This window comes from Rhizobium sp. BK661 (genome assembly GCF_024808825.1).
Taxonomy (GTDB): Bacteria; Pseudomonadota; Alphaproteobacteria; order Rhizobiales; family Rhizobiaceae; genus Rhizobium.
Genome location: NZ_JANTYT010000004.1, coordinates 1 through 113,552 on the forward strand (window position 1 = coordinate 1; position 113,552 = coordinate 113,552).

General features: G+C 58.9%; 114 protein-coding genes, 4 tRNA genes and 1 pseudogene. 72 read left to right on the top strand and 47 right to left on the bottom strand.

The window, feature by feature from the left end:
* The 3 genes from FHX16_RS10665 to FHX16_RS31535 all read left to right on the top strand — a co-directional run.
* Positions 1–439, top strand: a 439-nt coding sequence (locus FHX16_RS10665; protein ID WP_259127768.1) for an IS5 family transposase, incomplete at its 5' end; no start/stop codon positions are given.
* 167 nt (positions 440–606) lie between these two features.
* The gene (locus FHX16_RS31530; protein ID WP_405049277.1) at positions 607–732 is read left to right on the top strand and encodes a hypothetical protein; all 126 of its coding nucleotides are present in this window, start codon (positions 607–609) and stop codon (positions 730–732) included.
* Positions 687–815 carry a glycoside hydrolase family protein gene (locus FHX16_RS31535; protein ID WP_405049273.1) on the top strand — a complete coding sequence of 43 codons (129 nt, stop codon included), beginning with the start codon at positions 687–689 and terminating at the stop codon, positions 813–815. The genes FHX16_RS31530 and FHX16_RS31535 overlap by 46 nt, the downstream gene beginning before the upstream one ends.
* A 794-nt stretch (positions 816–1,609) precedes the next feature.
* Here FHX16_RS31535 and FHX16_RS10675 read toward each other — a convergent pair.
* From FHX16_RS10675 to gloA, 6 genes and pseudogenes are all read right to left on the bottom strand, one after another.
* Positions 1,610–1,685: transfer RNA gene (locus tag FHX16_RS10675), tRNA-Val, on the bottom strand.
* A gap of 493 nt (positions 1,686–2,178) precedes the next feature.
* Positions 2,179–2,631 (bottom strand): GIY-YIG nuclease family protein, encoded by a 453-nt coding sequence (locus FHX16_RS31540; protein ID WP_405049274.1) that lies wholly within the window; start codon positions 2,629–2,631, stop codon positions 2,179–2,181.
* A 244-nt stretch (positions 2,632–2,875) separates the two neighbouring features.
* Positions 2,876–3,043, bottom strand: a pseudogene (locus FHX16_RS10685) (helix-turn-helix domain-containing protein); the annotation flags it as partial.
* A 208-nt stretch (positions 3,044–3,251) separates the two neighbouring features.
* Positions 3,252–3,326 (bottom strand) — tRNA-Glu (locus FHX16_RS10690).
* Positions 3,327–3,523: 197 nt separating this feature from the next.
* Positions 3,524–4,573: a D-Ala-D-Ala carboxypeptidase family metallohydrolase gene (locus FHX16_RS10695; protein ID WP_183862989.1), complete on the bottom strand. Its 1,050-nt coding sequence runs from the start codon at positions 4,571–4,573 to the stop codon at positions 3,524–3,526.
* A gap of 155 nt (positions 4,574–4,728) precedes the next feature.
* Complete coding sequence (gloA, locus tag FHX16_RS10700; protein WP_183862987.1) at positions 4,729–5,169, bottom strand: lactoylglutathione lyase; 441 nt, start codon at positions 5,167–5,169, stop codon at positions 4,729–4,731.
* 195 nt (positions 5,170–5,364) lie between these two features.
* Between gloA and FHX16_RS10705 the strand changes: the two genes are divergently transcribed.
* Together FHX16_RS10705 and FHX16_RS10710 are read left to right on the top strand one after the other, a co-directional pair.
* Complete coding sequence (locus tag FHX16_RS10705) at positions 5,365–5,943, top strand: cold-shock protein (protein WP_183756217.1); 579 nt, start codon at positions 5,365–5,367, stop codon at positions 5,941–5,943.
* Positions 5,943–6,425: a DUF192 domain-containing protein gene (locus FHX16_RS10710; RefSeq protein ID WP_259127813.1), complete on the top strand. Its 483-nt coding sequence runs from the start codon at positions 5,943–5,945 to the stop codon at positions 6,423–6,425. Before FHX16_RS10705 ends, FHX16_RS10710 begins: the two co-directional genes overlap by 1 nt.
* A 243-nt stretch (positions 6,426–6,668) precedes the next feature.
* Here FHX16_RS10710 and FHX16_RS10715 read toward each other — a convergent pair whose 3' ends face one another.
* Both FHX16_RS10715 and FHX16_RS10720 read right to left on the bottom strand, forming a co-directional pair.
* Complete coding sequence (locus FHX16_RS10715; RefSeq protein ID WP_259127815.1) at positions 6,669–7,265, bottom strand: hypothetical protein; 597 nt, start codon at positions 7,263–7,265, stop codon at positions 6,669–6,671.
* Entirely contained in the window at positions 7,258–8,193 is a 936-nt protein-coding gene (locus FHX16_RS10720) for a hypothetical protein (protein ID WP_259127817.1), read from the bottom strand. The genes FHX16_RS10715 and FHX16_RS10720 overlap by 8 nt, the downstream gene beginning before the upstream one ends.
* Positions 8,194–8,423: 230 nt before the next feature.
* Between FHX16_RS10720 and FHX16_RS10725 the strand changes: the two genes are divergently transcribed.
* A complete protein-coding gene (locus tag FHX16_RS10725; RefSeq protein WP_259127818.1) occupies positions 8,424–8,813 on the top strand; it encodes a hypothetical protein in 390 nt (129 codons plus the stop codon).
* 284 nt (positions 8,814–9,097) lie between these two features.
* Here FHX16_RS10725 and FHX16_RS10730 read toward each other — a convergent pair whose 3' ends face one another.
* Genes FHX16_RS10730 through FHX16_RS10740 form a run of 3 tightly spaced genes read right to left on the bottom strand, consistent with a single transcriptional unit; the run spans position 9,098 to position 9,870 of the window.
* Positions 9,098–9,226, bottom strand: coding sequence for a hypothetical protein (locus FHX16_RS10730; protein ID WP_259127820.1), 129 nt, complete (start codon positions 9,224–9,226; stop codon positions 9,098–9,100).
* On the bottom strand, positions 9,223–9,579 hold the full coding sequence (locus tag FHX16_RS10735) for a hypothetical protein (RefSeq protein ID WP_259127822.1): 357 nt from the start codon (positions 9,577–9,579) through the stop codon (positions 9,223–9,225). Before FHX16_RS10735 ends, FHX16_RS10730 begins: the two co-directional genes overlap by 4 nt.
* 18 nt (positions 9,580–9,597) lie before the next feature.
* Positions 9,598–9,870 carry a hypothetical protein gene (locus FHX16_RS10740; protein ID WP_259127824.1) on the bottom strand — a complete coding sequence of 91 codons (273 nt, stop codon included), beginning with the start codon at positions 9,868–9,870 and terminating at the stop codon, positions 9,598–9,600.
* Positions 9,871–10,297: 427 nt separating this feature from the next.
* Between FHX16_RS10740 and FHX16_RS10745 the strand changes: the two genes are divergently transcribed.
* Positions 10,298–10,654 carry a hypothetical protein gene (locus FHX16_RS10745; protein ID WP_259127826.1) on the top strand — a complete coding sequence of 119 codons (357 nt, stop codon included), beginning with the start codon at positions 10,298–10,300 and terminating at the stop codon, positions 10,652–10,654.
* On the opposite strand, the gene FHX16_RS10750 is transcribed toward FHX16_RS10745, so the two are convergent.
* The 17 genes from FHX16_RS10750 to FHX16_RS10835 all read right to left on the bottom strand — a co-directional run bounded on the left by FHX16_RS10750 (position 10,620) and on the right by FHX16_RS10835 (position 24,701).
* The gene (locus FHX16_RS10750; RefSeq protein WP_259127830.1) at positions 10,620–11,534 is read right to left on the bottom strand and encodes a hypothetical protein; all 915 of its coding nucleotides are present in this window, start codon (positions 11,532–11,534) and stop codon (positions 10,620–10,622) included. The two genes, FHX16_RS10745 and FHX16_RS10750, sit on opposite strands and share 35 nt — an antisense overlap.
* Before the next feature lie 120 nt (positions 11,535–11,654).
* Complete coding sequence (locus tag FHX16_RS10755; RefSeq protein WP_259127833.1) at positions 11,655–11,999, bottom strand: phage tail protein; 345 nt, start codon at positions 11,997–11,999, stop codon at positions 11,655–11,657.
* Positions 11,999–14,647: a phage tail tape measure protein gene (locus tag FHX16_RS10760; protein ID WP_259127846.1), complete on the bottom strand. Its 2,649-nt coding sequence runs from the start codon at positions 14,645–14,647 to the stop codon at positions 11,999–12,001. The genes FHX16_RS10755 and FHX16_RS10760 overlap by 1 nt, the downstream gene beginning before the upstream one ends.
* Positions 14,648–14,655: 8 nt before the next feature.
* Positions 14,656–16,278, bottom strand: coding sequence for a terminase large subunit (locus tag FHX16_RS10765; RefSeq protein WP_259127848.1), 1,623 nt, complete (start codon positions 16,276–16,278; stop codon positions 14,656–14,658).
* A complete protein-coding gene (locus FHX16_RS10770; protein ID WP_259127873.1) occupies positions 16,278–16,676 on the bottom strand; it encodes a phage terminase small subunit P27 family in 399 nt (132 codons plus the stop codon). The genes FHX16_RS10765 and FHX16_RS10770 overlap by 1 nt, the downstream gene beginning before the upstream one ends.
* A complete protein-coding gene (locus FHX16_RS10775) occupies positions 16,673–16,987 on the bottom strand; it encodes a phage head closure protein (RefSeq protein WP_259127876.1) in 315 nt (104 codons plus the stop codon). The genes FHX16_RS10770 and FHX16_RS10775 overlap by 4 nt, the downstream gene beginning before the upstream one ends.
* Positions 16,987–17,400, bottom strand: a complete 414-nt coding sequence (locus FHX16_RS10780; protein ID WP_259127878.1) for a DUF3168 domain-containing protein — start codon at positions 17,398–17,400, stop codon at positions 16,987–16,989. The genes FHX16_RS10775 and FHX16_RS10780 overlap by 1 nt, the downstream gene beginning before the upstream one ends.
* Entirely contained in the window at positions 17,397–17,804 is a 408-nt protein-coding gene (locus FHX16_RS10785) for an HK97-gp10 family putative phage morphogenesis protein (protein WP_259127881.1), read from the bottom strand. The genes FHX16_RS10780 and FHX16_RS10785 overlap by 4 nt, the downstream gene beginning before the upstream one ends.
* 10 nt (positions 17,805–17,814) lie before the next feature.
* The gene (locus FHX16_RS10790; RefSeq protein ID WP_259127883.1) at positions 17,815–18,117 is read right to left on the bottom strand and encodes a head-tail connector protein; all 303 of its coding nucleotides are present in this window, start codon (positions 18,115–18,117) and stop codon (positions 17,815–17,817) included.
* On the bottom strand, positions 18,114–18,575 hold the full coding sequence (locus FHX16_RS10795) for a hypothetical protein (protein WP_259127886.1): 462 nt from the start codon (positions 18,573–18,575) through the stop codon (positions 18,114–18,116). The genes FHX16_RS10790 and FHX16_RS10795 overlap by 4 nt, the downstream gene beginning before the upstream one ends.
* Before the next feature lie 2 nt (positions 18,576–18,577).
* Positions 18,578–18,826, bottom strand: coding sequence for a hypothetical protein (locus tag FHX16_RS10800; RefSeq protein WP_259127887.1), 249 nt, complete (start codon positions 18,824–18,826; stop codon positions 18,578–18,580).
* Positions 18,827–19,169: 343 nt separating this feature from the next.
* Positions 19,170–19,649, bottom strand: coding sequence for a hypothetical protein (locus FHX16_RS10810; RefSeq protein ID WP_259127892.1), 480 nt, complete (start codon positions 19,647–19,649; stop codon positions 19,170–19,172).
* A 110-nt stretch (positions 19,650–19,759) separates the two neighbouring features.
* Positions 19,760–21,301: a phage major capsid protein gene (locus FHX16_RS10815; protein WP_259127894.1), complete on the bottom strand. Its 1,542-nt coding sequence runs from the start codon at positions 21,299–21,301 to the stop codon at positions 19,760–19,762.
* Positions 21,298–21,660: a gene transfer agent family protein gene (locus FHX16_RS10820; RefSeq protein ID WP_259127896.1), complete on the bottom strand. Its 363-nt coding sequence runs from the start codon at positions 21,658–21,660 to the stop codon at positions 21,298–21,300. Before FHX16_RS10820 ends, FHX16_RS10815 begins: the two co-directional genes overlap by 4 nt.
* The gene (locus FHX16_RS10825; RefSeq protein WP_259127898.1) at positions 21,660–22,883 is read right to left on the bottom strand and encodes a phage portal protein; all 1,224 of its coding nucleotides are present in this window, start codon (positions 22,881–22,883) and stop codon (positions 21,660–21,662) included. Before FHX16_RS10825 ends, FHX16_RS10820 begins: the two co-directional genes overlap by 1 nt.
* Before the next feature lie 101 nt (positions 22,884–22,984).
* A complete protein-coding gene (locus tag FHX16_RS10830; RefSeq protein WP_259127911.1) occupies positions 22,985–24,532 on the bottom strand; it encodes an integrase in 1,548 nt (515 codons plus the stop codon).
* A gap of 92 nt (positions 24,533–24,624) precedes the next feature.
* Positions 24,625–24,701, bottom strand: a tRNA-Pro gene (locus FHX16_RS10835).
* 323 nt (positions 24,702–25,024) lie between these two features.
* Between FHX16_RS10835 and FHX16_RS10840 the strand changes: the two genes are divergently transcribed.
* The gene (locus tag FHX16_RS10840; protein ID WP_016554394.1) at positions 25,025–25,330 is read left to right on the top strand and encodes an ETC complex I subunit; all 306 of its coding nucleotides are present in this window, start codon (positions 25,025–25,027) and stop codon (positions 25,328–25,330) included.
* A 49-nt stretch (positions 25,331–25,379) separates the two neighbouring features.
* A tRNA-Arg gene (locus FHX16_RS10845) sits at positions 25,380–25,456 on the top strand.
* Between the two features lie 537 nt (positions 25,457–25,993).
* On the opposite strand, the gene FHX16_RS10850 is transcribed toward FHX16_RS10845, so the two are convergent.
* The gene (locus tag FHX16_RS10850) at positions 25,994–27,160 is read right to left on the bottom strand and encodes a dihydrodipicolinate synthase family protein (RefSeq protein ID WP_259127928.1); all 1,167 of its coding nucleotides are present in this window, start codon (positions 27,158–27,160) and stop codon (positions 25,994–25,996) included.
* Between the two features lie 256 nt (positions 27,161–27,416).
* On the opposite strand from FHX16_RS10850, the gene FHX16_RS10855 reads away from it, so the two are divergent.
* The 5 genes from FHX16_RS10855 to FHX16_RS10875 are packed head-to-tail and all read left to right on the top strand — an operon-like array spanning position 27,417 to position 33,364.
* On the top strand, positions 27,417–28,463 hold the full coding sequence (locus FHX16_RS10855; RefSeq protein WP_183862981.1) for a LacI family DNA-binding transcriptional regulator: 1,047 nt from the start codon (positions 27,417–27,419) through the stop codon (positions 28,461–28,463).
* Positions 28,460–29,464: a Gfo/Idh/MocA family protein gene (locus FHX16_RS10860; protein WP_183862979.1), complete on the top strand. Its 1,005-nt coding sequence runs from the start codon at positions 28,460–28,462 to the stop codon at positions 29,462–29,464. Before FHX16_RS10855 ends, FHX16_RS10860 begins: the two co-directional genes overlap by 4 nt.
* Positions 29,465–29,473: 9 nt before the next feature.
* A complete protein-coding gene (locus FHX16_RS10865; RefSeq protein WP_259127931.1) occupies positions 29,474–31,087 on the top strand; it encodes an acyl CoA:acetate/3-ketoacid CoA transferase in 1,614 nt (537 codons plus the stop codon).
* The gene (locus FHX16_RS10870) at positions 31,080–31,859 is read left to right on the top strand and encodes an enoyl-CoA hydratase/isomerase family protein (RefSeq protein WP_183862975.1); all 780 of its coding nucleotides are present in this window, start codon (positions 31,080–31,082) and stop codon (positions 31,857–31,859) included. Before FHX16_RS10865 ends, FHX16_RS10870 begins: the two co-directional genes overlap by 8 nt.
* Positions 31,859–33,364 (top strand): aldehyde dehydrogenase family protein, encoded by a 1,506-nt coding sequence (locus FHX16_RS10875; protein WP_183862973.1) that lies wholly within the window; start codon positions 31,859–31,861, stop codon positions 33,362–33,364. The genes FHX16_RS10870 and FHX16_RS10875 overlap by 1 nt, the downstream gene beginning before the upstream one ends.
* 142 nt (positions 33,365–33,506) lie before the next feature.
* On the opposite strand, the gene FHX16_RS10880 is transcribed toward FHX16_RS10875, so the two are convergent.
* Positions 33,507–34,571 (bottom strand): LacI family transcriptional regulator, encoded by a 1,065-nt coding sequence (locus FHX16_RS10880; RefSeq protein WP_246712627.1) that lies wholly within the window; start codon positions 34,569–34,571, stop codon positions 33,507–33,509.
* Positions 34,572–34,893: 322 nt separating this feature from the next.
* On the opposite strand from FHX16_RS10880, the gene FHX16_RS10885 reads away from it, so the two are divergent.
* The 9 genes from FHX16_RS10885 to FHX16_RS10925 all read left to right on the top strand — a co-directional run bounded on the left by FHX16_RS10885 (position 34,894) and on the right by FHX16_RS10925 (position 45,683).
* On the top strand, positions 34,894–36,153 hold the full coding sequence (locus FHX16_RS10885; RefSeq protein ID WP_016554386.1) for an ABC transporter substrate-binding protein: 1,260 nt from the start codon (positions 34,894–34,896) through the stop codon (positions 36,151–36,153).
* An 82-nt stretch (positions 36,154–36,235) separates the two neighbouring features.
* Positions 36,236–37,189: a carbohydrate ABC transporter permease gene (locus tag FHX16_RS10890; protein WP_016554385.1), complete on the top strand. Its 954-nt coding sequence runs from the start codon at positions 36,236–36,238 to the stop codon at positions 37,187–37,189.
* Positions 37,186–38,130, top strand: a complete 945-nt coding sequence (locus FHX16_RS10895; RefSeq protein ID WP_016554384.1) for a carbohydrate ABC transporter permease — start codon at positions 37,186–37,188, stop codon at positions 38,128–38,130. Before FHX16_RS10890 ends, FHX16_RS10895 begins: the two co-directional genes overlap by 4 nt.
* A gap of 4 nt (positions 38,131–38,134) precedes the next feature.
* Positions 38,135–39,250, top strand: coding sequence for an ABC transporter ATP-binding protein (locus FHX16_RS10900; protein ID WP_183756224.1), 1,116 nt, complete (start codon positions 38,135–38,137; stop codon positions 39,248–39,250).
* A gap of 19 nt (positions 39,251–39,269) precedes the next feature.
* Positions 39,270–40,775 carry a GMC oxidoreductase gene (locus FHX16_RS10905; protein WP_183862971.1) on the top strand — a complete coding sequence of 502 codons (1,506 nt, stop codon included), beginning with the start codon at positions 39,270–39,272 and terminating at the stop codon, positions 40,773–40,775.
* A complete protein-coding gene (locus tag FHX16_RS10910) occupies positions 40,772–41,551 on the top strand; it encodes a 3-ketoacyl-ACP reductase (protein ID WP_183862969.1) in 780 nt (259 codons plus the stop codon). The genes FHX16_RS10905 and FHX16_RS10910 overlap by 4 nt, the downstream gene beginning before the upstream one ends.
* A 12-nt stretch (positions 41,552–41,563) precedes the next feature.
* Positions 41,564–43,219 (top strand): GMC family oxidoreductase, encoded by a 1,656-nt coding sequence (locus FHX16_RS10915; protein ID WP_183862967.1) that lies wholly within the window; start codon positions 41,564–41,566, stop codon positions 43,217–43,219.
* A gap of 42 nt (positions 43,220–43,261) precedes the next feature.
* Positions 43,262–44,521 (top strand): glycerate kinase, encoded by a 1,260-nt coding sequence (locus tag FHX16_RS10920; RefSeq protein WP_259127958.1) that lies wholly within the window; start codon positions 43,262–43,264, stop codon positions 44,519–44,521.
* Between the two features lie 394 nt (positions 44,522–44,915).
* The gene (locus FHX16_RS10925; RefSeq protein ID WP_183862963.1) at positions 44,916–45,683 is read left to right on the top strand and encodes an SDR family NAD(P)-dependent oxidoreductase; all 768 of its coding nucleotides are present in this window, start codon (positions 44,916–44,918) and stop codon (positions 45,681–45,683) included.
* Between the two features lie 82 nt (positions 45,684–45,765).
* Here FHX16_RS10925 and FHX16_RS10930 read toward each other — a convergent pair whose 3' ends face one another.
* On the bottom strand, positions 45,766–46,977 hold the full coding sequence (locus FHX16_RS10930) for an MFS transporter (protein WP_183863036.1): 1,212 nt from the start codon (positions 46,975–46,977) through the stop codon (positions 45,766–45,768).
* Between the two features lie 109 nt (positions 46,978–47,086).
* On the opposite strand from FHX16_RS10930, the gene FHX16_RS10935 reads away from it, so the two are divergent.
* The 10 genes from FHX16_RS10935 (at position 47,087) to FHX16_RS10980 (ending at position 59,111) form a co-directional block, all read left to right on the top strand.
* A complete protein-coding gene (locus tag FHX16_RS10935) occupies positions 47,087–47,905 on the top strand; it encodes a helix-turn-helix domain-containing protein (protein WP_183862961.1) in 819 nt (272 codons plus the stop codon).
* Positions 47,906–48,100: 195 nt separating this feature from the next.
* A complete protein-coding gene (gene glpD / locus FHX16_RS10940) occupies positions 48,101–49,618 on the top strand; it encodes a glycerol-3-phosphate dehydrogenase (RefSeq protein WP_183862959.1) in 1,518 nt (505 codons plus the stop codon).
* Positions 49,619–49,659: 41 nt separating this feature from the next.
* The gene (locus tag FHX16_RS10945; protein ID WP_183862957.1) at positions 49,660–50,736 is read left to right on the top strand and encodes an ABC transporter ATP-binding protein; all 1,077 of its coding nucleotides are present in this window, start codon (positions 49,660–49,662) and stop codon (positions 50,734–50,736) included.
* Positions 50,737–50,747: 11 nt separating this feature from the next.
* Complete coding sequence (locus FHX16_RS10950; RefSeq protein WP_183756233.1) at positions 50,748–51,818, top strand: ABC transporter ATP-binding protein; 1,071 nt, start codon at positions 50,748–50,750, stop codon at positions 51,816–51,818.
* 3 nt (positions 51,819–51,821) lie between these two features.
* On the top strand, positions 51,822–52,688 hold the full coding sequence (locus FHX16_RS10955) for a carbohydrate ABC transporter permease (protein WP_016554372.1): 867 nt from the start codon (positions 51,822–51,824) through the stop codon (positions 52,686–52,688).
* Between the two features lie 14 nt (positions 52,689–52,702).
* Positions 52,703–53,530: a carbohydrate ABC transporter permease gene (locus FHX16_RS10960; protein WP_016554371.1), complete on the top strand. Its 828-nt coding sequence runs from the start codon at positions 52,703–52,705 to the stop codon at positions 53,528–53,530.
* 16 nt (positions 53,531–53,546) lie between these two features.
* On the top strand, positions 53,547–53,828 hold the full coding sequence (locus tag FHX16_RS10965; protein ID WP_183756234.1) for a DUF2160 domain-containing protein: 282 nt from the start codon (positions 53,547–53,549) through the stop codon (positions 53,826–53,828).
* Between the two features lie 78 nt (positions 53,829–53,906).
* On the top strand, positions 53,907–55,631 hold the full coding sequence (locus FHX16_RS10970) for an ABC transporter substrate-binding protein (RefSeq protein WP_183756235.1): 1,725 nt from the start codon (positions 53,907–53,909) through the stop codon (positions 55,629–55,631).
* A gap of 143 nt (positions 55,632–55,774) precedes the next feature.
* Entirely contained in the window at positions 55,775–57,289 is a 1,515-nt protein-coding gene (glpK, locus tag FHX16_RS10975) for a glycerol kinase GlpK (RefSeq protein ID WP_183862955.1), read from the top strand.
* A 163-nt stretch (positions 57,290–57,452) separates the two neighbouring features.
* On the top strand, positions 57,453–59,111 hold the full coding sequence (locus FHX16_RS10980) for a phosphoethanolamine transferase (RefSeq protein WP_183862952.1): 1,659 nt from the start codon (positions 57,453–57,455) through the stop codon (positions 59,109–59,111).
* An 80-nt stretch (positions 59,112–59,191) separates the two neighbouring features.
* Here the strand turns inward: FHX16_RS10980 and FHX16_RS10985 are convergent, their stop codons facing one another.
* Both FHX16_RS10985 and FHX16_RS10990 read right to left on the bottom strand, forming a co-directional pair.
* The gene (locus FHX16_RS10985) at positions 59,192–59,551 is read right to left on the bottom strand and encodes a response regulator (protein ID WP_016554366.1); all 360 of its coding nucleotides are present in this window, start codon (positions 59,549–59,551) and stop codon (positions 59,192–59,194) included.
* Between the two features lie 215 nt (positions 59,552–59,766).
* Positions 59,767–60,552 (bottom strand): IclR family transcriptional regulator, encoded by a 786-nt coding sequence (locus FHX16_RS10990; RefSeq protein ID WP_183756239.1) that lies wholly within the window; start codon positions 60,550–60,552, stop codon positions 59,767–59,769.
* 166 nt (positions 60,553–60,718) lie between these two features.
* Between FHX16_RS10990 and FHX16_RS10995 the strand changes: the two genes are divergently transcribed.
* On the top strand, positions 60,719–61,873 hold the full coding sequence (locus FHX16_RS10995; protein WP_183862950.1) for an amidohydrolase: 1,155 nt from the start codon (positions 60,719–60,721) through the stop codon (positions 61,871–61,873).
* Positions 61,874–62,141: 268 nt separating this feature from the next.
* Positions 62,142–62,798, top strand: coding sequence for a CBS domain-containing protein (locus FHX16_RS11000; protein WP_183756241.1), 657 nt, complete (start codon positions 62,142–62,144; stop codon positions 62,796–62,798).
* A 10-nt stretch (positions 62,799–62,808) separates the two neighbouring features.
* Here FHX16_RS11000 and FHX16_RS11005 read toward each other — a convergent pair whose 3' ends face one another.
* Complete coding sequence (locus tag FHX16_RS11005; RefSeq protein WP_183862948.1) at positions 62,809–63,921, bottom strand: acetate/propionate family kinase; 1,113 nt, start codon at positions 63,919–63,921, stop codon at positions 62,809–62,811.
* 295 nt (positions 63,922–64,216) lie between these two features.
* Between FHX16_RS11005 and FHX16_RS11010 the strand changes: the two genes are divergently transcribed.
* The 7 genes from FHX16_RS11010 to FHX16_RS11040 all read left to right on the top strand — a co-directional run bounded on the left by FHX16_RS11010 (position 64,217) and on the right by FHX16_RS11040 (position 72,002).
* The gene (locus tag FHX16_RS11010) at positions 64,217–65,656 is read left to right on the top strand and encodes an MFS transporter (RefSeq protein WP_183862946.1); all 1,440 of its coding nucleotides are present in this window, start codon (positions 64,217–64,219) and stop codon (positions 65,654–65,656) included.
* 40 nt (positions 65,657–65,696) lie between these two features.
* A complete protein-coding gene (locus tag FHX16_RS11015; RefSeq protein WP_183862944.1) occupies positions 65,697–66,254 on the top strand; it encodes a DUF924 family protein in 558 nt (185 codons plus the stop codon).
* Positions 66,255–66,334: 80 nt separating this feature from the next.
* A complete protein-coding gene (locus FHX16_RS11020; protein WP_183756245.1) occupies positions 66,335–68,881 on the top strand; it encodes a mechanosensitive ion channel family protein in 2,547 nt (848 codons plus the stop codon).
* Positions 68,882–69,002: 121 nt separating this feature from the next.
* Entirely contained in the window at positions 69,003–69,266 is a 264-nt protein-coding gene (locus tag FHX16_RS11025) for a hypothetical protein (RefSeq protein WP_183756246.1), read from the top strand.
* Between the two features lie 74 nt (positions 69,267–69,340).
* Positions 69,341–69,517, top strand: coding sequence for a glycine cleavage T C-terminal barrel domain-containing protein (locus tag FHX16_RS11030; protein ID WP_405049275.1), 177 nt, complete (start codon positions 69,341–69,343; stop codon positions 69,515–69,517).
* 138 nt (positions 69,518–69,655) lie between these two features.
* A complete protein-coding gene (locus tag FHX16_RS11035) occupies positions 69,656–70,486 on the top strand; it encodes a response regulator (protein WP_183756247.1) in 831 nt (276 codons plus the stop codon).
* Between the two features lie 184 nt (positions 70,487–70,670).
* Positions 70,671–72,002, top strand: a complete 1,332-nt coding sequence (locus FHX16_RS11040) for a diguanylate cyclase (protein ID WP_183862942.1) — start codon at positions 70,671–70,673, stop codon at positions 72,000–72,002.
* Positions 72,003–72,017: 15 nt separating this feature from the next.
* Here the strand turns inward: FHX16_RS11040 and FHX16_RS11045 are convergent, their stop codons facing one another.
* The 5 genes from FHX16_RS11045 to FHX16_RS11065 all read right to left on the bottom strand — a co-directional run bounded on the left by FHX16_RS11045 (position 72,018) and on the right by FHX16_RS11065 (position 78,527).
* Positions 72,018–73,037: a GlxA family transcriptional regulator gene (locus tag FHX16_RS11045; RefSeq protein WP_183862940.1), complete on the bottom strand. Its 1,020-nt coding sequence runs from the start codon at positions 73,035–73,037 to the stop codon at positions 72,018–72,020.
* Between the two features lie 297 nt (positions 73,038–73,334).
* Positions 73,335–73,532: a hypothetical protein gene (locus FHX16_RS11050; protein ID WP_183756250.1), complete on the bottom strand. Its 198-nt coding sequence runs from the start codon at positions 73,530–73,532 to the stop codon at positions 73,335–73,337.
* Positions 73,533–73,815: 283 nt separating this feature from the next.
* Positions 73,816–76,662 carry a winged helix-turn-helix domain-containing protein gene (locus FHX16_RS11055; RefSeq protein WP_183862938.1) on the bottom strand — a complete coding sequence of 949 codons (2,847 nt, stop codon included), beginning with the start codon at positions 76,660–76,662 and terminating at the stop codon, positions 73,816–73,818.
* Positions 76,663–76,758: 96 nt separating this feature from the next.
* Positions 76,759–77,166 (bottom strand): Ohr family peroxiredoxin, encoded by a 408-nt coding sequence (locus tag FHX16_RS11060; RefSeq protein WP_183862936.1) that lies wholly within the window; start codon positions 77,164–77,166, stop codon positions 76,759–76,761.
* Between the two features lie 53 nt (positions 77,167–77,219).
* Entirely contained in the window at positions 77,220–78,527 is a 1,308-nt protein-coding gene (locus tag FHX16_RS11065) for an epoxide hydrolase family protein (protein ID WP_183862934.1), read from the bottom strand.
* 228 nt (positions 78,528–78,755) lie between these two features.
* On the opposite strand from FHX16_RS11065, the gene FHX16_RS11070 reads away from it, so the two are divergent.
* The 3 genes from FHX16_RS11070 to FHX16_RS11080 all read left to right on the top strand — a co-directional run bounded on the left by FHX16_RS11070 (position 78,756) and on the right by FHX16_RS11080 (position 81,222).
* Entirely contained in the window at positions 78,756–79,151 is a 396-nt protein-coding gene (locus FHX16_RS11070) for an Ohr family peroxiredoxin (protein ID WP_183862932.1), read from the top strand.
* A 67-nt stretch (positions 79,152–79,218) separates the two neighbouring features.
* Complete coding sequence (locus FHX16_RS11075) at positions 79,219–80,250, top strand: DUF3095 family protein (RefSeq protein ID WP_183862930.1); 1,032 nt, start codon at positions 79,219–79,221, stop codon at positions 80,248–80,250.
* An 81-nt stretch (positions 80,251–80,331) separates the two neighbouring features.
* On the top strand, positions 80,332–81,222 hold the full coding sequence (locus FHX16_RS11080) for a DMT family transporter (protein WP_259128062.1): 891 nt from the start codon (positions 80,332–80,334) through the stop codon (positions 81,220–81,222).
* A gap of 50 nt (positions 81,223–81,272) precedes the next feature.
* Here FHX16_RS11080 and FHX16_RS11085 read toward each other — a convergent pair whose 3' ends face one another.
* Positions 81,273–81,434, bottom strand: a complete 162-nt coding sequence (locus tag FHX16_RS11085) for a hypothetical protein (protein WP_183862926.1) — start codon at positions 81,432–81,434, stop codon at positions 81,273–81,275.
* Between the two features lie 538 nt (positions 81,435–81,972).
* On the opposite strand from FHX16_RS11085, the gene FHX16_RS11090 reads away from it, so the two are divergent.
* From FHX16_RS11090 to FHX16_RS11105, 4 genes are all read left to right on the top strand, one after another.
* Positions 81,973–82,656, top strand: coding sequence for a VOC family protein (locus FHX16_RS11090; RefSeq protein ID WP_183862924.1), 684 nt, complete (start codon positions 81,973–81,975; stop codon positions 82,654–82,656).
* A 100-nt stretch (positions 82,657–82,756) separates the two neighbouring features.
* The gene (locus tag FHX16_RS11095; RefSeq protein ID WP_246712625.1) at positions 82,757–83,128 is read left to right on the top strand and encodes an NUDIX hydrolase; all 372 of its coding nucleotides are present in this window, start codon (positions 82,757–82,759) and stop codon (positions 83,126–83,128) included.
* Positions 83,129–83,519: 391 nt separating this feature from the next.
* Positions 83,520–83,939, top strand: a complete 420-nt coding sequence (locus tag FHX16_RS11100) for a cupin domain-containing protein (RefSeq protein WP_183756260.1) — start codon at positions 83,520–83,522, stop codon at positions 83,937–83,939.
* Between the two features lie 65 nt (positions 83,940–84,004).
* The gene (locus tag FHX16_RS11105; RefSeq protein ID WP_183862922.1) at positions 84,005–84,967 is read left to right on the top strand and encodes an NADP-dependent oxidoreductase; all 963 of its coding nucleotides are present in this window, start codon (positions 84,005–84,007) and stop codon (positions 84,965–84,967) included.
* Between the two features lie 397 nt (positions 84,968–85,364).
* Here FHX16_RS11105 and FHX16_RS11110 read toward each other — a convergent pair whose 3' ends face one another.
* On the bottom strand, positions 85,365–85,892 hold the full coding sequence (locus FHX16_RS11110) for a YkgB family protein (protein WP_259128091.1): 528 nt from the start codon (positions 85,890–85,892) through the stop codon (positions 85,365–85,367).
* A gap of 216 nt (positions 85,893–86,108) precedes the next feature.
* On the opposite strand from FHX16_RS11110, the gene FHX16_RS11115 reads away from it, so the two are divergent.
* Positions 86,109–86,678, top strand: a complete 570-nt coding sequence (locus tag FHX16_RS11115) for a TetR/AcrR family transcriptional regulator (RefSeq protein ID WP_183862918.1) — start codon at positions 86,109–86,111, stop codon at positions 86,676–86,678.
* A gap of 74 nt (positions 86,679–86,752) precedes the next feature.
* On the opposite strand, the gene FHX16_RS11120 is transcribed toward FHX16_RS11115, so the two are convergent.
* Complete coding sequence (locus FHX16_RS11120) at positions 86,753–87,970, bottom strand: NADH:flavin oxidoreductase/NADH oxidase family protein (RefSeq protein ID WP_183862916.1); 1,218 nt, start codon at positions 87,968–87,970, stop codon at positions 86,753–86,755.
* Between the two features lie 112 nt (positions 87,971–88,082).
* Complete coding sequence (locus FHX16_RS11125) at positions 88,083–88,523, bottom strand: VOC family protein (protein ID WP_259128095.1); 441 nt, start codon at positions 88,521–88,523, stop codon at positions 88,083–88,085.
* A gap of 197 nt (positions 88,524–88,720) precedes the next feature.
* On the opposite strand from FHX16_RS11125, the gene FHX16_RS11130 reads away from it, so the two are divergent.
* Positions 88,721–89,182 carry a MarR family winged helix-turn-helix transcriptional regulator gene (locus FHX16_RS11130; protein ID WP_183862914.1) on the top strand — a complete coding sequence of 154 codons (462 nt, stop codon included), beginning with the start codon at positions 88,721–88,723 and terminating at the stop codon, positions 89,180–89,182.
* A gap of 19 nt (positions 89,183–89,201) precedes the next feature.
* Here FHX16_RS11130 and FHX16_RS11135 read toward each other — a convergent pair whose 3' ends face one another.
* Positions 89,202–89,366: a hypothetical protein gene (locus FHX16_RS11135; RefSeq protein WP_183862912.1), complete on the bottom strand. Its 165-nt coding sequence runs from the start codon at positions 89,364–89,366 to the stop codon at positions 89,202–89,204.
* 259 nt (positions 89,367–89,625) lie between these two features.
* Between FHX16_RS11135 and FHX16_RS11140 the strand changes: the two genes are divergently transcribed.
* The 5 genes from FHX16_RS11140 to FHX16_RS11160 all read left to right on the top strand — a co-directional run bounded on the left by FHX16_RS11140 (position 89,626) and on the right by FHX16_RS11160 (position 93,284).
* The gene (locus FHX16_RS11140) at positions 89,626–90,021 is read left to right on the top strand and encodes a cupin domain-containing protein (protein WP_183862910.1); all 396 of its coding nucleotides are present in this window, start codon (positions 89,626–89,628) and stop codon (positions 90,019–90,021) included.
* A 23-nt stretch (positions 90,022–90,044) separates the two neighbouring features.
* A complete protein-coding gene (locus tag FHX16_RS11145) occupies positions 90,045–91,364 on the top strand; it encodes an epoxide hydrolase family protein (RefSeq protein WP_183862908.1) in 1,320 nt (439 codons plus the stop codon).
* Positions 91,365–91,664: 300 nt separating this feature from the next.
* A complete protein-coding gene (locus tag FHX16_RS11150) occupies positions 91,665–92,069 on the top strand; it encodes a response regulator (protein WP_183756270.1) in 405 nt (134 codons plus the stop codon).
* A 383-nt stretch (positions 92,070–92,452) separates the two neighbouring features.
* Positions 92,453–92,812 carry a helix-turn-helix transcriptional regulator gene (locus tag FHX16_RS11155; RefSeq protein WP_183862906.1) on the top strand — a complete coding sequence of 120 codons (360 nt, stop codon included), beginning with the start codon at positions 92,453–92,455 and terminating at the stop codon, positions 92,810–92,812.
* Positions 92,793–93,284 (top strand): SRPBCC family protein, encoded by a 492-nt coding sequence (locus FHX16_RS11160; protein ID WP_183862904.1) that lies wholly within the window; start codon positions 92,793–92,795, stop codon positions 93,282–93,284. Before FHX16_RS11155 ends, FHX16_RS11160 begins: the two co-directional genes overlap by 20 nt.
* A gap of 374 nt (positions 93,285–93,658) precedes the next feature.
* On the opposite strand, the gene FHX16_RS11165 is transcribed toward FHX16_RS11160, so the two are convergent.
* Positions 93,659–94,360 (bottom strand): GntR family transcriptional regulator, encoded by a 702-nt coding sequence (locus FHX16_RS11165; RefSeq protein WP_183862902.1) that lies wholly within the window; start codon positions 94,358–94,360, stop codon positions 93,659–93,661.
* A 120-nt stretch (positions 94,361–94,480) separates the two neighbouring features.
* Here FHX16_RS11165 and FHX16_RS11170 point away from each other — a divergent pair, with 120 nt between their 5' ends.
* The 9 genes from FHX16_RS11170 to FHX16_RS11210 all read left to right on the top strand — a co-directional run bounded on the left by FHX16_RS11170 (position 94,481) and on the right by FHX16_RS11210 (position 102,406).
* Complete coding sequence (locus FHX16_RS11170) at positions 94,481–95,995, top strand: aldehyde dehydrogenase family protein (RefSeq protein ID WP_183862900.1); 1,515 nt, start codon at positions 94,481–94,483, stop codon at positions 95,993–95,995.
* 152 nt (positions 95,996–96,147) lie between these two features.
* A complete protein-coding gene (locus tag FHX16_RS11175) occupies positions 96,148–97,098 on the top strand; it encodes a substrate-binding domain-containing protein (protein ID WP_183862898.1) in 951 nt (316 codons plus the stop codon).
* A 69-nt stretch (positions 97,099–97,167) separates the two neighbouring features.
* A complete protein-coding gene (locus FHX16_RS11180) occupies positions 97,168–98,187 on the top strand; it encodes an ABC transporter permease (protein ID WP_183756275.1) in 1,020 nt (339 codons plus the stop codon).
* Positions 98,187–98,924, top strand: a complete 738-nt coding sequence (locus FHX16_RS11185; protein ID WP_183756276.1) for an ATP-binding cassette domain-containing protein — start codon at positions 98,187–98,189, stop codon at positions 98,922–98,924. Before FHX16_RS11180 ends, FHX16_RS11185 begins: the two co-directional genes overlap by 1 nt.
* A 31-nt stretch (positions 98,925–98,955) precedes the next feature.
* Positions 98,956–99,798, top strand: coding sequence for a 5-dehydro-4-deoxy-D-glucuronate isomerase (kduI, locus tag FHX16_RS11190; protein WP_183756277.1), 843 nt, complete (start codon positions 98,956–98,958; stop codon positions 99,796–99,798).
* Positions 99,795–100,550, top strand: a complete 756-nt coding sequence (kduD, locus tag FHX16_RS11195) for a 2-dehydro-3-deoxy-D-gluconate 5-dehydrogenase KduD (RefSeq protein ID WP_183862896.1) — start codon at positions 99,795–99,797, stop codon at positions 100,548–100,550. Before kduI ends, kduD begins: the two co-directional genes overlap by 4 nt.
* 9 nt (positions 100,551–100,559) lie before the next feature.
* Positions 100,560–100,889, top strand: a complete 330-nt coding sequence (locus tag FHX16_RS11200) for a cupin domain-containing protein (protein ID WP_183756279.1) — start codon at positions 100,560–100,562, stop codon at positions 100,887–100,889.
* A gap of 201 nt (positions 100,890–101,090) precedes the next feature.
* Positions 101,091–101,882, top strand: coding sequence for an SDR family NAD(P)-dependent oxidoreductase (locus FHX16_RS11205; RefSeq protein WP_016554328.1), 792 nt, complete (start codon positions 101,091–101,093; stop codon positions 101,880–101,882).
* 203 nt (positions 101,883–102,085) lie between these two features.
* Positions 102,086–102,406: a low affinity iron permease family protein gene (locus FHX16_RS11210; RefSeq protein WP_183862894.1), complete on the top strand. Its 321-nt coding sequence runs from the start codon at positions 102,086–102,088 to the stop codon at positions 102,404–102,406.
* Positions 102,407–102,675: 269 nt separating this feature from the next.
* On the opposite strand, the gene FHX16_RS11215 is transcribed toward FHX16_RS11210, so the two are convergent.
* Positions 102,676–103,449: an endonuclease/exonuclease/phosphatase family protein gene (locus tag FHX16_RS11215; RefSeq protein WP_183862892.1), complete on the bottom strand. Its 774-nt coding sequence runs from the start codon at positions 103,447–103,449 to the stop codon at positions 102,676–102,678.
* A 77-nt stretch (positions 103,450–103,526) separates the two neighbouring features.
* Between FHX16_RS11215 and FHX16_RS11220 the strand changes: the two genes are divergently transcribed.
* Positions 103,527–103,772, top strand: a complete 246-nt coding sequence (locus FHX16_RS11220; protein ID WP_183862890.1) for a hypothetical protein — start codon at positions 103,527–103,529, stop codon at positions 103,770–103,772.
* Here FHX16_RS11220 and FHX16_RS11225 read toward each other — a convergent pair.
* Positions 103,722–105,296 (bottom strand): phospholipase D-like domain-containing protein, encoded by a 1,575-nt coding sequence (locus tag FHX16_RS11225; protein ID WP_246712623.1) that lies wholly within the window; start codon positions 105,294–105,296, stop codon positions 103,722–103,724. The genes FHX16_RS11220 and FHX16_RS11225 overlap by 51 nt on opposite strands.
* Positions 105,297–105,502: 206 nt before the next feature.
* Between FHX16_RS11225 and FHX16_RS11230 the strand changes: the two genes are divergently transcribed.
* The 6 genes from FHX16_RS11230 (at position 105,503) to FHX16_RS11255 (ending at position 113,103) form a co-directional block, all read left to right on the top strand.
* Positions 105,503–106,030, top strand: coding sequence for a hypothetical protein (locus tag FHX16_RS11230; protein ID WP_183862888.1), 528 nt, complete (start codon positions 105,503–105,505; stop codon positions 106,028–106,030).
* A 79-nt stretch (positions 106,031–106,109) separates the two neighbouring features.
* Positions 106,110–106,271 (top strand): DUF1328 domain-containing protein, encoded by a 162-nt coding sequence (locus FHX16_RS11235; RefSeq protein ID WP_016554323.1) that lies wholly within the window; start codon positions 106,110–106,112, stop codon positions 106,269–106,271.
* A 232-nt stretch (positions 106,272–106,503) separates the two neighbouring features.
* Positions 106,504–108,504, top strand: coding sequence for an ABC transporter ATP-binding protein/permease (locus tag FHX16_RS11240; RefSeq protein WP_183862886.1), 2,001 nt, complete (start codon positions 106,504–106,506; stop codon positions 108,502–108,504).
* A 277-nt stretch (positions 108,505–108,781) separates the two neighbouring features.
* Positions 108,782–110,176 carry a selenium-binding family protein gene (locus FHX16_RS11245; RefSeq protein WP_183862884.1) on the top strand — a complete coding sequence of 465 codons (1,395 nt, stop codon included), beginning with the start codon at positions 108,782–108,784 and terminating at the stop codon, positions 110,174–110,176.
* An 18-nt stretch (positions 110,177–110,194) separates the two neighbouring features.
* Positions 110,195–110,821, top strand: coding sequence for a hypothetical protein (locus FHX16_RS11250; protein WP_183756285.1), 627 nt, complete (start codon positions 110,195–110,197; stop codon positions 110,819–110,821).
* Positions 110,822–111,009: 188 nt separating this feature from the next.
* Positions 111,010–113,103, top strand: a complete 2,094-nt coding sequence (locus FHX16_RS11255) for a carboxy terminal-processing peptidase (RefSeq protein WP_183862882.1) — start codon at positions 111,010–111,012, stop codon at positions 113,101–113,103.
* The last annotated feature ends 449 nt before the right edge of the window (positions 113,104–113,552 follow it).

The following is a 113,552-nucleotide window of genomic DNA, read 5'->3' on the forward strand; positions in this document are numbered from 1 at the left end:
AGGGGATCGAGACGATGGTTGCATGGGACGTTCCCGCGGGGGGCTCACGAGCAAAATCCACGCGCTCGTCGATGCCGAAGGTCGGCCAGTCACGCGCCGTCTGACCGGCGGCCAAATTGCTGACTGCACTGAAGCCGATGCGCTGACAGACGACCTCGGCGAAGGTGATATCCTGCTTGCCGACAAGGGTTATGACACCAACGCAATCCGAGCCAAGGCGGCCGAGCGCAAGGCCTGGGCCAACATCCCGCCGAAGGCAACTCGCAAGGGCTCCTTCTCGTTCTCGCGCTGGGTTTACAGGCAACGGAACCTTGTCGAGCGTTTCTTCAACAAGATCAAACAGTTTCGAGGTATCGCTACTCGCTACGACAAGCGCCCGGAAAACTATCTCGCAGCTGTCAAACTCGTCGCGGCAAGGATCTGGTGTCAGAGTTTATGAGTCGACGGCCTAGTAGGGTGTGCCGGCATTAGGCGGCGCGAAGTGAGAAGCTCTGGACGACGGGGCAGGGCACAGGACAGCCGCAGGATGTCCTGCCGTGACGGACGGCATAAAGAAATCTCAGCGCCCAGCAGTCCCACGAAATCCTGGTGCGTGATCTGGCCGACGTGGAGAGCGACCTGAGCGCCGTGGTGAAGGTGCCGGTCAATCAGAACCAGTCCGATACTCTGGCTTCTATACTTGAACATTGGGCGGTGTTCATTCCCGCAACTCCACGCTGCTCACGAAGCTGAACGCGAAGGACCATGCGGGGGCGGCCGATCAGTTCCTCATTTGGAACAAGGGGAAAGATCAACTGGAAGAAGGTCGTCATTGACGGGCGGGCAATCCGCCGGAAGGGCGAAGGGGCGCAATTCCTCTCCAACCAGTCGCCGTCATCGAGCCGCGGCCCGCGCCTTTCGGCAACTGGCTTGCCGGCCTGCTCTTGGACGGCCGCCGAGGTCAGTGCCACCTCGCATCCGACGCGTTGTTATCTTGTCTTCGGGCGCTAGCGCGTCTTCCTCTACCCCCGATGCTCGCATCGATTTAGGAAAGCATTAATGCTCTTTGGCCATCGGTCGGCAGCGCAGCGCCGTGAATGCTCAAGCCAAAGCGGCTGCGTTTGATCCTCGCAATGATTTACGGCATCGCCTTTGGTTTCGCTATGTGGCCGGCTGGCACTTGATGCGCCCGGACTTTACGGACCTCGAGGTCGACACCCTCTTCATTGCGGCTGCCAGAAAAACATATTGGGCCGCCCGTTGGTCACAGTGCTTGTTCCGGCACCCCTACTTACCTCCGTCGCCTCGCTTCCGGAACGTCATTCGTCACGCAAGCTTTATGACGGCTGCAATAGGCGCAAGGCTTCCAGCAGATAGTGTAAATTGGTGTTTGTGGCTGCGGTGAACATGCGAATCCGTCTCTTGACGAGGTCTCGTGCCGGATGAGATTAGCTTCTGCCCTGAAGCTACGGAAGAAGTGCCCCAATCCAAATCGCCGCCTAAAGGTGAGGGAGCGCCGTTGGTTTCCCAATAGCAACAGGGCCGAGTTCAGGCTGAAGGTGTGGGGATTCGCGAAAGGCCACTACAGGACGGACATCTGTCAGGGCCTGTTTGATTTTTCGGAGAAAACTGGTGGGCGATGAGAGACTCGAACTCCCGACATCCTCGGTGTAAACGAGGCGCTCTACCAACTGAGCTAATCGCCCTCGCGTGATCGGTCCGGTTCGGTCCGCCGCGTCGGTGGCCGTGATCTATGCGGATCGCGGATAAACCGCAAGAGTGTTTGTGAATATTTTCAATTTTTTTTTCGGAGGACAATGCGAGGCTCAAACCATAACCCTGGGGCGACCTCATGCTGGTAGGGAAAATAGCTGTCGCACTCGTCGTTTCGCGTGTCGCCTCCAAGCACCGCGCAGTTCAACCTATCCTGACGTTACCTCTCGTCGTGTTGTTTTCCGAGTTACAGCACGGCTCATTTCAGGAGATCGAAAAAGGGAATGCGTTTTGACGGCAGGTCGAGGTCGTCTAGGCGAGGGCTATGTTGGGCGATAACGCCACGCTCAAGACAGGACTCCAGCTGGACGCAATTCCGATGCAGATCAGACCGCTTCCAACGGCTTCATCGCCGGAGTGGTTCATCAAAGGCTATGAAAAGGTGTTCAAGAAATACTGGTTCTGTTGCATAACTGGTTGCTGACCTCACGTTTCACTCCCTTGCTCCATCGCTAGTCCGACCGATCCTTGGAGTGATCCATAACTCGGAGCGGATCGGTCGGACGGGCTGTAAGGCTCCCCTTCTTCAGCGTAGGCCAGGCGGGGGCGTGCTGGCATTTCATCGCTGGTGGAGCAGGTGAACAGGCACCGCTGACCGATGAATCCGGACACGAAGTCCACGACCTCCGGCACAGACAGACGATGCCACTCTCCATGCTCCCATCTATCCGCGAAGGTCCGATGAAGTGCAGTTTCAACCTCAATCGCGGTCCTTCTGGCTTTGAAGCACCAGACCGCTCCATACTTCAGCGGTATCGCGCTGCTGATGCGGTGGGCGGCTAGCCTCTTGATCGGATTGTTCGAGTGGCCGATTTTCAGCCACCCGCAGTAAGGCTCGATCTCAATGGCGGCAGAAAGCGCATAGACGTAGTGAACCAATGCCTTATCCCATCAGAAACTCTGTGAGCTTGCGGCGTGAGCAAACCCATCGTCCGCCAACCTTTTTGCCTGGAATTTCCCCTTTCGAGAGAAGATGGAAAGTCTGACGTTCCGTCCTTCCGATTGTCTTTGCGATCTCGGAAACCTCCCAGATCAAGTCATCAGCAATAGTCGTTTCCATGTGTAACTCCTCGGCTTATTTCGTGTACGCGATTGAAGCTATAACCTGTACATGGTATAGGCGGCCCATCTTGCCTGGCGACACACTGCCGGTTGCCCGATAACGCTGCGACCACTTCACCACGGACGAGACAGCTATGTCGAACCGCTCCGCCACCACCCGGCAGCTCTGCCCATCCACAACCGCAGCAATGACTCGCTCACGAAGATCATTCGAATAGGGTCGCGTCATCGATACTGGCCTCCATTCCAGCATCCACGATGAATCACAAATCTACTGATTTGGGAATCCCGCAACGATTCCGACAAGAAATGATCTGCTCTAGTACCAAAAAAATTTGGAGCAATTCAGTTGCCCCCGGCGTGCCCCCGAAATTCGAATTATTTATCGAATTTTCGTGCCTTGCTGGCTAGACAATTGATTATAGGGAAAAAATAAATGGCACGCCCTAGGGGAGTCGAACCCCTCTTCCCAGAATGAAAATCTGGTGTCCTAACCGATAGACGAAGGGCGCTTCCTTCGTGGTGGCGCCCTTATAGTCAGGCACTTTGAATCCCGCAAGCGGCAATTTCGATTTTTTGCAAAATAATGACAGGATTTTTTTGCGGCAGCGAACTCGCGTTTATTGCAACCGAATCAAAACGCTATCGGTCGATGTTCGCAACCCATCGGGCATGCTCACGCTGCGTTATGAACGATGCAGGGCAAGCGCTAAAGGGCGCGCGCGATCGCCGCCGGCGCCGTTCTGCCGCCACAACCCCAGTTCCAGTCACGGCTCTTTCCGGTGTCAAGATGGATGGAATCGGTGTGGCAATAGGTGCCAACGCCGCCGCGATCAGGCAGCGAGCGAATATAGCTCGCGATGTCCCATTTCGACACTCCGTCCATCTGGATGTCGGCGGCGTCACAGGTCTTGTGCATGGATTCCTCGGCGCCGCCGACCATGCGGTTATGGTCCGGGTCGCGATACCCTGACGTGACGACCACCGGCCTGCCGAAATGCGTTTCGACAGCCTTGATGACATTCAACAGGTTCGGCTTGAAGCAGCCGACGTCAACCTTGTCGTTTTGAAGATGCAGACCGTTGGGCGCAATCCGTGTCATGCCGGGTAGCGAGGCCTTTTGCAGCAACCCGGAAAGACTGCCGAGCAGGTTTTGCCGCGGTGCGCTGTAAAGCGCATTCATCGTCTGGCCCGTTGCCAATGAGGCAGTCTGGACCGGCGTGATCTGCGTGCTTGTATTCTGTGAGGATTGCTGTGGCGGCAAGGGCGGCTGACCCTGCTGGGATTGCGGGGATTGATCGGGTGGGAGCTGGCTGCTGTAGACGCTGGAGCGGGTCGGGCTGACGCCGCCGGGTGCATAGGCATTGCCGGCGGCCGGCTGCAACTGCGTCGAGGTCGGATTGTTTTGTGGTGCCGGGTGTACCGAGAAAATGCTCATCGCCTGTGCATTAATGCCAGTCGACTGCATTGCCAGGCCGCCAATATTGGCAGGCGCCGAAGCGGTCGATCCGACCGCCACCGGCTGCGCATTCGCGGCTTGAGCCGGCTGGGGGCCCGACATGCCGGCCACCATGGGGTCGCGGTAGCCGGGCTTGGCAGGCGCCGCCGCCTGCTGCGCTACATCAGCCGGCTCGACGGGGGCGACCACCGCTGCGGCATCGGTACCCTTCTTGTCCGACATGCAGCCGGTCAGCATCAGTGCCGATGTGGCGATCAGAAGGGCAGGTCCAAAAGGGATCCGCTTTTCAATAGCGAGCACGCGAGCAGTCTCCAGGAGATGGCGAAGCTGCGCAAAAGTCGCGTCGTTTCGCCTCGAGTCGGCTGGAGAGTGCCTGCGCCACCAGGCTGCGGCAAGCGCGGCGCGGACACGTCGGTCCGAAATCGCAAAAGCCGCAAGCCTCGCAAAAGCCTCGGCTACCAGGCGCCGGTATTGCCCATCGAAGCCCAGGGTTCGGCGGATGGAAGGCTGCCGCCCTTCTGCAGAATCTCGATCGAGATTCCGTCGGGCGAACGCACGAAAGCCATGTGGCCGTCACGCGGCGGACGATTGATGGTGATACCGTTGTCCATAAGCTTCTGGCAGACGGCATAGATATCGTCGACCTCATAGGCGAGATGGCCGAAGTTGCGCCCGCCGGTATAGTCTTCGGTGTCCCAGTTGTAGGTCAATTCCAGGCATGGCGCGCCCTTGGCGCTGGCGTCGCTTTTGTCGCCGGGGGCCGCAAGGAAAACGAGCGTGAAACGGCCTTTCTCGTTCTCCGTGCGTCGGAGTTCCTCGAGGCCGAAGAGGGTCGTGTAAAAATGCAGGGAGGCATCCAGATCTTTCACGCGGACCATGGTGTGGAGATAACGCATTCTATTTCCTCTCTATTGCGGGGTGACGGAATCTTATGTGGCGGAACACCAGTTTCGGGCAAGACAGCGGGGTATGATTGGCAACTGGGAATAATCGAAAAGTAGGACTTGCGCTAATCCGTTACCAACATGTTAATCTTGATCTCAAGAATCAGTTAACCGTAACAGTGTGACGCGTATTGAGGGGCTGGCGACATGGCTGACAGGATTTCATCAAAGGAATTCACCGACCTCGAACAACTCGCGGGGGAAGCGGTCGACCTCATTGAAATCACCGGCGTCGTCAAGTGGTTCGACGTAGCCAAGGGCTTCGGTTTTATTGTCCCCGACAATGGCATGCAGGATGTCCTCCTTCATGTGACCTGCCTGCGTCGCGACGGCTTCCAGACAATTCTCGAAGGCACGCGGATCGTTGCGCTGATTCAGCGCCGCGAACGCGGCTACCAGGCATTCAAGATCCTTTCCATGGACCAGTCGACGGCCGTCCATCCCTCGATGCTGCCGCCGGTTCGCACGCATGTGCAGGTGACACCGACGAGCGGGCTGGAGCGCGCGCTGGTAAAGTGGTTCAACCGCACCAAGGGTTTCGGTTTTCTGACGCGGGGCGAGGGGACCGAGGATATTTTCGTGCACATGGAAACATTGCGCCGGTTCGGTCTCACCGAGTTGCGTCCGGGTCAGGTCGTACTCGTGCGTTACGGCGACGGCGACAAGGGGCTGATGGCTGCCGAGATTCATCCGGATGTGCCAAGCCCGGTGAGCCGCGCACACTGATGCCTGTGTCCCGCTCGCACTGGATAAGAAGCGCCCTTGCGGCGCTTTTTTTCATCGTCGCCCTGCCGGCCCTTTCGCAACAGCCGATGACGTTCGACAAGGAGCCGCTCATCATCCACACGGCATCTGGCAAGCGGCTGAATTTCATCGTCGAAATCGCCGACACGAACGAAGAGCGCCAGCGCGGGCTCATGTATCGCAAGGAAATGGCCGAAGACGCTGGAATGATTTTCGATTTCGGTGTGTCTCGACGGGTCCAGATGTGGATGGAAAACACCATCCTGCCCCTCGATATGCTGTTCGTTGATTCGACGGGTACGATTCGCAACATCAAGCAGAACGCCGTGCCGTACTCGCAGGAGATCATCGATTCGATGACGGAGGTGAAGTACGTGATCGAGCTTAATGCCGGCGTGACGGCAAAGCTCGGCATCAAGCCGGGTGACAAAGTGATGAGCGCGACGACCACCAAGAAGAAATAGCGCGCCACTCCAAAGCACCGCGAGATCGACCTATACGCAATCGATTCGGGGGCGTTGCGCAGCCGCGCCGATTGGCGGGGGGCAATGTGAATGGGTTGGCAATGCCGGTTAAGGCAGCCAGTCGTATCATGAATTGTCGAGAAAAGTGGTCGGAGTGGAGAGATTCGAAATCGCAAAATATAAACGAAATCAATGCACTAATGGAAATTTTGTAACATTGTGACGGTCGTGGTTTTGTGACGGCTACAAGGTTTTTTTGTCGCCATCATTCAGTTTTTCTTCGAACAGAAAGTTCACCCGGCCGACAATCCGAGCGAAGGTATAGCCACCTTCGAGTATCAAGAAAAAGAAAACGCTCCGGATGCCTAGCTGCACCCACCAGATGTAGTCCGATGCGCGGGCAGTAACTTTCAATAAGTAGGGTAGCACCTGTTTAGCGAACCAATCGCTCTGCGCTTCCGGCGCTATGACGATCATTGCAAATGCAAGTGCAGCCGACGCCGTCATTACGAAATAGGAAACGTTATGAAATAGCTCCTTTGACAGGTCATTGACACGAATTGCCCGATTCCTCTTCTCCAGTGACGCGCCTGACGAAACTCCTTCGTCTTTAGTGCTCGCTATGTAGAAAAGCACACTGAAGCCAAAGCCTAGGAGGATCGATGCGACTGTGTTGATGGAGTTGATGAAGTCAGTCAGGTTGTTTGTCAGCAAAAACGCGAGGGGCGGAGAGACCGCTAAGAAGATAGCGATCCTGGGCCATATTCGAACGCGGGCGCCCGTTCGATAATTATAGAACGTCGCGTTATTGTCGGAGATAATCGAGCGAATGCTAGCCATTCTCTGCGACTTTTATAACGTGGTCATTGAGCGTGTTAAGTATCTCGTTACAGGTTTCGGCATTTGAAGGATGCCCTTCGTCATCAACTTCGACATCGATTGTGACGCGGGTGGCGCGAAAGCCGTTTTCGAACATGTGGATGGTAGTGGTCTTCCCATTCATGTCGGCGAGCACGGTGCAATCAAGGATATCGTCGTCATTAACTGCAATGACGTCACTTTGGTTCATCAAGCCTGCAACAGCTTGCCTTACCGCGCTTTGCCCGTGCCCGAAAAACGGGATGATACCTGTCTTTACGCGCTCCACTAATGGATCGTTTTTGTCCGCGCGGGTGAAAGCAATCATCATCTTGCCGCCTAGCGTGCTGCGTCGTGAAATGGAACTGGGCTTGTTCGCGATATTAACGCGTATCTCACGAGGCTCGGCGTTCTTGTAGTAAGACGCGCCTAACCTGATAGAGAGCGATGCTATTTCCTTGCTTTGGGGCAGCATGTTGGAAATCGTCTTTCTCAGAAAATCGTAACCGCCGAACTGACCCAAATACTGAGCGCCGATGTAGATTTTCCCGGATTCCGACAGATAAAGGACAAAGTGAAAAGGTCGAAGGTTTACGCTCTGAGAGGAGATATGCCCCTTATGGGTGTTAAGGTAAGCGTGTCCCCAATAAGATACCTTAAACGTTCCTGTTATAGTCCGGGCGTCCATCTGTGTGAGATCTTCAAGGGGCGCTTCATCGCGAAAGCGCAACCTGTCAATATCCTCGTCATTGGTTAGGTCAAAAGGCTTTTGCGCCTTCATCCTTGCAAATAACGCAGCGAATTCAGGAAGAGTGAATGGCACTGCGATTGGCTCTTTTTTTTCATTCTTTCTCTGGCGAAGAAGGTAGTGAAAGCTCGCGCTGACTTCTTCATTCTTTTTAGCAACCATTCCTTGCGTCCCTAGGCAACGTGTAAGTGAGTTTTTTGATTCGCTCTGGTTGCAAGTGAACCACCAAATGAGCAGAGTGTTGAGGGGCAATAGGCGGAATGTCTCGATGCTAGTTGCGACAATGGGGATAACCGTTAATGTTCTTAATATGTTCCGTTTCTTTTCGGTCGTCAATGATGCCACTTTGAGCGCGATTATGCGGCTCAACCAAATGTGAGGAGTGCTTTTCATTGGACATCATGGGCGCGCTTGCTGTCGCCAGTCAGAGCATCAAGCTCGCCAAGGACCTCCGAGAGCTCGAACGAGAATTGGATTCTGCGGGCTATAAGGCGAAGATGGCTGAGCTTTACGGAAACTTGGCTGATATCAAAATCGCGCTGAGTGACGCGAAAGAAGCGCTGCACGAGAAAGACGGCGAGATCAAGAAGCTCACGGCCGAGATCATTGCGCTGAAATCGGGGGAGACATGCCCGCTATGTCAGTCTGGCAACTTGAAGGTAACTAGCATCAAGCCACATCCGATCTTCGGCGTCATGGGCCAGAAGGAACATACTCTAACCTGCCAGAACGGCGAGTGCGGTCATCGAGAAACGCGCTTAGTAATTCCTGCGGAACGGTGACTGCGATGGCAAGCTTGACGGGAACCTCCAAGGAGATGGAGGAACAAGCGCGTAAGCTCACTGACGCAGAACTAGGCGAACTGGCTTGGATGAACGACGGCCCACCAGCGTTGAAAGCTCGTGGAGAGATCGCACGGCGACAGGCCGATGCCGGTAAGGTCACTCTTCGCTGGGCAAGGATCGCAGGCTGGGCCGGAATCATTGCGGTTGTTCTCGCAGTCGTTGCTATAGTGGTAACTCTGCGGACGTCCAAATAGAAGAGCCCGCCGTTAGGCGGGCTTCTCTCATTTTGCCAGTTCCTTCAGAACCTTGGGAAAGCGCTTGGTAGCAAGATCGCCAATGGACTTATAGTCCACGGGTTCCTTTTGCGGCTTCGGCTTGTAGTCGGTCGGCTTCTTTTTGTCTGTCGTCAAAAATCATCCTCCTCATCGCCGGGGTTATGAACATGATGCTGTTCCGCTTCCCAATGCACAAGCCTCGCGCCATCGGCGATCAACAGCGCCTGTAGCGCTGCCTTGTCCTGGCTGAACTGATCAGGCTCTGACGGATCAAGGCGTTCGCTGATCGCGAGCGCTTCAACGATTAAGGCGTGAATGGCTTGAGCGCGCTCGTCGGTGGGCTGGGCGGCCAAGAGGCGTTCGCCCTGAAGCCGCACTAGCTCCTTGACGTCGCTGATGGTCTTGCCGACTTCCACGATCTGCGGGAGAACAAGGGCGGTTGCGGTGGTGCCGAGCGCGCGCCCGACGGTCTTTGGTTCTTCAAACATTCAGATTGATCCTTCTGGTTAGGCGATGGCGTAGGCCATCAGGTGATGAACACCCGCGACCTTCCGGCGAGTGTGCTGGATTGCGATATAGCAATCCGCCTGCGGGACTCGTGCCGGGAAGGGAAGCACCTTCGGCTCGATTGCTTCCGGCCAAATGTCGGCGATTTCGCCGAGTGCTATTTTGATTTCATCGGAGTCCGGCTCACCGTTGAATAGACTTTCGCGAGAAGCGGTCATGAGCTTGGAAACAAGCGCCTCGTAAACGTCGTCCGGGAGGTATGTGGTCTGCATGATCGAATGCCCTTGGTGGTTGGTTATGCACCACAGATGAGTCATTCGTGAATCGGCGTCAAGCCTAAAATTAGATCTAAGTATCTGGTTTTATTCAATAAAAAGTAAGTCATCAGTGACTTATCGACCTGTGCTTTTCCACGACAACCATTGCCGGAGTAAACTTGTCGGTATGTTGAAACAGATGGCGTGAGCATGACGGCGGTAGGCACAGCAATTCTAATCACGGCGATCGCAACGGTCCTGAGGGCGCTGCCGCCAATCCTCCGAGAACTGAGGCTATGGCGAGAATCCGCACACAAGCTTTCTAAGAAGCGACCAGAGAGGTGAGCCGGAAATAGACCAAATAGGTGTGACGTGCATTATTGTGAGTATTGTATTCCACGTTGCACCGGTTATCATCGCCCCATCAACTTGGGGGTGAATAATGCTGAAATCTCTTACAATTGCTTTTGCTGCGTTCTGTGCGCTTTCTACTGCTGCCAACGCTTCCTGTTTTGGAAGTGGCACTTTCCGCACATGCAGCGATTCAAATGGCAATACCTACAATATTCAGCGATATGGTAACTCTACAAACATGCAGGGATATAACGCGCAAACGGGGTCTAGCTGGTCGCAGAACTCCCAGACTTACGGCAACTCGACTTACACGCAGGGCAGGGCTGCTGATGGTGGAAGCTGGAACATGAATCAGCAGCGGATCGGCAACACTACCTTCTATTCGGGCACCGATTCCGACGGCAATTCCTTCAGCGGATCGTGCGGCGCTTATGGCTGCAACTAGCACGGCGCTCCACCCAATCCTCATTCGTCAACCGATTGAGATCGGCGTTGATAAACATCCGCCGATCTAAGAGAGCAGCGGTTAACCGGGCGTCTTTTTTCAAATAGACGTTCCAACCACCAGCATCGTAAAGGCTGGTGAGCTTGACTTGCCGCGCCGCTGCTCTGCCCTTCATCATGCCACCGGCTGCGGCTAGAGCCGCCTTCAGGTCTTCGGCTCTAGCCGGGTCAGCAATGACAACGCCGTGGATATGAAGCTTCTGGTGGCCGTCCTCTTTGAGCTTCGAAAGCTCGAAGACAAAAGCGTAGGGTGTCTGGGAAAGACCGGCGCTCTTTAGCTCCCGGTTAATGTAGTGGCTAAACCGCCGGACAGGGTCTTTCGCGATCACAGCGGCCTTATGGGCTTTCAAAGATAGGTTCAGGGTGAACGCGAAGCCGTCGCGCTTTTCAGCTACATGCGCGGCGTGAGTGAACTTCTGCCCTATAGACGCATGCTTCCATGCCGGTGCGGTGCTCTGATCGATAGCAGCGGCGAGACGTTCAGATAGGGGCTTGGGGGTATGTGAAGGGGAGGTAATAGGGGGTGTGTTGGTTACTACTGCACAACGGTTCTCTGAAGAAACGGGAAGGCCCTGCGCCGCAAGGGGAACCAGGCTTTCTGCCGGATCGGCATTTGTCGCAATTTTTCCTTTTGCGGGGTCCTCGTTGTCGTCATCAAGACCAAGGGCTTCAAGCTCTGCAAGGATGCTCAATTCAGCGCCGGTTAGCTCGCGCGGGTTGGCCGCTTCGCGGTGATAACGCGATGGCCGGCTGTTGAGGAAATCTTCAAGTTGCTGAGATTTTTCATGCTCTTGCGCATGAATATTGCTATAATGAAGCACAGATAATCACCTTTAGCAGCGGTAGATTGTTGATACCAAAGCCCACCGTCTTGCGAACGGTGGGCTTTTCATTTCTCTAAACAATATAGCAATTTGGACGCGGCGCTTTGGCGAGAGTGGCTAGCTGTGCCGGAAGCTCTGGATGAATTCGGCGCTAATCCGGCGCACCCCATCAACAACGTTGTCGTCGTAGGTTTCACACGTCCACTTAACCGGCATGTCTTCACGTGGCGGGGTGTAGTGAAATGTCTCGTCGCCGCCACGTTCGTTCAGGAAACCGGTGATCTCGTCCGCCTGCTCGTCGGTCAGCACATCCCAATTGAGCGTCAGCTTGCGCCTGCGATGATTGATGCCTTGGCGGGCAATGCCCGTATAGCCATCGCCAAATTCGGCTTTCAGGAGTTTAAATTCGACTTTCCGGCCTGTAGAGGGTGACGGATCGATAGGAGGATAGAAGGTCAGCATTAGCGCCCCCTGCCTCTGCTCAGCATATTTCCAGGCTTCATTTGTCGATTCAACTCATCGATCACCACCGCGCGCAGCGATGCATTGACTTCCTTCGATACCTGCTTGGCAAGGTCGGCATTCTGGGCAGGTGTTCCGCCACTGGCGTTCACTGTGACCGGTGCCGTGATGTTGACCGCTTGCGTGAATGTCGGCGCGTTTTGGTTTGCTGCCGTGATCGGAGTCACTTTCGGCCCGACATAGCCGCCGCTGGCAAAACCTTTCAGCGCACCGGTATGCAACGCCTCTAGGTTCCCAACGCCAATCTTGCGGGTCGCGGCTGCACTCATGACATACTCGCCACGATGCACGACACCAGCCGGTTCATACTTGCCGCCCCTGCCGGTATAACCGCCATCGGCAAAACCAAAGATCGATCCGAAGATACCACTGCCGCCGCCGAACAAACCGGCAAGCGGTCCCTTACCAAGCAAGGCAGCCTGTAGGGTCGCATCCACGAGCGAGTTAAGCAGGTTTTGAAGCGCGCCGTTCAGGGATTGGGTGCCGGTCAGAAGGCCGGAAAGCGAGGACGTGAAGGACTCCGCGAAATACTGCTGAGCGTTCTTCAGGCCCTGCGACGAGGCCGAAACCTTCTTGTTCTCGGTATCGAGCTGGGCGGTCAGGCTGATCTTTTCCCGGATCTTAGAAAGTTCCTGATCGCTAAGCGTGATGCCGTTGCGCTTCGCCTCCTGTTGCGCCTGATAGACGGCAAGCTCAATACGCTGCTGGCTTGCCGACATGCTGGAAATCGACTGTTCGAACCGGGCAAGGTCCAAGCCTTCCTGAACGGTGCGGTTAAGGCCCTTGCGGGCTTCGTCTTGCTGCTTGGCGAGATCGATGGCCTTCTGCTGGCCGGGCGTAGGATCGAGCTTGGTTTTAGCGGTGGGCGTGTTCGCGAAGGTGTCGCGAATGGTGGAATCATCCACACGCCGCAAGCCGGTCCATTCTTGGCGAAGGCTATCGGGATCATTGCCGCGACGACGGAGAAGGGCGCGCGCCAACTCGTCTTGCGTCGTCTGATCGAAGAGGCGGTCGCCGGTCAGGCCAAGTTCTTTGATAAGGCTATCGAGGGTCGCGCCGGTAATCTGGTAACGGCCAAGCGCCGAAGAGCCCTTGCCGTCACCATACAGGGCGCGATTGTCAGAATTGGCGATCATCTGCCGCTGAAGGGCGCGAACCTGATCAAGCGTCATCGCCGTGAGGTTCTGAGCGCCACCGGTCCAGCGGCCATTATCGAGGGTGGCGTTGTAGTCGCCTCCGCTTTCAACGCTGGCAACGAGATCCAAGATATTATCATGGTTGCCGAACCGCGAGGCGGTCTTGGCGCGGTTAGCGATGTCTGTGGCGTTCATTATTTCGCCCATCGTCCGAGCGTTCTGAACGGCGCGCTGATAGGCAGCATCAATGCCGCTCGTCGTGGCGAGTGTATCAAGCTCAGCCTTCAGGCCCGGAATGAAGCTCTTCAGTTCAGCCAGGGCGGTCTTGAAGTTCGCGGCGGCGTTGGTATTCGCGGTCAGGTTCCTCGTGAATGACTGCGTGGCGTTGGAAAGCTCGCTGAGCGCCGCCTTCAATTCATCGCTGCCGCCGCCAATGTCGGCAATCTGCTCGTCAACAGCCTTCAGCGCGGCTTCCAACTGGCGAAGCTCGCCTGCCTTCAGCACGTCGAAGGGATTGGCTTGGAGGTCGGAAATCTGGGCTGCGATCTTGGCGCGCTGATCCAGAAGGCGTTTCATCTGCGCTTCCGGGTCCGTCGCCGCTTCCCGGTCGCGTGCAATGAGCTTGTCGCCCTTCAGGGTCGATAGGGTATCGATGATCTGCCCGGCATAGCCCACGCTATTGATTGCGGCCTTCTTGGCATAGACACTGACGTTACGCCAAAGGGTTTCAAATTCCGCATCGATCTTCTTGGCCGCTTCTATCTGCTCTTCGCTGAAGGTCGCCGCCTCGCTGCGAAGCTTCTGAATTTGGGCGACTGAAAGACCGAGAACCTTGGCCAGCTGTTCCGCGCCGGTGCCGCCGAAGACTTCGTCAAGGATGCGGGTTTGTGCCGCTGCGTCCAACTTCTGAAGCTTGCCGATAATCTCATCTAGGAACCGATTGGGGTCTTTGAGACGTTCCGCAACGTCGGCAGCGGTGTAGCCAAGGCGCTGAAAGGCTTCTTCGGCGCTGCCCTTGCCAGTGCGGGCGAACTCGTCGCCTCTAATATTTAGCTCCTTTAAGGCATCGGTTACGCCGTCAATTTCCATTCCAGTAGCTTTGGCAACGTAGGTCCATTGCTGCCAAACCTTCGAAGACACGCCAGCCTTTCGCGCTTCGCGATCCACTTCGGCAACGGAGTCGGCAATTTCCTTAACGGCGGTCGCCGCGCCTGCAACGCCAGCGGCGACAATACCACCGGCAAGGAAGGGCTTGAAAAGACCTTCCAGTTTTTCGGAGATCGAGGCGGATGCGCCCGCGAAAGACTTCTCGAGATTGGTGGCCGACTGCTTTGCCCGGTTCTCAATCTTCTTGAAATTGTCGTTTGTGGCGCGGGTGGCGCGTTCAAAGTCCCGTTCGTATTTGGTGACGCGAGCCTCAAGCGAGACTAGCAGGCGTTGGGTATCGTCCATAACGGCTCCTATGCGGTTCTCATAAGGGCGTCGAATTCGTCGGCGTCCCATTCGAGGAATGATTTGCGGTTTTCGTTAGCGGCAGCGCGCGCGACGGCCATTGCGGCTGCAACGGCGCCGTCTATGCGGTCGGTCTTCTTGCCCTTGTGCATTCGGACAAGCCCGGTGTCGTTTCGGCTGGCGACGACGCTATCAAAGTGATGGCGAAGAACCGGGTGGCCGCTGTGACGGATCATGCGACCGTTCACGACGCGCTCAAGGGTGCCGATAGCCGGTCCCATGGTAAGCGGGCCTTGGCGCATTTCGACCGTAGGGATACCGTCATCAAAGAGGCGTTGCATTGTCAGGCGAGCAAGATGCGGATCGAAGGCGACTTCCTGCACGTTGTCATTGTCGGCGCAAATCTCGCGAATGCGCGTTTCCACGACTTCCGGTTCGATCACCGGGCCATCGATGACAGTAATAAGCCCTTCGTCGCGCCATTGCTGGTATGGAACGCCATCACGCTCTGAACGGCCCTTGAGATCGTCGCCGGGGACGAAAAACCAAGGGTGCACAAATATGCGCCCGTCGTCATGTCTCCATGCGGAGACAACGGCGGTGAGGTCGCCATTGACGGACATATCTACACCAATGAAGCAAGGAAGTCCGGCGAGGTCGGCGAGATCGATAGGTGTTCGACCTTCATCGTAGACGGCCATGTCGAAGAGCGGGTCGCGCGACTGAGCTTGCCAGATATTGAGGTTGAATTGCCGGAAGGCTTCGCGGTCGGAAGGTCGGTGTTCCGCCTCCGTCGCGGCAGTGCGCATCTTGTCGAGGTTGGGGAAGCCGTGCGCCAAGCCGGGATTGACGCGGTGCCATTCGGCCTCGTCGCGCCAATCCGCCGAAGGATCGGCTTCGAAGATGATAGGCAGATAGGCCGGATTGTGAATCTCGCCGGTCGCAACGCGGCGCGCATACTCATACTCGGAATATCCTAGGTTCTCGGAACCACGTCCCGCCGTGGTGGCGATCACCATGAGGTTGCCGCTGGTCTTCACCATGCCCGACTTGAGAGCTTCCCAGAGATCGCGGCCTTTCCAAACATGGATTTCATCGACAAGCACGAATGAAGGCGTCTTGCCGTGCTGAGCAGCGCCATCGCTGGAAATGGCCTGAAGTTCGACGTTCTGGGCTTTGAAAACGATCTTCTTGGGGCTGTTATGTGCGTTATAGATATGGGTTGCAGCTACAAGACGCTTGTCCATAAGGACGATGTTCGCCGCCTCCTTGAAGCCGAGACCGGCTTGCTCACGGTCGGATGCCGCAAAGATCACCTGTCCAGCCGGAACCTTCTCCGGTCCGATTGTGTGAAGCAGTGCGAGCGCAGCGGCGAGGCTGGTTTTGCGGTTGCCGCGCGGGATCATCCAGAAAACAGTTTCGACAATGCGCCTGCCGTCCGGGTGCCGGGGTCCGTAGATGCGCCGGACAATCCGTTCTTGCCAATCATAAAGCTGAAAGAAGTGGCCTAGTGCCGTGCTGTTCGGATGCTTGAGCAAGCGGAGAAACTTCACAGCACGCTCGCCGTAGCCGAACGGATCGTCAATTGGACTACCGTCGAAGATCCAAGCCGGATAGGTGCTTTTTGCCATCAGTGCACCTTCAACGGATTGTCGCTGTCATCGTCGGCCGCTTCCATCATGGCAGCGCGGCCTCGCGCGGCGGGCGTAAGGCCAAGCTCGCCAGCGGCGCGAAGCTGTTGCTGCTGCGCTTGCGTGAGAATGGTGCTGATCGGATTTCGTTTGCCGCCGATAAGTAGGCCGGTAGCCTGAAGCTCACGGTGAGCTTGGCGCATCGTGGCAACGGAGATGACATAGTTTTCAAGCGCCGCTTTATCAGCTTCAGTCAGAACTTTGCGCTCATTGACTAGGATCGAGGCAACGTGCCGCCATTCCGCCTTTGCCTCTTTCGAGAGATAGGCCGGTGCTTTCGGAACGCTGGAAACGGGATTGCTTGCCGGTGTGATGGCAGGCTTTACGCCGCGTGTCATGACGTTGCGACCGCCCTAAGCTCTAGGCCGCGCCGCCTGCCGATCTCGGTGATTTCCTTGAGGTCATAAGACGCGCCGTTGTAGGCCACACGGTCGGCGGTGCTGATGCCGGGAAGGTAGCGAACACGGAAGATGATTGTGCCGTCTTGAGCTTCGCCGAAGCCAGTCAGGAATTCACTAGCCGATTGATGAACGATTTCGGCCCGAACGGTGGCAATATTCGTCCAGGCGGACGATACCGCGCCGGAAGCACTTACGGTTTCGGCGAGGCGTTCAACGGAGATCGTGCGATCAAGCTTCCCGGCGCGCATTACACAATCCACCGGATTAGGGCTTCGACAGACAGCACGCCATGGCCGTATTTCGGGTCAGGGTCACGTGGGTAAGCCGTGCGTGTGACGCGGAAATGATCGCAGTAACCGCCATCGATCGACATGGATTTGTCGAGCGCATTCGATACCGCGAAGGCGATTTCCTTGGCTGCATCCTCGCCAGCGTCGAGCGTCCAGACATGGAGATCCATGTAAACCCACGCGGCGCGCTGGGCCGTATAGTCTTGGCCGTGCAACTCGGTCGTGCCATCGGTCATGATGATGCACGGCGCCTTGTCGGGGCGGGTGCCACCGGCGCGAATATGGGTGTCGGGCACAAGCGCGATCACGTCCGGCGACGCTGTAAGGGCGGCGCGGATGGCGGTTCGGAGTGCTATCGTTGGCTCAATCATTGATCTTTCCATGCATCTCGAAGCGCCCTCATGACGGTGCGCCGGTTGCGATTGTCGAAACGTTTGCGGAGAAGGCGAAGGGCAGCCCAGAAGAACGGCTGGGCTTCGCCCTTGGAGGTGCCGTATTCGACAAGATGCGCATAGCGAACGTCGCTGTTGCCAGCGGTGACGATCACCTCAGTCTCACCCGCGACACGCGCGCCGCCCGGTTGTGAGTAAGGCGGCGTTGACTGACCGGGGAGCGTAACGGTGATGCTTTCAATAAGCGCGCCGGTGTCTTTGGAGGTTTCGGCTAGCGCCTTTTGCGCTGCCGCAAGCTCTTCACCGGATTTCTTCAGGACCGGCAACAATGCTTCGCGCGGCGCGCGGCGTGCGCGCTCCATCGCGGCTAGCGTTTTCGCCAATCCGTTGTCTTCACTCGCCATCGCCGAACCACTTTTCACGGTAGGAATCGGCTACGCTGATCACGCCATAGGGCGCGATCTGCATTGAAATGCCGAGCGCAATGGCTTCCCGCTGCTCATAATAGAAGCCTACGAGCTTCAAAACGGCCAATTTCAAATCTGCCGGGACGGTTTCGAAGGCGGAAAACGGCTTGCCGATGTAGTTGCCAAGCCAGCCTTCAGCGGCGTCGATATAGAGCTGAATAAGCTCGTCATCGCCGGAATTGTCGATATTAAGGTGCTGTTTCGCCAGCGATAGCGCGACGGTGCTCATGCGTTTTCGGCCTTGTCTGAAAAATTTAAATTCGGGATCTCTTGTGCGGTGCTCCCCGCGCCGGTCCCCTTTGAAGGGGCAAAGTCGGAAGACACCCCCGGGGTGTTGCTATTGGCGGCGCGCGTCCAGCGGTCCGCCTTTGCTCCCATCGCAACAGCGCGCTCGATGCCATAGGATGCTACGCGGCTGAACATCGATCCGTATGAGATACCGACGATGTTTGCCCATTGGTTGAGAGTGCGCTCGACGCCACCAACTTCAAAAAGCTTGCCTCTTGGCGGTCGGCGGCGGGTCGGTTTGTTCTTTAGTGGGGTGTCCAGCACTGCGACACCGATCATACGGCTATGCTCGTCCGCACGCTTCCGAGCAGAGTATGCAAGTGCGCGCTTCAGCAGCGCTGCGCTTTCGGCAGCAAACTCTTCCTTGTCGATCTGGCGGGCGCGTTCGGAGGGCGTCATACTTAGAACACCACCACGTCAATCGGCATGTCTTCGTCGGGCATGAGGTAGACAAAGCTGCTCAAGATGCCTTCAGGCAGGGGAAACGGCTTCCGGTCAAACTCAGCAGTGAGGAAATAAGCGTCGGTATCGACTGCGGGTGCTTCCGGCCCGTAGTAGACGCGAAGGCCAGATTGATTAGACTTCGACTGAATGAACTGCGTTGCGAAAACCTGCGTCCAAACGCCCGGTTGAAGGGTGATCTTCTCCATCAGGTATTCCTTTCCAAGCGCTGCTTGATAGAGTTGTGGCAGGGCGCGCAAAGCGGTTGCCAGTTGGCGCGGTGCCAAAAGAGGATTGGGTCGCATTTGTGCCGGATGACGTGATCAACGACGGTGGCGGGCTTGCCGCATCCGGGCATGGCGCAATATGGATGAGCTAACAGGTATTCGGCGCGTGCTTTCCGCCACTCGTGGTTATAGCCGCGCGCACGGGCTGAAGGGCGGCGCCGATCGTGGCGGGCCTTACGTTCACGGTCTTGCTGGCGTTGGCACTGGCAACGTTCGCTAGCCGGGACAATCTGACCGCAAGAGCAGAGGCGGGGAGGTCTAGCCATTATCGCCGCCTTGCTAGCTGGCGAAGGCGCGCAATGCCTTCCTTGACGGCTTCAGGTGCGACTTCGGTTCTAGGGTCGGTCTTTTCGCTATCGCCGTCGTCGCTGCCATGAATGGCTTTGAGCTTGGCGACGTGAGCACTGTAGGCGCGTGAGATTTCGGTTGGTGTAGCATTCCAGGCGGTGTCTGGCGTCCAGCCAAGCCAGCCGGTCGCATACTCGTAGAGATCGGCATAAAGCTCGCTAAACGGCTGCGGAGCGCTATTGGCGGCAATACTGGTGGATTTGCGAGGCTGCGGGATGAAGCCAGCGCAAACGCTGATTAAAGCGGGAATGACTTCCGTAGCGACGGCCTTCAAGGGCGCGCAATCGACGTGTGCAAGAAATTCTCTTGCTATCCGGTCATCGATGGCAGTCGCGAGGATGATTTCGCGAACGGTGCCGGTATGAAACTCGAAAATACGGCGCTCAAGATTTGGCAAGCCGTCATGCGATCTTTCCAATTGGGTTGCGGCTCGCAACGAGGGGCGCAATCGCACGTCCATGCCAGCGTGCGATAAAGTCACTTCCTCATTTGCGAGCCGCAATGACATTAGGCGGCCATCTTCAGCTTACGGAAAACGTCAGGGCGAACCACGCCAGCGCCAACGCGGCGACGAGCGTGGTAGCGAACAAGTCCTTCCGTTGCGAGCAGATACGGGTTCGGGCGAACCTGAAGCTCGATACGGTCATAGATGCGATAACCGGCCTTGAAGTCGCCGAAGATGATCGGGAAGGCGTCCTCTTCGATGTCAGGCATATCGAGAAGTTCAACAACCGGGCGACCAAGGATCGTTTCGGGCTGTCCTGCCTGATACGACGGCTGCCACAGATAGTTGCCGTTCCCGTCCTTCAGCTTGCGAACGGTCGCCAAGGTCGTGCCGTTCATGGCCCACGTTCCCCGGTTCCGGTAGATGCCCGGAAGGGAATACATGAGCGTGATAAGGGAATCTGCGTTCAGATTCGTCGCGTGGCCGTTCAAGCTGTTGGCAATGCCAGCTTCGGCCATGAAGCCCTTCGGCTCGACTGCCGCGCTGCCGTTGACGAATGCGAAACCTTCCTTCGCGCCGAAATCTTCGGCAAGGGCAAGGCGGATTTCTGCTTCAACGTCATGGCTTGCGTCTTCGATAAGCCAGTTGCCGACATCAACGTGGGTGGTCATTTCCTTGACGGAAAATTCCATCTGGTCGAACGTCGGTTCGGATGGGTCGGAAGCGACGGCTTCGCCCTTCCACTTGGCATTCGTGACCGTAAGGCGCTTCGGCAGGATGACAGTATGTGAGCCGGTTGAACGAACGTCAGCGATGCCACGAACCGGCGAGAATTCGACAAGATTCCGAATGAATTCGGCACTGGTTTCTTCCGGAGCGAGAATGTAACCGGGCGCATCGCTAGCGACAGTTAGCGCCTTGCGGTCGAACTCGCCGCTCCGGAGAAAGTCACCGAACGCCTTGCGTTCGATGCCATTATCATTGTCGCCGTTCGGGTGGTTGTCATTGACGCCGCGAAGGCGGTTTGCCTTGGCTTCGATGCCGTCAAGACGGCTCACAAGGGCCTTCATGTCCTTCGAAAGTGCTTCGAACGACTTCTGTTCGTTCGACTGCTCGATTTCTTCATTTTCCATATGCTGAGTTTCCTTTTGGGGTGCCGTGCCATCAGCGGCTTTGATCGACGTGATTTGCGCGCCCGGATGGCAGGGGACCGCGACAACTGAAATTTCGTGAAGGTTTAGGGCTGTGATCGTCCGACCACGTTGGCGCGGCTTGGCGCTCTTGGTGACGAACCCAATCGAAAGACCGGTGACGGCCTTGCTCTTGATCATGGCGCGAACTTCGCGAGCCCGTTCAACGTCATCCACAAGCAAACGGCCTTTGACGGTCAGACCATCGTTGGTTTCGGTGATGCTGTCCCAAACGCCAATGACTTGGCCCTGATCGTGGGCGAAGAGCATCGGGACTGTGGCAGGCGCGGTGATCGCGCCTTTCTCAATCAAGTCGCCGACGCGATCAGGTGAGCCGAACGGCCACGCGATACCGGAGATTTCGCCCGTATCGTCAACCGTGAGTGCGGCTTTGATCTCAAGGCGTTCGGTCATAGCCCCGCCTCCGCGAGCGCTTCTTGGATGGCGGGATCGATTTCGCCCTGGCTGATCGGTTCTGGCTTGCCGCTCCAACGAGCGTCCAGAATGTCGAGGGCGAGTGGGAAGGTTTCGTTGATCGGGCGCGGCTTGGCGTAGGTGTCTATGAGCGTCTGAGCTTCAGCCGGGGAGGTGCCGCCGCCGATAAGACCAAGGCGAACGACTTCCATCAGGTCGGCAAAGTAGAACTGACCGGCAATGAGGCGCTGATAAAATGCGCCAATACCGACGCCGCTCTTGCGCTCAAGCTCATGAATCATCTCGGTGGTGAGAGCGAAGGTCTTTTCGCCATCACCAAAATAGGCGCTGTGCTGCATTACGCGGCTTCCTTGGGAGGTTCGTTGTCGGCGGGTGCGCCGGTCGTGGTGTAGGGGTTCGCCAGTTCGTCACCACCGGGGAGGGGCGGGAGGTTCATGGCGGCGCGAACTTCGTTCGGAGTCATGGCGCGCATAGCAACGAGCTTACCGAAGATTTCGGCGCGGCCCGCCGCGTCGGCGCGTTGAAGGTCGTCAATGACGAATTCGAAATAGTGGTCGTCTTGCTCGTCTTCGGTCAGGAGAACCGTGGCGTATGCGTCTTGCCACTTGTCGAGCCAAGGCCGAAGGCAAAGCTGAAGGAAGCTTGCCGCCATCTGTTCGGCGTTGCTCCATGTCGCGCGCTCAAGCTGAAAGAGCATGTGCGGCGGAACGCCGAAGACACGGGCGATCTCGTTGATTTGCTCAAGGCGGTTTTCGATGAATTGAGCGTCGGTGCTCGTCATCGTCGGCGCGTCGAACTTCCAACCGGCGTCCAGAATGAGCGGATCACCGGAAGTATTGCCAATCCACGCGCGCCAAGACTTCAGAATGTTGGCGACGGTTTGTGCGCCAGCCTCGCCACCTTGGGGCTTTTCATTCGAGATAATGCCGCTAGGGCGCATCCCGGCGTTGAAGAACCGGGAAGCCTGTTTTTCAAGGATGGCAGAAAGACCGATGGCTTCGCGGCCTAGCTTGACCGGAGACACGCCAGCGAAGGCGGGAATATAAAGGACTTCGGTATAGGAGAGCCGGACCTGTTTGCGATCAATGGTAAGCAGATAATAGGGCTCGCCGTCATCTTCGAAGAGGCGTTGAACCTTGGAAGGATCAAGCCGCTGAAGCTCATAGGGACGCTCATTGCCAACGCGAATCACACGCGCATATCCAGCACCATGAAGGAGCGCGTCAACCGTGAGGTCAACGCGAAGCTGACCTGCACTTGCCCAACTGTTCGCGCGGTTGTGCGCGATCTTATAGCCGCCGTGATCCTTGGCCGCGTCCTTGCCGTCGTCGCTCTCTTGATAGAGCTTGCACGGCAGCGAGCCAATAGTTTCGGAGATAAGCCGGACGGCCTGAAGAACAGCCGGGACGCGCATCGCGGAATTGCCAGTAACGGCAATGCCGGATGCGGTGGGCGTTCCGCCAAACAAGTCAAGTATTGCTGGATCAAGTAGGGAAAGGGCCTTCTGCTCTTTAAGAGAACCGAAGGCTCTTTGCACCAATCCTTTCAGGGAAAGATTCACTATCACGTCCTGTTACGCTGAACTTGGACAATAGTGTCTCATGCGAGGAATCGGTTGTGAATCCCGTAAATGAAAAAATTCCTATTATTTTAGGAAAAAAATCAAAGGAAGCGGCGAACCTTGTCCATCTGTGCCGCAAGCTCAAGAAGCTTGATATCGCTGCCGCCATAGTCATCCGCTGAACTGCCGGTTGACCTTCCCGTGATATAGAGTGCGGCACGATGTCCAACGTCCCCATTAAGCGCATCTTCAAACAGATGGCGAAAGCCATGATTCGGGGCAGGTGGGTTCGGATCGCCTTTCAATGGGCCCTCGTGGATCCACTCACGTATGCGATTATCGTGTGCGCTCCCGCCCGGGAAAAGCTTCCCTGTCGGTGCCGCGTGCAAAAACGTCAGAAAGCCCTCATCGATAAGCGCATTGTGGAGTGGCACCTTACGCGACTTGCGCGTTTTCGTTGTTCGCCCTTCTCCAACTCTGATGTGATAGAACCATCTTCCTTCGACGGCAAAGAAGTCCTCCTTGCACAATTGAAGCGCTTCATTGATGCGCATCCCCGAATAGGCGACGAGCCACGACGACCAGCGATAAGAAGGGCGCGTTTCGGCCCTAGCGGCGATCAGAACCTTGCGCGCCTGTTCAAGGCTGTAAGTCCTGTCGGAGCTATCGCGCACTTCCTGAACGGGAAGATCTAGGTGTTCGAACGGCATACCGTTCGGGAAAAGCGTGCCTTTGCTCTGCTTTTGTCCCCAAGCCATGATGGCTCGGATCGCGGCAAGTTTGTCCAGAATCGTCTTTCTAGTAAGTTCGCCGCTAGTGAGCATTTTGTCTCGCCACGCTTCGCCTTCAGCCAGGGTGATCGTTGCGACCTTCTTCCCACGGCGGGACTGCTCAAAATCCCAAGCTGCCGCTCGATACTTTTTCAAAGTCGCCGGGGATAAGCGATTTTTGCCAAGTCCCATATCGGTGACACGTATTTGCTCTTGGATAATATCCTCGAACTTTATTTCGTTGAACTCGGCTTTGTTGATGTTCTCTGGCTCCTTAGCGAGAGCCTTGGTCAGCATAGGGTTTTCGGGGCTACCGGTGAAATCCCCTTCGTCCCGCTCCACCTTTCGAGCGGTAAACTCAAGCTCCGCAACACATAGAGCGCGTGCTATCACTCGCCATTCTGTCGAGCCGACCATTGCATTTGTGTTTCCGCGGTATCGAAAGCGTTCGGCGGCGCTCCCGACAACTTCTTGAAGCTCGGTGTCGGTTAGTTTGCCAGCAATACCGTCCCGAAGCACCGCGACGCGCACGTCGTCGATGTCTGCGTTTGCATAGGCCGGATGAGTGTCGCGAAGCTCGGAATCAAATGCGACGAGTGATTGATAGTGCCTAGCCGCGATCTCTTCAGCAGAAAGCGGGTAGGGGACACTCGTCGGCTTGCCCGTCGCATTCTCATGGTGGCGCCGCGCCTCTGCAATGCGCGCTTGGATTTGTGCCATCGCGCCAAAATGTTTTGCTTTGGCGGCTCGCAGGTCCGGCCCAAGAGGCTCCCGAAGCTCAGTTTTGTTTTCGAGATAGGGGCGTAATTCTTTCGGAATCACCAGCCGAGAGAAGTAGCGGCCATCGCGATTCAGGAAGCCATGAAGCTTTCCAGCCATTCAAATCATTCCGTTTGTAACAGCGTTTGTAACGGAAGATTGTGAAATTGGCTTTGAAAATCAATAGTTATTTTGATTTCAAGGGGAAGGAGTGGTCGGAGTGGAGAGATTCGAACTCCCGACCCTCTGGTCCCAAACCAGATGCGCTACCAGACTGCGCTACACTCCGTGCCGACGAGGGAGGGCAATACACGGTTCGCCTCGAGCCCGCAATATCTAAAATCACCTAATCCCCCGCTTGGTGAGCGCTCTTTCGTTCAACGCGGTGTGCGTCTGTTGACGTCAGTGCGAATTAGGGAAGGGTAGTGGATGGGCGTCGGAAACGGCTCATGAATGCAGCTTCCGGCGCCACGGCTTTTCTCTTGAAAAGAAAGGGATTCGCCGCTAAGCAAAATTCATCTCTTCGTGCGATGTTTGAATGAAGAGAGGCCCCGGACATGGGGAAGACGAAGTTTTGAGTGCGAAAGCCCGTTAACCGGAGGCGCTGCAGCAATGTCTGCCAAGATCTACCGTCCCGCCAAGACAGCGATGCAGTCCGGCAAGGCAAAGACACATATTTGGGTTCTTGAGTTCGATCAGGAGACGCCGCGCACCATCGATCCGATCATGGGCTATACGTCCTCCTCGGATATGCGCCAGCAGTTGAAGCTGACCTTCGAAACGCAGGAACTCGCCGAGGCTTATGCCAAGCGTAACGGTATCGAGTACCGGGTGATTGCGCCAAAGGATCCGCAGCGTCAGATCGTGGCCTATCCCGACAATTTCCGCTATACGCGGACGCAACCCTGGACGCATTGATCCGCGTCCAGCGATAACAGATATGACCGGACCGAGTGCCCGGTCGCGTGGCCCCTTAGCTCAGCTGGATAGAGCACCTGCCTTCTAAGCAGGTTGTCGCAGGTTCGATTCCTGCAGGGGTCGCCACTCTTGTGTGTTTCGACATCGCATGAAGCGCATCTAGCGCCACAACGATCGCGAGACCAAGGTCCAATGTGCAATCGACTTCGGTCGTCTATATTCGAGACTGACGAGCCTCGTCTTGCCGCAACCTGGTGACGGAGACGAGTGCTGGTTCGATCTGAACGAGCGTGCCTGGAACTCCCGCGCAATGCGAGGTTACTTCGAACCTATTGGCCGACGGTCGTCGTGTGTTGCTGCGAGGAGGAGTAGATGTACCGATTTCGCGTTTTTGTAGTGATCGGAGCGCTGATCAGCCTTGCGATAATCACGTCGGCCTGTACTTCGACGTCCAATCAACAGAATCGAAATCTTCCGCTGAACTCGGCTTGTGCACTTGGATTCGATAACGACCGACCTTGTAGCTACTAGATAGAGCGGTCGAACGGAACCCGCCGTGTGGCGGGAACTAGGACAAGAGACTTCGACAGGTCGCGCAGGCAATCCCGACGCGACCCGTATGTTGAGCGCTAGAGCGCGCCCTGGCGTGGTTCTCGCGATGGCTCACCCAATGCCGAACACGCCCATGAAATGCTTCATGCGGGCGGTGGCAAGCTCCGGCTTGTCCAGGACGTTCGCCTTGTCTGCGAGGCGGAAGATCTCGGCATAATGATTGACGCCGCGCGCCGACTGCAACCCCGCCGGCAGGCTGAAATGGCTTTGGTGGCCATTCAGCCAAGCCAGAAAGACGACGCCAGCCTTATAGTATTGCGTCGGCGCTTCAAAGATCTTGCGCGAGAGAGGGACGGTCGGTTCGATAACAGAGCGGAACGTAGCGGCATCGCCGGCTGCGAGCGATGCCAATGCCTTTGATGCCGACGGTGCAACGGCATCGAAGATGCCAAGGAGCGCATGGCTGTAACGCTCGCCATCTCCTTCAATCAGTTCGGCATAGTTGAAGTCATCGCCAGTAAAGCAGAGTACGCCTTCAGGAAGCTGATTGCGGAGCTGTACCTCTTTGGCGTTGTCGAGCAGCGAGATCTTGATTCCCTCGACCTTGTCCTTGTTCTCGTTGATGATCCTGAGAACAGAGGCCAGGGCCGGCTCAAATTTGGAGCTCCCCCAGTAGCCGGCTAAGTTCGGATCGAACATCTCGCCCAACCAATGGAGGACGACCTTGTCCTTGGCCTGGGAGAGAATCCGGCCGTAAACCTTGGCGTAGTCGTCGGCAGAGGACGCGACCCGGGCGAGGGCGCGGCTTGCCATCATGATGGCGCGGCCGCCGTTCTTTTCGACGAATTCTATCTGGGTCTCATACGCCCGGATGACGTCGTCAATCGATCTTGCGTCGGATGCTGCGAGATGATCGGTGCCAGCGCCGCAGGCGAGATCCGCGCCTGCAATATTGCGAGATTCGTCCAGTGATCGCCGGATCAGTTCCTGTGCGCCAGCCCAATTGAGGCCCATGCCACGCTGGGAGGTATCCATCGCTTCGGCGATCTTGAAGCCAAGGCTCCACAGATGCCGACGGAAAGCGATGGTTGCGTCCCAATCGATCGCCGGGAGGCCCCAAGGATCCATGTCGTTTTTCGGGTCCGACACGACGTGGGCGGCGGCATAAGCGATCCGGTTGAATTGGGGTGGCGTGGAAGGGCGCCCGATCGGCGTCCCGGCAAGGCGGTACTCTTCCGTGGAACCGTCGGGGTTCGGCAGATTCAAACACAAGCTCATTGCGATCCTCCTCAATGGTGACTGAGGCAATAATTTGGATCGTTCCAAATTGCAACAGCTTTTTTGAATCAACATTTCTTACGGGGCGGCGCGCCTGGTTTTCCCGTTTCAGAGGCACTAATCATCTGCAAAGTAATACTATTTATGTCGACATAACCTAATTCCTGACGATGCATTTTCTTGGAAAGCAGACTTGACAAATTTGGAACGTTCCAATTATTTAAGCCCCAAGCTGGCGAAAGCCGAGGAGGAATTCATGGCGAAGGGGCGGGTCACCGTCATTGACATTGCGAAGGCCGCCGGCGTTTCGAAGTCGACGGTTTCCCTGGTCTTGCAGGGATCTCCGCTCGTGAATGAAGGGACGCGTTCCAAGGTGAATGCGGCCATGCGCGAGCTGGGTTATGTCTATAATCGTGGGGCGGCGAACCTTCGTCAGGCCGGCGCGAAATCGAAGATCATTGGGGTCGTCGTCAACGACCTGACCAACGGCTTCTTTGCCGAGCTCGCCGTCGGTGTCGACATGGTCGTGCAGTCCGCCGGCTTTGTGCAATTCCTTTCCAATACAAGCGAGAGCATAGATCGTCAGCGGGAAGTCATTGCCTCGATGCGAGAGCACGGAATCTCCGGGCTCATCGTCTCTCCGGCGCGCGCCACCGAATCCGTCGATTTCAAGCCGCTTGTCGCCGCCGGCATTCCGGTGGTTGTCGTGGTTCGCAACCTGCCGGGCGCGAAGGTCTCGTCGGTCGTGTCCGATAATCAGGGAGGAACGTCAGCGGCCGTCGAGCATCTGGCGTCCTTGGGGCATACTCGAATTGCGTTTCTCGGCGGTTTTCCGGATACGGCGGTCTTCGAGGAGCGTCTGGAAGGCTATGTCGACGGTCTGAAAGCGGCGGGGCTCGGCTTTCATGAAGAGCTGGTTGTGTCGTCAGCGCCCTCGAGGGCGGGCGGTGTCGATGCAATCGGGCGCGCGATGACGATGAGCGATCGGCCGACGGCAGCGGTCTGTTTCAATGACGCCGTTGCGTTCGGTGTGTGTGACGGTCTGCGCGCGCGGCGCATGGAGCCCGGTCGAGACTTCGCTGTCGTCGGCTTCGACGACGTCATCGAGGCGCAGACGGCCGTTCCTGCTTTGACGACAGTTTCCGTCGATCCGCAAGGCATGGGCCGGCGTACGGCACAGCTTCTGCTCAAGCAGATCAACGCAGGCAAGGCGGAACCCGAAAGTGTGACGACCGCCGTCCGGCTCGTCGTTCGCGAAAGCTGCGGCGCCGCCCAGAAAAAAGCAGGGAGGAAGACGGCATGACGATTCGCTGGGGCCTGATTGGCGCGAGCACCATTGCACGCGAGTGGGTGATTGGTGCGATCCGCGCGACGGGTGGCGATATCGCTTCCGTCATGAGTTCGAATGCTGAGCGCGGTCAGTCCTATGCGAAGGAGAACGGCATCCCGAAGCATGTTTCCGACGTCGCGGCCTTGGTCAACGATCCCGCGGTCGATGCCGTCTATATCTCCACGACGAATGAGCTTCATTGCGACCAGGCGATCGCGGCGGCACGCGCCGGCAAGCATGTCCTTTGCGAAAAGCCGTTGGCGATGTCGCTGCGAGATGCGCATGCGATGGCAAAGGCGGCGAATGACGCTGGCGTCGTGCTTGCCACCAACCATCATCTCCGCAACGCCTCCACTCACATCGCCATGCGCGACGCGATTGCGGCCGGCAAAATCGGCAAGCCGCTTGCCGCGCGCGTCTTTCATGCCGTGTATCTGCCAGCTCACCTGCAAGGCTGGCGACTGGACAAGCCGGAGGCTGGTGCCGGCGTCATTCTTGACATCACTGTTCACGACACCGACACGCTGCGGTTCGTTCTCGGGCGTGATCCGGTGGAGGTCGTTGCATTCTCGCAGGCGGCGGGGATGGGTAAGCCTGGCGTCGAAGATGGCGTCATGGGCGTGATGCGTTTCGAGGACGGTATCCTCGCGCAGTTTCATGATGCCTTCACCACCAAATATGCCGAAACCGGCTTTGAGGTGCATGGTACCGAAGGCTCGCTGATCGGCCGCAATGTCATGACCCAGCGGCCGGTTGGAACGGTGACGTTGAAAAACGCCGATGGCGAGCAGCAGCTGCCGACCAATGCGATCAGTCTCTACGAAACTGCGCTCAAGGCCTTCCATGCCGCGGTAGCCGGCAAGGGCCGTCCTTCGGCGACAGTGGAGGATGGAATCTGGTCGCTCGCAACGGGCCTCGCGGTTGTCGAGGCTGCGAGAAGCGGCGCCGTCGTAAAAATCAAAACAGGACTTTGAGTAATCCCGATGAGCAAGCACATCACGCCGGCCGAAGCTGCCGCACTGATCCCCGACGGAGCCGTCGTATCCGTGTCGTCATCGAGCGGCCTCGGTTGCCCCGACCTGATGCTGAAGGCGATTGGCGAGCGTTTCGACAGCACCGGCCACCCCCGCGATCTCACGACGCTACACCCGATCGCAGCAGGTGACATGAGCGGCATCAAGGGTGTCGACTATATCGCCAAGAAGGGACTGCTGAAAAAGATCCTCGGTGGTTCCTATCCATCGGGCCCATCCAGCGCGGAGCCGCCGCTGATCTGGCAGATGATCACCAACAACGAGATTCCGGCCTACAACATCCCGTCGGGCATCATGTTCGATATTCATCGAGAAGCCGCTGCCAAGCGCCCTGGGGTCCTGACGAAGGTCGGTATCGACACCTTCGTCGATCCGAGAAGACAGGGCTGCGCGATGAACGACCTGGCTGCGGAGGAGCCGGTGGTCAAGCGCGTCGTGTTCGAAGGAGAGGATTGGCTGTTCTTCCCGTCGATCGTGCCGCAGATCGCTATCATTCGTGCAACGACGGCCGACGAGCGTGGCAATCTTACCTATGAGCACGAGGGTGCCTATCTCGGCGGCCTGGATCAGGCGCTTGCTGCCCGCAACAATGGCGGCATCGTGATCGCCCAGGTCAAGCGCATCACCAAGGAAGGTTCGCTGAAGCCGCATGACGTGCGTGTGCCTGGCATGTTGGTTGATTATGTCATCGTCGATCCGGACCAGAAGCAAACCACGCAGACGCTTTACGATCCGGCCATTTCAGGCGAAATTTTCCGGCCGCTCGATACCTTCCGCGTTCCGGAATTCAATATCCAGAAGGTCATTGCCCGCCGCGTGGCTCAGGAGCTTGAGGCCGGTAGCTGCGTCAACCTCGGATTCGGTATTTCCGCCAACGTGCCGCGCATCCTGCTTGAGGAAGGGCTGCACGGCTCGGTCACCTGGGTGATCGAACAGGGCGCCGTCGGTGGTGTTCCGTTGTTGGATTTTGCGTTCGGCTGCGCCTCCAACGCTGATGCCTATATGCCGTCGCCATACCAATTCACCTACTTCCAGGGTGCCGGCTTCGATGCTTCGCTCCTGTCTTTCCTCGAAATCGGCAGGGACGGCTCTGTCAACGTTTCGAAACTTTCGTTCCGACCGCACGTCACGGCCGGGGCAGGCGGCTTCGTCGATATCACGGCGCGGGCGAAGAAGATCGTGTTCTCCGGCATGTTCAACGCGGGTGCGAAGCTTGCGATCGCTGACGGCAAGCTGGTCATCGAGAAGGAAGGCAAGCTGAAGAAGCTCGTCAACGAGGTCGAGCATGTCACCTTCTCCGGCAAGCGGGCGATCGAGCAGGGGCAGGACATCACTTATGTCACCGAGCGGTGCGTGATGAAGCTGACTCCGGAAGGTGTTGTCCTGACGGAAATCGCACCTGGCGTCGACCTGCAGACCCACATCCTCGATCAGTCCGAGTTCCCGCTCATCGTGGCAAAGGACCTCAAGGTCATGGATGCGAAGCTCTTCGCCGAAGCGAACATCGGTCTGTCTCTGCCGGAGAAGGGCGCCCGCGTGCTCGAGGGTGTCTTCCATGGCTAGCGGCACGGTCAGAGTTCAGGTCGAGGATCACATCGCGATCATGACGGTATCGCGGCCGGAGAAGCTGAACGCGCTTGATCTGGACATGCTGAAGGCGTTGGCGGATGCGGCCGATGAAGTCGAGGCAAACGCCGACGTGCGCGCTGCGATCCTGACGGGTGAGGGCAAGGGCTTCTCGGCTGGCGGTGATATCAAGGCGTGGGGTGGAATGCGGCCGGAGGAGTTCGGCCATGCCTGGGTCCGCCATGGCCATCGCGTTTTCGAAAGGCTTGCAACACTGAGGGTGCCGCTGATTGCCGCCCTGAACGGCCACGCTCTCGGTGGCGGGCTGGAGCTTGCCGGTGTGGCGGACATTCGCATCGCCGAAGAGCACATCAAGATCGGACTACCGGAGACCGGTCTGGGCATGGTGCCAGGTTGGTCCGGCACGCAGCGTCTTGTGAAGCGTTTTGGTGCGCAGGTGGTGCGGCGCATGGCACTGGGTGGCGAGATCTTCACCGCCGACGAGGCTCGGGTGCTCGGCATCGTCGATGCCGTCACGTCGAGTGGAAACGCGGTGGAGGCCGCGAAGGAATATGCGCAACGGATCGCGTCGAGAGGCCCGGCGGCGCTGGAGATCGTGAAGCTGATGATCGCATCGGCCAATGGCGAGGACAACGGCACCGCCGTCGAAGCGCTCGGGTCGATCCTCGTCGCTAAAACTGCTGATCTCAGAGAGGGCGTCGCATCTTTCAGCGAGAAACGCCCGGCTAAATTCAAGGGAGAATGGTAATGACGGTTCTGGTTAATCCAAGAGCGCTTAGCGACCACAAGACCCGCGACTTCAGGATGCTGGTCGACGGCAAGTGGGAGGCCGGATCCGCCCAACCGATCGAGCGCGTTGCTCCGAGCCATGGCGTCGTTGTGAGCCGCTTTCCGACCGGCAGCAAGGCAGATGCCGAACGTGCGATCCTTGCTGCCCGTAAAGCCTTTGATCACGGTCCGTGGCCGCGGATGACCGCATCCGAACGGTCGGCGATTTTGCTCAAGGCCGCTGACCTGATCGCGGCTCGTGCGGAAGAACTGGCTTTCCTGGACGCGATCGAGGCAGGCAAGCCGATTTCGCAAGTGCGTGGCGAAATAGCCGGCTCCGTCGATATCTGGCGATATGCAGCGGCCCTTGCCCGCGATCTGCACGGTGAAAGCTACAACACGCTTGGAGACGGTACGCTGGGGGTCGTCCTGCGCGAGGCGATCGGCGTGGTGTCGATTATTACGCCCTGGAATTTCCCGTTCCTGATCGTCGGCCAGAAGCTGCCCTTTGCCCTTGCCGCTGGATGCACCACGGTCGTAAAGCCGTCGGAGCTCACTTCGGGATCGACCCTCGTCCTTGGCGAAATCTTGCAGGAAGCGGGCGTTCCGGACGGTGCCGTGAACATTGTCACCGGTACGGGACCGGAGGTCGGGGCCGTCCTGACCTCCCATCCAGAGGTCGACATGGTGTCGTTTACGGGCTCCACCGGTGTCGGCAAGCTGACGATGACGAACGCGGCGCAAACGCTGAAGAAGGTCTCGCTGGAACTCGGCGGCAAAAACCCGCAGATCGTGTTTCCCGATGCGGACCTCGACGCATTTATCGACGCCGCAGTCTTCGGTGCCTACTTCAATGCCGGCGAATGCTGCAATGCAGGGTCCCGCCTGATCCTGCACAAGAGTATCGCTTCCGACGTGGTCAAGCGTGTCGCGGAGCTCTCTAAGGACGTCAAGGTCGGCGATCCGCTCGATCCAACCACGCAAGTTGGTGCTATCATCACGCCGCAGCATCTGGAGAAGATCGCAGGCTACGTTGCCGGTGCGACCAGCGGCGGCGCGCAAGTTGCACATGGCGGCGAAAAGCTCGACCTGGGCATGGGGCAATACATGGCGCCGACCATCCTCGAAGCTGTGACGCCTGATATGGCGGTTGCGCGTGAAGAGGTCTTCGGCCCTGTGCTCTCCGTGCTCACGTTCGAAACCAGAGCGGAGGCGATCGAGATCGCAAACGCGATCGACTACGGGCTTTCGGCCGGCGTCTGGAGCCGCGATTTCGATACCTGCCTGACCGTCGGGCGCAAGGTGAGAGCGGGGACAATCTGGATGAATACCTTCATGGACGGGGCGTCCGAGTTGCCGTTCGGTGGTTACAAACAATCCGGCCTCGGGCGTGAACTCGGTCGTCACGCAGTGGAGGATTATACCGAGACCAAGACGCTCAACATGCATATCGGCGGACGCACCGGCTGGTGGATGCCGCGCTAAGGTTACAGAGCGAAACGCAACCGAGAGAAAGGAGGGCAATATGGCTGGATCGACATTCGTAGATCGCACGACGTTCGCGCTTTGGCACTCGCATGCCTCTTGCTTCCTCATGCCCGCACCTGCTGGTCGATCGTGCGGACGATTACGGTCCGCCGTTTCCAGAGAGCGGCGGCTGCGGCGTCAGCAGGACCTGCAACTGATCCATGTCCGTCTCGCCGCCGATCCGTTCCTTGAGGATGCGGCCGATCTGCTCGCCGGTGGCCGTCAGGTCCTCATAGATGGTCTCGACCTTCGGTTGGATGGCGGAAAGGAGCTGCGAGGTCTGCTTGGCGACAATGTCGTATTCGACGCCAAGGGTGCGTCCGCAGTCGCTCATGCCGGTGATGGTGGCAAGTGCGCACACTTCGCCACCGCAGGTGAAGGCGTCGGGCGGATCGGGTTCGCGATGACGTCGCGCGATGCGATCGCGAATCGCGCCAGCCGGATGGTCGAGGTCTATATCGGAGATGACCTCATAGGCGCAGCCGGCTTCACGCACCGCCGTCATGAAGCCGTGCAGGATGTGACTGCCGAAGCTGAATTGCATCGGTCCGCTGATCAGCGCCGGTTTGCGGCGCCCCTTGGCGATCAGGCGTTTGGTTGCCTCGTAGGAGAAGGTGAAGTTGTCATAGTCGACGTAGGCGTGCGGGGTCGACAGTTCCGTGCGGCCATGGGTGACGAACGGAAAATCGTGCTCCATCAGCAATCGCACGCGCGGGTCGAAAGGCTCGGTGCGCGACAGCACCAGGCCATCGGCCATGTGGTTGCGCATGATGTAGTTGACCGCATCGATGTTGGTGGTGTGCGGCAGGTTCGGCATGACGATCAGGTGATAGGCGGTTCCTTGCAGGGCATTGGCGATGCCGGACATGATGGAAGTGCCGTAGCCGAGGATTTCCTCGTGCGGTTCCAGCAGGATGGCGATGACATTCGTCCGGCCGGTCTTCAGGCGCTGGGCGGCGCGATCAGGGGAGTACCCGACCTCAATCGCGATCTCGCGGACGCGCTTGCGGGTTTCGTGATTGATCACCGGGTCGTCGGACAACGCCCGCGATACCGTGGTTACGGCAAGGCCAGCCATATCGGCGATGGTGCGCAGCGTCGGCTTGCCGCTCCTGCGGGTCGATGTGGTCGTGGGCGGCATTGCGACGCGAGGCACGCTCGGCATTCCTCCAAAGGGCTCGAATGGCGGGACACTAACGCGACGGCGAAGCCGATGCAATGCTGGACTGGAAACGTTTTAAATTTCGGCGTCTATTCGGTTCGTCTTCTAGCTACTTCTAAAAATGAAGTAAAAACAGGTGTTAACGTGCCGTTGTGCTGACGTGGAAAGGTAACGCGGGTGACTTGACTTGGTCAAGTTTATAACGTTTTAAATAACTTACGCGGCGTTCGCGCCGTGGTAACCAAAGCCTTCGTGCGGGGAGTGTGCGCGGGCTTTTGAACGCGGATATTCCGCTTTTGTAAACTTGCAATCCGGGAGGAAAACGATGCGCAAGTTTTTGATGACGACTGCATTGGTGACGATGACCGTTGCCGGCCTTGGTGCTGCCAAGGCTGCTGACGTGAAGGAAGTACAGATGCTGCATTGGTGGACGTCGGGCGGCGAAGCTGCGGCCCTCAACGTCCTCAAGGAAGATCTGTCCAAGGAAGGATTTGCCTGGAAAGACGTGCCGGTCGCCGGCGGTGGTGGTGATGCGGCAATGACCGCGCTCAAGGCCATGGTTGCTGCGGGCACCTATCCGACGGCTTCGCAGATGCTCGGCTACACCGTTCTCGACTATGCGCAGGCTGGCGTCATGGGCGACCTAACGGAGACGGCAAAGAAGGAAGGCTGGGACAAGTCCGTTCCGGCAGCGCTGCAGAAGTTCTCCGTCTACGACGGCAAGTGGGTTGCTGCCCCTGTTAACGTTCACTCGGTCAATTGGCTGTGGATCAACAAGGCCGTCATGGAAAAGATCGGCGGCACCGAGCCGAAGACCTTCGACGACCTGATCGCTTTGCTCGACAAGGCCAAGGCAGCTGGTGTCACTCCGCTGGCGCTGGGTGGGCAGAACTGGCAGGAAGCCACAATGTTCGACTCGATTGTGCTGTCGACTGGCGGCCCCGAGTTTTACAAGAAGGCTATGAACGACCTCGACGAGGAGTCGCTGAAGTCGGACACGATGAAGAAGTCGTTCGACAATCTGCAGAAGATCGTCCAGTACGTCGACCCGAACTTCTCCGGACGTGACTGGAACCTCGCAACCGCCATGGTCATCAAGGGCGATGCACTCGTTCAGGTCATGGGCGACTGGGCAAAGGGCGAATTCGTAGCAGCCAAGAAGACCCCGAACACGGACTTCCTCTGCTACCGCTTCCCGGGCACTGACGGCAGCGTGATCTACAACTCCGACATGTTCGGCATGTTCAACGTGCCGGATGATCGCAAGGCGGCTCAGGTTGCGCTTGCAACGGCGACGCTCTCCAAGAGCTTCCAGTCTGCATTCAACGTCGTCAAGGGCTCGGTTCCGGCCCGTACAGACGTTCCTGATACCGACTTTGACGCTTGCGGCAAGAAGGGTATCGCCGACCTGAAGGCTGCCAACGAAGGCGGCACGCTGTTCGGCTCGCTGGCACAGGGCTACGGCGCTCCTCCGGCAGTTGCCAACGCCTATAAGGACGTCGTCTCCAAGTTCGTGCATGGCCAGATCAAGACCTCCGATCAGGCGGTCGAAGAACTCGTCAAGGCAATTGAAGACGCCAAGTAACTAAGGCCTCCCGCGGTCTTCCCCGCCTTCGTGGCGGGGAAGATTCCGCAACGGACGACATCGTCGGAGGAGATGACACCCCATGAGCACCATCGCTACAGATAAAACCGTTCTCACCTCGCATCGTGGAACGCCCATTTCAATCCGCGCGCGCCTGCAGGACGCGCTGCCGAAGATCGTGCTCGCGCCGAGTTTCGCAATCACGCTTGTTTTCGTCTACGGCTTCATCATCTGGACGGTCTATCTGTCCTTCACCAATTCCAAGACCTTCCCATCCTACGCACTAACCGGGCCGCGCGCCTATCAACGGCTCTGGCGCTGGACGTTTGAAAGCGATCCGCCCTCCAGCTGGTACACCTCGATCACCAACATGGGCATTTTCGGTTTCCTCTACATCGGCATCTGCCTGGCGCTCGGCCTGTTTCTGGCGATCCTGCTGGATCAGAAAATTCGAGGCGAGGGCATATTGCGGCCCATCTTCCTCTATCCGATGGCGCTGTCGTTCATCGTGACAGGCGTTGCCTGGAAATGGTTCCTCGATCCGGGTCTCGGCCTGGAGCAGACACTTCATCAGTTCGGCTGGACGAGCTTCCACTTCGACTGGATCAAGAACAAGGATTTCGTGATCTATACCGTGGTGATCGCCGGCGTTTGGCAGGCCTCCGGTTTCGTCATGGCGATGTTCCTCGCTGGCCTCCGCGGCATCGATAGCGAGATCATGAAGGCGGCACAGATCGACGGCGCAACGACGGTACAGCTCTATCGGCGCATCATTATTCCATTGCTGCGGCCGATCTTCCTCTCGGCCTTCATCGTGCTCGCCCACATGGCGATCAAGTCCTATGACCTTGTCGTGGCGCTGACCTCAGGCGGCCCCGGTGGCTCGGCCTGGCTGCCATCCAACTTCATGTACGAATACACCTTCAAGCGGAACGAGATGGCGGTTGGTTCAGCCAGCGCCGTGATCATGTTGATGACGATCTCGGCAATCATCGTTCCCTATCTCTATTCGGAACTGCGGGAGAAATCGCGATGAGCGCTGTCACCTCGACTCTTCCAAGCGCGGCCAGCGCGTCACGCTCCAAAATGTTCAGCCGGATCTTCATCTACGGTCTGTTGGTCATCTTCGCGATCATCTACCTGATGCCGCTGTTCGTCATGCTGGTGACCTCGTTCAAGACGATGGACGAGATCCAAAGTGGCAATATGCTGGCGCTGCCGAAGGCGCCGACCATCGAACCCTGGTTCAAGGCCTGGGGAGAGGCCTGCGTCGGTCTCACCTGCGCCGGCATCAAGGGCTACTTCTGGAACTCGATCAAGATGGTGGTTCCGGCGGTGGCGATCTCCACGATCATGGGGGCGCTGAATGGCTATGTGCTGACGAAATGGCGCTTTCCTGGCCACACTCTGGTCTTCGGGTTGATGCTGTTTGCCTGCTTCATTCCGTTCCAGTCGGTGCTTCTGCCGATGGCGACGATTCTCGGCAGCCTCGGTCGGTTTGGGGCGACGTTGCGCGACCAAATCGGCATGTCGCTGGGCTTTGGCAATCCGACCGTCAATCTCGTCACCGTTCACGTGATTTACGGCCTCGGCTTCACGACGCTGTTCTTCCGCAACTACTATGAGGCCTTTCCGACCGAGTTAGTGAAGGCGGCGCAGGTGGACGGTGCAAGCTTCTTCCAGATCTTCCGCCGCATCATGCTGCCCAATTCACTGCCGATCATCGTCGTCACTGTGATCTACCAGTTCACCAACATCTGGAACGACTTCCTGTTTGCTTCGGCCTATGCGGGAACGGGCGATTCCATGCCGATGACGGTGGCGTTGAACAACGTCGTCAACACCTCCACCGGCGTCGTCGAATACAACGTCAACATGGCGGCGGCGATGATCGCAGCCCTTCCGACACTCCTCGTCTACATTCTCGCCGGCCGCTACTTCGTGCGTGGCCTGATGGCGGGCGCGGTTAAAGGATAATCCAATGGCTTTCCTCGAAATTTCCGGTCTCAAGAAGCGTTTCGGCTCATTGGAGATCCTCAAGGGCATCAACGTTGAGCTGGAGAAAGGTGGCTTCCTCGTGCTGGTCGGTCCGTCCGGGTGCGGCAAGTCGACCTTGCTAAACACGATCGCCGGTTTGGAATCGATCACCGAGGGTGACATCCGCGTCGATGGCCGGAGCATCGCCGACCTGCATCCGTCGAAGCGCGATATCGCCATGGTGTTCCAGAGCTACGCGCTCTATCCGAACATGACGGTCGCCGGAAACATCTCCTTCGGCATGGAGATGCGCGGCGTACCGGTGGAAGAGCGCAACAAGGCCATCGACAAGGTCGCCAAGGTGCTGCAGATCGGCCACCTGCTCAATCGCAAGCCGAGCCAGCTGTCGGGCGGCCAGCGGCAGCGCGTCGCCATGGGGCGCGCGCTCGTGCGGGATCCCAAGCTGTTCCTGTTCGATGAACCGCTTTCGAACCTGGACGCCAAGCTGCGTGTCGACATGCGCATCGAGATCAAGCGTCTGCACCAGGCGACCGGCACGACGATCGTCTATGTCACCCATGACCAGATCGAGGCGATGACGCTTGCCACCAAGATCGCGGTCATGCGGGATGGCGAAGTACAGCAGTTTGGAACGCCCGCAGAAATCTACAACAACCCGGCAAACATGTTCGTCGCCGACTTCATGGGTTCGCCGGCCATGAACCTTCTGTCGGGCACGATCGAGAAGGCCGCCTCGGGATTGACCGTGTCACTGGCTCGGCCTCATGGAGAACCGATCAAGCTTCCAGTTTCGTCGGGCAATGGTGCGCTTGAGGCACATGCGGGCCGGGAGATTGTCTTCGGCATCCGCCCGGAGGCGCTGACCGACCCGGATGGTGCAGACCGCAACGCCAAGGCTCTTGCCGAGAGCGACTGCCTGATCGAAGTGGTTGAACCGGCGGGATCGGACACGTTCGCCGTCACCAAGCTCGGTGGTAAAGAGGTTGTCGCGCGCCTGCGTGCGGACGCTCGCATTCAGGCCGGCCAGAATGCCCGCCTTGCGTTCAATCTCGATAAGGCCGTGTTCTTCGATCCGCAAAGCCAGACGCGCATCGCGTAGTCCGGTCTGGATTTTTGAGATGAACAGCACTCCTGATATCGTCATCATAGGCTCGGGCGTGGGTGGGTCGACTGTTGCCGCCGGACTGGCGGCGACCGGGGCCGAGATCCTGATCCTCGAGGCCGGCGACTTCATCGCCGATCGCCCGGAGAACCGCGACCAGCGGGCCATCTTCCAGCGCGGGCACTTTCGCCCGAAGGAGATGTGGTACGAGGCGGACGGCACGGCGTTCAATCCAGGCAACTACTACAATGTCGGCGGCAACTCGAAGTTCTACGGTGCGGTCCTTTCACGCTATCGCCGCGAGGATTTCACGGAGATCCGCCATAGGGAAGGTGTCTCGCCTGCGTGGCCATTTCCCTATGAGGTGCTTGAGCCGTGGTACAGCCGCGCGGAACGGATGTACGAGGTTCGGGGCAACCTCGGAGATGACCCCACAGAGCCCGCCCACTCAAGCGGTTATGAGTATCCGCCGGTGCCCGACGAGCCGCCGGTTGCCGATGTCAGAGCAAGACTGAAGGCGAAGGGGCTGCACCCATTTTCGCTGCCGTTGGGCGTGAACATCGACGCCTGGATAGCCAAGGCCAGGACGCCCTGGGACGCGCACCCGAACTCTCGCGATGGGAAAATGGATGCGGAGACCGCCGCGCTGCTCAAGGCGTTGAAATTTCCGAACGTTCGTCTCGAGACGAACGCCAAGGTGACGAGGCTCGAGGCAGGAGAAAACGGGAATATCGAGCGGGTCCGCTACCGCAAGAACGACGAGGATCTTGCTGTCGCTCCGAAGCTGGTCATTCTATCGGCCGGTGCCGTTCAGTCCGCCGTCCTGCTGCTGCGTTCGGCTGACGCGCGCCACCCGAAGGGGCTTGCAAATTCGTCCGATCAGGTCGGGCGGAATTTCATGAACCACAATTCGTCAGCGGTAATCGCCGTGTCGCCAACCTATCGGAACACGTCGGTCTACCAGAAAACGTTCGGGTTCAACGATTTCTACCTATCGGACGGCAACGGCGGGCCGCCGCTCGGGAACGTTCAGTTGCTGGGCAGGATCTCGGCTCAGGTGTTGAAGGGCTCGCTGTCCTGGGCCCCGGAATGGCTGCTCCAAAACATCACCGGCCATGCCATCGATTTCTATGCGATGAGCGAGGATATACCTCACCCGGAAAGTCGCGTGCGCGTGGACGGAGACCGTATCGTCCTGCAGTGGCAGCGGACAAATTGGGATGCGCATCTCGAACTGGTTTCGAAGCTGAAGGCCGTTCTCAAGTCGATCGGCTTCCCGATCGTCCTCTCGAAGCCGTTCGACAAGCGCACGCCTTCCCACCAGTGCGGTACCGTCAGGATCGGCAATGACCCCGCCAGCGCGCCGCTAGATCCTTATTGCCGTTCCTACGATCACCAGAACCTCTTTGTGGTGGATGCCAGCTTCCTGCCGACCTCGGCTGCGGTAAACCCCGCCCTCACGGTCGCCAGTCAGGCATTGCGGGTCGCCGACCACATTGCTTCGAAGGACCTGCGAGCATGACGGAAGGTGTCGAAAGGCCAGTCGCAATTGTAACCGGCGGACGACGCGGCATCGGTCTTGGGATCGCGAGCGCGCTGGCCAAAAGCGGCCACAACATCGTGATTACAGGTGTCGGAGCGGCGGAGGAGAGCAGGGACGTCATCGACGGGCTTCGCGGCTTCGGGATCGATGCGGTCTATCTGCAGGCGGATGTCTCGGACGTTTCCAGACATGATGAAACGGTCCGCGCGGTCCTTTCGAACTTTGGCCGTATCGATTGCCTCGTCAACAACGCCGGCATGGCAGCGGTCGTCCGTGGCGACTTCCTAAGTCTGCTTCCGGAAAATTTCGACACGATCATGGCGACGAACCTCAAGGGCACGGTGTTTTTCACGCAGGCCGTCGTGAAGGCAATGCTCGTGACGGGTGCCGTTCCCCATCCGAGATCGATCATCAACATCACGTCTGTCTCAGCCGAAGCCAGCTCGCCGGAGCGACTGGACTATTGCATCAGCAAGGCCGGTCTTGCCGCCTTCTCGCAGGGACTAGCACTGCGGCTCGCCGACTCGGGAATTGCCGTCTTCGAAGTGCGCCCCGGGATCATCCGGACCGACATGACGGCCGGCGTGACGTCGAAATACGACGCCCTCATCGACAGCGGCCTCGTCCCGATGAAACGATGGGGCGAGGCGGATGACCTCGGAAAAATCTGTGCGGCGCTGGCATCCGGTGACTTCGGTTTTGCCACCGGCACCGTGATCGACGCCGATGGCGGCCTGTCCATTCCTCGCTTGTAACGGGATAGAAATATGCGTTTCGACTACATCATTACCGGCGCCGGCCCTGCGGGATGCGTGCTTGCCAATCGCCTCAGCGAAGATCCCAACGTCAACGTCTTGCTGCTTGAGGCGGGTGGAGGCGACTGGAATCCGTTGTTCCATATGCCTGCGGGCTTTGCGAAAATGACGAAGGGTGTTGCGAGCTGGGGCTGGGAGACCGTGCCGCAGAAACACATGAAGGGCAGGGTGCTTCGCTATACACAGGCGAAGGTGATCGGCGGCGGCTCATCGATCAATGCCCAGCTTTATACGCGGGGTAACGCTGCAGACTACGACCTCTGGGCAAGCGAGGACGGATGTGAGGGCTGGGACTACCGCTCGATCTTGCCCTACTTCAAGCGCGCCGAAGACAATCAGCGCTTCGCCGATGACTATCATTCCTACGGCGGCCCGCTCGGTGTCTCGATGCCTGCCTCTCCGCTGCCGATCTGCGACGCCTATATCCGGGCCGGGCAGGAACTCGGCATTCCCTACAATCATGACTTCAATGGCCGGCAGCAGGCGGGTGTCGGTTTCTATCAGTTGACGCAGCGGGACCGCCGCCGATCATCGGCATCGTTGGCGTATCTTTCTCCGATTAAGGCCCGAAAGAACCTGGTAGTCCGGACAGGCGCAAGAGTTGCGCGCATCGTCCTCGAGGGCCATCGTGCCGTCGGTGTCGAGATCGCGACGGAGCGCGGCTCCGAGATCGTCCGTGCCGAACGCGAGGTGCTTGTGTCGTCCGGTGCGATTGGGTCGCCCAAGTTGCTGCTTCAATCGGGGATCGGTCCGGCCGACCACCTTAAGTCGGTCGGGGTCAAGGTCCGCCACGATCTGCCGGGCGTCGGTGGCAACCTTCAGGATCACCTTGATCTATTCGTCATTGCCGAGTGCACGGGCGACCACACCTATGACGGGGTTGCGAAACTTCACCGAACGATCTGGGCGGGCGTTCAGTATGTGCTGTTCCGAACCGGCCCGGTCGCCTCCTCTCTCTTTGAGACCGGCGGCTTCTGGTATGCCGACCCGGATGCGCGGTCGCCGGATATCCAGTTCCATCTTGGCTTGGGATCCGGGATCGAGGCTGGGGTTGAGCGCCTGAAGAACGCTGGTGTCACTCTGAATTCGGCTTATCTTCATCCTCGCTCTCGGGGAACCGTGCGACTTTCCTCGGCTGATCCGGGCGCTGCGCCGCTGATCGATCCGAACTACTGGTCCGACCCACATGACAAGGTTATGTCCCTCGAAGGGTTGAAGATTGCTCGCGAGATCATGCAGCAGGCGGCGCTCAAGCCGTATGTTCTGGCCGAGCGGCTGCCTGGACCGAAGGTCATGACCGATGAGCAGCTCTTCGACTATGGCTGTGCGAACGCGAAGACCGATCATCATCCGGTCGGCACCTGCAAGATGGGAACGGGACCGGAAGCTGTTGTCGGTCTCGATCTCAAGGTCCATGGTCTCGAGGGGCTTCGGGTATGCGATTCGTCGGTCATGCCGCGGGTCCCATCGTGTAACACCAACGCACCGACCATCATGGTTGGCGAACGAGGCTCCGACCTTATCCGTGGACTGCCGCCGTTGCCTGCAGCGATTTTTGCTCATGAGCGCAACGAGACGCGGCCGAGGGCAAGAGCGACCGTCCGCTAGACCGGGCATTCGGACGGCGAACTTTGAAAATGGGAGTAGGGTTTGATTTCCGATCCACGAGCGTTTTTGCAAACCCTGTTTCATGAGGCGGTCAAGGCCGCGGACCCCTACGAGGCACTGGTTCGTCATCTGCCGGATCCGCCGAAAGGCAGGACGATCGTCGTCGGGGCGGGCAAGGCAGCGAGCCAAATGGCGGCCGCATTTGAGCGGGCCTGGTCTCATCCATTTGAGGGCCTCGTCGTGGCCAGGCATGGGCCGATCGCCGAATGCCAATCGACCAAAATTCTTCAGGCGGCCCATCCCGTTCCAGATAGGGCCGGGCTTGTCGCGGCAGAAGCTCTTATAAACCACGTGCATGGGCTGACCTCCGACGATCTGGTCATTGCGCTGATATCCGGCGGCGGCTCGGCGCTTCTCCCAGCACCGCCGACCGGCTTCACCCTCGCCGACGAAAGCGCCCTCAACGAAGCGCTGCTGGCCTCCGGGGCTCCCATCTCAGGCATGAACGTGGTGCGGAAGCATTTCTCCCGCATCAAGGGAGGACGGCTTGCTACTCTTGCCCACCCCGCCAGGGTCGTCAGCCTTGTTGTATCCGATGTTCCCGGAGACAATCCGGCCTTTGTTGCGTCAGGGCCGACCGTTCCGGACAACAGCGATGCGGAGGAGGCGCTGCGAGTGATCCGGGACTATCGGATAGATCTTTCGGCGCGCGTCATCGATTGTATTCGAAATGCCAGAGCGCCACGCGCCGGCGACGGTGTCTTCGCCAACAACGAGGTTCATGTGATTGCCTCGGCGCGGGTGTCTCTGGAGGCGGCGGCCGACCGGGCGAGGTCTTTGGGCGTGCAACCTCTTATTCTCTCGGATTCGATCGAAGGGGAGGCGAAGGATATCGGCCGGATGCATGCGGCACTCGCCCGCGAGTTTTTGGCAAGGCCTCCCGCTTCCAAGCCGCTCGTGCTGCTTTCCGGCGGCGAGACAACCGTGAGTATCGGAGCCGGAACGTACGGCAAGGGCGGGCGAAACTCCGAACTGCTTCTCTCTGCGGCGATCGATCTACAGGGGTTCGAGGGGGTCGTGGCGATGGCTGCGGATACCGACGGCATCGACGGTTCGGAAGACAATGCCGGCGCGTTTTGCGACGGCGGAACAGTGGCGCGGATCAGAAGTGCGGGCGGCGATGCGCGCGCGTTCCTGGCGGGTCATGACGCATGGTCGGCCTTCAACCTTGCCGGCGATCTTTTTGTGCCGGGGCCGACCGGTACCAACGTGAATGACTTCCGCGCGTTTCTTTTAGCTTAGGGTTATAGGAAGACATCAGCCTTAGCGTGTGCCGGCTCTGAACCCGTTGCGTGACGCGTCCGGACAATCAAATCAGCGCGCCGCAAGCAAGCACGCGAGATGCATTCGACGCTAAGTCTTTGTTGTGTTTAAGAAGCCCGCCCCAGGCCCCTCGGGGGCGGGCTCTACCGATCCGGACCCCTTCCGGACCGCGGCTGATGGTGAGCCGCTGGAAATACAAATGCCCGGTGTTGCGCGATGAGACAACCGAAAGCTGTTCTGTTGGTTATTTGGTAAGGTTACCGACAGAGTCCTGTGTGTGGACATCCGGCGGGACTCTCTTCAACACTGCGTACGGGCGCGCTCCTCGACGGCGAGCGAGCGACGACGGAACAAAGGGAACAAGGGATAGGTCATGGTCGATCGGCTAAAGGGGAAAGTCGCAATCATCTCAGGTGGCGCAACGGGCATGGGCGGGGCGGCATCGCGGCTCTTCGCTGCCGAGGGCGCCAAAGTAGCGATCATCGACCGAAATGAAGCCGCGGCACGGCAAACGGCGGAGGAAATCCGCGCAGTTGGCCATGTGGCGGACTATTGGGTCGCCGATGTGTCCGAAGAGGCTGCCGTGATCCAGGCGGTGAAGGGCGTAGAGGAAAAGTTCGGCGCGGTCACCGTGCTCTTCAATCACGCCGGCACGATTGTCATCAAGCCGTTTCTGGAAACGACGCTCGACGAGTGGGAGTGGCTCCATGCGGTCAATGTGCGTTCGATGTTTCTGATGACGCGGGCCGTTCTGCCGGGGATGATCGCCGCGGGCGGCGGCTCCATCGTCTGCACGTCATCGATCTCGGCCGTGGCTGCGACGCCGATGGAAGTGCTTTACGACACCACGAAGGGAGCGGTGCATATGTTCGCGCGCGCGATCGGAGTGGAGTTCAGGGACCGGAACATTCGCTGCAATGCCGTCTGCCCCGGGTTCATCCGCACGCCGCACGGATTGCGCGAGGTGAGCGAATTGCAGAAGCTTGGCGTCGATGTGTCGGACGCTGCTATCGCCGCTCAGCAGGGTCGGATCGGCGAGCCAGAGGACGTGGCGCGCGCCGCGCTCTACCTCGCCAGTGACGAGTCGATGTTCGTCAATGGCGCGCACCTCTTTGTCGATAATGGGTTCACCGCTATCTAGGTGTGGGTGACTTGCCAGCGCAAAGATTAAGGGCCGAGATCGTCATCTCGGCCCTTGTCATTCGTGTGCTGCGTGAACTCGCTTACTCGGCCGTTTTCGCGGCGTGGCGGCGGCCCTTGCCGATATCGGGTAGGAAGATGGTCAGCAGGCCAAGCAGCGGCAAATACGAGCAGATCTTGTAGACGAACTCGATGCCCATATGGTCAGCCACCATGCCGAGGCCCGCGGCACCAATGCCCCCGATTCCGAAGGCAAAGCCGAAGAACAGACCGGCGATCATGCCAACGCGACCGGGCACCAACTCCTGCGCAAAGACAACAATGGCAGAGAAGGCGGAGGCCAGGATGACGCCGATCAGGAAGGTCAGGAAGACCGTCCAGTTGTAGTCGGCATAGGGCAGGGCAAGTGTAAAGGGCAGCGCGCCGAGGATTGAGAACCAGATCACAAACTTGGTGCCGAACCAGTCAACGATGGGACCCCCAGCAACGGTGCCGATAGCGACTGCGCCGAGAAACACGAACAGCAGAATCTGCGCGTGCTGCACGGAGACGCCGAAGCGCTCGATCATGTAGAAGGTGTAGTAGCTCGACAGGCTTGTCATGTAGACGTATTTCGAGAACACCAGCAGCGCGAGGATGCCGATCGCCGTGATGACCTTCGCGCGCGGGAGGTGTAAAGCAGGTACCGCTGCCTTGCGGCCGGCATTGCTTCTGCGGTGGTCGGCATACCAGGCACCGACGCGCCACAGGATGATAATGCCCGTCAAGGCGATGAGCGAGAACCATGCGACGCTATGCTGGCCGCGCGGCAACACGATGAATGCCGCGAGAAGCGGCCCGATCGCGGTACCGAAGTTGCCGCCAACCTGGAACAGCGATTGGGCAAGACCATGGCGTCCGCCCGATGCCAGCCGAGCGACACGCGAAGATTCCGGATGGAATACCGCCGAGCCGAGCCCGACCACACCCGCACCGATGAGAAGCACCCAATAGGCGTGCGCGTAGGCGAGCAGCACCAGGCCGATCAGCGTGAAGCCCATGCCGACGGCCAAGGAATAAGGCAACGGGCGCTTGTCGGTGTAGATACCGATCAGCGGCTGTAGGAGCGATGCCGTGACCTGGAACACGAGGCCAAGGAAGCCGATCTGCGTGAAGTCGAGGCCGTAGCCATCCTTGATCATCGGATAGAGGGCAGGGATCAGCGACTGCATGGTATCGTTGAGGAGATGGCAGAAGCTCACGGCCATGATGATGCCGAAAACTGTCTGTTCCGCAGAGTGCCGCTCTGCCGTCATTGCGCTGTCTGTCACGATTCTGCTCCGTCCTTTGACGATCTGGAGATAGACGACTTGCCGATGTCCCGCTTTCGTGTTTTGGTCTTGTTGTTTCGCGAGTGGGCCAAAAATGACAAAATCTGGACAGAGGTTGGCGATGAGCGAGCTGGCCAAGCTCCACGTAGAGCGCCTTGCGGCTATTGAGGCCGCCTCGGAGCCGGTCTACGCGATCCCCTCGGAATATCCGGCCGGTTATCATGTGAAGGCTCACAGGCATAGCCGCGCGCAGTTTGTCTATGCCAGCGCGGGCGTCCTGATGGTGTCCTCTGTGCAGGGGCGCTGGATGGTGCCGCCAGAGCATGCGTTATGGATTCCGGCAGGGCTCGTCCATACCGTCGATATGCTGGGTGACGTCGCGATGCTCTCGGCCTATGTCGCGCCGAGTGAGCTGGCGGATCCTCCAACGGCCATCCGCGTCGTCGCTCTGACAGATCTTGCCCGAGCTTTGATCATCGAAGCCGTTGCGCCGGCGGATGGCAGGAGCAGTCGGCACGATCTTGTCATGGCGCTACTGCTCGAGGAGGTCCTGCGGCTACCTGATCGCCCGCTGGGACTGCCGTTTCCGTCCGATGCGCGTCTGGCGGCGCTTTGCCGCGGCTTCATGGAAAATCCGAGTGCTCGGCTGGTGATCGACGACTGGGCCGAGCGTCTTGCGATGAGCCGGCGGGCGTTTACGCGATTCTTTCGGAAGGAAACGGGAATCAGTCTGTCGACGTGGCGGCAGCAGGCGGCCGTATTTACCGCTTTACCACGCCTCGCAGCCGGGGAGGCGGTCACCGCCGTCGCACTCGATCTTGGCTACGAGAGTGTCGCCGCCTTCATCACGATGTTCAGGCGCATGCTGGGGACCGCCCCGCGAGGCTATTTCAAAACGCCTGAAAACCCCTGATTTGCGGGCCGGAATGTGCACCTATCACCCGCAGTCCTTTCCGGGTATTACGTTTACGTCCACGGCAGATCTGTGGGTTTCCGAAATTCGGATAACATTCGTTTGACATTCGAATAATCTTCGTTTTAACTGCATTTACTTTCGCAACTGCGCAGGCATGTTGCGTTGCGGCATATTGTGGCTTGGAGGGGGAACGTGAGCCGTCAGATTCACGATCTTTTCATTATCGGTGGTGGCATCAACGGCTGCGGAATCGCGCGAGACGCGATCGGGCGCGGCTATTCGGTCGCGCTTGCCGAAATGAACGATTTCGCCTCCGGCACGTCCTCCGGGGCGACCAAGCTCATTCATGGCGGCTTGCGGTATCTCGAGCATTACGAGTTTCGTCTGGTACGCGAATCGCTGATGGAGCGCGAAGTGCTCTGGGCGATGGCGCCGCACATCATCTGGCCGATGCGCTTCGTGCTGCCCTATCATAAGGGCGGTATCCGCCCGGCATGGCTCATTCGGCTTGGACTGTTTCTCTATGACCATCTCGGCGGTCGCAAGCTGCTCCCGCCCACGGCGGTCCTCGACATGCGACGGGATCCGGCCGGAAAGCCGCTGAAGGCGCTTTTCACCAAGGCCTTCGAGTATTCGGATGGCTGGGTTGATGATGCGCGCATGGTCGTTCTCAATGCGCGAGACGCTGCCGACCGCGGTGCGCTGATCATGCCTCGGACGAAGGTCGTCTCGGCGCGGCGCGAGAACGGCTTGTGGTCCATCGAAACGACAGACACCGTGAGCGGGCAGGCGAGCAGCTTCCAGGCGCGGATGCTGGTGAATGCCGCCGGGCCCTGGGTCGATCACGTTATTCGTGCGGCCTTCGGGCAGAACGAGGCGCATCATGTGCGGCTCGTGCAGGGCAGCCATATCATCGTGAAGAAGAAGTTCGACGATCCGCGGGCCTATTTCTTCCAGAATCCTGATAACCGCATCATCTTCGCGATCCCCTACGAGCAGGACTTCACGCTGATCGGCACCACCGACCGCGACTACTCGGCCGATCCGAAGGATGTGAAAATATCCGAGGAAGAGACGACCTATCTCTGCAACGCGGCAAGCGAATATTTCAAAGAACCGGTGCGGCCGGACGACATCGTCTGGACCTATTCGGCGGTGCGCCCGCTATTCGACGACGGCGCCTCGAAGGCGCAAGAGGCAACCCGCGACTACGTTCTGAAAGTCGAAGGCGAGGGTGAAAGCGCCCCGCTGCTCAACGTCTTTGGCGGCAAGCTCACCACTTACCGGCGCCTTTCCGAGCATGCTTTGGAAAAGATCGCGTCGGCGATCGGTTCGAAAGGCGCGCCATGGACAGCGAAGAGCCATCTACCCGGCGGCGATTTTCCCGCAACCGGCTATGAGGCGGAGGTGACGAAGCTGAAGGGGCGTTATGGCTTCCTGGCCGACCGCCACGCGCGCCGACTGGTGCGCCGCTACGGTACGAAGGCGTCGGTCCTGCTTGGGCAAGCGGCCAGCACCGAGGATCTCGGGCACTGTTTTGGTGGCGATCTCTACGAGGCAGAGGTTCGCTATCTCATTGAACACGAATGGGCCAGAAGCGCAGACGATGTGCTCTGGCGGAGAACGAAAGACGGCCTGCGTCTAACCAAGGAACAGGCTGTGCTGTTGGAGGAGTACATGGCCGCACGACCGGCACAGATGGCTGGTTGAAACGGCAATGTCCCCGCTGTTGAGGAGGCACGGGAACCGGAATGCTTGAGTTGCGGAACGCCGCGAAGATGGTGGGTGGGGAATATCATATCCACGCGACCGATCTTACGTTTGAAAAAGGCACGTTGAATGTGCTGCTGGGACCGACGCTGTCCGGCAAGACGTCGCTGATGCGACTGATGGCCGGGCTCGACCGACCGACCAGCGGTTCGGTCCATTTCGATGGCGTTGATGTGACCGGCATGCCGGTGCAGAAGCGCAATGTCGCGATGGTCTACCAGCAGTTCATCAACTACCCGGCTCTGACAGTCTACGAGAACATCGCCTCGCCGATGCGCATTGCCGGCAAGGATACGACGACGATCGATCGCGAGGTGCGCAAAGCCGCCGACCTGATGCGTCTCACGCCGTATCTCGACCGGACGCCGCTTAATCTGTCCGGTGGCCAGCAGCAGCGTACGGCGCTTGCCCGTGCTCTCGTCAAGAACGCCAGCCTGGTTCTGATGGACGAACCGCTCGCTAACCTTGACTACAAGCTTCGCGAGGAGTTGCGGGCCGAACTGCCGCGTATCTTTGCGCAATCCGGTGCCATCTTTGTCTACGCGACGACGGAACCTTCCGAGGCGCTTCTGCTCGGCGGCAATACGGCGACGCTTTCCGAAGGACGTGTGACACAGTTCGGGCCGACGATCTCCGTCTATCGAAACCCGCGCGATCTCGTGACCGCGAAAACATTCGCCGATCCGCCGCTCAATTTCATCGATGTCGTCAAGGCTGGCAGTGTGTTTCGGCGGAAGGAGGTCGATATCCTGCCCGTGCCTGCGCATCTGGCCGGAATGGCTGACGGGTCCGTCACCATTGCTTTCCACCCGCACCACCTCGGTCTTTCACCGCAGACGTCAGCCGCGGCAAGGTTGCAGGCTCGCACGCAGGTTTCGGAGATCACCGGTTCCGAAAGCTTCGTGCATCTGGATTTCGATGGCATCCGCTGGGTGATGCTCGCCCACGGCATCCACAACATCGATCCGGATACCGAGGTCGACATCTATCTCGACACACGTCACGTCATGGCCTTCGGCACCGATGGCCATGCCATTGCAAGCGGCGTTCAGGCGTAAGGGAGAAGGACATGGCACGCATCACGCTCGACCACATCCGTCACGCCTATGGACCGAACCCGACGTCGGACAAAGATTACGCACTTCGCGAAGTCGATCACGAATGGCGGGACGGTGGCGCCTACGCGCTCCTCGGACCGTCCGGTTGCGGAAAGACGACGCTGCTCAACATCATTTCCGGCCTGCTGCAGCCATCGCATGGCCGCATCCTGTTCGATGGAAACGATGTGACGAACCTCTCAACACAGGCGCGCAATATCGCGCAGGTGTTCCAGTTCCCTGTCATCTACGACACGATGACCGTTTACGACAATCTGGCCTTTCCGCTGCGCAACCGTGGTGTTGCCGAGCCGGAAGTCGATCGCCGCGTACGTGAGATTCTCGAGATGATCGACCTCGGGGGGATGGCCAAGCGCAAGGCGCAGGGCTTGACCGCCGACCAGAAGCAGAAGATCTCGCTCGGCCGTGGACTGGTACGCAACGACGTCAATGCGATCCTGTTCGACGAGCCTTTGACGGTTATTGACCCGCATATGAAGTGGGTGCTGCGTTCGCAGTTGAAGCGACTGCACAAGCAGTTCGGCTTCACGATGGTCTATGTGACGCACGACCAGACGGAGGCGCTGACCTTCGCCGACAAGGTCGTCGTCATGTACGAGGGCGAAATCGTCCAGATCGGCACGCCGGCGGAGCTTTTCGAGCGTCCCAGCCACACCTTCGTTGGCTATTTCATCGGCTCGCCGGGCATGAATGTGCTGCCCGTGCAATTGCAGGGCAATGCGGTTCGCATCGGTAACGAAACGCTGTCGCTAGACTATGCGCCGCAAACAGCTGCCGGTGCGAAGACGGAGCTCGGCATCCGTCCGGAGTTCATCAATATTGGCCGCGAAGGAATGTCGGTGACCGTCAACAGGGTTGAAGATATCGGCCGACAGAAGATCGTGCGCGCGACCTTTGCGGGGCAACCCATCGCTATCGTCGTGACGGAAGACTCGGAAATCCCGGCGGATGCGCGGGTGACCTTCGATGCGGCTGCAATCAATATTTACGCCAATTCCTGGCGCGTCGGCAGGGAGGGCTGAACCATGGAAAAGACCTGGAACAACAAGGCTTGGTTTCTGGTTCTGCCGGTCCTGGTGCTGGTCGCCTTCTCGGCCGTCATCCCGCTGATGACGGTTGTGAACTACTCGGTACAGGATACGTTCGGCAACAACGAGTTCTTCTGGGCCGGTACCGACTGGTTCGTGCAGACGCTCCATTCCGACCGCTTCTGGGCGGCACTGCAGCGAAACCTGATCTTCTCTCTGATCATCCTGGCGCTCGAAATCCCGCTTGGCATCTTCATCGCGCTCAACATGCCGAAGAAGGGCCTCGGAGTTCCCGTCTGCCTCGTGCTGATGGCGCTGCCGCTGCTCATTCCGTGGAACGTGGTCGGTACGATCTGGCAGGTTTTCGGTCGCGTCGACATCGGCCTGCTCGGCCATACGCTCGAGGCGATGGGTTTCGACTATAACTATGTTCGCGATCCGCTCGATGCCTGGATCACGGTTATCCTTATGGACGTCTGGCACTGGACGAGCCTCGTTGTGCTCTTGTGCTATGCTGGCCTGGTCTCGATCCCTGACGCCTACTATCAGGCGGCGAAGATCGACGGTGCGTCGCGCTGGTCCGTGTTCCGCTACATCCAGCTGCCGAAGATGAACCGCGTGCTTCTCATCGCCGTGCTGTTGCGCTTCATGGACAGTTTCATGATCTATACCGAACCCTTCGTCGTCACCGGCGGCGGCCCCGGCAACTCGACGACCTTCTTGTCGATCGACCTCGTGAAGATGGCCGTCGGCCAGTTCGACCTCGGTCCCGCTGCGGCAATGTCGATCATCTACTTCCTGATCATCCTGCTGCTGTCGTGGATCTTCTACACCGTCATGACCAGCAGCGACGCGAACGCCTGAGAAAGGAGAGGACCATGGCTCAGACAATGAAATACAAGCCTGCGGGCAACTTCTCCTGGGTCGTTTCGACGATCTACATCATCTTCCTGCTGCTGCCGATCTACTGGCTCGTCAACATGAGCTTCAAGGAGAATGCCGAGATCACCGGTGCCTTCTCGCTCTGGCCGAAGAACCCGACGCTCGGGAATTATATGGTGATCTTCACCGATCCGTCCTGGTACAACGGCTACATCAATTCGATCATCTACGTGGTGATGAACACGGTGATCTCAGTGCTGGCAGCGCTGCCGGCGGCCTACGCCTTCTCGCGCTACCGGTTCCTCGGCGACAAGCACCTGTTCTTCTGGCTGCTGACGAACCGGATGGCACCGCCCGCGGTCTTCGCGCTGCCGTTCTTCCAGCTCTACTCGGCCTTCGGCCTGATCGACACGCATATAGCGGTCGCGCTTGCCCACTGCCTGTTCAACGTCCCGCTGGCGGTCTGGATCCTCGAAGGCTTCATGTCCGGCGTGCCGAAGGAAATCGACGAGACCGCCTATATCGACGGCTATTCCTTCCCGCGCTTCTTCGTGAAGATCTTCATGCCGCTGATCGCATCGGGCATCGGTGTCGCCGCCTTCTTCTGCTTCATGTTCTCGTGGGTTGAATTGCTTCTGGCACGTACGCTGACGACGACCGCGGCCAAGCCGATCTCGGCAATCATGACGCGTACCGTGTCGGCTGCCGGCATGGACTGGGGCGTGCTGGCGGCGGCCGGCGTGCTGACCATCGTTCCGGGCGCGCTCGTCATCTACTTCGTCCGCAATTACATCGCCAAGGGCTTCGCGCTCGGTCGCGTCTGACAAGGGAGAACCACTCATGAACTTTTCCTGGATGGCGTGGACGCTGCCGACCGCATTGTTTTTCCTGACGATCCTCGCGCTGCTGGTGGGCATGAGCATCTGGGAATATTTCGCGCCGGGGGGTTCACCACGCGTCGGCGTCCTCCGGTTCGAAACCACGCGTGGCGACCGGCTCTTCGTATCGCTGCTTGGCGCAGCATTCATTCATCTCGCATGGCTGGGCCTCGTCGGGCCCAACCTGTGGTGGGCTCTTGCCCTCTCCGTAGTCTACGCCATCGGCGTCTTCCGCTACGTGTGACGGCAGGAAAAGACAGATGGCCGGGGGTACTGGCCGCCTGAAACGTGAAGACTGCAATCGCAACCCTGGGAGGATATCATGCGAAGGCACTTACTAACGACAACAGCAGGCATCTTGCTGGCCATGGCGGGCGCCGCCTATGCCGGCATGGATGAAGCAAAGACTTTTCTGGACAAGGAAGTCGGCGATCTCTCGACGCTTTCCCGCGCCGACCAGGAAAAGGAAATGCAGTGGTTCATCGATGCCGGGAAGCCTTTCGCCGGCATGGACATCAAGGTCGTTTCCGAAACCCTGACGACGCACGAGTATGAATCGAAGGTTCTTGCGCCAGCCTTCACGGCAATCACCGGCATCAAGGTCACGCACGACCTGATCGGCGAAGGTGACGTCGTCGAAAAGCTGCAGACGCAGATGCAGTCGGGCGAAAACATCTACGATGCCTATGTCAACGACTCTGACCTGATCGGTACGCATTGGCGCTACCAGCAGGCCCGCTCGCTGACCGACTGGATGGCGAACGAAGGCAAGGATGTCACCAACCCGGGACTCGACATCAACGACTTCATCGGCACCAAGTTCACGACCGCGCCGGACAAGAAGCTCTATCAGCTTCCTGACCAGCAGTTCGCGAACCTCTACTGGTTCCGGTACGACTGGTTCAACGACGAGAAGAACAAGGCCGACTTCAAGGCGAAGTACGGGTACGATCTCGGCGTTCCGGTCAACTGGTCTGCCTATGAAGATATCGCCGAGTTCTTCACCGGCCGTGAAGTGAACGGCAAGAAGGTCTTCGGCCACATGGACTACGGCAAGAAGGACCCGTCGCTCGGATGGCGCTTCACCGACGCCTGGCTCTCGATGGCCGGCAACGGCGACAAGGGTCTTCCGAACGGCCTTCCGGTCGATGAGTGGGGCATCAAGGTTGATGAGAACTCGCGTCCGGTCGGTTCGTGCGTCGCGCGCGGCGGCGACACGAACGGCCCGGCTGCCGTCTATTCGATCCAGAAGTACCTGGATTGGTTGAAGGCCTATGCACCGCCGGCAGCGCAGGGCATGAACTTCTCCGAATCCGGCCCCGTGCCGGCGCAGGGCGAAGTGGCTCAGCAGATCTTCTGGTACACCGCCTTTACGGCTGATGCCGTCAAGCCGGGCCTGCCCGTCGTCAACGAGGACGGCACGCCAAAGTGGCGCATGGCTCCGAGCCCGCACGGGGTCTACTGGAAGGACGGCATGAAGCTCGGCTATCAGGACGTAGGTTCCTGGACGCTGATGAAGTCGACGCCTGACGACCGTGCCAAGGCCGCATGGCTCTATGCGCAGTTCGTCACCTCGAAGACGGTCGACGTGAAGAAGAGCCATGTCGGTCTCACCTTCATCCGCGAATCCACCATTCGCGACAAGAGCTTCACGGAGCGCGCTCCGAAGCTCGGCGGTCTGATCGAGTTCTATCGCTCGCCGGCCCGCGTCCAGTGGTCGCCGACCGGCACCAACGTTCCTGACTATCCGAAGCTGGCACAGCTTTGGTGGCAGGCCGTCGGCGATGCATCCTCCGGTGCCAAGACCGCGCAGGAAGCCATGGATTCGCTTTGCGCCGAGCAGGAAAAGGTCCTGCAGCGCCTGGAGCGTGCCAAGGTGCAGGGCGATATCGGTCCGAAGCTCGCTGAAGAGCACGATCTCGAATACTGGAACAAGGATGCGGTCGCCAAGGGCAACCTCGCTCCCCAGCTGAAGATCGAGAACGAGAAGGAAAAGCCGGTTACCGTCAACTACGACGAACTGGTCAAGAGCTGGCAGTCGAACTGATCAGCGCTCGGTCGGGTACGAGGCCCGGCCAATAGCAATGCCGACGGCGCTGAGCCGCCGTCGGCACCCACCACGATAAGAAAACGACCTATTAGGCTGGCGCGTTTGCGGCGGCAAGGCGAACTATTGCGCCGGAGAAGAGCATGAGCGGCCATATTCTCGCGATCGACCAAGGCACGACGTCCTCGCGCGCGATCGTCTTCGACGCCGGGATGAAGATGATCTCGTCAGCACAGGAGGAGATCAAGCAATCCTATCCTCAACCGGGCTGGGTCGAACACGACCCGGACGAAATTTGGACCACGGTAGTCAATACGGCCCGGCAAGCTTTGGGAAGTGCCAATGTTCCGGTCACCGATATCGCTGCGATCGGGATTACCAACCAACGCGAGACGACTGTCGTCTGGGAACGCAGGTCGGGTAGGGCGCTCTACAAGGCCATTGTATGGCAGGACCGGCGCACGGCTGAAGTCTGCGACAGTCTCAAGGCTGACGGCTACGAGAAGCTTTTCAACGCGAAGACCGGCCTGCTGCTTGACCCCTATTTTTCCGGGACGAAGCTGCGCTGGCTGCTCGACAACGTCGAAGGACTGCGGGACCGCGCCGAAGCCGGCGAAGTGTGCTTTGGCACCGTCGATAGCTGGCTGATCTTCAATCTAACCAGCGGGCGGGTTCATGCGACCGATGCCACCAACGCGTCCCGAACGCTGCTTTTCAATATCACCGAGGGTCGGTGGGACGAGGAGCTTCTCGGCCTTCTCCGGATCCCGGCATCGATGCTTCCGGAGGTCAAGGATTGTGCCGACGATTTCGGCGTCACCGATCGCGAGATCTTCGGAGCGTCCATTCGGATCCTTGGGGTCGCCGGTGACCAGCAGGCGGCGACCATCGGCAATGCCTGCTTCAAGCCCGGCATGATGAAATCAACTTATGGCACCGGTTGCTTTGCTCTCCTCAATACCGGCCAAGACTGCGTGGCCTCCAGCAACAGGATGATTACGACGGTCGCTTACCGGCTTGCCGGCAAGACGACCTATGCGCTGGAAGGCTCGATTTTTATCGCTGGCGCAGCGGTGCAATGGCTGCGCGACGGCCTTGGTCTTATTTCGCACGCCTCGGAGAGTGGTGCACTGGCGACGCGCTCGGACCCAAGCCAGCAGGTCTATGTCGTGCCGGCCTTTACGGGGCTCGGCGCACCGTATTGGGATCCGGAGGCGCGTGGCGCGATTTTTGGTTTGACCCGAAACAGCGGCCCGGCGGAACTGACGCATGCGGTGCTCGAATCCGTCGCCTACCAGACGCTCGATCTCCTGATCGCGATGCGGAAAGATTGGGGCGGCCATCACATCGAGACGGTCTTGCGGGTCGATGGCGGCATGGCAAGTTCCGACTGGACGATGCAGCGTGTTGCCGATGTTGTCGGCAATCTGGTGGACCGGTCCGCCGTTGTCGAGACAACGGCGCTGGGCGCCGCCTGGCTCGCCGGTTCCAGAGCCGCGGTCTGGCCGGATCAGGAGCAATTTGGAAAGGCCTGGGCTTGCAACCGCCGATTCCAGCCGTCGATGCAAGAGACAGAGAGGCAGACGAAAATCGCGGGCTGGCGCAACGCTGTGTCTCGTACGCTGTCGGGCGCGCAATATGGCAGTCCGCTGGCCTGAATTGTAGTTATGCGCCTTCATTGTGGGCACCGCCTCGCCATGAAGTCTTCAGGTGGCTGTCAGAAAATCCGGCCATGGCTGGCGAATATTGTCGACAGCCATGAATTATTTCTGATCCAATCCTGGTTTCGTCGACGCCAAATTTTGACGCGGAGACGACCAATTGAACGAGAATGCCACCAAGGTCCGCCTGATCGACCGGCGACCTGAAATCGGCAGCGTGACGCTTTGCTTTGCCACCACTCTCTACCTGCTCTTTGTGACAAACCGCTCGTTTTGGAGTACGGCCTACGGCGATTTCGCGACTGATCACCTGTCGTTTGTACTTTTTGTCATCGGGATTTCTGCAGTCTGCATGGCAATCGTGACTGCCTTCTCCGCCAAGTACCTCACCAAACCTTTCTTGATCTTTTTTGTGCTCGCAGCCGCCGCCGGTTCTTGGTTTACCGATCAGTTCGGTGTGATCGTCGACAAGGAGATGATCCGCAACGCTGCGGTGTCAACGGGCGCGGAGGCGGGGCATCTGATAACGGTGCGGTTTGCGTTGCATATGCTGCTGGCCGGAGTGTTGCCGTCGCTGGTGATTAGCTGGGTGCGTATTCGGCATCGACCGGTGCTGTCCAAGCTTGCTCATAATACGGGCGTGATCCTGGCCTGCCTGGCGGTTTTCGCCGTCGTCGGCTTCGGCGATTACAGGGCCTTTGCCGGGGTCGGGCGTGCGCACCGGGACATCCTCGATCGACTGAACCCATTTTTGCCGATTACCAGCACCATTCGCTATGCCGTTTCGTCGGAAGAGGATGCGCGGGTCGTCGCGGCGCCGCTTGGTACGGATGCACACAGGATCAACACAGCCGGTCTCAACAAGCCACGTGTGACAATCATAGTCGCGGGCGAGACGGCCCGCGCCGACGATTTCTCGCTGGGCGGCTACCAGCGCAAGACGAATCCTGAACTTGAAAAGCAGAATGTCGTCTATTTTCCGAATACGACCAGCTGCGGGACGGCGACGGCGGTCTCCATCCCGTGCATGTTCTCCGTCTATCCGCGCACTGCCTATACGCATCGGAAGAGCCTTGCGACCGAGAACCTGCTCGACGTGCTGAGCCACGCAAAGGTTGACGTCTCCTGGATGGACAATGATACCGGCAGCTACCACGTTACTGACCGGGTTGCCTACACCTCACTGCCGAAGTCCGCCGACCCACGCTTTTGCAAGGACGGTGAGTGCCTCGATGGTATCCTGCTCGACCAGGTCGACGATTGGCTCGATCATGTGAAGGGCGACAGTGTATTGGTCCTGCACCAACTCGGTAGCCACGGGCCGGCCTACTTTGCTCGTTATCCCGACGAGTATAGGCGTTTCGTTCCCGACTGCAGGGCCAACGACTTTGGCAGCTGCACGGCCCAAGAGATTACCAATGCCTACGACAATACGATCCTCTACACGGATCACGTGGTTTCAAGTGTCATCGATAGGCTGAAGCAACATTCCGACAAAGTTGCTGGTGCGGCGATCTACCTTTCGGACCATGGGGAATCGCTTGGCGAGAACGGGATCTACCTCCATGGCGCGCCCTATATCGTGGCGCCGTCGCAGCAGACCCATGTGCCGTTCCTCGTATGGGTCGGCGACGATCTCGCGAAATCCGCCGGCTTCGATATGAGTTGCATGGCCAAGCAAGCAGACGAAGGCCGTTCGCACGACAACTTCTTCCACAGCGTGCTCGGGCTCATGGACGTGACGACCAAGATCTATGATCCACACCTGGACGTGTTCGCCGCGTGCCGGCGGACGGACAAGGTCGCGAGCATCCGATAATGACCACGTGGCGTAGGCAGGAGTGCCTGCTGAGCTAATCACGCTCGGATGGCCGCTCCTTCAGGCGGCCAGTTCACGTCTCAGTGCTTGCAGTTTGCCGCCTTCATGCGCTCGGAAAGCTCCGAGAGCCCGAAGGGCTTCACCAGGAAATCGTCCGCGCCGCTCCGGAGGCCCTCGATCTGGTCAGAGGCCTGGTCGTGCGCGGTGAGAATGATGACAGGAACGGAGTTTGCCTTTCTCCGGAGGGCCTTCAACAGCGTTAGGCCGTTGCCGTCGGGCAGGCGCAGATCGAGCAGGATCACGCCGTAGTTGCCCGTTTCGGCGGCTTGCGTCGCCTCCGCGAGATTGAGACACCAGTCGACTGAATGACCGTCGGCTGCGATGTGATCACGCACCGCGTCGCCCAACAGGATGTTGTCCTCGACCAACAATACGTTCACGCGCTGTCTCCACTACTGCATGCCTGCTGTGCGACAGCGTGCGCAGTCACCATGAGGGTTCGTTTGGCGTCGCTTTTTTTGCGCCGCAAGGATTTCTAATGGGATCGTTAGCTGACAGCGGCCTTAAACATGCGTGCCGAAATGGGTTGTTGAAGTATGAACTTCAAAAACAGCATCTTCAGCAGGACCGTCGAGCCAAACATAAGTTCTGGTCCTCAGCCGGGTGTTTTGACGTCCGAGCCGGCGAGCAACGAAAGCTCGCTGGCCGTCTTCATCACCATTGTTATCGTTTGGCTGATGTCCGGTGCAGCAGGCGCGTTGACCAGCGCGATATAGGGGCAGGTGAGGGCCGCTATGCAGCGCCCATCCGGGCCAAGAATCGGTGCCGATAGGTTGTGTACGCCTGCCGTTTGGGCGCTGGCCATCATTTCGTAGCCGCGTTCGCGAATAAGGGCGAGATGCTGGTAGAAACCCGGTTCGAGCTTCACCTCGTCGCGGCTGCGCGCGTGTTCCGCGATCATCATCTGGCGCTCCTCGTTACTTTTGAAGGCGAGAAGCACGTGGCCGGAACCGGTATCGAAAAGACTCATATGCGAGCCGACGCGGATCGAGATACCCCAATAGTCCGGTGCCTCGTGTTGGGCGATCACAACTGCCGCGCCGCGATCAAAGACGACGAGGTGGTTCGCCTGTTTTGTCCGCTGCGCGAGTTCGCGCATCAGCGGCGTGGCGAAGGACGCCAGTCGACGCGTTGGCGCATGCAACTGCGACAGGCCGAATAGCTTGAGGGTGAGGGTGAATCGGTCGCCCTCGAGCTTTGTCACGTAGCCGCGTCGGACGAGCCGGTCGAGCATTCGATAGAATTCGTTGGGGCTGCGATCGAGACGCTTGGCGATTTCTGCCTGGGTCAGGCCTTGCTCGACGCCCGCCAAAAGCTCAAGGATATCGAGCCCTTTATCCAGCGCCGGTGCGCGGTACCGATCAGCGTCGTCTGCTTGCATCAACTTCTCCTGTGAATGCTACTTTACATATACAAATGCACAGACGCGGGAAAGCGAGGAAAGGCGGATGCAGTGTCGCGCGGCCGGTTCTGTCGACTATGGATGTCGAAGAGGCTAGGTTCGTTGCCGTTCCATCTCGCTTCACGTGTTGCCAGGATTTTCGACGATGTTTCTGACGGATGAAGAGTTCAGTGTAATCAAGGCGTTTCGGCGGGAGCTTCACCGTCATCCGGAGATATCCGGCAAAGAGGCACAAACGGCGTTGCGTGTGGAAGAAGCACTTGGACTCACTGGACCCGACGGCATCGTTACCGGCATCGGCGGACACGGCCTGGCAGCTGTCTTCGAAGGAACGAAGCCAGGCCCGACCGTCTTGATCCGTGCGGAGCTGGACGGCCTGCCGATCGAGGAAATCTCTGACGCGGCGCATCGCTCTGCCATACCCGGCCGGGGGCACCTCTGCGGTCATGACGGTCACATGGCGATCCTTATGGCGGTTGCGAAGGGGTTGGGGCAGATGCGGCCAGCCCGCGGGCGCGCAATCCTGATGTTCCAACCGGCCGAAGAAAACGGCGCGGGCGCAGCGGCCGTGCTTGCGGATCCCAAGTTTGCCGCCTTAAAGCCGGATCTATCGCTGTCACTTCATAATTTCCCAGGTGTTCGGCTTGGCCATGTCCTTCTCAAGGAGGGGCCCGTCAACTGCGCCTCGCGCGGAATGAAGATCGCTTTGAAAGGCAAGACGTCGCACGCTTCCTATCCGGAGCAGGGCATCGCACCGACTTTCGCGATGGCGCGCTTGCTCGGTGATTTGACGTCGCTCGGCAACAATGGTCCGCTGGGGCCGGATTACTCGCTGGTTACGGTCACGCATGCGCGTCTCGGTGAACCGGCCTTTGGCATCAGTCCTGGAGAGGCGCAGATCTGGGCAACCCTACGGACATTGACCGATGAAGCCATGGCCGCCCTGGTTTCACGCGCGGAGGAACTGGTTCGGACTGAGGCAGATACTGGACACCTGCAGGTGGAGATCAGCTACGAGGACGTGTTCCATCAATGCTACAACTCTGCCGAAGCGGTGGCGGAGTTGCGGCGAGCGCTGGATGACGAGGGCGTGAGCCATGACGCAACAAGCAGTATGTTGCCGATGAAGGCATCCGAAGATTTCGGTCTGTTCCGAACCGTGGCACCGGCCGCGATGTTCTTTCTCGGCGCCGGCGAAGCTCATCCGCGCCTACACAACCCGGATTACGATTTTCCCGATGAATTGATTGCCACTGGTTCGGGCGTTTTCATGCGAGCCATCAGAAACATACTGGGATGACCTGAAACCTCGCCTGAAGGAGCACAGCGACAAGGAGCACATCAGCGACCGGCGGGAACCGGATGCCGAGAGTCGTCGGATGATCCTGTCGGATTGCCGAGTCAAAAGCGTCTTAGGAAACTAATCTCTCAGGTTGAAATTAGGTTCGCGATCATTGATCGACAGCCGCGTGGAATTGCGCAATATTCGCAGCATCAGGCGTGCCTCTAGCAAAGCGAGGCCGCGCGCCGGCACCATTCGACTTCCTCCAGAGCGCAATGGGATTGACATGTTTGCTCAAGACATCATGAACACTGACATCACGACGATCAGCGCCGACAGCAGCGTGCATCAGGCAATCGACCTCATGGTGGCCAAGGACATCAGTGGCCTGCCCGTCATCGACAATGATGGCAACCTGTGTGGCCTCCTGACGGAGGGCGACCTGATGCGGCGGATCGAGTTTGGTGGCGGTCGATCGGCCGGCAACTCCGATAACGCATCGCTCGTCGATTTCGACGACTATATTCGTAGCCGCAGTTGGCGCGTATCCGATGTCATGTCCGCAAGCGTCATCAGCGTTGCACCGGATGCGCCGGCCGCTGCCATTGCTGAACTGATGTTCCAGCACAAGATCAAGCGTGTTCCCGTCGTCAGCGACAAGCGGCTCCTTGGCATCGTCAGTCGCGTCGATCTTCTCAAGGCCATCGTTGCAGCGCCGAAAGAGAGAACGGCAAGTGGTGACGATGCACTTGCGCGTGCCATTCGCGCTCGATTGCAGGGCGATCTCGGTCTCGAGACAGATGCGATCAAGGTATCGGTTCAGGATTCCAGAGCCATCCTGGAAGGAACTGTATCCAGCGAGCTGGAACGTCGTGCGATCCGGGTGCTGGTTGAGAACGTCAAGGGTGTCGATGGCTTCATCGACAAGCTGAACCTAACCTGATCTGACGTCCTCAGGCTGCGGAGCGGAGCAGCTTTTTCGCGTGCGTCGCCATCACGCGTTCCTCGTTCGTCGGGATCACCAGTACCTTGAAATCACCGAGGAAGCGCAGCCTTGCAAGGATCGCTTCGCGAACGGAAGCGGCGTGCTCGCCAATCCCACCCGTGAAGACGACCGCGTCGATCCCTCCCATGGAGACGGCCATCATGGCTGCGTATTGGGCAGCTTTCAGCGCAAAGTATTCGAGTGCGAACGTCGCCTGCGGATCCTCGCTTTGAAGCAGCGCTTCGACGTCGTTGGTGAGGCCGGACAATCCTTTCAGGCCGGAGCGTTCATAGAGGATGTCCTGGACGGTTTCGACGCCAAGATTCAGGTCGTGAAGCATATAGAGGATGGCGCCGGGGTCCATTGCCCCGCTTCGCGTCCCCATCGGAATGCCGTCGAGCGCGGTCATGCTCATTGTCGTATCGACGCTGACGCCTGCCTTTAGCGCACAGAGGCTGGCGCCGTTGCCGAGGTGTCCGATGACAACTCGACCCGCATGCAGACCCGGATGGTCTCTAGCCAGCACCTGCGAGATCCATTCATACGAAAGCCCGTGGAAGCCGTAGCGGCGAATGCCCTTGTCGCGCATATCCTGTGGCAGCGCGAAGCTACTTGCCAATTTGTCGTGCCCCGCGTGAAAGGCGGTGTCGAAGCAGGCAATATCCGGCGCGCCGCTCCCCAATCGGGCCGAAGCGGTGATGCCGGCGAGATTGTGTGGTTGGTGAAGCGGCGCCAACGGGATGAGTGCTTCTAGGCGGCGCATCACCTCCGGGGTGACGATAACGGGTTCTGCGAAATCTTGCCCACCGTGAACGACGCGATGAACAACTGCGGCCGTCCGCCAGGCATGATCATGGTCGCGGATAAGGTTCATCACGGCGCTTAGGGCTGTGTTGTGATCGGTGTCCGCGGGCAAGGAGTTTTTCGTCTCCCGCCCGTTGGGCAGTTTGGCGCGCATTTCGGGCGTGTCGCCGATGCCGGTGACCTTGCCGCTCATCAGCACGGTGAGATCCCGTTCCTCGAAGATCTGGAACTTCAGGCTCGACGAGCCGGTGTTGAGAACAAGCAGCGTTTCGTTCATCGACTTGTGCCCCAATCGGGTGAAGATAATACGGCGCCAGGCTGCCCCCGTTGTTTCGCTACGGTGGCTGCAGAAGCAATAGCTGTCAAATTGTTTCTGTTTCGAAATTTCGCGCGCAGCGTGTTGCTTGCGGCGTGCTCGGATGGGCTCCGGAGAGCAAAATCCTTTGAGATTTCAGGATTTTCTCTTTCCGTGCTGCGCCGATCGGCCTATCTAGCAGAAGTGCCGTTCGGCACGTGTCGGACGCCGCCTCCCGCGCTCCGTCCGGATGTTCAGGTTCCACATCGGCAGATCAATGACAACTATGCAGACGACAGAGAAGGACGATGTGGAGAGTATCCGCAAGGCGAAAATCGTTGCGCTGGTCGTCGCCGTTTCGTTTTTCATGCAGATTCTCGATGGCACGATAGTCACGACGTCACTGCCGCAGATGGCTGCGAGTTTCGGCGTTCAGCCGGTATCGATGAGTATTGGCATTACGGTCTACATGCTGACGATGGCGGCCTTCATTCCGCTTTCGGGATGGCTTGGGGACCGATACGGCGCAAGGCGCATCTTCCTGGCGTCGATTGCCGTCTTCACCATTGCCTCGCTGTTCTGCGGTTTGGCCAGTGGTCTGGGCGAGTTCGTCGTCGCGCGTGCCGTCCAAGGCGCGGGCAGCGCGTTGATGACGCCGGTCGGACGGATCATCGTCCTGAAGAATGCTCGAAAGTCGGAGCTCGTTCAGGCGATCGCACTCATTACCTGGCCGGCGCTGACAGCTCCGGTTATCGGGCCGCTGCTCGGCAGCTTCATCACGACATATGCCAGCTGGCACTGGAATTTCCTCATCAACCTGCCGATCGGCGTTCTCGGCATGGCGCTGGTTCTTCGTTTCGTGCCGGAGCAACGCGAAGAGGATGCCGGCCGGCTGGATGTGCTGGGGTTTATCCTCAGCGCAGGCGGGCTGACCTTTCTGCTCGCAGCGCTGGAACTCTCCGTGAAATGGGATGGCGGCGTGCTTCCGATCCTTTTGATGCTCGCGGCGGGCATCGTGCTGTCGGTCATGGCGACACGACACTTCCTACGGGTTACCAATCCGCTCCTGGAGCTCTCCGCTTTCAAGGTACAGACCTATGCGATAGCGACGCTTTCAGCCGGGACGGCAAGCCGCGTCGCGATCAATGCGACGCCGTTTCTCCTGCCGCTGCTCTTCCAGCTCGGCTTTGGATTGAGTTCAATCGAGGCTGGCGCCTACCTGCTGGTCTACTTTCTCGGAAATCTCGGCATGAAAGCCGTAACGACGCCGCTGCTCGCGAAGCTTGGGTTTCGCACGGTGCTCTTCGGCAATGGCTTGATTGCCGCTCTGTCGATTGCGGCCTGCGGCTTTCTCGTTCCGGCGACACCACGCCTCATCATCTATGCATTGCTGATGATTGCCGGCCTCTCGCGGTCGATGGAATTTACGGCGCTGAATACTCTAGCCTTTGCCGATATCAATCCCGCGCAACGCAGTTCGGCGTCCACGCTGTCGAGCATGTTGCAGCAGGTTGCCATGCTGCTTGGCGTCGCGATCGCGGCAGCGGCGCTCAACGTCTCCGTCTCTTTGCGCGGTGTCGAGGGGCCGGGGCTGGTCGATTTTCGCTGGGCGTTTCTTGTCGTCGGTACGATCGGCATCATATCGTCTCTGCGCTTCTTGCAACTGGCGCCGGATGCCGGCGCCGAAGTGTCGGGTCACAAGATCGGCACGAAATAGCTTGTGCCTTGCAATCGGTCGGTGTTCGTCGGGAGGAAATATGGAGCTCGGATATGTCTGTACGCCGCAGGAGGTCTTCGACTTCTGGTTCGAGGAGTGCGGGCGAGACCAATGGTTCGCCACGACAACGGAGCTTGATCGGGATATCCGCCACCGTTTCCGCGACACCCATCTCGCACTCTCTCGTGGCGTGACCGAGGAATGGCGTGCGACGCCAAACAGCAGGCTTGCCGCCGTCATCGTACTCGACCAGTTTCCGCGCAATATTTATCGTGCGACACCGTTCGCCTTCGCGACCGACGGGCTTGCACTGCGCGAGGCAAAGCTCGCACTGGAAGTTGGCGCCGATATGCAGGTCAGCCCGGAGTGCAGGACGTTCTTCTACATGCCTTTCGAGCATTGTGAAGATCTGGAAGAACAGGAGCGCGCGGTCGCGTTGTTCAGGGCGCTTGGCGATGAGGAATATATCGACTATGCGCTTCGCCACCGGGACGTGATTGCAGCCTACGGGCGGTTTCCGCACCGGAACGCCATCGTCGGGCGGCAGTCGAGTGCGGCAGAACTGGAGTATCTGGCGCAGCCGGGCGCAGGCTTCTGATCGCGTCGCCTTTCTGTCGCCTTTCTTTCTTATGAAAAGCTGGATTTCAATTTGATCCAGCAAACCCGAGCGGGGACATTTTGCGGCCGACACAATTCTTGCTTCGCATTCTCCTTGTCGCAACGCTGGCGGTAGTCGGCGCGAACCTTGCGGGCGCCCAGACGGCTGCACCGCAGGCCGCGCAGCCGACGCAAGCGACTGAGCAGCCGTCTGTCGTCGACAGCCCAGTCGAGCAGGCCGCGAAGGCGATCGAGAAGGCAAAGCAGGATCTCGCCTCGCTGGAGGACGGTGTCAAACAGAAGAGCGACGATGACGACGCGCTGGTGGCTTTTGCCGGAAAGACCGATGAACTCGGACGCACGGTCCTCAACGTTTCCGTCGGCCTGAGGCCACGGCTCGACCAGATCAAGAACCGCCTCGCCGAACTGGGCGATCCGCCGAAGGAAGGTCAACCGGCAGAGGCTGAGATCGTCACGACCGAGCGTAACGCCTTGACCTCGGAGCGTGCGCAGATCAACGCCGTCACCGGCGATGCCGAAACCCTTTCTGCCGCCATTGGCAAGCTTGGCAACCGCATTGCCGAGACCCGCCGTCAGCTCTTCGCCGCTACTCTGCTACGGCGCACGGACATTTCGTTTTCTGTCCTCGACGATGCGGGACGCGCCTTCGTTCAGGAAGGCTCGGAGTTCATCCAGGCCCTGAGCAGCTGGCTCGGCTTCGTCTTGAAGTTCAAGGCTTTCGCCTTCTTTGCCGCCATCTTCATGTCCCTGGCGACAGCCCTTGTGCTTCTATCCGGCGGCTATCGAGTCTTCGGCCGCTACCTGCAGCGCAAGGAGACGGACGAGCAACCTTCCTACATAAACCGTCTCTCCATTGCTTTCTGGTCGACGCTCATCAGGACGCTCGCGCTCGCCGCCCTGCTGGTCACGTCCTACTTCTTCCTCAACAGTTTCAACGTTTTGAGGCCTGATATCGCGCCCATCATCGGCGCTCTCTTCGGGTCGATAGGGCTGATCTATTTCGTCAGGCGCTTCACCAATGCAGTGTTCGCGCCCAAGGAGCCGCATTGGCGCCTTGTCAAGCTTTCCAACCGCGGCGCGAGCTCGATTGGCGCTTGCCTGCTTGCGATGGCCGTCGTCAACGCGCTCGATTATCTCCTCGGCAGCATCAGCGAGGAGCTCGGATCTCCACTGGTCCTGACCGTCGTCAAGAGTCTGATCGCGGCCCTGATCATCGGCCTCATCCTGATCGCAGCCTCTTTCGGTCGTCCAATGCTGGCGCGAAACGGTGATCCGGACGCGCCGGGACGGCATTGGCCACGCGGCATGGCGATCATCTTGCGCGTGCTTGGTGCAGGTTTGATCATAACAGCTTTGACCGGCTACGTCGGGCTTGCCCGCTTCGTTGCCACCCAGTTGATCATCACCGGCGCGATCATCGTTACGACCTATATCGGTCTTTTGTCGGGGAAGGCCATTTCTCGCAGCGAGACCTTCGGCGAGACGTCGTTTGGCCGCTTCCTTCAGCGACGCTTCAAACTCGGCCCGGTCGCCATCGACCAAGCGGGATTGTTGGTCGGGATGTGCATCTCGGCGATTGCGCTGATGGTCGGCATTCCGCTGGTGCTGCTGCTGTGGGGCTTCCATATCCAGGACCTCCAGCTCATCGCCTATCGCCTTCTTACGGAGGTCCGGCTGGGCGGTATCAGTATTTCGCTGGTCGGCATCATGACCGGTATCCTGCTCTTTGCCGGCGGTTACCTGCTGACCCGTTGGATCCAGCGCTGGCTTGACGGCAACGTCATGGCCCGCAGCCATGTCGATCTCGGCGTTCGGAATTCGGTCAAGACGGGCATCGGTTATCTCGGCGTCGGCCTTGCGGCGATTGTCGGCGTTTCAGCAGCGGGCATTGACCTCTCGAGCTTCGCGCTCGTTGCCTCCGCGCTTTCGGTTGGTATCGGTTTCGGTCTCCAGAACATCGTGTCGAACTTCGTGTCCGGCCTGATCCTGCTTGTCGAGCGGCCGTTCAAGGTGGGCGACCACGTAGTCTCCGGCACCGCCGAAGGCATCGTGAAGCGGATTTCCGTGCGCGCGACTGAGATCGAGACGTTCCGCAAGCAGTCGATCATCGTGCCGAATTCCGAATTGATCAACGCATCTGTCGGCAACTGGACGCACCGCAACAAGATGGGGCGGTCCGAAATTCCGGTTTCGGTAAGCTACGAGTCCGACCCGCAAAAGGTGATGGATATTCTGTTGGAACTCGTCAACGCCGTACCCGTGGTGCTCCGCAATCCTGAGCCACACGTGGAGTTCCTGCGGTTCGGGCCGTATTCGCTGGACTTCGAGCTTCGTTTCATGCTTGCGGACATGGGTGACGGCCTGAAGGTCAGGAATGATCTGCGTATCGCGATCCTCAAGAGGTTCCGGGAGGAGGGCGTCGAAATTCCCCTCCCGCAGAGCGATGTCGTGTTCCATCGTCAGGCGGACCACGTCGGAACGGCAACTGCCGCCGGCAAACCACCAGCGAAGATCGAAGACGCCTCCGAGGCGAGTGAAGTGGACGAAGAAGCCGGTACGGTGCGCCGGTTGCGCGGCAAATCGGCAGATGGCAATCTCAAGGGGTAAAGGCGTTGTTCAGCGATCGTTCAGAGCGGTCGCTATATAACGTCGGCAATCGGGTTTTCGTTGCTGGGGGCAGCAGCGCCGAGACGCTCCAAGGGAGGGCGCTTCATCCGCGCCGCACTGCATGGCAAAATTTGCCGTCGTACTGTTTCTGTCACTCATGGCCGCAGGCCAAACTTACGCAGCTTCCATCACCAACACCGACAGCGCCGCTGTTGTGATCGTCCTTACCGAGGGCGGCAACAAGATGCAGCTTGTGCTCGATCCCGGCGCGTCGCAAACGTTCTGCCCGGCGGGCTGCTTCATCACTGCGCCTGATGGCGATCGGATTGGTCTCAGCGGCGGTGAAACGATCGACATCATCAAGGGTTCGGCCGTCGTAAAGTGAATGACGCGACACTCTGACTGCCATTTCTGTTCACGGATTTTCGGCCAAAGGCCTCTTGCGGCTTGCCTATTTGCATGTCGGCCAGGTCCACAAGTACCAATCGATCGCTGGCCTTGGCGATGCTGCGGCCCGACTATGCCAAGGAAGGCACAAGGCTGAGGATCAAGATTCTCGGAACGACGTACAACGCCACCCTTGTCGGCGAGAGCCAGTTCGATCCTGACAATGCGGCTGCGCGCATAGTCTTTTAAGCATGTTTTGAAGAATGCCAAGGCGGCCCTTGTGGTCGCCTTTTTGTTGGTCAGTGGCGATGGCCGATTAATACTTATTCAAACCGGGTGTTGTACCGATTTCAGCCGGGGACAGGAGTTTCATCAAAAGGTTTGGAAATGGCGTTTTTGGGTATTTCGGGAATGCAATATTCCGGAGGCATGTTTGCTGATGCGCGCATTATTCTGGCGGAGGATTCCAACGTATTTACGTCGATGATCGGCAAACGGCTGAAAGAGCTCTTCGATATCGACGTGGAAATCTGCCGGAGTTTCGAAGAGCTGCAACTGTCCTATGACAAATCCACGGACCCGATCACGCTTGCCATTTCCAACATCAATCTGCCGGGCGCCGAAAATGGCGAGGCGCTGGAATACCTGATCGATCTCAGCATCCCGACCATCGTCTTCACCGGCACCTTCCAGGAGGGTATGCGCGACAAGCTGATGGCTAAGGACATCGTCGATTACATTCTCAAGGACAATGTCTTCGCCGTTGATCTGCTTGCAGAATCGATCTGCCGTTTCCTCACCAATCACCGTCACCACGTCCTGATTGTCGATGACAGCCCGACGGCTCGCGCTCTGCTGTCGAGCCGCCTCAAGCGCTACAATTTCCGTGTGAGCACGGCTGATAGCGGCGCCAAGGCGCTCGAGATCCTCAAGACAAACCGCGACATCGGCTTGATGATCACCGATTACAACATGCCCGACATTGATGGGTTCGAGCTCACCCGGCGCATCCGCGCCAGCATTGGTTCGCATGAGTTGCGCATCATCGGCGTATCGTCATCGTCGAACCGGTTGCTGTCCGCACGGTTCCTCAAGGCGGGCGGCAATGACTTCATGCTGCGGCCGTTCATCGACGAAGAGTTCTACTGCCGCGTCAACCAGAACCTTGACACACTGTTGCAGATCCAGTCGATGCGTAAGGAACGGGCCGTTGCCTGACACACGGCCTCCGCCCGGCGATGTTAGGCGGAGGCCCGCTCACCCTTCTGAGATTGAGATTTTTGCAATTTCAAGTGTTGCCAAGTCTCGATATCTTCTCACGCGTGTTTCTGTGAGTTATCTTCACAAAAGTCGAAAAGATGGTCGATTCGAACCGCGGCGACTTTCTGGGGGATAAGGGTGAATGGCTTTCCGGGAGGATCTCCATCGGGATGGATCCGGGCCACGCTTTGGTGGCCAGTGGGTACTTCTGGTTGAGGATTCCCGGATGTTTTCCGCGGTCTTGTGCCATCGGCTTCATGCGGAACTTGGTTTGAACGTCAAACCGTGCTCCTCTCTAAGGATACTGAACGAGACCATCGCCCAGTCGCCGAACGACTATATGATGGCGATCGTCGACCTCAATCTGCCGGATGCGCCTTATGGCGAGGCGCTCGACTGCACCATCGAGGCAGGTGTGCCAACCATCGTCTTCACCGCCACCTTCGATCTTGATACGCGCAACCGCATCATGGAGCGCCGTGTTGTCGACTATGTACTGAAGGACAACGAGTTCGCGCTCGACAACGTGGTCGCCAGCGCCAGACGTGTATTGTCGAACAGGAAGACACGGATCCTCGTGGTCGATGATGTGGCTTCCGCACGCCAGATCCTTGTCGGATTGCTGGAAGCACAGCAATACATGGTTATCGAAGCGGTTTCCGGGCTCGAGGCTTTCGCCGCGCTGGAGGCCTACGACGACATCGAGGTCGTCATCACCGATCACCATATGCCCGATATGAGCGGTTACGAGTTGACCCGGCGGATACGTCGGCACTATGGCTCAGACAGGTTGCGGATCATTGGTGTTTCATCCTCGAGCGACCGCATGCTTTCTGCGAGTTTCTTGAAGGCCGGCGCATCCGATTTTCTCTACAGGCCGTTCGTGGCCGAAGAACTGCAGTGCCGTATCGCTAACAACGTCGAGACCTTGGCGCAGCTGAAGCAACTTCGGGCGGCCGCGGCCTGCGACTATCTCACGGGCCTCTATAACAGACGCTATTTCTACGACCTCGGACCGAAGCTGGTGAATGATTGCCTGCGTCACAAGGCTGCGGCCGCGGTGGCGATTCTCGATATCGATCATTTCAAGCGGCTGAACGACACCTATGGACATGAGATCGGAGACGAGGTGCTGAAGGCGGTCGCGGATCGACTGGCGACAATCTTCGAGGGAAGCGACAACCTTCTTTCACGCCTTGGCGGCGAGGAGTTTGCGATCCTGTTTCCGATGATGGATTCGAGCGCCGCGAGCAAACTGTGTGACGAGATCCGGTCGGATATCTCACGCCTGAAGGTGATGGCGGACGACGAGGAACTTTCCGTCACCGTGTCGATCGGCGTTGCCGAAGTTTCCGACTACGAAACCTTCGACAACTATCTCAATGCCGCCGACCAGTTTCTGTATATGGCCAAGCACAAAGGGCGCAATCAGGTCTATTCCGACGCGCGGATGACGGAGGAGGCGGCTCAATAGCCGCCCCGGCGTCATTTAGGCTGCGATGGCTTGGCGCGCCGTTGCCATCGTCATCTTGCGCTCTGCGCGCTCCTGCTGCGGCGAACGGTGGTAGAGTTCGCGATAACACTTGGAGAAGTGCGAGGCCGAAACGAAGCCGCAGGCGACGGCGACTTCGACGACCGGCATAGAGGACTGTACCAGCAGATGGCGGGCGCGATCTAGCCGTATTTCCAGATAGTAGCGGGCGGGAGAACGCCCCATTTCCTGGCGGAATAACCGTTCGATCTGGCGGCGTGACAGGTCGACGCCATCCGCGATCTCAAGCAGCGATAGCGGCTCCGAGAGATTGCCCTCCATCAATTCGATGATCGAAAGAACCTTGGCATTCTGGACGCCGAGGCGCGCGCGGAGCGGCAGCCGCTGGCGATCGTTCGGGCTGCGGACGCGGTCGGTCAGGTGCTGCTCGCAGACCCGGTTGACAAGTGTTTCGCCGAAGTCCTGGCCGATCAGGTTCAGCATCATGTCGAGCGACGCGGTGCCGCCGGCACAGGTATAAAGGTTGCTGTCGACCTCATAGAGATCGGCATAGACCTCGGCCTGCGGAAAGGCTTCCGAAAAACCCGGCAGGTTTTCCCAGTGGATCGCACAGCGCTTGCCATTCAGCAGGCCCGCCTGCGCGAGGATATGTGCGCCCGTACAGAGGCTGCCGACGGCGACGCCGCGATTGTAGGATTCGCGCAGCCAGGCACTGACGGACTTGTTGTTGAAGTCCTCGACGTCGATGCCGGAACAGACCAGCACCATGTTCGGGCGATGCTCGCCACCGAGGTTGCGGCGCTCGTCAGAAAGCGACGTGTTTGCCTCGACGCCGATGCCGCAGGAAGAATAGACCTTCTGGCCGTCAACCGAGGTCAGTCGCCACGTGTAGGCCTGGTAGCCGAGCATGCGGTTGGCGATGCGCAGCGTATCGATTGCCGCCGAAAACGGCAGCATCGTAAACTGCGGAACCATGAAGAAGACGAGAGAGCGTTGCTTATGCGACATCTTGTTCATGAGACAAATCCGTGCTGGAGGTGCGAATGCACTATTCGTTGCTTGGAATACGTCGTTTCGATATCCTGAAAGCGACATTCTCATGGATAAATGCGGCCGCAAAGAGCAAATTTGCGACATTGCTGAAATTGACGATGATCAAATGACGATTGCCGTCTTCAAAAGTTCACAAAAGCCGGCTTCAGCAAAAATATGTGTATGAAATTCAAGATTTAATTGGGTGGCCCTAAAAACGGAGAAAGCGGCGCTGCTCGAAAGCAAGGCGCCGCTTTCACACGGGGAGGAATGTCGGATTCATTACATAACCTTGCGCTCATCCGCGCCATCCGCCGACGGCCAACCAATGTCCTTCCGCATATCGAAAGACATGGATTCGATCTCGCGAGCAGCCTGCCACTGGTGCCATGCATGAACCAGCTTACGGGCGTAGTCGGCAATATGCAAATGGGCTTCGGTTGAAGGCGTCTTGGTGTGCCTGAAGGTAATCGTCGTCATTTCCGTTTCCTTTCATCGTCGGATGACGCTTGTTTGATGTATGGAATATGGGTGTTCTGCTCCCATCAATCAAACGAATAGAGTTTATGGATACCATCAGCATTTTTGAATGATGGGCACGCCCGCCGCGCACCGTTCCGCTCGCGAGTTGATTGATGAAACCACTGTCGGTTCGTCGAGGGGCTCGGCCGCCTTGCTCACGATTGTGGAGCCGTAGGGCCTGTAAGTGTGGACCGGCGCAGCCCTTGCGGTGAGGCCACGGAGGAACTGGTATGGTCCGTCCCTAGCATTCGGTACGCATCATTATATCTTCAGCTGCCTTCAGATCCTCCGTGTTCTGGCCCTCGTCGAACCCAACAACGATTGGTTGAAGAATTGCCGCGGCTTCCTCTTTTTTCCCGTATTCCGTTTCAAGAGCGGCGAGATCGCAGGAAGCGCGCAATTCCCACCCGCGTGCGCCCATCTTTCGACTTGCGTCGATGGCCGCTCTAATGCATCTGCGCGCCTCCTCCGAAGGAGAAGTCGATCGCAAAAGGTTCCCCTTTATTCGCAAGAGTTCAGGGCTGTAGCAGAAGTCTCCGTTGGCTTCGACCGATTGGAGGGCTTTCTCGACCCGTTCCAACCCTTCGTAGGCTTTGCCCGACAACGCCAGCCCTTTGATAAGCGAGAGTTCCAGCATGGTGGTGAAGACCTCATAGGTCGCCCCATGCAGTCTTTCGACGCAGCTTCGGAGGCTACGGACACCTGCGCTGGGGTCGCCCCGCCGGATGGCGATTTCTCCCTCAAAGCCTCTCGCCACCGATACGTATGGCGACAGGGAGTGCAGCCCCGCACGGGATATGAGCCAATCAATGTGCTGCTGCGCACTCTCTAGGTCGCCGCGCCAAAGAAAAACCGCGATGCCACCGAGCAGCGCGATGCAAAGCGTCAACGAATGGTCCGCTTCAGCCGCTTCCTTGATCGTTTGCCGTGCCCTGAATTCAGCTTGGTCAGGAAGGCCTTGTAGCCAAAGGTTTCTCGCGAGTATTCCGCCTGCCAGCCCGCGACCCTGGAAACCGACATAGCTTCCGGGCGCGCGGCCCGGGAGCGGGTCGCTCGATAGCGCGGCCTCCAGTTCGACCCTGGCGCGGCTAAGTTCGCCGCTGAAGTGCAATGAATTGCCGAGGAAGAAGTGCCCAAGCGAAATCGCGGACGCCTCTCCGGTTGCCTCAGCGACGGAAGAACACCGAAAGGCGCACTGGAGCGCCGATTTGAAATCTCCCGTCCGGAGATGAAACATGTTCAATGGGCCGAGAACCTTTAGCTGATCGACCGCGTCTCCTCGTCCCTCTGCTATCTCGAGGCTCCTGGTGAGGGCGGGGAGCGTGTCACGGCCGCCGTGAAGATACATGCGGGAAATGCCGCGGCCGGCCTGAAGATGCATCTCCTCACGGCTTCCCCGATGGCGATCGTCCATTGCAGAAAGAGCCTGCTCGGACCAGCGCTGGCATTCCGGAAAGAGCGACATCGCCTGAAATACAGGAACCGCCGCAGCGGCCAGGCCGATGCCGACGTCGGCGTTGCCGTTGTTGCCGAACGCCCATTCCAAGGCAGCCCGGACGTTGTTGATTCCAAGGAAATAGGGTAGTCGCTCGGGTCCGCTGGAGAGCGTTGGCCAATCTGGGCCAAACTGCTCAAGCCAACGTCGGTAGTATGAGGCGTGGCTTGCAGCCAGTTCCGCGCGATCATCTTCGGTCTGCCCATGGAGCGCGTAGGCTCGCGTGGTATCGAGCAATCGATAGCGCATCATCGCGCCGAAGGAATTCGCGCTCAGCAGGGACTTGGCAACAAGACTATCGACGGCACCAAAAAGCGCAGGTCGATCAAGGGGAGGTGTCGCGATCACTTCCCAGGCGGCATCAAGCGTGAAATCGCCAACGAAGATCGCCAGTCTCCGAAGAACGGTGCGATCCAGTTCCGGCAGCAGCCCGTAGCTCCAGTCGAGTGTCGCCTGCAGGGTCTTCTGACGAGGCGGCGCGTTGCGTGATCCCACCCATGCGAGGGCAAGATGCTGATCGAGTAGGGCAGCCGTCTGGGAAAGGCCATAGGCCTCGACCCGTCGCGCGGCCAGTTCCAGCGCGAGCGCCATACCGTCGAGCTTACGGCAGATCGCTGCAATGATATGCGCGTCCTCGTCAGTTATGGCCAACGCGGCGCCGCTTGCGGCAGTTCGTTCGACAAACAATTGGGAAGCCGGATAGGAGAGAATGGTTTCGGCTGTAATTTCCGGATCGTCCGGTGCGCAGGCAAGGGTGTCGAGCTTGTAGATGCTTTCGCCTTCGATCCTGAGAGCTTCGCGGCTCGTGACCACGATGCGGACCTGCGGCGCGGCGTCGATTATGCTAGCTGCAAGGTCTGCCACGGTATCGACCACGTGCTCGCAGGTATCGAACACAAGAAGGATCCGCTTGTCACGGAGATAAGCGAGCAGGCTGGGGCGCACGTCATCGGAGCCGACGGGTATTCCAAGCATGGACGCGAGGGCGGGCGAAACAAGTGATGGATCGCTTAGCGTTCCGAAATCGGCAAGTACCGCGGCTCCATCGAACGTCGTCGCCAAATGATTGGCCAATGCAATCGCGACGGTGGTCTTGCCGACGCCTCCACTCCCTACGATGGATACGACGGGAAACCTCGACAGTCTCTCCGAGAGGTCGAGGATATCACCCTCGCGCCCGACCATGCGTTCCAAGCGGTTGGGGAGATTGGCATGCCTGAATTTCGCCGCGCCATCATCAGTCACCAGCACGTGGGCCGAGCCTGTGATGGGCGCGACGAAGCAGTAGCCGCGGCCGGGGATCGTGGTGATATAGCGAGCACCGTCCTGCCCATCGCCAAGGGCTTTGCGCAGCCCGGTCATGTGGAAGCGCAGATTACCCTCTTCAACGATAACGTCCGGCCAAATCCGGGACATCAAATCACTTTTGCTCAAGAGGGTGTTCGGAGCGGATACCAGCGCGATCAAAAGATCCAGGGCGCGGGCGCCAAGCTCGACCGGAACCCCTTCCTTCGCAAGCAGCCGCTGACCGACATTCAAACAAAAGGGGCCGAAGGACAGGTCACCTGCTGCATCGCCACCAGCCCGCGTCATGGCATTCCCCCTGACCACCTCCACCGCCCTCGTTATACTCCAACGCCTTCTTCGGAGCCATGGCGGCTCAACATTCGGTTTGCGCACTTCGAGTACTCAGACGAGATTGTAGAAGGCACGGATGTTGCCGTGTGTTGCCCGGCAGTATGGGCACTCATGCCGAGCCGCCTCAATCAAAAGTGATGCACTCTCGCGATCCAGCCCTGGCAGGTAGATGTCTAGGCGGACGCCGACGACGTATCCCTGGTCGTCCGAGGATAACTCCACATTGGCGTATATCCTGACATCTGCGTGGAGCTTGATCCGCCTAAGGTCGGCGACATGCTTCAGCGAACTTGCGAAACTCGCCGACCAGGCGATCGCGACAAGCTGCTCCGGGTTCGTACCGAGCCGATTGCCGGCAGGATTGGAAAGTCTGATATCGAGAGCACCGTCCGAGCTGCGGGCGAAGCCGTTCTCTCGGCTGCCAATCGTCTCTGTCCTGGCAGTATGCACATGTTGCATGATCGTACCCCGGGGAAGGAGGGAGGCGCGCGCCGTGCACGCGCCTGAAGTGGTCAGCCAGATTTCCGCAAGCTGCGGAACCCGGTCCGCACTTCATCGACAAAGAGCTTGGGCTGTTCCCAGGCCGCGAAATGGCCGCCCTTTGCCACCTTGTTGTAGTGGATGAGGTTGGGGTAGGCGGCCTCGGCCCACTTGCGCGGCGTCTGATAAAGCTCATCCGGGAAGACACTCACCGCGACAGGTACCTTGACGCCCTTGGGCGCAAAGAAGGCGAGCTTGTTTTCCCAGTAGAGACGAGCGGCCGACACACCTGTGTTGGTCAGCCAGAACAGCGTGACGTTGTCGAGTACGTCGTCGGGGCTCAGACCTTCTTTCTGGCCGTCAAAGGAGCGGGCGATCAGTTCAAGGCTCCGGGCATCGTGGTCGAGCATGTATGTCGCAAGGGCGATCGGAGAGTCGGCCAATCCAGTCAGCGTCTGCGGTCGCGTTCCCATCAGGAAGGCGTAGTACACGTGCTTGTAGAAGAAGACGAGCTGGTCGTACGTGCTCCGCTCTTCGTCGGACAAGCCCTCCGGAGCAGGAGCGCCGGCAAAGGATGCGCTGTTGATCTCCACGGGAATTGCTCCGGGCATGTTGGTGTGGATGCCGAGCAGTTCGGGTGGGGCTTGTACGCCGATCATGTCGGTGACCACTGCACCCCAGTCGCCGCCCTGGGCAACGAAGTTCTTGTATCCCAACCGACGCATCAGGGTAGTCCATGCGGCCGCCACGCGCTCCGGTCCCCAGCCGGTGGCGTCGGGCTTTCCGGAAAAGCCATAGCCTGGCATGGACGGGATGACGACGTGGAACGCGTCGGAGGCATCACCTCCATAGGCAGTCGGGTCGGTCAGAGGGCCAATGATCTTCAGCTGCTCGACGATCGAGCCCGGCCAACCGTGCGTCACGACCAGCGGCAGTGCGTTTTCGTGCTTCGAACGAACGTGGATGAAGTGGATATCCAGGCCATCGATCTCCGTGAGGAAGTTCGGCACGGCATTGATCCGGGCTTCGACCTTGCGCCAATCATACTGGGTCTGCCAGTGCCGCAAGACCTGCTTGATGGTCTTCAGCGGCACCCCTTGCGAGAAGTCGCTCACCGTTTCTTTCTCCGGCAAGCGGGTTCGGGCCAGCCGATAACGTAGGTCATCAAGATCAGCTTCTGGAACGTTGACCCGGAACGGGCGGATCGCTTCGGGATCGCTCGCTGCAATAGAGCGGTCGGGGAACAGGTTTGCGATGCCGAGTGCGGCGGCGCCAGTTGCGGCCGCGCCTAAAAGCCGGCGTCGGTTCACGTCGATAACTTCGGTTCTGGTGGTGGTCATGGTCTCTCTCCTCGAGAAATGGCGATTGAGAGTCTGCACCGTTGTGCTGCCCTAAAAGCTACGCCGAGGAGGTCCGACGCTCACGTTAGGCGTTGTTAATCCTTGTTTGTTGGAGCGCCGCATCAATCAACGTCTAACAACGCCTAACGTGCGATTTCGGTCGTGCGGCAGTACCTCTGTTGGCAGCACAACGGTGCAGACACTCAACCAACACAGAGGAGTTTCGCCATGACACACAAGGTTCTTTTCACCGGTAAGACCCACAACACAAACGGTCGCGATGGCGGCGCACGCAGCAGCGATGGCCATCTGGACATCAAGATGAAGCAGCCACATCCGGCAGCCGAAAACCTGTTCGGTGCCGCCTGGTCCGCCTGCTACATGGGCGCTATCGAGTATGCGGCGTCGCTGAAGCACATCAAGCTTCCGGCCGGAGTCGCGGTTGACGCCGAGATTGACCTGAATCTGGAGGAAGGTTCGTACTTCCTTAGTGCTCGCCTCAACGTAAGCGTTCCTGGCATCGACCCCGCAGTGGCAACCGAGCTGCTGGATGACGCCCACAACATCTGCCCGTACTCGAAGGCAACACACGGCAATGTCGATGTCGTGACGACCCTTATGTGAACGGAAACCCGCCTGGTCTGCCGCTTTGGTGGGCCAGGTGGGCAAACCTTTGATGTAGGAGGATTCAATGGACAAGGCATTCCGACGACCCGAAGCCAGCCGTGATTTCGCCGAACTGCTGGACACGACAAGCTACACGCCCTTACCCGATGACTGGCTGATCGGAATCACCGACGTCGTCGATTCAACCTCGGCTATTGCCCGAGGGCACTATAAGGATGTGAATTTCGCCGGTGCGTCGGCGATTGCGGCGTTGGGCAATGCTTTCGGCAACTTCGACTTTCCATTCGTGTTTCGCGGCGACGGTGCAGCATTTGCCTTCGACCCTGGTGCAAGAGGCACCGCGATCGGCGTCCTGCGCCGCGTCGCGGGCTATGCGCGCGATCAACTGCGGCTCGACCTCAGAATCGGCTTGGTGGAAGTCAAGGACATACGAGCGGCTGGAAGTGACGTGAAGGTCGCGCAATTCGCCGCATCGGAAACAGCCACATATACCATGTTTGCGGGCGGCGGGCTGAACTGGGCTGACAGGGAAATCAAGGCTGGAAATCACGCGCTCCTGCCATGCGAGGACTACACACCCCCCGATCTGAAAGGATTGACTTGCGAGTGGGCACCCATCCCAAGTCAGCGTGGAGATATCGTCTCCCTTCTTGTTGAGCCGCAGGATCATACGCGGCAGGAAGCCTTCACCGTGCTGGCAAGGCAATTGCTCACTGCGCTCGGTGCGAGGGACGGCTCATCGCGCCCCGTTCCCAACGATGTCGTGATCACGGACGACGTCGCTGACTATCTTGGCGGAAAGGGATGGGAAGACGTCGTTCTGAACTCGGACTACAGGAGGTACGACGATGTCCTTCGCCTGACCCTGGACTGTACGCCAGAGCAGATTGAGGACATTGAAGCGCTCCTGGCCTCGGCGAAAGATCGCGGTGAGGTCTATTTCGGAGTGCATCGTCAGTCTCACGCGCTGATGACCTGCCTCGTGCCGACCGGTGCTCCGGGCGCCCATTTGCACTTCCTGGACGGGATGAGCGGTGGGTACACGGCCGCTGCCGCATTGCTCGAGGCACAAAAGCATACTCATCAACCGCGCTGAAGTGAGCGTCAAAAATCGGCTTTAGACGCCGAAAATCCAAAGATTTATGACCACCAAGTTTCTCGAACATTAGAGATATTTATGACCCTTGACCGTTTCGCGCCAGCCATTTTTGTATTCCTTTGGTCGACTGGCTGGATCATCGCCAAGTACGCGGCGCTTCACTCCGAGCCCTTCACATTTCTCACGATCCGCTATGCGCTGTCGGCGGTCGCCTTCTTCACCATCTGCCTCGCCATCAGGACCAAATGGCCCAGTGGCGCATTGGCGTGGCGGGCAGTCTATTCCGGCGTTTTCCTACACGGCTGCTATCTCGGGGGCGTCTGGTGGGCGGTGGCGCACGGCGTTCCTGCCGGCATCTCTGGCATCATTGCCGCAATGCAGCCGCTCCTGACGGCCATGGCAGCCAGCTTCCTCATCGGCGAACGGTTACGGTCGTCACAAACGGCGGGTCTGGCGCTCGGCTTCATTGGTATCGCTGTGGCCATCTCGCCAAAGCTCATGCAACCCGGCGTGTCCGATCTCCTTCATGCTGGCATTCCGCTCGCCGTCAACCTGGCTGCGATGTTCTCTGTCACCTACGGGACAATCTACCAGAAGAAGCACCTTCAAAATGGTGACCTGACCGCCATCGCGACGTTGCAATATCTGGGGGCATTGGCCCTTACCGTTCCCTTTGCGCTCACCTTCGAGACGTTTCGGTTCGACGGTGCCGTAGAGACCTATCTTGCTCTTGCCTGGTCGGTGTTCGGAATATCGGTGGGCGGCATTGCCTTGCTTCTCTATTTGATCCGCCGGGGCCAGGTTTCGCGCGCTGCGTCCCTGATCTACCTCTGCCCGCCTACGGTGGCGGTCCAGGCCTTCATCGCATTTGGAGAACCTCTTACCCCTCCACTGATCGTTGGCACGGCAATAGTGGTTGCCGGGGTCTACCTTACCAATCGGAAGGCACCTCGCGCCGTGAAGGCATGACCTGTTCTGCGCGCAGCGGCTATGGGCCACTACGCGCAGAGAATTTTCAGCTAGCTTTCCGCAGGCTTCGCAATCCTGTCCGAACCTCGTCCGTGAAGAGCTTCGGCTGTCCCCAAGCCGCTAAATGTCCGCCCGAAGGCGTAGTAGACATGCTTATAGAAGAGCGCGAGCTGTTCGTAGGTTGCCTTCTCCTTGCCAGATAGATCGGTCAATTGCTCGTCCGAGCTTTGAATCGGAAAGGTCTGATGGCCCCGCTGTCCGCGGCGGACACGGCACTTTTTCGAATGCCGACGAAAGGCCACTAGCCATCCGCAACTCCAGGATCGTTGTATTGACGAAACTCGCCGCCTAGAATCCCGGCCCATGTTTCAGGGGTATGGGGCGTGATCACGGAATTCGCAGGTCATGTCAGGGAGAGAAACCGGAGCATCATGGTCGAGCGCGAAGTTGAACGCCCTGGTTCGCCGGACGGCGGAAGCTTCTGGCGGCACCACCGGGCTCGGCCGTAACCGGGATCGCGATGAACTTCGGGTTTTTCGAGCTCGGCCGATTTGCTGTGTACTATCGGCAGCAGTTGGGGAAGCCCCCTCGACTGCGTTCGCGCGAGTGAGGGGTATCGGTTCTCTCAGGAGAAAGTGTCCTCAGGTGACGGTCGACCCGCCCGCGTAAAGTAGGTGTGTCGCCCAAAAACGCCCCAGAGCTGTCGGGACATATGCGCTCTTGCAGCTCATCCAACCAAGGAGACTCCACATGAGTAATACCGAGGTTCGTAGCGAGACTTCACAGCCTACCGTGGTGCGCGGCGTCGACATGAAGCTGGAAGTGGTCGTAATCCCCGTTGCCGACGTCGATCGAGCCAAGAGCTTTTACGCCGGCCTTGGCTGGCGGCTAGACGGCGACTTCGTCGCAGGTAACGACTGGCGCGTGATCCAGTTCACGCCGCCCGGTTCGGGATGTTCGGTCATCTTCGGCAAGAATGTTACATCGGCTGCGGCCGGCTCCGCGCGGGGCCTATACCTGATAGTCTCCGACATCACCGCGGCGCGCGAGGAACTGGTGGCACGCGGTGTGCGGGTCAGCGAAGTGTTTCATGCAGGACAAGAGCAAACGGGCAGCGACGAGCCGTACCTTTTCGGGAGCCGGAGAGTACGCGGCCGTGATCCGGAGCGCCGCACCTACCGGACCTACGCTTCGTTCAGTGATCCTGACGGAAACGGTTGGTTGTTACAGGAGGTCACCAATCGCTTGCCGGGACGCATAGACAAGGGCGGGGCGACCTTCGTCTCCTCTGGCGAACTCGAGGCCGCGCTGCGACGGGCATCGGAGGCGCATGGCGAACACGAGAAACTGACCGGGCAACACGACGAAGGCTGGCCAAGCTGGTATGCGGAATACATGGTGCGGGAACAAACAGGGGAGCCTTTGCCGACCTAAGCTCGGTCGATCTTTCTCTGTCCTGACGGTCTGATGTTCGGCTGTTCCGGCTTTGCGCGGAGGCCTTGTCGCGAATCGGCCTCCGCGCCATGTTTGTGCAATGGAACAGCCGGATAGATATTTCTCAAAGCTGACGCCTTATGCGTACAGGGTTTTCCAAGGCGACTTGGTGGAGCAGGTTGGGGCGCTTTGCTACCGGAAATCTCTCCGCGGTATCGAGATCCTTCTCATCACAACCCGTGAAACAAAGCGATGGACCATCCCCAAGGGATGGCCAGTTGACGGCACAAAGCCGTACCAAGCTGCGGAGCGGGAGGCGTGGCAAGAGGCTGGCGTCAGGGGAAAGATCAGAAAAAAGACGTTTGGTCATTACAGGTATTCGAAGTATCTGAAGGGCGACGAGCCTGTCACTTCGGTCGTCGGCGTTTATCTGCTCGAGGTCAGGCGGGAGCGCTTGCAGTTTCCGGAGTGAGGCCAGCGAGAGCTGATTTGGCGGCATCCGAGAGAAGCGGCGATCCTGGTGAAAGAACCAGAACTCAAACATTTGATCTCCAAGTTGGGGCGAAAGTGGCAAGCCAGACTCGCTAGCACCTGATCAGCCGTCCTTGCCGGCCAGCGGTTCCGACCAAAGTGGCAGGACGCGCATGGCGAGCGAGAAACGCCCGATTTTGGTGTGACTTCGATGGCCTGGGCTGCGAAGTTAGGCTACATTTCCGACGCACCCTTGAACTTTGCCCTCCAATTCGGAATCGCCGGAACAGTCCTTCGGGGTCCTTCGTGGTGCATCAGCACGTTGCCTTGGCCAAAGGCAACGCTCAATTGCTCGCGCTCGGGCGAGCAATGAGCGAAGGAGGAGCGGAAAAATGTCTTTACGCAGGATTTCCACGATCGTCGCAGTATGTGTCGCCGCACAATTCGCGCATCCGCTTGTTGCCTCGGGTGGCGAACTTGAAGAAGTCGTCACCGTTTTCGAACACGAATTGCCCAATAGCCCTGGCAAAAAGCTCGTCGCTCTGGTCGTCAATTACGGACCCGGCGGCAAATCCGACGCGCATACTCATGCCAAGTCGGCGTTCATCTATGCACGCGTCCTGTCTGGCTCTATCCGCAGCAAGGTCAATGACGAAGACGAGAAGGTCTATAAGGTGGGGGAGCAGTTCTTCGAGCTACCTGGATCGAAGCACAAGGTAAGTGAGAACGCGAGCACGACTGAGCCTGCCTCGCTTCTCGCCGTTTTCATTGTTGAAGCAGGAGACGAGCCGCTGACGTCCGCCGAGAAGTGAGGTCCGGATCGCAGTAGGAAGTCGACGCTTTACGCATAGCGACCCGCAACCGGAGGACAGCCCAGATGTCAGATGGCCCGCAGCGCTTTTCGGGAGAAGTATGGCGCATTCACGAATTCGGCACGCCCGATGTGATGAAGCTGGAAGAAGTGGAGGTGTCCACGCCCGAAACGGACGAGGTGATCGTGAGGGTATATGCTGCGGGCGTCGGACCATGGGACGGATGGATTCGCTCTGGCAACAGTGCGCTTCCCCAGCCCCTCCCTCTCATTCTTGGCTCCGATATATCCGGGGCGATCGTCGCCGTCGGACGCGGCGTCGATCACTTGCAAATCGGCGATCAGGTCTACGGCGCGACGAACAAGCGGTTCTGCGGCGGGTATGCGCAATATGCGGTCGCCAAAGCCTCCATGCTTGACAAGAAGCCGGCATCGATCGCCCACGTGGCTGCAGCGTCGCTGCCAGTTATCGCTGTTACGGCGTGGCAAGCGTTGTTCGACCAAGCCGGTCTGGTGCAAGGTCAGACGGTATTGATCCATGGGGCGGGGGGAAACGTCGGAGCCTTTGCCGTCCAGTTCGCCAAACACGCTGGACTGAACTCGATCTGCACAGCTTCGTCGGAGGACATCGAGCGGGTTCGCTCATTGGGAGCAGGGCGCGTAATCGACTACACGGCAACACGCTTCGAGGAGGAGGTCCACGATGTAGATGCCGTGATGGATTTTGTGGGCGGAGAATCCCAAACGCGGTCGTTCAATGTGCTGAAACGCAGTGGAGCATTGATTTCGGCCGTGTCCATGCCGGACCAGGCTCTCGCGGAACGACATGGTGTGACAGCGAGGTTCTTTCTGGTCGATGTTTCCACCGAGAGCCTCCGGCGGATCTCTACCCTCATTGACGAAAACGCCCTCGAGGTAAACGTCGGCGTTAAAGTTCCATTCGAGCAAGCACGGGATGCCCATCTTATGCTTGAAGGCCAACTCCCTCGACCCAAAGGCAAGATCGTGCTCGTAGTCGATCCAACGTGAGCGCGAGGAGTGCCCCGAGCCAATGGAGGCCATCCGCCATGCATGTGGGCAGTGTGTCGAGAGACGACGTAGGCGATCTTGGCGCATTCGGCCAGAGCGAGAAATCGTGCGGGCCTGCGTTGTGACACCAGTTCGGTCGCAGCGATGAAGGTGCAGATCGATCCGTGGTTCATCGCGAACCCGAGGAGGAAGCCCAGCGCTCCAATCAATCCGAAAATCGCCCACGTCTCAAAGAGCGCGCCAATGCCGTGGGACAATTCGTTCACGGTACCAATCCTCCATACCATCAGTGAAGAAGATCGCGGTGGCACAATGGCGCGCATTTCAAGTTTATTGAATGGCGACGCCCCGAAGAGGGCGCTCGCTTTAAAGGCTGGTATTCAAAGCTCGTTGGCCCTCAGGTTCGCGTGAACCGGATTGCGATAAGGGAATCCATCGCAATCCAGAGCGACAGTGCTAGAAGACCGACGTCCTTGAGAAGGAACTGGCCTGGCGCGACCGAGATCGCGGGGAACCCGAGTTCCGGGACGACCACGCCTGGGGTTGTAATCATGAAACTGATCGTGGTGACGAACAGGCCAGATGACAGCACGCCTCCAACCAGCGAGTAAACCGGGCTGACAAGCCTCGCGGCTATAAGTGCTCCAATGCTGATTTCGAGTATGCCGAGGAAGCTCGAAAAACCTCGCACACTCAGGATTGAGTACATCCAGCTTACCAGCGGGTTGTTGCTGACCAGATCCACAAGGCCTTGCGCCTCGTAGGCGGTGAATTTCATGCCGCCGAACCAAGCGTATATGACAGTGATCGCTACATAAAGGCCAGCTGTCGTTGCCGTACGCGCGTAAGTCTCTGCTAAATGCTGGATGCTTTCGATGCGCTTCGATTTCGGCTGAATGCCGATGTGTTGAATAATTTCGGTCATTTTCTTCTCCCATTGGCTGATGATAGCGCCGAGCTTTCGTCTCGCTCGAGTTTAACGATACCGATTTGTATCGTTCGGAGACAAATACTACCGATCTGTTTCGGTAGCGAATCACGAATCCGCGACTAGGCCGGCGCCTGGAACGCCGCAACGGTATTGCGTCGGCTTCCACGAACGACTATTTAACGATACAGATCAGTTGTGAAAGGTAGGGCAATGCGGCGGTCGGAGATCAAGAACCATTTGCTGGAGACCGCTCTGCGGCTTTTCAATGAGTATGGATACCACGCGACTGGCATCGACTTGATTGTCTCGGAAAGCGGCGTCGCTAAAACCACCCTTTACCGGCACTTCGAAACAAAGGAGGAGCTGATCGTCGCGGCACTGGAGCGGCGCGACGAAGCAGATCGTCGTGAGATGCGCGAGTTCGTGGAAACGTGCGCAAAGGATCCCGTCGAGCGAATTCTGTCGACGTTCGACTTTCTGGAACAATGGTTCAAGGACAAAGAGTTTAGAGGTTGCGGCTTTATGGCTGCTGCGGGAGAACACAAGGACATCGCCGATCCCGTGTTTCGAGCTGCGGAGATGCACAAGCGTCTGTCACTCGCATACTTCGAGGAGCTCGCTCACGCGGCGCGATTCCGTGACCCTCGGCGTGTGGCGGACGAAATCAACCTTCTCCAGGAAGGAGCAACGGCCGTAGCCCAAATTACTCGCTCGGTGGAGCCTGCCCGCCAGGCGAAGCGGATGGCAACGGCGCTTACCGCGACGATAGAGCGCTGTTAGCCAGTACTCAGGAGCCGCGGCACATCGAGAGCGGGTGGTCGGTGATGGGGCGGCGTGAGCCCGATGTAGTCGGGTTAGCTTGTTCTAGCTGCATTTTCGAAATGAGCCGACCACTGTTCCGTTCGCGCTTCGTCGCGGGCTTTGTAGGCCTGGATTGCCCGTTCGAGGCCAAGGAAATCAGATGTTTCCGTGTTGGTGCCGATCTCAGCCAGCCGCATTGTGTACCATGCTGTAACCCCACCCTCCGGGGCATCCGAAAACTTTGGAAAGGCTGGCTCCGATTTCTTTTGTTCTTTCCAGAGATTGGGCAGCGAAGGTTCGAGGACGAGAGCACGCGCGAGACCGACCATATCAACTGCACCGCTCGCCACGGCGTCTTCGGCCTGCGCGCGCGTCTTGAAGCCTCCTGTCAGCATAAGAGGCTTCGTCATCATAGCGCGCGCACGTTTTGCGAATTCGAGGAAATAGGGTCCACGTCCGGACCTGTCGGAAGCGGACTTGGCTCCAGGAAAGTAGGTCCCACCGCTGATGTCGATCAGGTCGATCGAGGTTCGGTCCAACGCCGCCACGACCTTGAGCGCGTCTTCCTCGTCGAATCCTCCCTCCAGTTCGTCAGAAGAATTGAGCTTAACGGCAATCGGGAAGCTCGGTCCGACAGCGGCGCGGGTTGCATCGATGGCTTCCAGCAAGAGCCGCATACGGCTGGCGATCGCGCCCCCGTACCCGTCCGTCCGCTTGTTAAACAGAGGCGAAAGAAACTGACTGAGCAAAAACCCATGTGCCGCGTGAATCTGCACACCTCCAAAACCAGCCTCCTGCGCCAACCGGGCTGTGGCCGCAAATTGTGATGGCAGTTGACCTATTTCCTCGGATGTTATTTCCACGCAGCGCAGTCCCGGCAGGTCGAAAGCAGTCGGCCCCTTTGGTTTGCTGGTCGGTGCGTAGGCAAGCGCTCCTGCGTGGCCGAGCTGTAGCCATAAGCTTGTGCCGTTTTCGCTGCCATGAAGGGCAAGTTTCCGGAACCGTTCAAGGTCCGACGCTTCGTTAAGTACCAGGTTGCCAGGGTTCTCGGCGTAGCCGGAGGTGAGCTGCACTTCGCCGATTATCGAGACGGCCAACCCACCTTCGGCCCAGCGTTGATATAGCCGCGTCTGCGCAGCGGTCGGATGGCCAGTTCCGTCCCCTAGGGAGTCCGACATCGCGGATTTCGCAATTCGATTGTTCAGTGTCAAACCGCAAGGCAGCGGAAGCGGCTCGAACAGAGGTCCATTCGTTTGCGATAGAGGATCCACGACAAATTACTCCGGCGTTTATTAGTTATCGACGAAAACGAGTTGCACAACAACTTCGGTGCTGCGCTTTTGCTGGGAGGCGTAACCCCTACGCCTCCCGTCGTGCCAGCAATCAGAGCTCGTCCGGTCCTGCGCGGTAGACGAGAAACTTATTGCCCTCAGGATCACGGAAATAGGCACAGTAAGGGTCGGCGCCATTCTCGCCTCGCGGACCGGGAGCACCTTCGTCTTGGCCACCGAGTGCCAAGGCTGCCGCGTGGACTTCCTCAACCTGGGCGCGGGAACGGGCCTCGAAAGCCACCATGCCACCGTTGCCGACAGTCGCTGGTTGTCCGTCAAACGGCTTGATGACGCCGAACTCAAGGGTCCTGTGGCCGTAATAGACGGCACGACCAGGCTGGACCAGAACGCGCCCGATGCCGAACACGGAAAGCAGTTTGTCGTAGAATGAAGAAGCGGTTTCCAGATCGTTTGTGCCAACGGTCGAATGGCTTGGCAAGCCGTGCACTCTGTCCGTTTCGACGGCCGTTTTACTCTTTGCAGTGTCGTTCATTTCAGTTCTTCCTTTCACTCTTGGTCGAATGGCTGCATCTTTTGCGGCCGATGGCTCCAAGGCATCGACGGTCCTCCGAACCGGAAGAGACCAGGTCATTTTTGTCTGCCTTGGAGGGTCCAGCATCCATGCTCAGGTTGAAGATATGTTGCGTATACACTACATAAGTTACCTCTCGAGTTTGTGGAGGTTGAACGATGGATGATCGAATTGATCCCGAGTCGTATATCGTTGGCGAAGTCGTATCCGGATGCCTGATGACCAGGGCCAGGCGCATCTCCAGGGTGGTAACAAACATCTATGACCAGGAACTGCGGAACCATGGCCTGACCGCATCCCAGTTCTCCATGCTCATCATGATTGCAAAACTGGGAGGTGCCAGCCGCTCGGAAATCGGCCGTGCAAATTTCCAAGACCGGACGACGTTGACGCGCAGCCTCGCACCGCTCCTCAAGGAAGGCTGGATCGAGGAGCTTCCGACTAAGGGCGGCCGCAGCCGTCCGGTCGTCATTTCCTCTGCCGGGAAGAAGCTTCTCAGCGAGGCGGCTCCCGCTTGGCGCGAGGCGCAGCGCAAAGCAACCGCTCTTGTTGGCAACAATGGTGCAGAAGCAATCATTGACATAGCCGAAAACCTTCCAAGGGAGGACGAACCGACATAAGGCCGCTTGTGGCTGCGCTCTAATTCGCGGCGTGGATTTCCGCCACGACCATGCGGCGAAGCGTGATATCGGGGGTTAGGTCAATGTAACCGATCTCGGTGGGGTTGTCCGCGGAAGCAGCGCCGGCTCCGACGGTAGCGGTGAGCGCGACCGAGAAAAAGAGTGGTATAGAGCGTTTCAGCATCTCAAGGCTCCTTATGGTATGGGGTGGACGCCAGGCCAATTTCGATGCGTCCGTTATGATGCATATGCAACATAATATCAACATCGCAGGAACCTCCGCAGCGGACGATTTTGTATTGGATTGTATCCAAACGTGCGCCGGACGACGCTTCGTTACATTTCAGTCGCCTCGAAAAACAAACCGGATACCGAATGGCCTGATTTTGGGTTGCAAGCACGGTGCAGTCGCACGAGCTCATTATCAACCAAGGAGCAATCCAATGAACGCACGACGTATCGTTTCCGCGGCTCTGGTTATCGCCGCTTTCGCCTTCCAGATTGCAAGAGCCGATCAGCCTGAAATTCGACGGACGGACTTGGTAAAGGAGGACATCAGCATTTCCGGCAAGGAAGCCGTGCAGGTGCGGGTCGACTTTGATCCAGGCGCATTCGCGGTAAACCACCGGCACCCTGGCGAGGAGGTGGCCTACGTTCTTCAGGGAACACTCGAGTACAAGCTTGAGGGAAGGGAAGCCGTTACACTGAAGGCGGGGCAATCCCTGTTCATCCCGGATGGTGTTGCCCATTCCGCTCGAAACGTGGGGGATGGCAAGGCGTCGGAGCTGGCGACTTACATCGTCAGCCGGAATGCTAAGCTCGTTGAACCTGTGAAGTAATTCACCAGAAGGGAGGAAATGTCATGACCCTGATCGCAAAAACCGCTGCCACGGATCTGTCTCGCCGCGCTCTCTTGTTTGCGGGAACGGCTGCCGCTCTGTCCACTGCGATTTTACCGTCGTTTGCCAATGCGACGGAGCCCAGAATGGCCAAAGCAGGTTCCACAGGTGAAATACGACCGTTCAAGGCTGAGGTTCCGGAATCTGCGCTACTCGATTTGCGGCGGCGGCTTGCGGCAACGCGCTGGCCGGACGGGCAAACTGTCACCGACCGCTCCCAGGGCGTTCCGCCGACCAGACTGTGGGAACTCGTCGAATATTGGCAGACCGATTACGATTGGCGGGACGCCGAGACTAGGTTGAACGCATTCCCGCAATTTCTGACTGAAATCGACGGGCTTGATATCCATTTCATTCACGTTCGGTCCAAGCATCAGAACGCTTTGCCGTTGATCATGACACATGGCTGGCCAGGTTCGGTTTTCGAACTCCTCAATGTCATTGGACCGTTGACCGATCCGACTATGCACGGCGGCAAGGCCGAAGACGCCTTCCATCTCGTGCTGCCGTCCATCCCCGGTTTCGGTTTTTCGGAAAAGCCGAGCGTGACCGGATGGAACCCGCAGCGCATCGCGGGCGCATGGGACGTGCTCATGAGGCGTCTCGGTTATAGCAGCTACGTCTCCCAAGGCGGTGATTGGGGAGCAATTATCTCCGATGCGCTTGGTCGCCAGGCTCCTGAGGGCCTCCTCGGCATTCACGTCAATCGCATCGAACGGGCAACAACGTTCCCACCGGACGCTGCCCAGGCATTGAAGAGTGGTGCTCCAGCGCCGGCTGCTCTCTCTACCGACGAGAAAAAGATCTTCGGCGAAGCAAGGGATTTCCTGAACAACGGCTTCGGGTACGCGGCCATCATGAACACCCGTCCGGAGACTGTCGGTTACGGCATAGCCGACTCGCCAGTTGGGCTTGCTGCCTGGTTATACGACAAGATCGCCGACTGGGTATTCACCCGCGGTGAGCCAGAAAAAGCGCTGTCAAAGGACGCGATCCTCGACAATATCACCTTGTACTGGCTGACCAACACGGGGCCGTCCAGCGGCAAAATCTATTGGGAGAACACGGTCTCAGGCGCAAAGCTTACAGCTATTCAGGTGCCCGCTGGCGTGACCATCTTTCCCGGAGAGGTGTACAGGCCGCCGAAGGAGTGGCTGGTCAGGGCGTATCCGAAGCTGATCTACTACAACCGAGCCTCCAGGGGAGGTCATTTCGCGGCGTGGGAAGAACCCAACCTGTTCAGCCAGGAGATCAGGGCGGCATTTATTAGCCTGCGATCTTGAAGGGGGTCGCCAAACTGCGCCGCGCTCTCGGGCGACATTTATCGCTTCCTTGACTAACCTCGTCGCGAGCGGATTTCAGCGGGAAGGGGACATCGTGCATTCCGTAGCTCAACAGCTCTTAGATCTATCCGGTGACATGCTTTCAGATGTCATGCCATTCGATCCCAGACTACCGACATGCGCTTCATCTCGCATCCTCACACAACCAACCGCCGTTCCGTTCCGGTAAGCAACAACCCTTGGAACAAGCCTGGGGCGACAAGGGTTAATCCTTCGATAGGACAGTTCGGAGAAGACACCATGTCGTTCAATGTACTAATCGTCGAAGACCAACCGCTCGTGGCGCTCAACCTGCAGGACACGATAGAGGAACTCGGACATCGTCCTGTTGGGATCGCGAGCAACATGTATCAGGCACTCATGCTTGCCACCGACGCGGACATGGCGCTCGTGGACGTGAATCTCGAGGATGGCCCTACTGGACCCATTGTCGGGCGGACATTGGTGGAGGCCGACGTGACGGTGCTTTTCATGACCAGTGATCCAGGTGCGCTTCGAGGCGGAGTGCCAGGGGCGCTGGGAGTGATCCAGAAGCCGATTTTGGATTTGGAACTCGTGGAAGCGATCCAGTATGTCGCCGATCGGCGAGCTGGTCGAACGGACATCCCGCCACCGAAGAGTCTGGTCGAGTTTGATGCGGTCTGACGACAATCGGGAGTCCGCAGACCGGCTTGCGCCCGGATGGAAGTGGTTACCTTCATGGAGGCCTCCTGCCTAGCGGTATTGCCGGGCATCGTTGGGCCATCAAGCATTGATCACGCCATACCCCTCCCGGAGCATTGCCAGTCAATACGGTCGACGACATGAGAACTTTATAGGCGATGGCCATCTTTATCTCTTCGAATCCGCCGACGTAGCAGTCCAACTTGGGCTGAAGCTGATTGCCTTCTGGAGGCAACGTCGACCTTCCGTGGATCGGCGCTGCATCGCGCAAACGCCAGCGTCCGCCGCTCCTCGCAACTCATCGCCTGGCGACCAACCTCGGTCCCCTTGCTCGAAGCCGACCCGCGTGATATAAACTGAACTAGATGGTTCAGTTTTCAGCTAGCCTTGACACCTGCTTTGCCGCGCTCTCGGACGCCACCCGACGCGGCGTTCTGGAACAGCTTGGAAGTGCGGATGCTTCGATCACGGAGCTTGCAAAGAAGTTCCACATGACCCTCACAGGCATGAAGAAGCACGTCGGCGTCTTGGAGCAGGCGGGGCTTGTGACAACGGAGAAGGTCGGCCGCGTGCGGACCTGCAGGCTCGACCCGCTCGGGCTCGAGGAGGGGGCGGCCTGGATTGAAGCGCGCCGCCAGATCTGGAACGCACGCTTCGACGCGTTGGATGAAGTCGTCGAGACCCTGAAACGGAAGGAGAGAATCGATGGGCTACAGAGCGAGTAACGACCGCACCGGGGTCGAACGGAGGTCCGAGCGCGAACTTGTCGTGACGCGCACCTTCAACGGTCCGGTTCGCCTTGTGTTCGACGCGTGGACCAAGCCCGAGTTGTTCAAACTGTGGTGGGCGCCGAAGTCGTGCGGCGTGCCCATGCTTTCGTGCGAGATGGATGTGCGCACCGGAGGCAGCTATCGCGTCACGTTCGGACATGATGCCTCTGACTCCATGGCCTTCTTCGGCAAGTATCTGGAAGTGTCACCACCGTCGCGCCTCGTCTGGACCAATGACGAAAGCGACACCGCTGCCGTCACGACTGTGACCTTCGAGGAAAAGGATGGCGGAACGCTGCTAGTCCTGCAAGAACTGTATCCCTCGAAAGAAGCGCTCGACGAGGCTTTCGTCGGCATGGAAGACGCGATGCCAGAGCAGTTCGCGCAGTTGGATGAACTTCTCATCTCCCTTGGCGCCAGCGTCTAAAAGTGCCGCCCTTCAAGTCGATCGGCCATGTCATCAAAACGGCACGAAGTAGGGAGCCGGTGCAGTGGGACTGCCTGATGACGTCGGGTGTTCAGCGCGACGTTTGATTTCCGATTCCCGCAGATTGCGGACTATTGCAAAGTTAGAAGAGGCTTCAAAGCGTCGAGCAGGGCATTCGGATACGTCGCCGCATGACGAAAACGGACGGCGTACAAGAACGAGGCAGATTGCCAACGCCTCCTTGAACGGCTCCGCCATGCGGTCTCCAGGAATAGCTATCGATCGCGACAGCCGCGCAACGACTCGCTGATGCAACGTCCGCGACCTCCGCTCCCCACAACTCACCCCGCACAGCGCGTAACCGCTGCGCCGCATCATTCGAAAAGGTCGGGATGATCCGCTTCTATTTGCGGTAGGTCTGACAGGATGCCGTTGAGATGCGCGCACATCGCGGATGCCGCAGCATCGGCGTCGCGACTGTCGATGGCGGTGATGATGGCCTCATGCTCGGCGATCAGCCGCATCATGGAATCGGGGTGGCGAAGCTGGAGATTGCAGACGCGATCCATATGGGCTTTGATGTCGGCAATCGCATTCCAGGCAAGGCTACAGCCGGCGCCTTCCGCGATTGCGATATGAAACTGCTCGTCCTCGCGTCTGAATGCGTTGTGGTCATGGGCCTCCATGGCAGCGGTCTGCCGGGCAAGAATTGTGTCGATCCGGCGCCGTGTCCAGCTGTCGAAACTGTCGCTGGCGCGACGGACAACGGCGGTCTCAAGCGCTTCGCGGACGAAGCGCGCCTCCATCATCTGCCGCGCCGAGATCCTGACGACCACAGTGCCCCTGTTCGGGCGCACATCGACCAGCTTTGATTTTCCGAGCGCGATGAGGGCCTCTCGCACGGGTTGGCGCGAGACGCCCATGCGTGTGGCGATATCCTGTTCCGACAACCGCGTGCCCGGGGCCAATTCGAGCTTGATGATCGCCTCCCGCAGGTCGCGCTCGACCTGTGCTGCTGCGGTCTCGCCGGTCTCAATCTTCAAGGATTCAAGGTTCATGTCTTTCGTCGCCGTCATGCGTTGACATCCAATTTAAACCACCATACAGTACCATACAATTCAAACGCAACATAAATCCGGTGGCTCAAAACCGGGTAAAAGGGAGGGCCGGCACGATGCGTCGGCTTGCAGGGTAACGTGCTGTCCAATTTCATTGCGCCTGATTCCAGTGATCCGCGGCTGAACATTAAATCCCGCTACCAGATGCTTGTCGATGGCAAGTCGGTGGATGCCGCATCGGGCCGTACGATTGACCGCGTCAGCCCGGGGCATGCGGGTGTCGTGGTCGGTACATGGCCGGAAGCCTCGGCTGACGATGTGCGCTTGGCAATCGCGGCTGCGCGTCGTGCCTTCGATACAGGTCCCTGGCCGCGCATGTCGGGCGCGGAGCGCTCGCGCCTGATGTTCAAGGTAGCGGACTTGATCCTCAAGCGCCAGGAAGAACTGGCCTTGGCCGAGAGCCTGGAGGTCGGCAAGCCGATCGCCCAGGCGCGCGGCGAGATCGGTTTTTGCGCCGACCTCTGGTCTTACGCCGCCGGTCAGGCGCGTGCTCTGGAAGGGCAGGCGCATAACAATATCGGCGACGATCGCCTGGGTCTGGTGCTGCGCGAAGCTGTCGGCGTCGTCGGCATCATCACACCCTGGAATTTCCCCTTCATCATCGCCTCCGAGCGCGTGCCGTGGGCGATCGGCGCAGGATGTACCGTTGTCCTCAAGCCGTCGGAATTCACCTCGGGAACGTCGGTCCGTATGGCGGAACTGGCACGTGAGGCCGGCATTCCCGATGGCGTCTTCAACGTCGTGACCGGCTACGGCGATCCGGCCGGCCAGGTGTTGGCCGAAGATCCCGGCGTCGACATGGTTGCCTTCACCGGCTCCGTGCGTGTCGGGACCAAGCTTGGCGAGATCGCCGCGCGCAGCGTCAAGCGCGTCGGGCTGGAGCTCGGCGGCAAGGGTCCGCAGATCGTCTTTGCCGATGCGGATCTCGAGGCCGCCGCCGATGGTATTGCTTACGGTGTCTATCACAATGGCGGACAGTGCTGCATTTCCGGCAGCCGATTGCTGGTCCAGGAAGGTATCCGCGACGCTTTGATGGAACGCCTGCTCGATATCTCGCGCAAGGTGACTTTCGGCGATCCCTTGAACGATCGCACGAAGATCGGGGCGATGATATCCGAAGCCCATGTCGGCAAGGTTCATTCCTATGTGGAAGCCGGCATTGCATCCGGCGCCGAGCTGCTGCTCGGCGGCGAGCGCGTCGGCAAGGAGGCCGGCATCTATTACGCTCCCACCGTGTTTGCCGGCGTGAAGCCCGACATGTCGATCGCCCGCGAGGAGATCTTCGGACCGGTGCTTTCGACCTTGACCTTCAAGACCGCGGACGAAGCCGTAGCGCTCGCCAATGCCAGCGAGTTCGGCCTTTCCGCTTCGGTCTGGTCCACCAATCTCGAAAACGCCATGCAGAGCATCCGCCGCATCCGCGCCGGCCGTTGCTGGATCAACAGCGTCATCGACGGCACGCCGGAACTGCCGATCGGCGGCTACAAGAAAAGCGGCCTCGGCCGCGAGCTCGGCCGCTATGGCTTCGATGAATATTCCCAGTTCAAGGGCGTGCACGTGACGTTCGGGCGACCGGCGCCGTGGTTCGGCTGACAGGGAACAAAGGGATAGGGCGTTTCTGCTTTTGGGAGAAGGCGGGACGTCTGGGAGGAAAATCTCGGCCGGCGTGATCTTTGGTCGGAGCCCGCCAGCCGAGACTTGGGTCTTTCGACCCCGCATTGCACATCCAAAGGGAGGATACGCAAATGAAATTGACCAGGTTGAAAACCGCAGCACTCGCCGCGGGTATCGCCACGATGATGACATCTACGGCATTAGCCGCCGACGTCAAGGCAACGATGATCATCTATCTCGATCCGAGTGTCCAGTTCTTCAACCCCGTGGTGAAGGGCGCGAAGGATGCGGCGGCACAGTTCGGCGTCGATCTCGACGTGCAATACGCAAACAACGATCCGGTTCGCCAGAACGACCTGATCGAGAGCGCCACGGCAGCAGGCGTCGATGGCATCGCTGTCGCCATCTCTTCGTCGGATGCCTTCGACGAAAGCATCTGCGCGGCCGTGAAGGCCGGCATCGTCGTCATCGGTTTCAACAATGACGACCTCGAAGGCGCGAAGGGCAATTGCCGCCAGGCCTATGTCGGCATGAACGAGTTCTCTTCCGGCTACGAGCTCGGCAACCGGATGATCAAGGAATTCGGCTTGAAGTCCGGCGACGTCGTTTTCAATCCGCGTGAAATTCCCGAGGCGAGCTTCGCGGTCGCGCGTGGCGGCGGAATCGAGAAGGCGATGAAGGAAAACGGCATCAAGGTCGAGACGGTTCGCGCCGGTCTCGATCCAGCCGAGGCGCAGAATATCATGGCGCAGTTCCTGATCGCCAATCCCGGCGTCAAGGCGCTGTTCGGAACGGGCTCTGTCACCTCGACGGTCGGTGCCGGTGCCATCAAGGACGCTGGCGTGAAGATCCCGTTCGGCGGCTTCGATCTGGCAGTCGAGATCGTTAATGCGGTTGAATCCGGCGCGATGTTCGCGACCATGGACCAGCAACCCTACCTTCAGGGCTACTACCCGATCGCCCAGATCGCGCTCTCGAAGAAGTACGGGCTGACGCCGACGGATGTCGACACCGGCCAGGGCGCCTTCCTCGACAAGTCGCGCATCAGCTCGGTCAAGCCGCTGATCGGCAGCTTCCGCTAAACGCGTTTCGTGGGAGCCTGCCGGTGATGCCGGCAGGTTCTCCGTCTTCAATCGATCGAGTACCAGACCGTGACACCAATTCTCGCAGAAAGTGCCGCGCCCCGGTCGCGGACGCAGAAGCAACCTATTCTCAGGCAGATCATGGCGATGCCGGCAGGCGCGATCTTCCTCGTCTTCATGACGCTGCAGATCGTCTGCATCGCAGGCGCCTTGCTCTATCCCGATCAGTTTCGCTATCTCTCGCCGCAGAACCTGACGATCCTGATGAAGGCAATTCCCGTGCTCGGCTGCCTGGCGCTTGGCGCCGGCGTGCTGATGATCGCAGGCGAGTTCGACCTCTCCATCGGTTCCGTCTACACCTTCACCGCCATCCTGATGGCGAGCCTCGTTGGCGCCGGATTGAGCGCCTTCATAGCCGCACCGCTCGGCGTGCTGGCCGGCATCATGATCGGGCTGCTCAACGGCCACATCACGCTGCGCTTCGGGCTGCCGTCCTTCATCGTTACCTTGGGCGGTCTGTTGTTCTGGCGCGGCGCGGTCCTGCTCTATAACGGCGCCGTCCAGGTGCGCTTCGACCCGGAACCGATCTTTACCAGCCTGTTCTCCGGCACGCTTTTTGGCATCAACGCGGCTTTCATCTGGATCGTTCTTTTCGTCGTCGGCTTCCACTATCTCGTCCACAGTCACCGTTTCGGCAACCACGTCTTCGCGACCGGTGGCAATCGCGGCGCTGCGGAGGCGATCGGCATTAACACCAACCGCGTCAAGCTCGTGGCATTCGCGATCGCCGGCGGCATGGCGGCAGTGGCCGGCATTCTTGCCACCGCCCGCGTCGGCAGCGTGCAGCCGGGGCAGGGCGCTGGATTGGAACTCCAGGCGATCGCCGCCTGCGTGATCGGAGGACTGTCGCTGCGCGGCGGGCGCGGCTCGATCATCGGCATCTTCCTCGGCGTGCTCTTGATCCACACCATCACGGACGTGCTGCTCCTGCTGCGCGCACCGGGCTTCTATCTCGACATGTTCATCGCGACGCTGATCGTGCTGGCCGCCATCTTCAACCATCTTATCGAGCGGCGAGGTCTTGCGTGATGTCGGCCACCAATCTTCTGGAACTACACAATATCTCGAAGAGCTTCGGCGCGCTGACGGCACTGCGCAATCTGAGCTTCCACATCGGCGAAGGCGAAGTGGTTGGCCTGCTCGGGGATAATGGCGCCGGCAAGTCGACGACGGTCAACCTGATCTCCGGCATTCACAAGCCGACGGACGGCTACCTCAGCGTCGACGGCAAGAAGACCGCCTTCACCTGCCGGTCCGATTCCGCCGATGCCGGCATCGAGACCATCTACCAGCATACGGCATTGGTCGATTCCCTCTCGATCACCCGCAACATCTTCATGGGCCGTGAACTCACCGATCGCTTCGGCTTCCTCAGGCAGCGCGAAATGCGCGAGATTGCCATGGAGGTGCTGCAGAACGCGGTCCACATTTCCGGCATCGATAGCCCCGATACGCTGGTTGGCAATCTCTCCGGCGGCCAGAAGCAGGCGGTCGCCATCGCCCGCGCGGTCTATTTCAAGAAGCGCGTGCTGCTTCTCGACGAGCCGACCTCGGCGCTGTCGGTTCGCGAGACGGAGGCGCTCTTGAACCAGGTGCTGAAGCTCAAGGCCGAGAACGTCTCCAGCGTCTTGGTGACGCACAACATTTACCACGCCTACCAGGTCTGCGACCGCTTCGTGATCATGAGCCACGGCACCAAGGTGTTCGATGTCGACAAGGCGGACACGACGATCAACCAGCTGACCGAATATGTCGTGCTCACCTGATCCCACCCAACAGACAGAAGGGGCATAGCCCGTGACCATTTCAGTGTCGGTACGCCAGGTCGTCGGACCCGAGGATGCCGCAAGGCGAGACACCCAGGGACTGCGCGACGGTTTCGTGATCGAGAACTTGTTTCGCCCAGGTGAGGCCAACCTCACCTACAGCCATCTCGATCGCATGATCGTCGGCGGCGTCATGCCGATTGCCAGTCCTCTTGAGATCGCCGCGATCGCACAGACCGGCACGGAGCGCTTTCTCGATCGGCGCGAGGCCGCCATCGTCAATATCGGCGGCGCCGGTACGGTCAGCGTCGCGGGTAAGCCCTACGAACTCGGCTTCCAGGAGGCGCTCTATATCGGAATGGGCGAAGGAGCCCTGAGCTTCGCCAGCAAGGATTCGGCGGCGCCTGCGCTCTTCTATCTGCTAAGCGCGCCCGCGCATCGGGCGTGCCCGACGGTGCACATCACCCGCGAGATGGCAAGGAAGGTGGTCGTGGGCTCGGCCGAGGAATCCAATGCCCGCACCATCAATCAGTATGTGCACCCAGATGTCTGCGACAGCTGCCAATTGCTCGTGGGGCTGACGATGTTCGAACCGGGCTCGGTCTGGAACACGATGCCGGCGCATGTGCACGATCGGCGTATGGAGGTTTATCTCTATTTCGGCATGCAGGAGACGACCCGCATTTTCCACTTCATGGGCGAACCCAGCGAGACCCGGCATGTCGTGCTGAAAAACCACGACGCGGTGCTGTCGCCCGGGTGGTCGATCCATTCCGGCGCCGGCACCGGCCGTTACGCCTTCATCTGGGCGATGGCTGGCGATAACATGAGCTTCACCGACATGGACAAGGTGCCGATGGAAGACCTGCGATGAGCCTTTTCGATCTTAATGGCCGCTGGGCCATCGTCACCGGCGCCAATACCGGCATCGGCCAGGCCATCGCGGTTGGCCTGGCTGAAGCAGGGGCCGACATCGTCGGCGTCGGCCGCTCAGCGATGGACGAGACAGCGGACGCGGTCGCATTGACGGGGCGCCGGTTCGTATCGCTGAAGGCTGACCTGTCCGATATCGGGGAGGCGAAGGCCGTTGTCGAACGCGCCCTTGCCGCCGGCGCCTCGCCCGATATCCTCGTCAACAATGCCGGCATCATCCGCCGCGCCGATGCGCTGGAGTTTACGGAGGAGGATTGGGATGCGGTGCTCGACACCAACCTGAAGTCCGTCTTCTTCCTCTGCCAGGCCTTCGCGAAGGCCGCAGTCGCACGGCAAGCGCCGGCGAAGATCATCAATATCGCCTCGCTCCTTTCCTTCCAGGGCGGCATCCGCATTCCGTCTTATACGGCTTCGAAAAGCGGGCTTGCCGGGATCACCCGGCTAATGGCGAACGAGTGGGCATCGAAGGGCATCAATGTGAACGCCATCGCGCCCGGCTACGTCGAAACCAATAATACCGAGGCGCTTCGCGCCGATGCCGAACGAAGCGCCGATATCCTCAAGCGCATCCCGGCCGCCCGCTGGGCGAAGGCCGAGGATATGGTGGGCACGGCGGTCTATCTGGCGTCGCGCGCTTCCGATTATGTTCATGGCACGGTGCTGCCGGTCGATGGCGGCTGGCTTGCCCGATAGGAGATGATAATGGCCGATCACTACACGCTTCCCGACGACATCACCTGGACCGAAGTCGCACCCGGCAACAGGCGCGCCGTTCTCTCGCACCGCCCGGAAATGATGCTCGTCGCCTTCAGTTTCGAGCCCGGCGCCATTGGTGCGCTTCATTCACATCCACACACCCAGGTAAGCTACGTGGCCGAGGGCGCCTTCGACGTCACCGTCGACGGCGTCACCACAAGGCTAGACGCCGGTTCCAGCTTCATCGTTGCTCCCAACCTCGTCCATGGCGTTGTCGCCGTTGAAAAGGGACTGCTGATCGACACCTTCACGCCAAGGCGCGACGATTTCCTTTAGGATGAGGCGCTTCTCCCAGAGGACGGAAGGGGCGCGCGGCTAGGTCCAGCGGATACGGCGAGTACTGGCAGAGTACGGCCGCATCCGACATTGCGGCTCGAAGCTGTCTGAAAATATCGCTGAGTCTCCCGGTAGTCAGACCGTTGCGGGACCGCAGAACTGACTATAGGTTTCGTCATCCAACCTTGACGGGAGCAAAAAATGCAAATCGATCTCACTGGAAAGAGGGCGCTGGTCACAGGATCAACGGAAGGTATCGGCTACGCAATTGCCCGCCAGCTTTCAAGGGCTGGAGCGGATGTCGTGGTCAACGGTCGGTCAGAAGACAAGACTGCAAAGGCCGCCGAACGGCTCAAGGGCGAAGGCGCCAGGGGCAGCGTCAAGTCTGCGGCCGCCGACCTCTCGACCGCCGAGGGGTGTGCGGCCCTGGTTGCCCAAGTTCCCCAGGTAGACATCCTGATTAACAACGCGGGCATCTTCCAGCCGATCGACTTTTTCGACGCGAGCGACGAGGTTTGGGATCGACACTGGCAGGTCAACGTCATGTCCGCCGTCAGGCTGGCCCGCGCCTATCTTCCAGGCATGCAGACATTGAACTGGGGCCGCGTGATTTTCTTGGCGTCCGAATCCGGTTTCAACATTCCAGTCGAGATGATCCACTACGGCGTTAGTAAGACGGCCGACATCGCGGTCGCCCGCGGTCTCGCCAAGCGCATGGCCGGCACGGGTATCACGGTGAACTCCGTCCTTCCTGGCCCCACGCTTTCAGAAGGCGTGGAAGCGATGCTTGCCGACGAGCAAGCTAAGACCGGGTTGCCATTGGAGGAGATCGCTGCCGCCTTCGTCAAGCAGCATCGCGGTAGCTCGATCATTCAACGCGCCACCAGCGTCGAGGAAGTCGCAAACTTAGTAACCTATCTTGCGTCGCCGTTCGCTTCCGCGACGACGGGCGCATCCGTTCGCGTTGACGGCGGTGTCATTGACACTCTCTAAGAGCAGAATTTTCACGAGCGAGCCGGGTTTGATCGGCCTAGCCTGCTCCACGTGTAGCGGGAACGGCTCTCAGGCCCGGGAACCGCGACGTCTTCATTGTCGGGGATCTCTGCGTCCCGGACTCTGAGGCTGTGTCGTGGTAGCCTTGCCGGAACCGCGATCGTGAATGCGGGTTGTGACTCCATCAACGGATGGAGAACACGATGCAGTGGCAATCACTTCTGACACAGCTTGGTACTTGGACTGCCCGCCCATGGGCTTTCCTCGTCGTCGCCATGTACACCATTGGATGGCTAATCCTCAGCCCGGAGACCCTGGAGTGGCATGGCGTCGCTACCATTGCCACCTGGTCGATGACACTCTTCATCCAGCGTGCCGAACACCGGGACACCCAAGCCATTCACGCCAAATTGGACGAACTGCTTTACGCGCACGGTGAGGCGAGGAACGAGATTACACGGATGGATGAGAAAGAGCCGGAAGAAATCGAGACCTTCCGTGACGTTCAAAATCCGGAAAAGTGACAGGCGATCAAGGAACGTCGCACTTATTCTCGATCTCAAACCTGGTGCAGAATGCCGACGGACCTCGTTGGGGCCGTCAGGCCGAGAACACCCAGCGGGCGCGTTGTTGGGAAGTGAACTGCTGATCGTGAATGACCGGAATTGGCACGATCCAGCCACCCTATAGGGTGACCAACTCGGCGAGCTTGCCGCGACAATGCGATCGTATCGTTTACGGTGCTCAGGTCGTTCGCGAGTCGGTTATGGGGCTGACTTCGCGGGGCGCGCGTTCAGGTCGAGTGGTCCTGCACGATTCTAAGGTTCACCTGTAGCGGTAAATGATCCGAGGCCCGGCGCGTCAGCGGGTCAAGCGCGATTGAGGTGGAGTCAACGCGGAGTTCTTTCGATACGAAGACATGGTCAATGCGCAACAACGGATACCATGAAGGAAAGGTCGGCCGTGGCATTGCGGAGACCATGCTCTGGGCATCCCGAAAGTGCTTTGCGAGGCTTTTGTATGCAGGCGAGGATGGAATGGCGTTGAAATCCCCGCAGACGATCGCCGGTGCGCCCTGAAACTCCGGGTGTCCGATCCAGTCCGCGCCGAGAAGTGCTGCCACCTGCCGATCGCGGTCGCGACTGCGCAGGCCAAGGTGAGTGTTGATCAGGTTGACGGCCGATCCCCCGACATCGATGCGCATCCAGATCGCCCCACGTGTCTCGCCAGCCGAGGGCAGTGGCCCCGCGCTCATCAGGCGAGTGGGTAGGGCCGTCAGAACGGCGTCGCCATAGCGCTCCTCCTCGACATGCAGTGCGGGGTGAAAGTGCGCCTCCATCTTGAGCAGAGCCGCAATCGTTGCAGCTTGATCGACCCCGCCCGTCCGCTTTCGGCCGACGTCGAGTTCTTGAACGGCAATGATGTCTGCCTCCGAGCGCGCGATCACGTCTGCAATCCTGTGTGGATCAACCCGGCGGTCGGTGCCGACGCAACTATGCACATTATAAGTGAGGATTTTGAACTCGCGGCGGTCCAAGTGCTGAGGGAGAGGGGAGCTTGTATTCATGCAGCTGGAACCCGCCAGAACCTAGATCGTTCCCAAGACAAGAGTGTCAAAGTGCGGCTGCTTTCGTACTGGCCAACATGGCCATCCTCGTCACCCACGTTCCCGGCGGTCTCGGCGTATTGGAGGCAGTTGTCAGCGCCATCCTGCCGGGCGCTGCCGCAATCGGCGGGCTGATCGTGTTTCGGGCGATCTACTTCCTGCTTCCGCTTCTGCTGGGGTTGCCGGCTTTCGCAATTAGCGAGGTCGCCGTCCGCAGAGGGCGGAAGAAGCAGCTAGAGAAGCGCATTGAGCAACCGCCCCAGTCGCAAGCGCAACTTCTGTAACGGCCAGTATGGGCGCCGGGGATCGATAAGGGACGTGCCGAGAAACGGGGTGGTTTCGCCACGATGAAGATCAACCTTGAAGTCCCTGAGCCCACGTTCACCGGTGTTGAGCGCCGCGATCGTCTCAAGCATCGTCCGTGTTTGCTCCATCTCGCGCACGACGGCTGGACTTGCTCCAAGATGCTCCGCCATTAGTCGATGACGTAGCGATCTGATGGAATCCCGATGGTCAGAACAGTCGGCTTCGAGGGCAAGGTCGCATTCGGTATCCAGTCCTTCCGAGCGGTTGTTGAGATTTGACGAGCCTATGCGCACGAAACTGTCGTCAACGATAATAAGCTTCGAGTGGACGATAAGCTCCTGTTCACCCCCGGTGCCATCCGGCACAACGGCATACATTACCCTCAGCCGATCAAAGCGATCGGAGCGCTTTAAGCGTCGGATGAGTCGGTCGCGATTGTTGCCCATCGCAAGCTTCTCAATCAGGCCGTGCGAGCTCTTCGTCACCACGACGGCAATCTCCGGTCCGTTGGGCTCCTTCAGTCGCCTTGCAATCGACCGTCCTACACCAGCGGATGCCAGATATTGGGTCTCGATATAGATCAAACGCTTTGCTGCGGCTATGGCGTCGCGCGTAAGCCGACGGGCCTGATAGCGGCCGCGCTTGCCAATCAGGCCTGGTTCCGTCAAGGCGATGGCGGCAGGAGTCTGGACCATGTCGGCGGCCAAGAGCGGGCCAGCCTCGGTGGGTTCGATACCAGGCACAATCCTCTCGCGCGTCGCTCTATTCCAGCGTCGTCGTGCCAGGTCACGAAGCATGAGCGCGGCCTCGCCGGAGACGAGGCACTGAATGTCGTGTACCGGGGGGTAGAGGGTGCCGTCCGTTGATCGCCTTAGGGGGTGCTCAACCCGATGGTCGGGTTCGTCCCATCGCCGGTCCGTCAAGTCGATGCCCCCTAAAAAGGCGAGGGAACCATCAATCGATACGAGCTTCTGGTGATGGCAAGCACGGAGCGGATGACCAAAATCGAACCGCAGCGAAATCTGCGGGTGGATGGAGACGGCGTTTCTGCGAAACAATCGCACGGACTTGCCGGAATAGATTGGCCCCATGCCCCAGACCAGAATCCTGAGCCGGAGCTGCGGGATGTCGTCAACAAGAGACAGGAGTAGCTCGCCGAGCGTTTCGGAGCTGACATCTGGTCTCAGGCGAATATCCGGATTGAAATCCCAACCAATGATCCATACTTCCCGTCGCGCTTTCCGAAGCGCTTGATCAAGCGCAGAAAAATACGCGGAGCCGTCGATCAAGAAGGTGGTCTCATCGGCGACACCGCTGCGCCAGGCGTTGCGGCGGGGCCGTATGATCTGTTGTGAAGGTGTCTGCCTGGACGGGCGTTTCAGGGCGGCGGTGACTAGCTGGAATGCATTCCGCGTTGTGGGGGCGTCGTCCGCCGATCGATACTCCTGCATGTTGCCTTGTTTTCCCTTGACCTCGGATGTCTCGCGAAACGTGCTGGGCAAAGGTCCGTTCCAAAGCGAGGGAAAGAAAATGCATCCGGTCTGGTATCATGGCTGGCAATCGCTGCCCTTGGAAGGCTTGGCGTTTTTTGATTTTAGCGGCCCGAAACTGTTGAGCGCAGGCCCCGAGGTCTCGCAAACGGCCCGTTGCGCCACGTTCGTGCCGGAATTCTCTGCTGTTGGTGCGTACAAGGACCAAGGGGCGCTACATGGAATTCATCAATCGTTTTGTCGATCAACCGATGCTGGAGGGCGCATCGCGAGTTCTCCAGATTTGGCATGAACGAAGCCGTCGTTCGCCGGACGAGCTTGGCCCTCTCTGGAGCCTTGTGGTGATTTCATGTCTCTTCGCGTCGAGCTGGTGGTTCCTTTCGGGATTCGTCAGTCTGCTTGCGGCGGGGACATTGCTGATGCTGTCACTTCCCCCCGCCTGGAAACTCCTGGCGCGACCGCAGCGGGGAGACTACGATGCCCGCGCGTACCGCGCGATGGCCGCGCTTGCAATTAGACGGCGGGAAACCGAGTGGGCCGTGCGGGTGCTGATGCTTTTAATTTCCGCTTGCCTGCCAATCCTTGCCCGAGGTGGCGATCATGCCGGTGAATCCTTTGTTCTTGGCGCCGGCGTTTGGTTTGTTCTGACAATTCCGGCGAATGCGTACCTGGCTGCTGCAGAACCGCCGAAACCCGAAGATGGCGACAGAGTGTTGATGAGGCGCCGCGTCGTGGCGGCGGCCTAACTGCGGATCATCGTAGCCTGTCCGCGGAACCAATCGCCTGCCGCTCCGTTCTTCTGTCGTCGCAGTGACGGAGGTGAAAATGCTTTACTATGCTCTCGTGTTCTTGGTGGTCGCGCTCATAGCCGGCGTGCTCGGTTTTGGCGGTATTGCTGGAGCATCCGCATCGATCGCGCAGGTCCTGTTCTTCATTTTCCTGGTTCTCTTTGTCGTGTCGCTCATCATGCGCGTCGCGAGACGATAAGATAGGTTACGCCATCTTTCGGGGGCGAAATCCTAAACCGACAACATGGCCTTGAGCTCGGGATCAGAGGCGTCAGCTGCAGCAGCTTGACAGCGCTCGGAGAGGACCCACCTGATCGCGGGTACCGGCTGAAGATGCCTTTGAGGGCGGTCGGCAGGGCCGGCCGGCTCGAGTGAGCCAATGTCGACAAGGGGAACATGAAACCTTTTGATTTATAAGCCGTTGTCGCGCTATGCCCGACACTAAACTCGATCCGAAATCGGTCGACGAAACCAAACCGCGGGGCGCCGAACAAGCGCGCCAAGAGGAAGCGCCAACTGCCGAGGCGGTGCCACCGCCAAATGTTGTTGAATCCGATCCAGAACTGACTCCTGAGGAGGTCGAGCAGGCCCGCAGGGGGTATCTACTGACGCGTTTCTGGATAAGTGCGCGCCGCTACTGGGGACGCAGCGGTGACAAGCTCGCTTGGCCGTGCTCAATCGGCCTGTTGATCCTCATCGGTACCAATGTCGGCTTCCAATATGGGATCAACATCTGGAATCGAGCACTCTTTGACGCCATCGAGCAACACAATGGCCGCACCGTCTATTTTTTGAGCGTCGTATTCCTGCCTCTCGTGCTTGGAAGCGTAGTCCTTGTCACGGTACAGGTGTCCGTTCGTATGATGATCCAGCGCCGCTGGCGCTCCTGGCTTACGACCGCGGTCATCGCGCGCTGGCTCGCAAACGGGCGTTACTATCAGTTGAACCTCATCGGCGGCGATCACAAGAATCCCGAAGCGCGTATTGCGGAGGATTTGCGGATCGCAACGGAATCGCCGGTCGATTTCATTGCGGGCGTTATCGCCGCGTTCCTGTCTGCTTCGACCTTTATCGTGGTGCTCTGGACGATCGGCGGGGCACTGAGGCTGCCGATTGCGGGATCGATTGTCACCATTCCCGGCTTTTTGGTGGTCACTGCCGTACTCTACGCCGCGATCACGTCCAGTTCGATGGCCGTCATCGGTCGCCATTTCGTCCGTGTTTCCGAGGCCAAAAATCAGGCGGAAGCCGAATTCCGCTATACGCTAACGCACGTGCGGGAGAACGGCGAGAGCATCGCATTGCTCGGCGGTGAAGAGGAGGAGCGCAGCGACCTCGACAAAAGCTTTGCAAAGGTGCTCAGGCAATGGGCGCTTCTTGCACGCCAGCACATGCGCACAACGCTTGTGTCACAGGGATCGAGCCTATTCGCGCCAGTAGTACCGGTCTTGCTCTGTGCTCCGAAGTTTCTTGAAGGCAGCATGACCTTGGGCGAGGTAATGCAAGCTGCCTCGGCCTTTGCCATCGTTCAGAGCGCGTTCGGATGGCTGGTGGACAACTACCCCCGTCTCGCCGATTGGAATGCCTGTGCACGGCGCATTGCCTCGCTGATGGTGTCGCTTGACGGGCTCGAGCGGGCGGAACAGAGCGACGCCTTGGGACGCATCAAGCACGGTGAAGCCCAGGGCGATGCAATCCTCAGCCTGAACGATCTCTCCGTGTCGCTCAACGACGGCACCGCTGTGGTCAAGGAGACGCAGGTGGAGATCGAACCGGGCGAGCGGGTTCTCGTGGCCGGTGAGTCGGGTACGGGCAAGAGTACGCTGGTGCGGGCCATCGCAGGCCTTTGGCCTTGGGGCGAGGGCAGTGTTGATTTCCATGCCGACAGACAACTGTTCATGTTGCCGCAACGACCTTACATCCCTTCCGGGCCGCTCCGGCGTGCTGTCGCCTATCCCGGCGCCGCCGACGGCTGGACGCCGGAGACGATCAAGGAGGCCCTCGACAAGGTCGGTCTCGGCTATCTGAACGACAAGATTGAAGAAGACGCGCCATGGGACCAGACTCTGTCGGGTGGCGAAAAGCAACGGCTCGCGTTTGCCCGTCTCCTGCTACACGATCCCGATCTCATTGTGCTGGATGAGGCGACATCAGCACTCGATGCCAAGAGCCAGGACAAGATGATGGAAATGATCATCCATGAATTACCGAAGGTGACCATCCTGAGCGTCGCGCATCGAGCTGAACTAGAGGCCTTCCATAGTCGCAAAATCACGCTGGAGCGGCGTCAGGGAGGGGCAAAGCTTGTCAGCGACATCGACCTTGTCCAGCGGAAGAAGAAACGGAACAAGCTCTTGCGCCTTCTGGAGGACCGGCGTTCCGCATCAAGAAGCCGGAGCAAGCAAGGGGCTGTGCCGAAGCATCCGAACTGAAGCGCTGCCGGCACGGCTTGAATGGCCTGCAGCACAACGTCGTGCAGATGGGGTGATATCGGCAGCCAAATGAAGCCCCAACCGGCCGGCGAAAAAAGGACTGCCCAAACCCGCCGTTATTTGAGACAATTGCTCGGGAAGAAATTCTCTTGGGCTCGGCCGGTTTCGAAACTTTGAACATTCCTCGGCTCTGCCCCGCCCGCAGCGTGAGTTGGCTGTCGGCAAGCATTAGCAAGCATTTTCATTGTTCAGCACACGCTAGCCAGGAGCAATTCGCATGGTAACGTGGAAACCCGATCCGAGCTTTTATCCATCACCGAGAATGGCCATGAAGGCCGCGCCGGAGACAATTGCCTACGTCGCCGCCTTCGATCCAACGCAAGCGGTTCCCGACCAGCTGGCGATCGTCGATGTCGATCCGGCGTCTGCGACTTATGGGCAGATCGTAAATACGCTTGCGATGCCGAATGTCGGCGACGAGTTGCACCATTTCGGCTGGAATGCCTGCTCGTCCTGTCTTTGCCCGAACGCACCGCACCCGCACGCAGAACGCCGCTACCTGGTCGTGCCAGGACTGAAATCCTCCCGCATCCATATCGTCGACACCAAGCCGGACGGCAAAAATCCGTCGATCGTCAGGGTCATCGAGCCTGCGGAGGTGGCCGAACGGGCCGGCTATTCTCGTCCGCATACGGTCCATTGCGGCCCCGAGGGCATCTATGTAGCCGCACTGGGCAACGCAGAAGGCAAAGCACCAGGCGGTATTTTCCTGATGGATCACGAGAGCTTCGACGTCCGCGGACAATGGGAGATGGATCGGGGACCGCAACAGCTGTCCTATGATGTCTGGTGGCACCTTGGCCACGATACGCTCGTGACCAGCGAGTGGGGCACGCCGGATACGTTCGAAAACGGTCTCGTCCCCGACATTCTGCTCGGTGCGAAATACGGACGTCGGCTCCATTTCTGGGATCTACACACACGCAAACACCAGCAGACGATCGATTTTGGCGAGAAGTATCAGCTCGTATTCGAGCTCAGGCCAGCGCACGATCCGACGAAGGCCTATGGATTTGTCAACTGCGTGCTCAGCCTTGAGGATCTCTCGTCCTCGATCTGGGTCTGGCATCGCGATGGCGCAAAATGGGCGGTAACAAAGGTGATCGACATCCCGGCTGAGCCCGCCGACGCCGACCAATTGCCGCCAATGCTCAAGGGGTTCAAGGCCGTACCGCCGCTCGTTACAGACATCGATCTCTCCATGGACGACAGATTTCTTTACGTGTCCTGCTGGGGAACCGGCGATCTGCTTCAGTACGATGTGTCAGATCCCTTGAAACCGAAACTGACCGGCAAGGTGCGGATTGGCGGCATCGTTTCGCGTGCATCGCACCCGGGCGCTAAGAACGGCGCCCTGAACGGCGGACCACAGATGGTGGAGATCAGCCGCGATGGTCGCCGCATCTATTTCACCAACTCGCTCTACGGGGCGATCGACGAGCAGTTTTACCCCGATGGTATCTCGGGGTGGATGGTCAAGCTCGACGCGAAACCGGATGGCGGCATTGCCTTCGACGAAAAATTCTTTGTTGAATGGCCGAATTCGCATCGCCCGCACCAAGTCCGTCTGCAAGGCGGGGATTGCTCGTCGGATTCCTACTGTTATCCGTAAGGAGCGAATGAGACGCCTATGAGCGACCTTTGGCCCTGGATCTTGCTCGCTGGATTGGGCGCGTTTCATGGTCTCAATCCGGCGATGGGATGGTTGTTTGCCGTTGCGCTTGGCGTCCACAGGCAGAGCTCTGCAGTAGTAATCCAGGCGGTCCCCGCCATCGCCCTCGGACACGCCGTGTCTATCGCGCTGGTGGCCGGAGCGGTGGTCGCAGCTGGCCTTGTCGTGAACGAGGGCGTGGTGCGCATGGCTACCGGCGGGGCGCTTATTGCATGGGCGATCTGGCACCATGTTTTTGGGCACGGTCGGCGTGTTCGCATCGGCTTGCGCACCGGGCTTTTTGGCCTTGCGTGCTGGTCGTTCCTGATGGCGACGGCTCATGGCGCGGGGCTGATGGTCCTTCCGGCCCTGATGCCCCTATGTCTCACCGAGTCGCCGGTGCCCGAAATCGGTGATTCCGCCGCAATGACGATCGCCGCGGTTGGTGTCCATACCCTTGCGATGTTGGCAGTCACCGGCCTCGTTGCACTGGGGGTCTATCGGTGGGTCGGGCTCGAGATATTGCGTAGCGCCTGGATCAACGTGGACTTCGTATGGACGCTGGTTCTGATTGGCACCGGCGCGTTGCTGCTGATCATCGGGTGACACGCCGGATGGCGACACGCCTTCCGGAATTGGGGGTGGCGCAGGCATCGCGTTGCCTGATCGCCGTTGGAACTGACTTTTGTGCATTAAGAATTGGGGCGAATGCTCCATGTGGTTGCCAAAAAACCACAATTGCTCCACCTAGATCGCACATCGTCACTCGGCATTATGAATTGGGTCAAAACTGAATGCGCATACCCTACGTTTTCCTTGGTGCATTTCTTGCAATCGCGCAGTCCGCGTATGCTGAAGTAGCACCGCCGCCTGTCCTCGCGCCTCAAAAGCAGCAGGCGCAGGCGGCTGAGTTGAGTGCAAAATTTCTGACGCGCTTCAGCTACAAGTCCGTTCCGCTTGATGACGCCTTGTCGGCCAAGATCATGGACAGGTTCATCAAATCACTCGATCCGGATCGCGTGATCTTCCTGCAAGCGGACATCGACAAGTTTATGGCTGACCGCAGCAAGATCGATGATGCTATCGAACGGGAGGACCTGAAAATCCCGTTTGCAATCTTCAACGTGTATGAACAACGCGTTGTCGATCGCATGAACTACGCACGCAACTTGCTTAAGCAGGGCTTCGATTTCAGTGTGCAGGAGGATTATTCCCTGCTGCGTGAAAAGGAGCCTTGGCCGCAGTCGGAAGCCGAGAGCGATGACCTTTGGCGCAAGCGTGTCAAAAACGACTGGTTACGGTTGAAATTGGGCGGCAAAACTGACTCGGCTATCCGCGAGACGCTCGACAAACGTTACGCAAACGCGCTTGATCGCGCATACAAATACAAGAGCGATGACGTTTTCCAGTCGTTCATGGATGCCTATACGACGTCAATCGACCCACATACGGACTATTTCGGCGCCACGGCTTCAGCTGACTTCGACATCGCGATGAAGCTGTCGCTGGTCGGTATCGGTGCGGTACTGCAGGAGCGCGACGATTACACGACCGTCCGTGAGCTCGTGCCCGGCGGGCCGGCGGAGTTGTCCGGTAAGCTCTCGGTCGGCGACCGCATTACCGGCGTGGGTCAAGGCAAGAATGGACCAATCAAAGAAGTGGTGGGCACGCGCCTTGATGAGGTCGTGCAAATGATACGGGGGAAGAAGGGCTCTGTCGTGCGCTTGGACATTCTCCCAGCCGACGCCGGCGCGGAAGGCACCCATCGCGTCGTCAGCTTGGTGCGCGATAAAATCAACCTCGAAAAGCAGGCAGCCCAGAAGGCCGTACTGTCCGTGAAAGCGGGTGAGTCCACTCGCAAAATCGGTGTGATTACCCTGCCGGCGTTCTATGAGGATTTTGAAGCCCGACGCAAAGGAGACAAGGACTACAGGAGCGCGAGCCGCGATGTCGCCAAGCTTCTCGGTGAACTGAAGCAAGAAGGAGTCGACAGCGTTCTCATTGATGTTCGCAACAACGGCGGCGGTTCATTGGATGAAGCGATCGATTTGACCGGTCTGTTCATCGGCAGTGGTCCTGTCGTTCAGCAACGCGGCAGTGACGGCAAGGTCACGGTCAGAAGCGCAGACTTTCGGACACCCGTCTGGACGGGCCCGATGGGTGTCTTGATCAATCGCGGGTCGGCCTCGGCTTCGGAGATCTTTGCCGCGGCAATCCAAGATTATGGTCGAGGCGTGATCGTCGGCGAGCCCAGCTTCGGTAAGGGTACCGTTCAGACGGTTGTCAATCTTGATCAGATGGTCCGTAACAGCAAACCCGAATTCGGTGAGCTGAAAGTGACGATTTCCCAGTTTTTCCGCGTCAATGGCGGGACGACGCAGTTGCGCGGCGTGACCCCCGATATCAGCTTGCCGGGGTTCTCAGATCCGACGAGCTTTGGTGAGATGAGTTATGACAATGCCCTGCCGTGGACCGAACTCAAACCTGCCAAGTATGCGCCCACAGGCAATATAGCGACGTTGCTGCCGAGCTTGCAAAGCCGTCATGAGGCTCGAGTGCAAAGCGATCCGGACTTTCAACGCGTTCTAGAAGACATCGCCGATCTCAAGGCGCAGCGTGAGAAGGGGGTTATCTCCCTCAACGAGGCCAAACGCCGCGAGGAAGCGACGGCTCGAGAAAATCGACTCAAATCGAGACCGGAAGCAAACAATGGCGAAGATCCCGATGCCGATGACGGCCTGCAGGCAAACGAACGCAGCCTAAGTGCTGACATTGCCATGGAAAATGCCCGCAAGAAGGCAAAGGATGTTTTGTTGAACGAGGCCGCTGCCATTCTTTCCGATGAAGCGGATTTGCAGGAAAGCGCGCCAAAGGCCGCCACAAAATAGCTGGGCAGCGGGCGGAGACCAGCCATCCCCATTGGTTGGTCCTGCCACTGCAGATTTCTGAAGACGTGTAAAGCGTCAGTTCAACATGCTATTGGGACGCCGCCGAGCCTTGCGCGGCGTCACGTATCCAGATCGGCCGCATAGCCTTTGCTGCTCGGCGCTCCATTCGCCGTCGGCGCCTCCGAATTGGTTCTTGGCCTCGATGATCGTCTTACGACTTCACGAAAGCCGAAGCATGGATGACATTCCCGAATGAAGGGCTTGGGCGCGCGCCAGGCTGCGAAGGAAGTCTCCACCTTTCCGATTTGAGTTCTTGCCGAGGGAGGCCGTGCCGCCCCTTCGACATAGGCGAAATGAAAATAAAAACGTTTTTATTTTGCTTGAAATCGTTTTTATTGTCAGATACCTCTTGCTTCTAAGCTTGGGAGGGCTTGGCGCAGCCTCGATCA

Coding starts and splice junctions, on each gene's coding strand:
- gloA (WP_183862987.1), bottom strand. CDS start 5,169: ATGCGTTATCTCCACACCATGGTCCGCGTGAAAGATCTGGATGCCTCC.
- FHX16_RS10705 (WP_183756217.1), top strand. CDS start 5,365: ATGGCTGACAGGATTTCATCAAAGGAATTCACCGACCTCGAACAACTC.
- FHX16_RS10710 (WP_259127813.1), top strand. CDS start 5,943: ATGCCTGTGTCCCGCTCGCACTGGATAAGAAGCGCCCTTGCGGCGCTT.
- FHX16_RS10715 (WP_259127815.1), bottom strand. CDS start 7,265: ATGGCTAGCATTCGCTCGATTATCTCCGACAATAACGCGACGTTCTAT.
- FHX16_RS10720 (WP_259127817.1), bottom strand. CDS start 8,193: ATGGTTGCTAAAAAGAATGAAGAAGTCAGCGCGAGCTTTCACTACCTT.
- FHX16_RS10735 (WP_259127822.1), bottom strand. CDS start 9,579: ATGTTTGAAGAACCAAAGACCGTCGGGCGCGCGCTCGGCACCACCGCA.
- FHX16_RS10740 (WP_259127824.1), bottom strand. CDS start 9,870: ATGCAGACCACATACCTCCCGGACGACGTTTACGAGGCGCTTGTTTCC.
- FHX16_RS10745 (WP_259127826.1), top strand. CDS start 10,298: ATGCTGAAATCTCTTACAATTGCTTTTGCTGCGTTCTGTGCGCTTTCT.
- FHX16_RS10755 (WP_259127833.1), bottom strand. CDS start 11,999: ATGCTGACCTTCTATCCTCCTATCGATCCGTCACCCTCTACAGGCCGG.
- FHX16_RS10760 (WP_259127846.1), bottom strand. CDS start 14,647: ATGGACGATACCCAACGCCTGCTAGTCTCGCTTGAGGCTCGCGTCACC.
- FHX16_RS10765 (WP_259127848.1), bottom strand. CDS start 16,278: ATGGCAAAAAGCACCTATCCGGCTTGGATCTTCGACGGTAGTCCAATT.
- FHX16_RS10770 (WP_259127873.1), bottom strand. CDS start 16,676: ATGACACGCGGCGTAAAGCCTGCCATCACACCGGCAAGCAATCCCGTT.
- FHX16_RS10775 (WP_259127876.1), bottom strand. CDS start 16,987: ATGCGCGCCGGGAAGCTTGATCGCACGATCTCCGTTGAACGCCTCGCC.
- FHX16_RS10780 (WP_259127878.1), bottom strand. CDS start 17,400: ATGATTGAGCCAACGATAGCACTCCGAACCGCCATCCGCGCCGCCCTT.
- FHX16_RS10790 (WP_259127883.1), bottom strand. CDS start 18,117: ATGAGCACCGTCGCGCTATCGCTGGCGAAACAGCACCTTAATATCGAC.
- FHX16_RS10795 (WP_259127886.1), bottom strand. CDS start 18,575: ATGACGCCCTCCGAACGCGCCCGCCAGATCGACAAGGAAGAGTTTGCT.
- FHX16_RS10800 (WP_259127887.1), bottom strand. CDS start 18,826: ATGGAGAAGATCACCCTTCAACCGGGCGTTTGGACGCAGGTTTTCGCA.
- FHX16_RS10815 (WP_259127894.1), bottom strand. CDS start 21,301: ATGACCGAACGCCTTGAGATCAAAGCCGCACTCACGGTTGACGATACG.
- FHX16_RS10820 (WP_259127896.1), bottom strand. CDS start 21,660: ATGCAGCACAGCGCCTATTTTGGTGATGGCGAAAAGACCTTCGCTCTC.
- FHX16_RS10830 (WP_259127911.1), bottom strand. CDS start 24,532: ATGGCTGGAAAGCTTCATGGCTTCCTGAATCGCGATGGCCGCTACTTC.
- FHX16_RS10840 (WP_016554394.1), top strand. CDS start 25,025: ATGTCTGCCAAGATCTACCGTCCCGCCAAGACAGCGATGCAGTCCGGC.
- FHX16_RS10850 (WP_259127928.1), bottom strand. CDS start 27,160: ATGAGCTTGTGTTTGAATCTGCCGAACCCCGACGGTTCCACGGAAGAG.
- FHX16_RS10855 (WP_183862981.1), top strand. CDS start 27,417: ATGGCGAAGGGGCGGGTCACCGTCATTGACATTGCGAAGGCCGCCGGC.
- FHX16_RS10860 (WP_183862979.1), top strand. CDS start 28,460: ATGACGATTCGCTGGGGCCTGATTGGCGCGAGCACCATTGCACGCGAG.
- FHX16_RS10865 (WP_259127931.1), top strand. CDS start 29,474: ATGAGCAAGCACATCACGCCGGCCGAAGCTGCCGCACTGATCCCCGAC.
- FHX16_RS10870 (WP_183862975.1), top strand. CDS start 31,080: ATGGCTAGCGGCACGGTCAGAGTTCAGGTCGAGGATCACATCGCGATC.
- FHX16_RS10875 (WP_183862973.1), top strand. CDS start 31,859: ATGACGGTTCTGGTTAATCCAAGAGCGCTTAGCGACCACAAGACCCGC.
- FHX16_RS10880 (WP_246712627.1), bottom strand. CDS start 34,571: ATGCCGAGCGTGCCTCGCGTCGCAATGCCGCCCACGACCACATCGACC.
- FHX16_RS10885 (WP_016554386.1), top strand. CDS start 34,894: ATGCGCAAGTTTTTGATGACGACTGCATTGGTGACGATGACCGTTGCC.
- FHX16_RS10890 (WP_016554385.1), top strand. CDS start 36,236: ATGAGCACCATCGCTACAGATAAAACCGTTCTCACCTCGCATCGTGGA.
- FHX16_RS10895 (WP_016554384.1), top strand. CDS start 37,186: ATGAGCGCTGTCACCTCGACTCTTCCAAGCGCGGCCAGCGCGTCACGC.
- FHX16_RS10900 (WP_183756224.1), top strand. CDS start 38,135: ATGGCTTTCCTCGAAATTTCCGGTCTCAAGAAGCGTTTCGGCTCATTG.
- FHX16_RS10905 (WP_183862971.1), top strand. CDS start 39,270: ATGAACAGCACTCCTGATATCGTCATCATAGGCTCGGGCGTGGGTGGG.
- FHX16_RS10910 (WP_183862969.1), top strand. CDS start 40,772: ATGACGGAAGGTGTCGAAAGGCCAGTCGCAATTGTAACCGGCGGACGA.
- FHX16_RS10915 (WP_183862967.1), top strand. CDS start 41,564: ATGCGTTTCGACTACATCATTACCGGCGCCGGCCCTGCGGGATGCGTG.
- FHX16_RS10925 (WP_183862963.1), top strand. CDS start 44,916: ATGGTCGATCGGCTAAAGGGGAAAGTCGCAATCATCTCAGGTGGCGCA.
- FHX16_RS10930 (WP_183863036.1), bottom strand. CDS start 46,977: ATGACGGCAGAGCGGCACTCTGCGGAACAGACAGTTTTCGGCATCATC.
- FHX16_RS10935 (WP_183862961.1), top strand. CDS start 47,087: ATGACAAAATCTGGACAGAGGTTGGCGATGAGCGAGCTGGCCAAGCTC.
- FHX16_RS10945 (WP_183862957.1), top strand. CDS start 49,660: ATGCTTGAGTTGCGGAACGCCGCGAAGATGGTGGGTGGGGAATATCAT.
- FHX16_RS10950 (WP_183756233.1), top strand. CDS start 50,748: ATGGCACGCATCACGCTCGACCACATCCGTCACGCCTATGGACCGAAC.
- FHX16_RS10955 (WP_016554372.1), top strand. CDS start 51,822: ATGGAAAAGACCTGGAACAACAAGGCTTGGTTTCTGGTTCTGCCGGTC.
- FHX16_RS10960 (WP_016554371.1), top strand. CDS start 52,703: ATGGCTCAGACAATGAAATACAAGCCTGCGGGCAACTTCTCCTGGGTC.
- FHX16_RS10965 (WP_183756234.1), top strand. CDS start 53,547: ATGAACTTTTCCTGGATGGCGTGGACGCTGCCGACCGCATTGTTTTTC.
- FHX16_RS10970 (WP_183756235.1), top strand. CDS start 53,907: ATGCGAAGGCACTTACTAACGACAACAGCAGGCATCTTGCTGGCCATG.
- glpK (WP_183862955.1), top strand. CDS start 55,775: ATGAGCGGCCATATTCTCGCGATCGACCAAGGCACGACGTCCTCGCGC.
- FHX16_RS10990 (WP_183756239.1), bottom strand. CDS start 60,552: ATGCAAGCAGACGACGCTGATCGGTACCGCGCACCGGCGCTGGATAAA.
- FHX16_RS10995 (WP_183862950.1), top strand. CDS start 60,719: ATGTTTCTGACGGATGAAGAGTTCAGTGTAATCAAGGCGTTTCGGCGG.
- FHX16_RS11000 (WP_183756241.1), top strand. CDS start 62,142: ATGTTTGCTCAAGACATCATGAACACTGACATCACGACGATCAGCGCC.
- FHX16_RS11005 (WP_183862948.1), bottom strand. CDS start 63,921: ATGAACGAAACGCTGCTTGTTCTCAACACCGGCTCGTCGAGCCTGAAG.
- FHX16_RS11010 (WP_183862946.1), top strand. CDS start 64,217: ATGACAACTATGCAGACGACAGAGAAGGACGATGTGGAGAGTATCCGC.
- FHX16_RS11015 (WP_183862944.1), top strand. CDS start 65,697: ATGGAGCTCGGATATGTCTGTACGCCGCAGGAGGTCTTCGACTTCTGG.
- FHX16_RS11025 (WP_183756246.1), top strand. CDS start 69,003: ATGGCAAAATTTGCCGTCGTACTGTTTCTGTCACTCATGGCCGCAGGC.
- FHX16_RS11030 (WP_405049275.1), top strand. CDS start 69,341: ATGTCGGCCAGGTCCACAAGTACCAATCGATCGCTGGCCTTGGCGATG.
- FHX16_RS11035 (WP_183756247.1), top strand. CDS start 69,656: ATGGCGTTTTTGGGTATTTCGGGAATGCAATATTCCGGAGGCATGTTT.
- FHX16_RS11040 (WP_183862942.1), top strand. CDS start 70,671: ATGGCTTTCCGGGAGGATCTCCATCGGGATGGATCCGGGCCACGCTTT.
- FHX16_RS11045 (WP_183862940.1), bottom strand. CDS start 73,037: ATGAACAAGATGTCGCATAAGCAACGCTCTCTCGTCTTCTTCATGGTT.
- FHX16_RS11050 (WP_183756250.1), bottom strand. CDS start 73,532: ATGACGACGATTACCTTCAGGCACACCAAGACGCCTTCAACCGAAGCC.
- FHX16_RS11055 (WP_183862938.1), bottom strand. CDS start 76,662: ATGACGCGGGCTGGTGGCGATGCAGCAGGTGACCTGTCCTTCGGCCCC.
- FHX16_RS11060 (WP_183862936.1), bottom strand. CDS start 77,166: ATGCAACATGTGCATACTGCCAGGACAGAGACGATTGGCAGCCGAGAG.
- FHX16_RS11065 (WP_183862934.1), bottom strand. CDS start 78,527: ATGACCACCACCAGAACCGAAGTTATCGACGTGAACCGACGCCGGCTT.
- FHX16_RS11070 (WP_183862932.1), top strand. CDS start 78,756: ATGACACACAAGGTTCTTTTCACCGGTAAGACCCACAACACAAACGGT.
- FHX16_RS11075 (WP_183862930.1), top strand. CDS start 79,219: ATGGACAAGGCATTCCGACGACCCGAAGCCAGCCGTGATTTCGCCGAA.
- FHX16_RS11080 (WP_259128062.1), top strand. CDS start 80,332: ATGACCCTTGACCGTTTCGCGCCAGCCATTTTTGTATTCCTTTGGTCG.
- FHX16_RS11090 (WP_183862924.1), top strand. CDS start 81,973: ATGAGTAATACCGAGGTTCGTAGCGAGACTTCACAGCCTACCGTGGTG.
- FHX16_RS11095 (WP_246712625.1), top strand. CDS start 82,757: ATGGAACAGCCGGATAGATATTTCTCAAAGCTGACGCCTTATGCGTAC.
- FHX16_RS11100 (WP_183756260.1), top strand. CDS start 83,520: ATGTCTTTACGCAGGATTTCCACGATCGTCGCAGTATGTGTCGCCGCA.
- FHX16_RS11105 (WP_183862922.1), top strand. CDS start 84,005: ATGTCAGATGGCCCGCAGCGCTTTTCGGGAGAAGTATGGCGCATTCAC.
- FHX16_RS11110 (WP_259128091.1), bottom strand. CDS start 85,892: ATGACCGAAATTATTCAACACATCGGCATTCAGCCGAAATCGAAGCGC.
- FHX16_RS11115 (WP_183862918.1), top strand. CDS start 86,109: ATGCGGCGGTCGGAGATCAAGAACCATTTGCTGGAGACCGCTCTGCGG.
- FHX16_RS11125 (WP_259128095.1), bottom strand. CDS start 88,523: ATGAACGACACTGCAAAGAGTAAAACGGCCGTCGAAACGGACAGAGTG.
- FHX16_RS11130 (WP_183862914.1), top strand. CDS start 88,721: ATGGATGATCGAATTGATCCCGAGTCGTATATCGTTGGCGAAGTCGTA.
- FHX16_RS11135 (WP_183862912.1), bottom strand. CDS start 89,366: ATGCTGAAACGCTCTATACCACTCTTTTTCTCGGTCGCGCTCACCGCT.
- FHX16_RS11140 (WP_183862910.1), top strand. CDS start 89,626: ATGAACGCACGACGTATCGTTTCCGCGGCTCTGGTTATCGCCGCTTTC.
- FHX16_RS11145 (WP_183862908.1), top strand. CDS start 90,045: ATGACCCTGATCGCAAAAACCGCTGCCACGGATCTGTCTCGCCGCGCT.
- FHX16_RS11150 (WP_183756270.1), top strand. CDS start 91,665: ATGTCGTTCAATGTACTAATCGTCGAAGACCAACCGCTCGTGGCGCTC.
- FHX16_RS11155 (WP_183862906.1), top strand. CDS start 92,453: ATGGTTCAGTTTTCAGCTAGCCTTGACACCTGCTTTGCCGCGCTCTCG.
- FHX16_RS11160 (WP_183862904.1), top strand. CDS start 92,793: ATGGGCTACAGAGCGAGTAACGACCGCACCGGGGTCGAACGGAGGTCC.
- FHX16_RS11165 (WP_183862902.1), bottom strand. CDS start 94,360: ATGACGGCGACGAAAGACATGAACCTTGAATCCTTGAAGATTGAGACC.
- FHX16_RS11175 (WP_183862898.1), top strand. CDS start 96,148: ATGAAATTGACCAGGTTGAAAACCGCAGCACTCGCCGCGGGTATCGCC.
- FHX16_RS11185 (WP_183756276.1), top strand. CDS start 98,187: ATGTCGGCCACCAATCTTCTGGAACTACACAATATCTCGAAGAGCTTC.
- kduD (WP_183862896.1), top strand. CDS start 99,795: ATGAGCCTTTTCGATCTTAATGGCCGCTGGGCCATCGTCACCGGCGCC.
- FHX16_RS11200 (WP_183756279.1), top strand. CDS start 100,560: ATGGCCGATCACTACACGCTTCCCGACGACATCACCTGGACCGAAGTC.
- FHX16_RS11205 (WP_016554328.1), top strand. CDS start 101,091: ATGCAAATCGATCTCACTGGAAAGAGGGCGCTGGTCACAGGATCAACG.
- FHX16_RS11210 (WP_183862894.1), top strand. CDS start 102,086: ATGCAGTGGCAATCACTTCTGACACAGCTTGGTACTTGGACTGCCCGC.
- FHX16_RS11215 (WP_183862892.1), bottom strand. CDS start 103,449: ATGAATACAAGCTCCCCTCTCCCTCAGCACTTGGACCGCCGCGAGTTC.
- FHX16_RS11220 (WP_183862890.1), top strand. CDS start 103,527: ATGGCCATCCTCGTCACCCACGTTCCCGGCGGTCTCGGCGTATTGGAG.
- FHX16_RS11230 (WP_183862888.1), top strand. CDS start 105,503: ATGGAATTCATCAATCGTTTTGTCGATCAACCGATGCTGGAGGGCGCA.
- FHX16_RS11235 (WP_016554323.1), top strand. CDS start 106,110: ATGCTTTACTATGCTCTCGTGTTCTTGGTGGTCGCGCTCATAGCCGGC.
- FHX16_RS11240 (WP_183862886.1), top strand. CDS start 106,504: ATGCCCGACACTAAACTCGATCCGAAATCGGTCGACGAAACCAAACCG.
- FHX16_RS11245 (WP_183862884.1), top strand. CDS start 108,782: ATGGTAACGTGGAAACCCGATCCGAGCTTTTATCCATCACCGAGAATG.
- FHX16_RS11250 (WP_183756285.1), top strand. CDS start 110,195: ATGAGCGACCTTTGGCCCTGGATCTTGCTCGCTGGATTGGGCGCGTTT.
- FHX16_RS11255 (WP_183862882.1), top strand. CDS start 111,010: ATGCGCATACCCTACGTTTTCCTTGGTGCATTTCTTGCAATCGCGCAG.